Genomic DNA, 114813 nt, shown 5'->3' on the forward strand with positions numbered 1-114813 from the left:
CCCCACAGGAGCCGCGCCGGTACCGTTCGGTTTGGGGGGAGGGTCGCCCCGGAGGATGGGAGGCGGTGGGAGTAACGGCCCGCAACCTCTCTAGGGACGTTGATCCAGGCAAGCCGGAGTAAAAAGCCGGTAGAGAATCCCGACTGGCCCGCCTTGGTGTTTATCCAAGGTCACGAGAGTGAGGGTAAGTGGTCAAGGCCTGGCAGCGCCGAAGTCATCCCGAAAACTGCCCGAAACTCCGGCGGCAGTGCGCGGCGGGCGAGGTGCCCACACCGCAAACACAATTTCTTCTTCGGGCGCCGCGGCGCCCGCCGCGCAGGCTCCACCCCGTGAGCCACCTGAACTGATCCGAACCCGGATGGCGCCGCCAGTCCGGATACAGATGTATGGAGACGCGCCCTTACGTCACCGAGCCATATTCCGCCCCGGTATCCTGGAACCAGCGTTGCCAGAAGGCTTTCACTTCGCCCAGCGGCAGAGCATATTCCTGACGGGGCACCACGCGGGCGACCACGGCCACGCCCTCAAGGCCGGGCCGCAGGTCCATCAGGGGAGAACTTTCAAACGCCTCCCAGGCGGCGCCCGCCCGGTACATCGAGAAATCCTTCGAATGCTGTATCAGGTCCGACACCAGGATCAGCCGCCGCGCCGGCACGCCGGCCTGGAAATCCGGCCGGTCGCCCAGGGTGAACATCGCCTCCATCAGCGGCGAACTCGGCGCGACCGTATCCACCAGCACTTCCTCCGTGCGCGCCATCAGCGGCTTGTGGAACTTCGCCTGCCAGGCCTGCTCGATCATGCGCGGGTTCTGGAAAACCGGATTGGCGCCCGCCGCGCTGCCCGGCGAGCAGCCAGACCAGACCGTGACCGGATCAAAGGGCGAAGCCGCATTGGGCACGCTCAGCGTCAGGCGGCCATATTTCGGCAGCGCCCGCGCCTCATCCTCCAGCAGCGCGCGCACCCAGGCTATATCGGTGGCGTTGAAGGGGTCAGACTGGTCGACCAGAATGAGGGTGTGGGAGGGGTCCTGCCGGTCCATCCGGCAATTGGTCTCACTGTCGGTGGCCGGGGGCTGGTTCATCGCGGCGGCCGCAAACAGTCCGAATACGGATGTCAGCATCAGCGCAATCGCGCCGCGCCAGAACCAGGGGCCTCTTTCCTTGCGTCTTGGCATGGCGGCCTCCTCAGCCGGCTTTCTTGGCGTCGCCGCCCTTGGCGTCGCGCACCCTGGCAATCTCCTCGACCACCTTCTTCTCCACCGAAGACAGCCCCTGTTGCACATGCTGGATATGCGTCTCCAGCCATTCGCGCGTCAGGTTCAGGGCGGTGATGTTCTGCTCGATCGTCTTGATGGCGGCGTTGGCCTGCGCGCGTTCCTTGCTGAAATCGAAGGGCGGCAGTTGCGGCGTCAGGATCTCGTCGAAATAGGCCGGGCAGGCTGCCTGCTCGCCCAGCCTGTCGCGCAGCTGGTTGCGCTGGCGCCGGTGGGCCTGCCGGTAGGCGACCTTGAGGCCGCGCTCCTGATCGGCCGCCTTCGCCGCCACGGCCACGGCAATATCGCGCCGCGCCTCGATCACATTCATCGCCTTCTCGATCTCGCGCTTGGCCTGGCCATGGCGGGAAAGCTGGGTTTCAAACCACAATCGGCTGGCAGAGAAATAATCGGAAAGGTCACTTCGCAAATCCTCCCGCAGCTGCTGGCGGCGCTCATACGCCTTGCGCTCCTTGCGCCAGACGCGGCCATAGCCGGGATATTTGTCAGAGATCCGGTCATACCCCTCATAGACGGCAATGGAGAAGACCGTCAGCCCAAGGATCAGCAGGGCCAGCGCCACAAAGCTGTCGAGGCTGAAGATGTTCGGGAACATCTCGCGCATGACGGCGCCGGGCGGGATTTCGAACATAGAGAATTCCGCCAGCCGGCCAGCCGCCTCTGCCGCCGCCAGCGCGCTCTCCACCGCGTCGCGGTAGTGCGCCACGAAGAAGTTGAGGAAGATGCCGATAAGGATGCAGACCCCGGCAATGATGCCGCCGGCGATCTTCGCCGGCAGGGCCGGATGGTTGAGATAGCGCAGCCCGAAAAAGCCCGCCACAACGCCGAAAAGCACGTTCACGGCCGAAACGCCAAAGGCGATCATCAGCCCGCCGAGCAGCCCCGAGGACTGGGCATCCTTGAACAGCAGCGCATTGAAGGCGCCCTCAACCAGCATCACGAACATCAGGATGGCGATGGCCTGCTCGACATTCTTCTTGATATCCGGCGTGCGCTCGCCAATCTGCGCGCCGTGGCGCTGGCGGAAGCTCTGCAGCTCTATGATGGCAGCCGAATGGCTGCTGCGCGCGTCTTCGGTATCGTCCACCTCATAATGGCGATACTCATGTTCTTCGGCCTTGATTGCCTCACGCAGCTGGTCGGGGTGAATGTCCGAGGGCGTCTGATCCTGGATATAGTTGCGCACGCTGGCGGCCGTGGACGACATCCACGTGCTCAGCCCCCGGCGCACCTCTTCGGCGCGCTCGGCAATCAGCTGCTCGCGCTCGCTCCATTGATCCTGCGTGATCGCTTCGGAGACAGGGATCGCATCGGCCGCGTCGCGGCGGGCTTCCTTGCGGGTGATGCCACGGCTCAAGCCCAGATCCCCCTTCGCCCGCTTCCCCCTCAATCCGTGAGCGGACGGTTCATTGCGGTCCTCGAAGGATTTCACCTTCTTCTCAAATCCCGTATCCGTGCCCCAGCGCACAGTTTTCCTGTTCATCGCGAACCTCTCGCCTGCGAAAGCGTCTGTTATTCAGCCCACGATGAGGGTCTGGCCGGAGGCTTAACAAGGTTCTAACCATGACGCCGCCTCGCCAAAACGTAATGTTTGTTAACGGACAAATTTTGGAGGGGGCGAGTTGCCATCTTCTCAAGGCCTTAGCGCCGCAAGCTCAAATGCCTGTGTCCGGCAGGCCACAGCGCCGCAATAATATCCCGCTAACACTTGTGGCCAGATTGCCCTCAGGCGGCAACCTTTGCCTTGAGCAGGGTGAGAAGCTCCGTGCCCGACTGGTAGGGCACGAGAATGTCTCCGCTGGTAAGATAGGAAACCGGCACGCCGAGGCGGGCGGCCTCGCTTTCAAAGCCCCGCTTCCAGCTGTCGGTCGTCTCGAAGCCGGAAATCGCCATTGCCGGCACCGACGAAAAGAGGCCATCGCGCAGGAAGGGGTCGCCCTTCAGAGAGGGCTGCAATTCCTGCTGCCAGGTTTCTGCGGTGATGGCGCTGGCGATGTCCCACGCCTCGGCCATCTCGCGCGGATAGGTTTTCACATAGGCGACATCGCCCGGGCTTTTCTGGAAGCAGGTCTGATAGAACCACTGGCTGCCGAACTGCCGGCCCGCCTGGCGGATGGCGCCCAGCGAGATGCGCGCGCCCGCCCGGCTTTCGGTGGTCTGCGACAGGAGGCGGCCAAACCAGGCGGGGCGGAACTCGCCCATCACATCCCGGTTGAACACGCAGTTGGCGAACACGTTGAACGTCACCCGGCGGGATTTCAGCGCCAGGCGCGCGCCCACCGGATTGGCCGACCCGACCGACACCAGAACGATGTTCTCAAGCCCCGCCTCATCGAAGAAGGCCTCGATGATGGCCGCCTGCTGATCGATGCCGGCGACGGGGGCAGAGGCCCCGAAGCCCGGCCGGCGGATGCTGTAGACCCCGAAACCGGAATTGGCCGCATCAATACAGAAGCCCCAGGGGGGGCTCATCGGGTATTCGATCGAGGTCAGGAAGACCAGCGGGCGCAGGTGATCCCCGCCAAACTGCATGTATTCCAGACGGTGATTTGCCGCGCCGATTCCAGCCGTCTGCCAGAACCGCAACACGCGTTTCTTGTCCCCGACCTGGTCGAGTTGGTTTGCCCTCACAGGCAACGGCTGATTATCAGGCAATCCCATTGGCGTTTTACATACCGGAAGCACGTTTCAGGTGAAATGCTTGAGTCGCCCTTCAGGCGCAATAATTTCGAATGAAACCTGTTTATCCCGGCACTGATTGTTCCCGGCCGCCACCATTCCGGGTACAAATACTCAGCAGCACCCGTTTGGCGGAAGTGAGCTAACCTGTAGTGGCTATTACACAGTGACCGGAGTTTCCCAGCCATCATATTGCCCGCCGCCTTCCCGTGCCCGCCGAGAAATGGTCAGGGAATGGCCGGATATGTCGTTGAGCTGCAAAGTGCCATGATGGGCCATCCGGACGAGCCAGAGAGGGGCCGCCTCCTGCGCCGGGGCGACAGAATCAACACGGTAACCCGTCTCGCGGGCCCATCCGGCGAAGGCCTGAGCGGCAGCCTCTTCACGGAAATAGATCCAGTGGCCGATCTCGCGCGGCTTGGCGGGGTCATCGCCCTGCTGCTGCAGCGCGCTTTGCACTTCCATATCGACCATCACCTGCCGGTCATCCTCGGTGGGGTAGAGGTCCTGCCAGTAGACGGCTTTCTCCGGGTCCGGCTCGACATGGATATCCGCCGCGTAACCGGCTTCGGCGGCGGCTGCATTCAGCGCCGCTTCCAGCTCGCGCGGGCCCGCCGGGATCAGGGCCAGAACCCAGCGGACGCCATTATTGGTCACGCGTCCAAGATATTCCCCGCCATGGGCCGTGATGATCTTGTCAAAGGTTTCGTCCAGCTGGTTGACGGGGCCGGCTTCCTCCCGCGTCGTCATGCCATCCCCGCGCGGGGATTTCAGCGGGATGCGGATTTTCATCGCATGGGTCAGCGGCAGATCGCCGAGGCGTTTGGCAATGCCGTCATTGAACACGATGGAAGCGGGCAGGCCGCCCATCTCCGCGAAATACATCCGCCATGCGTCTTCGGCCATCGCCGCGTCTCCTCCTTGGTACGGCCGGTGTGCCGGCTCGCGCATTCTATCGCCAGATACAAAATCGCCGCCAGCACTGGTTTCAGCGTGGCGGCGATCCCGTCAGATGTCACTCCCCCTAGAGTGGAATATTGTCGTGCTTTTTCCAGGGGTTGGTGAGGGATTTGTTCTTCAGCGTGCGGAGCGAGGTGGCGATCCGCTTGCGGGTGTTGTGGGGCATGATGATGTCGTCGATATAGCCCCGCTTGGCGGCCACATAGGGGTTGGCGAAGTTGGTTTCGTATTCCTTGGTGCGCGCGGCGAGCTTTTCAGGATCGCCCGCTTCCTTGCGGAAGATGATCTCGACCGCGCCCTTGGCGCCCATCACGGCGATCTCGGCCGTCGGCCAGGCATAGTTCACGTCGCCGCGCAGGTGTTTGGAGCTCATCACGTCATAGGCGCCGCCATAGGCCTTCCGGGTAATGACGGTCACTTTCGGCACGGTGGCTTCGGCATAGGCAAACAGCAGTTTCGCGCCATGCTTGATGAGGCCGCCATATTCCTGCTTGGTGCCCGGCATGAAGCCCGGCACGTCCACGAACGTCACCAGCGGAATATTGAAACAGTCGCAGAAGCGCACGAAGCGGGCGGCCTTGCGGGAGGCGTCAATGTCCAGAACGCCGGCCAGCGTCATCGGCTGGTTGGCCACCACGCCGACGGTCGAGCCTTCGATCCGGCCGAAGCCGCAGATGATGTTGCCACCAAATTGCGGGCTGATCTCGAAGAAATCGCCCTCGTCGACCACCTTGGTGATCAGCTCTTTCATGTCATAGGGCGTGTTCGGATTGGGCGGCACGAGCGTGTCGAGGCTCATTTCCTGCCGGTCGAAGCTGTCATGCACCGGGCGCGCCGGCGGCTTGTCGCGGTTGGAGGCCGGCAGGTAATCGATCAGCCGGCGGATCTGGATCAGCGCCTCGATGTCGTTCTCGAACGCGCCATCGACCACACCGGACTTCTTGGCATGGACCGAAGCCCCGCCCAGCGTCTCGTGGGTGACTTCCTCATTCGTCACGGTCTTCACAACGTCCGGACCCGTCACATACATGTAGGAGGTGTCCTTCACCATGAAGATGAAGTCGGTCAGCGCGGGCGAATAGACGTCGCCCCCGGCGCAGGGGCCCATGATGACGGAAATCTGCGGGATGACGCCGGAGGAGAGCACGTTCTCCATGAAGATGTCGGCATAACCTGCCAGCGAATCGACGCCTTCCTGAATGCGCGCGCCGCCGGCATCAAAGATGCCGATCACCGGCGCGCCATTCTTGACGGCCATCTGCTGCACCTTGACGATCTTCTCGGCATGGGCGCGGGAGAGCGACCCGCCGAACACGGTGAAGTCCTTGGAGAAGACATAGACAAGGCGGCCATTGATGGTGCCGTGGCCGGTGACGACGCCGTCGCCGGGAATCTTCTGCTCTTCCATGCCGAAATCGGAGCAGCGATGCTCGACGAACATGTCGTATTCTTCAAAGCTGCCCTCATCGAGGAGAACCTGGATGCGCTCGCGCGCGGTCAGCTTGCCCTTGGCATGCTGGCTGTCGATGCGGGCCTGGCCGCCACCGATGCGGGCATCTGCCCGTTTCTGCTCCAGAGCCTCGATGAGATCCTGCATGCCGCGCTGCTCCTTCAATCCGTCAGATTTTTGATGCTTCCGCGTGACTGAATAGCCACTCCGCGAGGCTTGGCAAGCTCGCGCAGGGTCAACAAAGCAATGCGCCCCAGGGCTCCAGGCCTGGGGCGCTTTCCGGTGATTAGGGGTTACGTAGCGTTACCAGCGGCGGCCCGGAGGCGGTCCCTTGCGGTAATCGCGGTTGTGAGGGATGCCGGAAACCTGGGTGACGCGGCCATTGCGCACCTCGCAATCAACCCGCGCCTCGATATCGCGCCGGCCGGTTTCAAACTCGACCTCCTGGAAGGTGACGAAGAAATTCCGCGGTCCGAGCTGGCGGGCCCAATGGTCCTTGTCGAAGTCGACCTCGCGGAAACCAGCGCGGAAGCCTTCCGTGCGGATTGCCGAGCGGCAGGCCTGAACAGCGTCGCGGCGAAGCTCGGCCACCTGCCGGTCGGTCTGGCCCCATTCATTGCGGCCATTATAGCGCGGGCTGCGGAAATCATCCCGGTAGCCAGCCCCTGCGCTGAGGGTAACCTGCGCGCCGAGCAGCGGCGTCTCGACCTTGGCGATGGTCCCGCGCGGGCCGTCTGCGGCTGCCGGGAGGGCGAAGAGCGCCGGCGCAGCAAGCGCAACGACGGCGGCTCCAAGAGTTCTGATGGGCTTCATCATGGGAACAGAAAAACACGCCCTCACCAAACCAGCCCTGAAGCGCGCGTTCATTCCCGGTTTCAGCCCGGTTCATCTGGCTGTCAGGAAAGCGGCGGCGCAGGATCCCGTCAACATTTAATAATCAATCACTCACATTGCCTTATTTTTGCCTCATTTCAAAGCAAGTGAATGATTGATCACAAACTGCACATTGCGGCGCGTGATCCGGTCCGGCGGGCAAGGATTGCCGCGCCCGTCTCACAGAAGGATGCCCCTCATGGCCAATCGCCCGCTTACCCCCTACTGTATTGCCACGCTTCTGGTCGCTGCCCTTGTTGCTGACGGCGCCTTTGCTGACAGCTTCCAGAACGCCTCCACCGCCTCAGGCGACAGCGCCGAAGCCTCCGCGCGGCTCGCCGCCTCAGGCGCGCAGATTACCCTGGGCGCCATCGCCATTCCCCTGCAGGCCGTCGACGGGCTGACCACCGCCGTTGGCGAGTCGGCCAGCTGGATGGGTGAAGAATTCTGGGAAGCTGCCAACGAACCGCTCACGGTATCGGATGAAGTGCTGACAGCGGTTCCGCCGCCAGCCCTGACGGCCCCTGCAACACGCCGCGAGGACTAGGACGATGATACGCTCGTTTCTGGCCGCAGCCGGCCTTGCCATCCTCTTCCTCTCTGCAGCGCCCCCGGCGGCAGCCTTCGACTCCTCAGAAAGCACCGTCTCCGGACGGTTTACCCCGGAGGAGGCTGCCAGCTTCTCGAAGGATATTGAAACGGCCCTTGCCGCGAAAGGCGCGCGCGTCGCCATCGTGTTCCGCACCGGCCGCCCGCGCGCCAAGCTGCCGGAGGGCTTCAATTACACCCATGGCGCATTCTGGGTGTATCAACCGTCCCTCTCGCCCGATGGACGCGAAGTGATGGGGTATTCCGTCTACAATCTCTATAGCGGCGACGGAGAGACCTTGCCCAAATCCCGCTCACGCCTGGTGCAGGATTTCCCCTTCGACTTCGTGGCGGGAAGCCAGGAAGATGATGTCGCCGTTATCATTCCGGCGGTGGAGGTGCAGAAACGCCTCTATAGTGTCATTGCTTCACCCACTTATGAAGCGCTGCATGTTCCGGAATATACCCTGATCGCCAATCCGGCGGACGCCCGCTACCAGAACTGCACGGAATTCCTGCTGGACGTGCTTGCCGCCGCTGTGTGGGAAACGGACAATTACGCCCAGATCAAGGTCAACCTCGGCGCCTATTTCGAACCGGCAGTTGTCCGGGACGCAAGCGGGCTGAAGCGTTTCCTTGCGCCGATGGCAGATCCGCGCCTGCGGTCCGACGATCACAAGGGCAAAGTACGGACGGCCACCTTTGAAAGCATTGCTGCCTTCATGCAGGCCCATGGCTATCTGCGAGAGGTGTTCGTGCTCGACAGGGAAACGGGTATCGCCAGCTAGCTGGCGAGGCCCTCCAGCCAGCGGCCAAGGGCGTCGGATTCGATTTCCTTGGCCTCGCCGGCGGCGCGGGCTTCTTCGTCTTCGCCCCAGCGCTGCATCTGCCACTCTTCGTCGATGCGGGAGAGATGGAAGGCAGACTCTGCCGTCAGCGCCCCCTCGGTCAGCGCCATCGCCAGCAGCGCCGATCCATAGATGCCGCAGCCATAGACCAGCGCGGTCAGCCGGAAATCATCGAGGCTGAGCGCATAGTCCCGCGCCGCCTGCAGCGAGGCGCCGGGCTGGGGCGCGGCGATAATGCCTTCGGTGGTCATCAGGATGACGCCGAGATTTTCAGCCGCCCAGTCGCGCACCGGCGACCAGCGCGCCTCCTGCAGGGCGGCCAGCTCGAACGGTTCCTCGGCCATGTGGCAGAGCAGATCGGTCTCGCAATAGCGCACGACCTCTTCGGCCATTTCCTCGCGCAGCTCCGGCACGCGGTCGAGGGCGACATTGGCCAGCCGCGTCAGATGCATGTTCAGAAGGTCGATATGGGATTTCTGCCCGGCCCATTCCTCGGCCAACTCCTCAGCCAGCGCTTCGGTGGGCAGGCGCAGCAGGGCGCGGGCCGGCGTCTTGATGCTTCGGCCATCCAGCAGGATCTGCCAGCCGCCGCCTTCGGCGGGCTCGACAGTCACATCTTTGTAGAAACGTTTGGGGCGATCATTGGCGGAGGGAGAAGCGGTCATACCCTGCCCATACGACGAACAGCCCCCGCTTCCAAGCCCGCCGGGGCTAGGGCGCGGTTGGGTAAACCGCTGTGGGGCGAGCCTTTTCGAAGGCTGGCGCGGAGAGGGACATCACATCCGCAACCTGCCGGGTATCGGGATCAACCAGAGCTAGCGACCAGCCAAACCGGATGGTACGGAGATTTTCCGCCTTGAGCTCGGTGACCACGATGACGCGGAATTCGGCGCCAACCATCGGCACCTCCGGTGGCAGGGTCATGCCCGGCGCCAGAATGTCTTCGACGGGCGAGCGCCCGAAGCAGAGCCGGTCGCGCCTCAGGCCCACCTTGCAGGTGTCGCCATCCAGCTCGAAATTACGGTCAAAGGCGGCAAAATCCGCCTGGGTGAACTGGGTCAGCGCGGATGCCTGCACGGCCTCGGCAGCCTGCGGCCGGGTCACCACGAACGCGCCGAGGGCGAACAGGGCAGCCCCGGCAATTGCCAACTCTATCATGAGGGTTTTCATGGTTCTATCGATTGCGCTTGGCCCAGCACGGCACACTCTTGGGAGAACATTTCTCCCTTAACGCGCCGATTGCGGCAAATGTTCCTAACAATCGGTAAAAATCTCAACTGCCCCCGCCGGGAAGCAACTAAACCGAGCGGCGGATCTGCTGGCGCCGCTACAGAATGCCTGGCTAAGCCCAGGGGTTAGAAAGTGGGGTGGCGCGCGCCGCGTCTTATCTGGGCTCAGGCCAGGCTCGCATGATTCTGCGCCGCCTCAGGCGAAGGCAAATGCCCGGAGGCTTTCGGTCAGCGTGGTGAACTCGTGATGCACTTCATCAGCCCCGGCAGCAGCCAGTTCCTCGGCCTTGCCGAAGCCCCAGCTGACACCCAGCGCGCGCACCCCGGCAGCCTTGCCCATCGCCATGTCATGGATCGCGTCGCCGATCATCAGGCTTTCCTGCGGGCCGCAGCCAAGCGCGCCCATCGCCTGCTCCACCATGAAGGGATGCGGCTTGCCGGGGCCATCATCGGCGCACCAGACAGTATCGAAGAAATGGCGCAGCTTGTGTTTCTCGAACAGTGCCTCAACCCCGCGATGGGACTTGCCCGTCGCCACGGCCATCAGCCAGCCATCGGATTTGAGCTGGTCCAGCAGCTCCAGCGCGCCGGCATAGAGGGGCTCATGATGGCCGGGCGTGGTGCGGTGGATGACGAAGGATTGCTTGTAAGCCTCCACCAGCGCCGCCAGCCGGTCTGCGCCAATGTCGGGCGGGGCCAGCGTTGAGAGGGCTTCGGTCAGGCTGAGGCCGACGATGCGGCGGGTGGCGTCATAGTCCGGCGGCGGAAGACCCGCGCCCCGGAAGGCGGTTTCCATACAGGCCTGGATTACATCGCGGCTGTCCACGAGAGTTCCGTCCACATCCCAGATCGCAAGGCGCAATTCGGTGAGCTTCACTCGGCGGTCTCCCGGCCTTTTCGCGCTTCGAGGCGCATGCCCACGACCGCGCCGATGCAGAGAGCGATGGGAAGGAAAAACAGCGCCGAGTCCCAGTTGAGCAGAAAGGCCTGCCAGCGGCTTTCCAGCGTGCAGGCCGGCGCAAATTCCAGCGCCGCCCGGCACATGCCGCGCGAGAAGAACATGTAGATCACGAACACCGCGCCGCTGAGCCCGGCGCCGAGGGCCACATTGATCCAGAAGGACAGTCTGCCGAGCATGTCAGATAAACGGGGCCAGCGGGTCCTTGCCCGCCTCCTGTTCCAGGAAGCCCAGCGTTTCGAAGGTCTCTTTCATGTGCGGGGGCAGCGGCGCGATGATCTTGATCGGCTTGCCATGCTCGCGCGGGATGATCAGCGCGCGGGCGTGCAGGTGCAGCCCTTCGGCGAGCCCCTGGGGCACTTCGCGGCGCGACTTGTATTTATGGTCGCCCAGGATCGAGGTGTTCATTTCCAGCATATGGAAACGCAGCTGGTGCATCCTTCCCGTTTCCGGGCGCAACGCCACCCAGGCGGCTTTCGGCCCGGCGGTGGAGACGACGGCATAGTCGGTAATCGCATGGCGGGCGCCTTCCACGCCCTGGGCCGAACGGATCATCCGTTCACGGTCTCCATCGCGGCGTTTCGTGGCGTAGGGGTCCACCGGGCGATAGCCGGACGGCTCATTGATGTCAGGCACGCCTTTCACCATCCAGCAGCGGATCTGGCCCGCCTGCGGGCTCGGCACGCCGACGGTCACAGCCCAGTAGACCTTGTCCATCTCCCGTCCCCGGAAGAGTTCGGTCAGCCGCGCGGCGGCGGCCGGATGCTTGGCCAGCAGCAGAACGCCGGAGGTGTCCTTGTCGAGCCGGTGGACCAGAACGGGCCGGTGGCCGTCTTCTTCCATGCCCGCGATCAGACCGTCGACATGGCGCCCCTGGCCAGAACCGCCCTGAACCGCGAGGCCAGACGGCTTGTTGATCGCCAGCATGTCATCATCCTCATAGATGATGATCGAGCGGAGGAATTCGCGGTCTTCCTCGGAAATCTTGCGTGCCGTCGCCGCCTTGCGCGCGCCGGCATCTTCGGAGGCAAAGATCGGGAAGCGGACTTCATCCGCCGTTTCAAGGCGCGTATTGGCTTTCGCCCGGCCGCCATTGACGCGGATCTGCCCGGTACGGAGCAGTTTCTCCACCTGGCCCTGCGTCACATTCATGCGCCGCTTCAGCCAGCGGTCAAGGCGCGCGCCGGTTTCCTTTTCCGACACGGTTTCAGTAATGATTTGTCCGCTCATGCGAATATCCTGCGGGCCATCCAGAGGCCGATAAAGAGGGCCGACACGCCGAGCAAAACGGAAAGCAGGGCGTAAAGCCCGGCCTTCAGCGTCTCGCCTGAGCGCAGCATGTTGGCGATCTCGAGTGAAAATGCCGAAAACGTCGTGAACCCGCCGAGGACGCCGGTCGCAAGGAAGAGGCGCAATTCCTGACTGGCGCCTTCTGCTTTCAGCGCCAGCCATCCAACGAGGATGCCCATGGCAAAGCTGCCAGCCAGATTTACGAAACCGGTCGCCCAGGGCCAGCCGAGCGGAAGAAAGCGCACAGCCACCACGCCTGCGCCATGGCGCAGGCTCGCGCCGATGGCGCCGCCGAGGGCAACAAGAAGAATTCCGTTCATGGCGCGCCTTTTACGCCGAGGCCGCCGATTACGCCAGCCTGCACCCCAGAGAAGGCACACATGACCAGATACCGCCCGGCACGTAGGGCCCAAGAGAGATTAAAATCTCTTCCTGGACAACGTGTTCCGGCATTAACCAGACGCGCTGGCACCCTGCGGGTGGCGTCCCTCAACCTGTCTGTCCGGCGCTGGGAGTAATCTGGAGCGGGTGAAGGGAATCGAACCCTCGTCGTCAGCTTGGGAAGCTGCTGCTCTACCATTGAGCTACACCCGCCAGAGGCGCGTATTTGATCGGGAACAGGTTTCAGATCAAGCCCTCCCGGCAGTGGATGGCCGGCAGTGAGGGGAGGCGCTTCAGCGGTCCGGCGTGCCTTCCAGGCAGATCAGCGTCTGCTGGCCGACGGCGACGAGCTTGCGGGCCTCTCCCTTGCAGGCGAACACTTCCAGCGTGCACACGGTCAACGTCCGCCCGGATTTGACGACCGTGCCCACCGCCTCCAGCCAGTCGCCCTCAGCGGGCGCGATGAGATTGATCTTGAACTCCACCGTCAGCACGGAGCTGCCCTCCGGAAAGAGGGTGAAGCCCGCATAGCCACCGGCAGAGTCGGCAATCGCCGAAGTGCCCCCGGCATGGAAAAAGCCATGCTGCTGGGTGAGTTCCTCCCGGAAGGGCAGCACGATCACCACCCGGCCGCGTGACACCTGCGTCATCTCTGCGCCCAGATGCGCCATCAGCCCTTGCCGGGCAAAACTCTCGCGCACCCGCCGCTCCGTGGCGGCAGGAAGAGGATAGGGGTCGTCGCTCATGGGTCTGCGCCTTCAGGGTGGAGGTAGGGGAGCCCTGCCTCGCCCGGTTTGGCTGCCTGTGAAAACTGAAAAATCCTGCATTGCGCGTGAGCTGAGCTTTTCCTTGCGCCTTTCGCCCTCAATGCAGCCTGAGATTTCTTCACTCGCCAGCCTCCCCGGCGCCGGGCGAAGGTCGCCGCGCCAACAGACAGGACATGCATTTCCATGACGACCCTCTCCCGCACGGATCTGATCGCCCATGCCGAAGCCTGGATCAGGGACTGGAATGGGCATGATGTGGACGGCGTGATTGCGCCGTGGGCGGAGGATGGCGTGTTCATCAGCCCGGTCGCGGCCGCCGTCACGGGCAGCCCGCTCATTCGCGGCAAACCGGCGCTGAAGGCCTATTGGCAGGGCGCCCTGGCACGGGCCGGTTCCCTGCATTTCACGCCCCTCTCCCTGCAGGTTGACCCCGAAACCCAGAGCCTGCTTGTTCACTACCAGTCCCGCACAAGCGCGCGGCAGGTGCGCGCGGCCGAACTCATGGTATTCGAGAATGGAAAACAGGTACGCGGCGAAGCCTTCTATGGCGCCGAAATGCCGTAATGCCGAAAGAAGGAAGCGCCCCATGCCTGTCTATGTCATCGCCCAGCTGAAGATCGGGGACCGGGCCCGTTATCAGCGCTATGTGGACGCGTTCATGCCGGTGCTGGCCGCCCATGGCGGCCGCCTGCTCGCCGCCGACGACGCCCCCGCGCGCGAAGAAGGCGACTGGCCTTATGACAAGGTGATCCTTCTTTCCTTCCCGGATGAAGCAGCTTTCCGCGCCTGGGCAGGCTCTTCTGATTACCGCCGCATTGCGCAGGACAGGCTCGCGGCCACAACCGGCCCGGTGATCATGGCCCACGGTTTTGGATAAATCTCAGATGACAGACAAATCCCCCATCGAATTCTGGTTCGATTTTTCCTCCGGTTACGCCTATTTCGCGGCGCTGGAGATTGACGCCCTCGGCGCCCGTGCGGGCCGGGCCATTCTCTGGCGGCCCTATATGCTGGGCGCGGCCTTTAAGGTTACCGGTATGCGCGGGCTTTCCTCCACACCCGTGAAGGGAGATTATGCCCGGCATGACTGGGCCCGCGCTGCCCGCCGCAGGGGCGTGCCTTTCGATCCGCCAACGGATCATCCGAAAGTCGCCCTACCCGCGACCCGCGCCTTCTACTGGATCGAGGCAAACCATCCCGGCCGGGAAGCCCCCTTCGCCCGCGAGGTGTTCCGCCGCTACTATTCCGGCGCGCTCGACACCAGCGATGCGGAAGCGGTCGCGGGCATTGCCCCGGCTCTTGGCCTTGACACTGCCGCCGTGCGCGCAGGCCTGGAAGACGCCGCGATCAAGGCGCGCGCCCGCGCCCTGGGCGAGGATGCCGTGGCGCGCGGCATCTTCGGTTCGCCCTTCTTCATGATCGATGAGGAGCCCTTCTGGGGCTGGGACCGCCTGCCCATGCTGGAAGACTGGGCACGCAGCGGCGGCTGGTAATTCTGTCCGCACCCGTTTCAGGCCAGTCATCCTCTCCTTCCCGGTCGCCGCGCTGCGACTGACGCATTAGCGGCCCGGCGCCTCCAGCTGACCGAGCAGCCAGCTGCGCAGGTTGCGCACGCGCCGGTCGGTCGCCAGCCCCTCGGGATAGACCAGCCAGTAAGCCCCGCCTGCCTCGATCCGGTGATCGAATACCGGCGCCAGCCGCCCGGCTTTCACGTCTGCCTCGGCAATCTCCCAGCCTGCCAACGTCAGGCCCGCCCCATCGGCGGCAGCACGCAGGGCAAGGCTGGTGGAATCCACCATCGTCACCGCGCCGGGAGAGACGGGCCCGCCCGGCAGGCTGGCATTCCAGTCTGCCCAGTTGCGCGGCCGGTATTGCGACAGGAAGAGGTTTGACGCAGCCACCACCTCACGCGGTTCCCGTCCGCGCAGCTGTGACGGCGCGGCCAGCAGCGTCACCGTTTCCGGGAAGAGACGATCCGCCCTCAGACCATGCCATTTGCCCGCGCCATGGCGTACGGCAACATCGGCGGCGCCCGCAGACAGGTCCACCACCTCCTGGCTGGTGGAGATCAAGAGCTCAAACCCCGCCTTCTCGAATGGATACTGCGCCAGCCGGGGCGAGAGCCAATGCACGGCAAAGGTTGGCAGCATGGTCAGCCGCAGCGGCCCCTTGCGCCGCTCTTCGGTCACGTCCGCCACCGCCGCGCCGATCCGGGCGAAGCCCTCGGTCAGCGGCGGGGCCAGCCGCGCGCCTGCGGGCGTCAGCTCCAGCCGCGATCCCACCCGGCGCATCAGGTCCACGCCAAGGGCCTCTTCCAGCGCCTTCAGCTGGTGGGAAACCGCCGACGGCGTCACATTCAGCTCGCTCGCCGCTTCCTTAATCGATAACAGACGCGCCGCCGCCTCAAACGCCCGGAGGGCATTGAGCGGCACATTCAGGCGCGGCAGGGAGGCAAAGATCTGGTCAGGCATGGCGAAATCCTAGCGCCGGGCGGTGCGGAGCGGAAGCCGCCTTCAAGCGCTGCCTGTCAGAGCAGCTCTGCCTTAAAGGGACGCCCCTGCCAGCGCAGCGCCGCTACTTCGGCGGCCAGCGGCATTTCGCCAGGCTGGCCCGCTGGCATGGCAGAGAGCACCACGAACACGGTTCCCACTGCCTGCTCTGCCGCTTCGACCAGCGTCATGCGCCCATCGAGCGCCGCTGTCAGCGCGCCGGTGAAGAGGTCGCCCGTACCGTTCGGGCGCACATCCACCTTCGGCGTACGAATCCGCCAGACCGCCCCGCCCTCGCCAATCAGCGTGTCGATGAAGCCGGGCGCTGCTTCGGGGATGGCCCCCGTCACGGCAATCCGGCCTGGCAAGACCGAAGCGCCCTGCTTCAGCGCGGCGGCCACCGCTTCCGTGCTGTGCCCGGCGAGCCCCGCCAGCAGGCCAAATTCGAACGCGTTGGGCGTCAGGATGTCCGCCAGCGGGGCCAGCTCCGCCCGGAAGAATTCCGGCAAGCCCGAGGCGACGAACACACCCAGATCACTGTCCCCGATCACCGGGTCGCAGATGTAGGTAAGCTGAGGATTGGCTGCCTTTGCGCGCTTTACGAAATCCCGCACCGCCTCGCCATTGCCGACAGAGCCGAGATACCCCGTCACCATCAGGCGCGAGGCAGCGACCAACCCCCGCTCCTCCACCCCCGTCAGCAGATCGGCGACAAAATCCGGCGGCAGTATCTTCCCGCGCAGTGTCGGATAGTGCGGCGTGTTGGACAGCAGTGTGGTCGGCACGGCATAGACCTCTACGCCGTTCGCCATCATCGGATGGATCGCCGCGCTGTTGCCCACATGGCCGAATACCACCTGGCTCTGGATCGAAATGACGCTCACGGCGTCTCCTTTTCACGTTTGCTGCCAAGGCCAGGCCAGTAATGATCATCCGGCAGCGGGCGCGGCCCGAAGATCGCCTGCCCCACGCGCACCAGCGTCGCGCCTTCCTCGATCGCCCATGCGAAATCGCCCGACATGCCCATCGACAGCTCGTCCACGCGGGCGCCGGGCGCCGCCTCGCGGATAGCTGTCTGCACCGCGCGCAGCCGCCGGAAACAGGCGCGCACCGCCGCTTCCTCCGCCGAGAAGATCGCCAGTGTCATCAGCCCACGGACCTTGAGCCGCTCGAATGGCGCCAACGCCCGCGCAAAGCCTGCCGCCGCCGATGGCTCCAGCCCGAACTTGCTCTCTTCGCCGGAGGTGTTCACCTGAATGAACACGTCCAGCGTCCGCCCTTCGATTTCCAGCCGCCGTTCCAGCGCCTCGGCCAGTTTGAGGCTGTCCAGCGCCTGAAACGCATCGGCAAAGCGCGCCACATATTTCGCCTTGTTGGTCTGCAGATGGCCGATGATAGACCAGCTGAGATCAAGGTCGGCCAGCGCCTCGGATTTTTCCCTGGCTTCCTGCACCTTGTTCTCGCCGCACTGGCGCAGGCCTGCCGCATAGGCCGCCCGCAGCCGCTCTGCCGGCACGGTCTTCGTCACCGGCAGCAGCGTCACGCTCTCCGGCGCCCGGCCCACCCGCGCGCAGGCCGCCGCCATCCGCTGCTTCACGGCTTCAATATTGGCGGCAATCAGCGCGCCATCCGCAGAAAGGTCGCTCATGGTCAAACCCCTTGCGGGCCTGCGAGAGGCCGCCCGGCTGGCCTATGAACCAGGCTGCCCAGCGTCAAATGAAAATTCCTCGCCCGCCCTGAGACATCTTCGCGGCGCCTTTCAAATGCCTATTGCGAAGCGCAGAAGGAAATGGCACGAGTCATGCCAATACATACCAAAGCCGGCCTGGGAGGAAACAGAATGAAAGTCTTGCGCACACCGGATGCCCGGTTTGAAAACCTCGCCGGCTATGCCTTCGCGCCACATTATCTGGAGGTGAAAGCTGCCGATGGCACGCCCCTCCGGATGCACTATCTCGATGAAGGCCCGCAGGACGGTGAGATCATCCTCTGCCTCCACGGCCAGCCTTCCTGGAGCTTTCTTTACCGCAAGATGATCCCCCTGCTGACAGCCGCCGGATACCGCGTCCTGGCGCCAGACCTGATCGGCTTCGGCAAGTCCGACAAGCCCGGCGCCATCGAAGACTATTCCTATTCCGGCCATGTCGGCTGGCTCGAACAATGGATGCTGGCGCTTGATCTCACGGATATGACCCTCGTCTGCCAGGACTGGGGCGGCCTCCTCGGCCTGCGCCTGGTGGGCCTGCACCCGGATCGCTTCGCCCGCCTCGCCGTCGCCAATACCGGCCTGCCGGATTCCAGACAGCTCGCCCCGCAGATGTCGGAAATGCTCGGCATGCTCTATCCGCAGGTGCCCGTTCCCAGCGCCAAAGATGTCGGCGACGCTTTCCGTTCCGGCGCGCCCGGCGCCTTCCTCTTCTGGGTCAAATATGCCGCCGAAGCGCCAGACTTTTCCATCCGCGATGTCTTCGGTCTCCTCTCGGACATTGCCGACGACAGCGTCCTCGATGGCTATGAGGCTCCGTTCCCGGATGAAACCTATCTTGCCGGCGCCCGTCGCTTTCCCTCGCTCGTGCCGCTCCTCCCCGGCGCAGCCGAGGAACGCGCGAAGAATGACGCCGCCTGGGCCGTCCTCGAGAAATTCGAGAAACCCGTCCTCACCGCCTTTGCCGATGACGATCCCGTCACCAAAGGCGGCGAGGCCCCGTTCCAGACCCGCATCCCCGGCGCAAAGGGCCAGAAGCATGTCACCATCAGCGGCGGCGGCCATTTCCTGCAGGAACACCGCCCGGAAGCCTTCAGCCAGGCGATCATAGACTTCATGCGCGCCAATCCCTGACAGTGTCGTCGCAATTGCCGCCCTTCCCCTGCGTCGGGGCTCCCAAGACCGCTTACCGCACGTTAAACGGGGCACCAGACCTGTTTGAATTTGAGGAGCGCGGGCAATGGCAAAAGGTGATTTTCCGGTCCTGATCGGCGTTGGCCAGGCGATGAGCCAGTGGGATGGCAAGAAGGACCCGGCCGGCGCCCCCTCGCCGCTCTCCCTGATGGCAGACGCTTCCAAAGCTGCCCTCGCTGACACCGGCGCCCCCGGCATCGCCGCCGCCATTGATGCCCTCGCCGTCGTGCGCATCTTCGAGGACTCCGTCCCCGGCGACCACCACCCCCATGGCCACAACACAAACCTCCCCGGCACGCTCGCCCGCGAAACCGGCACAAACCCCGGCTACCTCGTCTACGAAACCGTCGGCGGCCAGAGCCCGCAGGCCCTCGTCAACGAATTCGCCCGCCGCATCCATGACGGCGAGTTCGAAGCCGTCCTCATCTCCGGCTCGGAGGCCAACCGCGCCTCCAAGGGCGCCCGCAAGCATGGCGTCGAGATCAACTGGGCCGACCAGGACGCGCGCGACTATGAAGACCGCGGCCTCGGCCCGATGATGCTCTCACGCCCCGAGATCAAGCACGGCCTCGTCACCCCGGCTTACTTTTACGGCCTGTTTGAAAACGCCATCGCCGCCCGCGAAGGCCGCAGCCGCTCCGGCCAGCGCAAGGCCATGGCCGAGCTTTTCCAGCCCTTCTCCGCCGTCGCCGCGAAAAACCCCTACTCGCAATTCCCGCAGGAACATTCGGTGGAGTTCCTCTCCACGCCCTCCCGCGAAAATTATGAGTATGCAGACCCCTTCCTGAAATGGTTCATCGCGCAGGACGCCGTCAACCAGGGCGCCGCCGCCATCCTCGTCTCCTCCTCCAAGGCAGACGAACTCGGCGTGCCCGAGTCCAAGCGCGTCTACCTTCATGGCGGCGGCGAAGCCGGCGATGACCACATCTCCGTCCGCCCGGTGCTGGACCGGTCCTGGGCCATGGACACGGCTGTCTCCCGCGCCCTCGCCCAGGCCGGCAAGACCAGCGCCGAGATCCACCATCTTGATCTTTATTCCTGCTTCCCCTGCGCCGTCTTCTCCGGTGCCGCCGCGCTCGGCCTCGACTGGAAAACCGACAAGCGCCCGCTCACCCTCACAGGCGGCCTGCCCTTCTTCGGCGGCCCGGGCAACAACTACTCCCTACACGGAATAGCTGAAATGGTCGCCCGCCTGCGCGAGAACCCCGGCCATTCCGGCCTCGTCCTCGCCAATGGCGGCTGGATGACCAAGGAAGCCGCCGGCGTCTATTCCACCACCAAACCGGCGAAATTCACCCCCGCCGAAAAAGGCGCCAAGCCCACCAGCCAGGTCGGGATTGCCACTGAAACCTGCGAAGCGACGCTCGAAACCTTCACCGTCACCCATGGCAAGGACGGCCCGGAACGCGGCATCATCTTCGCCCGCCTGGCCGATGGCCGCCGCGCCATCGCCAACAATGCCGACGCCGCCACCCTCGCCGTGCTGCGCGAAGACGCCAGTCCCGTAGGCCGCAAGGTCGCCATCACCGTAGACGGCGAACAGGGCACGTTCACCTTCGTCTGATAGCGCCCCCCTCAACCCTTCCTCCCGCTCACCCCCGCGAAAGCGGGGGTCTAGGGCGGGTAATGACCTTGCGAGATCCCCGCCTTCGCGGGGATGAGGGGCTAAAGAGTATCCCCGCTTGCCCCCCGCCCCGGCTTCGGCCAAAACCGGCCGCATGACGAAACATTTCAAGACATTCGGCGTCATCGGCGCAGGCGCTTGGGGCACAGCCATCGCGCAGATGCTCGCCCGCGAAGGCCAGACGGTCCACCTCTGGGCACTCGAGCCCGAAGTCGCCGCCGCCATCAACACCGCCCGCGAAAACACCGCCTTCCTCAAGGGCGTGCCGCTGAAGCCGGAAATCCGCGCCACCAACCGCCTCGAAGACCTCGGCCCCGCCGACGCCATCTTCGCCGTCGCCCCGGCCCAACACACCCGGGTCACCCTGCGCGCCCTGCGGGCCAGCCTGCGCCCCGGCACGCCCGTCGTCCTCTGCTCGAAGGGCATCGAACTCGCCACCGGTGAATTCATGACGCAGGTTCTCAAGGATGAGCTACCCGAAGCGATCCCCGCCGTCATGTCCGGGCCAAGTTTCGCCATCGACGTCGCCAAGGGCCTGCCCACCGCCGTCACCCTCGCGATGGAAGATACCATCCTCGGCACAGAGCTGATCCAGGCCATATCCACACCCACCTTCCGGCCCTATCTGGGCACGGATCTTCTGGGGGCGGAGATTGGGGGTTCGGTGAAAAATGTCCTCGCCATCGCCTGCGGCATCGCGCTTGGCAAGGGCCTTGGCCGCTCGGCCCATGCCGCCCTCATCGCGCGCGGCTACGCGGAGATGACGCGCCTCGCCCTCGCCCTCGGAGCCGAGGCGGAAACCCTCACCGGCCTCTCCGGCCTCGGTGATCTCGTCCTCACCTGCTCCTCGGAAACCAGCCGCAACATGTCCCTCGGCCTGGCGCTTGGCCAAGGCGAACCCCTCGCCGGCATCCTCGCCGCCCGCAACGCCGTCACCGAAGGCGTCGCCACTGCCCCGGTCCTGCGCCGCCTCGCCCGCGAACGCGGCATCGAAATGCCGATCTGCGAAGCCGTCGCCGCCGTCATCGAAGGCGAGATCACCGTGGACGAGGCCATCACCGCCCTGCTGATGCGCCCGGTCAGGGCCGAAGCGGTGAAATCCTAGTCCCAAGCCCCTCAGCGAGCCGCCTTGGCCAGTCCAAGCTCGTAGCGCGCCAGATCCCGCTTCAGTTCCGGAAGCAGGATGAAGACAGCCAGCAGGTTGGGGATTGCCATTGCAAAGAGCGTTGCGTCGATGAAGTCCACGATATGCACCAGCTGCACCAGCGCGCCGGTGGAAAGCACGGCGCACAAGGCAAGCTTGTAGATCACGTCCGCCCGCTGACTGTCCTTGAAAAGGTATCCCACCGCCTTTGAGCCGTAATAGGCCCAGCTCACTGCCGTGGAGAAGGCAAACAGAATCACGGACGCGCACAGGATATAGGCAAACCAGGGGAACACCGATTCAAAGGCATAGGAGGTCATCCCGATCCCCATGGGTATGCCCGACTGCCAGGCGCCGGTGACGAGGATGATGAGCCCGGTCGTCAGGCAGACCACAATCGTATCGATGAACGGTTCGACCAGCGCCACATATCCTTCCGTCAGCGGATTGTTCGTCCGGACAGCCGAGTGCGCGATGGCCGACGAGCCGGTGCCCGCCTCGCTGGAATAGGTGGCCCGCTTCAGCCCGTTTATCAGCGCGCCGACAGCCCCGCCCGCAGCAGCGTCCAGACCAAACGCGCCTTCGAAAATCTGCCGCAGCACCATGGGAATATGCCCGGCATTGACAGCAAGGATCACGAAGCCCGCCCCGAGATAGAGCGCGCACATGGCCGGCACCAGCCGCGAGGTAACCCTGGCGATCGACCGGATACCGCCCAGAACAATTACGGCAATCAGGACAGCCAGAACGACCCCGAACAGGAAAGGCGCCTTGATGTCGGTCACCCGTTCGAACTGCACATATGCCTGGTTGATCTGGAAAATACTGACCGATGCCCCAACCGCCATGAGGGCGAACATCACGCCCAGCACCTTGCCAAGCTTCGGCCGCTTCAGCCGGGCAAACGCCTCTTCGATGTAATACATCGGCCCGCCGGAAACCCGGCCGTCGGCGGAGATCTTCCGGTATTTTACCGCCAGGGCGCATTCGGCAAATTTGGTAGACATCGCAAAGAAGCCCGCCACCAGCATCCAGAAGATCGCGCCCGGCCCGCCAAGTACGATGGCAATGGGAACGCTGGCGATGTTGCCGAGGCCGATCGTGCCGGACAAGGCCGCAGAAAGGGCCTCGAAATGGGAAATCTCACCCTTGGTATTATGATCCTTCGGAGCGCCCTTGATGAGAATTTTCCAGGCATGGGCAAAGCCCCTTATGTTCAGGAAACGGAGCGCCAGCGTAATGGCAACCGACCCGCATCCCAGCCACAGCACGACCAGAGGCACTTCCACATCCCCGGCCTTCAGGGAATAGAAAATGATCCCGTTGAAGAAAGACGCAGCCGGCGCGAACACCTCATCAAGAGAGACCATGTTTCCTCCGGTCAGAATGCTGCGATGGCCGGACACCCTGTCCGATCCTTACAAAGCCAAAAATTGAAGGGCGGTGAGCCGGCTTCCGCAGAAGGCCCGCTCCCCGATGGTGCTTATTCTCCGCCTGTGCGGGCAGCCGAACGCTGGGCAGCGGGAATGTAGCGGGCTTCCAGAGAATCCTGGCGCGAGAGGAGCGATTGTTCCTGGCCGCCGATATAAAGCCCGCGGAGCTCGGTTGCCGGCTCGAAGGGGTCGCCCGACCAGATGGCAACATCCGCGCGCTTGCCAGCGGCAATTGATCCGAGGTCGGATGCTCCCCAGATCATGGCGGGCGTTGCCGTAATCGCTTTCAGGGCGTCTTCCGCCGGAACGCCGCGCGCAGTCGCCATTCCCGCAAAGAACCGGACCTTGCCGGCGTCATGTGCCGCCGCTCCGCCCCGGATGATGAGCCGCACGCCCGCCGCATGAAGCTTTGCAGCATTGTCTGAAGTGGCGCCGATCTCGTCGAAATCGCCCGGCAGATTGTCGCTGGGATCAATGGCCACCGGAATGCCCGCGCGCGCGATCTGATTGGCAACCACCCATCCTTCCGCAGCGCCGACGAGCACCAGCTTGATCTTTTCAGCCGATGCGATGTCGATAAGCGTAAGAATGTCAGACGCGCGGTCCACCCGCACGGTGATCGGCTTTTCGCCCCGGATGACCGGGACCAGCGCTGCAAGGTCGGGCTCAGACCATTGTCGCGACACAATCTCGCCCTTGGCAAAGAGCTTCGGGTCCTTCGCATAGCGGCGCACATCGGCAAGGTCGGAGCGGAACTGGACGAAGGTTGCCCCCCGGCCATAGGCGCCGGTGCGCATATCCCAGACCACGCCAACATGCGGGATGATTTCTGGCTGCAGGCTTTCCTGCAGGCTCAGAATGGCGGCCTGCCCGGAGAAGGTTGCATTGTCCGCCCCCGGATTGGGCATGACGATTGCCCGGGTAACGCCGCCCTTGCGGGCAACGGGAATGGTTGTCGACAGCGGATTGATCGCATACTGTACGTCATATCCGGCGCTGATACGTCCCGAACGGCTTGACGTTTCAGCGGCGTCCGATCCGCCCGAAATCTCAACCATTCCAATCACGGAATCTGTCGCGATGAAGCCCGGCGTGATCGTCATTCCGGTCATGTCAACCACCTGGGTCCCAGCCGGAAGGCGGACGTCCGCCCCCACCGAAACAATCCGCCCTTTGTCTATAAGGACCGTCCCGCTCTCGATCGTTCCGGCCTTGTCCGCCGTCATGATCCGCGCGCCGCGCAGCGCCACCGGCTCGGCCACGGCCGAAGCCGCAAGGCTTGCAATACCAACAACAAGCACTATCGCCCGATCAATCATTGTGCTGCCTCCAAAACCGGCTGCCCCAGGAGGAAATCAGAATCCGGCTGCGTGGCAGGATCATCCCTGTCCACAACCTTGACCCCGTCGATGAAAACCTTCTCCGCGACCGCATAGACACTGAACGGATCGGCAGACCACAGAACAAGGTCGGCCATTTTTCCAGGCGCGAGGCTCCCCGTCCGGTCAGCAATCCCGAGCGTGATCGCCGGATTCAGCGTGATCCATGAAATCGCCACTTCCGGGCTGATCTCTTCTCCCACACGGCGGGCCGACGCCATCGCCATCGCCGCCTCCAGATTGAGCCGCTGCACGAGAACGGCGCTGTCGGAATGCAGCATCGTATGCACCCCCGCCCATTCCAGCGCCGCTACGTTCAGGGGCACCGCATCATACGCTTCCAGCTTGAAGCCCCAGCGATCAGCCCAGGTCGCCACGCCAATACCTTCGTCGGCCAGCGTATCGGCAATCTTGTAGGCTTCCGTGGCATGGTGGAACGCCCCGATCTTGAAGCCGAACTCCTTCGAGAGATCGATCATTTGCATCATTTCATCGGCGCGATAGCAGTGGATATGCGTTGTAATGTCCCCGGCCAAAATACCGGCCAGGGTCTCAAGCCGCAGATCTGTTTTCTGGCTTTCACCTTTTCTCTTCTTTTCGAGGTAAGCCTGGGCATCGATGAAGGCCGAGCGGAACCCGGCCATGTTTCCCATGCGGGTGAACGGATCATTTCCGCGGGCGGCGTAGACGATGGGATTTTCGCCGCAAGCCATCTTGGCCCCATAGGGCGCGCCGGGAAATTTCATGCCCTGAACGCTGACTGAGGAAACATTCTTGATGGTTACGGAGCGCCCGCCAAAAAGGTTTGCCGATCCAGGAAGGATTGCCAGCGTGGTCACCCCGCCCCGGCGCGCCATCTCAAAGCCGGGATCCTGGGGCCAGATCGAATGCTCCGCCCAGACTTCCGCTGTGTTCTTGCCGGTTTTTTCATTGCCATTGCGCATCGACGGCACGCCCGGCGAAGAAAACACGCCGAGATGGGAATGAATGTCGATGATGCCGGGGGTAACCCATTTTCCCTTGCCGTCGATCACCTGAACATCCGATGGCAGATCAAGATCCTTGCCGATAGCGGTAATCTTTCCGTCCCGGAACAGGATGGTTGCGCCGGGAACGGCAGGCCCTTCCGCCGTCAGAACAGTTGCTCCGACGATTGCCGTGGGCGGAGACGGACCGGGCGAATAGGTGGATGGGTAGGGACCTTCCGGCTGCGCCGCGGCAGGTAGCCACAAGCCAATCAGCAGTGAAGCCCCCAACAGACAGGCGCGAACGTTCATCGTCTCATGATCCTGTTTCAATGGGAGTTTGCGTTGATAATGCAAGTGCCCGGCGCTGGCCTCCAGCGCCGGGCATCTCAAGCCGGGATCAGAATTCCTTCTGAACGCTCACATAGAGATATCTGGGGATCGGCGAATAGAGCGAGCCCATATATCCGTAGGTTTCATCCGCCAGCGGTGGATCGTTGTCGAACAGATTGCGGGCGCCGATCCGAAGGCGGGTATTGCTCAGCGGGCCTTCCCCTTCGAAGCTGTACTGGCCATAGAGGTTGACAACCGTGTGATCGTCGACCCGCATGAACTTGCCGTTGCCATCCCGGATGGAGGTGTCATCCACACCGCCGACATAGGTGGCGTTCATGCCGACCCGGAACTGGTTGTAGGTCCAGGTCAGAGACGAGGACACACGCCATTTCGGGTTGCCATTCTGCTCGATCAGGCTGGCCGATTCCGGCAGTTCGGTTAGTTCGTTGATCAAGCCGGCTTCGCGCGCCTCGAACAGCGCGGCAATGCCCGGCGAAACGCCCCGCTCATAGGTAAGCAGGCGCGAAGCGTTCAGGCTGTAATCGAAATCCCCGATCCGTGTCCCCGACAGATTCCAGAGGAAGCTGAGATCGACCCCTTCCACAGTCTGCGGCTGCAGGTTCTGATAGATGTCGTCAACATACAGAACCTGACCAGCGGGAGCGAGCCCCGTACCCGCAAAGCGGGCAATATCGTCTGCCGTTGGATCAAGCCGGATTACGTTCGAGTTGGTGGTGCCCTGAACGCGGTCGAGATAGTCTACGATCAACGCATTCCCCTCGCCGAACACGCCGACGATCCCCGTCTGCTCAATCGACCAGTAGTCCGCCGTGAAAGTCATCCTTCCCAGGAAGTCCGGAAGGGACTGGGGCTGGATGACAAAGCCTGTCGTCCAGTTGGTCGACTCTTCAGGCTGAAGATCCGGGTTGCCGGCACGGCGCGCCGTGGCAACCACGCTGGCATTGCAGTCGTTGAAGGACGCAATCCGGCCGGCCCGCAGATCAGCCTCACACCGCACATAGTCAACGCGGGTGTTGCCGCGCGTGACCAGGGTTGCATTGACCTGCTCAAGGTTCGGCGCGCGGAAGCCTTCCGAATAGGCGCCGCGGATACGGAACCCATCAATCACATCCCAGGCAACCGCCACCTTGGGTTTGGCCACGCTGCCGAAATCACTGTAATCTTCGTAGCGCCCGGCCAGCTGCAGCCGCAGCGACTGCATCAGCGGGATATTCATTTCCGGCGAAACCAGCGGCACTGCAAATTCGACATAGGCAGACGCCACATTGCGCGATCCGCTATTGTCCGGCGTCGGACTTACGCCGAAAAGGTTGCTTTCCTGCGTCGTGCCCAGAACCGTGTCAAACCAGGTCACGGTGCCGTCAACGTTCTCGTCGCGGTCGTCGAGCTGGGTTTCACGGCGGTACTCTACACCCGCCGCCACACCGACATCGCCTGCCCAGAGGGAGAAGAGGTCAGACCGGGTGATATTGGCATCCCACTGGAAGAGGGTCGTCTTGTTGACGCGGTTTGCCTCGATCATGATGGCGTCAATCGCCACCTGGGAACTGAAGGTATTGTCCCGCCCCGGATTGAGGGGATCGCCGCCATTGAACGGATTGAAGGCGTCGGGCGTGGAGAGCGCAAGGTTGGCCTGCAGGGCAGTCGCACTCACGCCCTCCTGCCGGTCATCCACCTTTGCTTCGCTGTAGAGAAGGGCCGTCTCCCAGTCCCATTGGCCAAAATCACCGCGCAGACCTGCCAGGGCGCGATACTGCTCCGCCTTCACCCGCACCGTCGTCGGCCCGAGATCGGAGAACCGCAGCCCGGTGAGGACAATCGGGAGGCCTCCCGCAGGCGCATCAATCCCCGGAAGCCGGTTTGGGTTGACGCTGCCATCGGCAAAGGTCACCGGACCAAAGGGGTTCCAGTAGTTGGAAGCCGGGATCGTCATCCGGATGGAGCCGATCGTGAACACCGAATCCTGAACGCTTTCGGTCTCGGCCAGATAATATCCTGCCTCGCCAAAAAGCTCCATTCCGTTCTCGAGCTCATACTTGCCCATCGAGAACAGGTTGAGGCGCTGGAGCGACGGGTTGAGAGAGATGGGGAAGCTGTTCCGCCCGTCCCAGCGCAGATTGGCGTCCGCGCCAGTGGCCCCGGTGGCAGGTGCCGCGTCGTCAATACAGATGCCCCCCGGCAAGGCTGCAAGACAGCCGGCATTGGTAGAGGGTTGCACATGGAACGCGCCCGCCGCGCTGGTCAGCGAGGTGCCATTCTGGCGTACGCGGACGTTGCCAACCGTCTGGAACGATCCCCAGGGAATGGTCGTGCTGTCATTGAGAAGCGATGCGTTGCCTTCAAATGCAGTCCCGGCAAACAATGGCCGCAGATCGCCGGTGGCGCTGAACTCTTGGTCCGAAGCAAGCAGGGCCGTACGGTCGGTATAGTTGGCGAAGAGGGTGACGTTTCCGCGGCCTTCGGCAAAGTTCTTGCCGAACAGTCCGTTTACGCTCCACTCTTCAAGATTGGTGTCAGGCGCGCCGCCATACTGGGCATCAATCCGTGCACCATCATAATCATCCTGCAGCACCATGTTGACGACGCCTGCCACCGCATCGGAGCCGTAGATGGCGCCCGCGCCATCCCGGAGGACTTCGACGCGCCGGATGCCGTTCACCGGGACGGTGTTGGAGTTGAATGTCAGCACAGGCGCAAGCGTGCCGCTCGCCTGGCTGCTGGGATAGTTCACGCCGCGCCGGCCATTGATCAGCACCAGCGTGCTGCCCACGCCCAGGTTGCGCAGATCGACCGACCCGACATCGCCCCGCGCGAAGTTGCTGCTGACCTGACCGGAAGTCTGGTTGAAGCTCACATCGCCGAACTGCGGGATTGAACGGAAGAGATCTTCACCGGAAACGGCCGCAATCGCCTCAATTTCCTGCGTGCCAACCACAGTCACCGGAAGCGCGCCGCCGACATCAGCGCCGGCAATCCGGCTACCGACGACCACGATGACTTGCTCTCGTTTTGTCTCTTCAGCGGCATCAACCGCCTGCGCCTGAGCACCTGCGGCGCCGAACACAATGGCGGACACCGTCGCCATAAGGGTACGCTTAGAAATTGAATTGGTCACATCGCTCTCCAGACCATATCGGTTTCGACCTACGGCCGGCGAGATCGTAATGATCCCGCTGTCCGTGAGACCGCCTGAGAGAGTCGTCCCCTCGAAAAGCCTATCCATGGCTTCCCGGAGGGTCATCTGCCCCTTGATCGCGTTGGTGGTAACCGTGCCAACATCTTCTGTCTGAAAGAGAACCGAATGCCCCGTCTGAAAGGAAAGAGAGCGGATCGCATCTGCAGCCGAAGCTGCCGGAATATTGATCTCGTACTTTTCCTGCGCAGCTGCTGTGCTAGCGGCCACGACCGCCAGCGTCGCGAGACCGAACGCCAAGCGAACAGCCTCATTGGGCATTGAATGGTTCCCTTTCCTCCTGATTACCCCAAACGTCGAACGCCCCTGCTGGCCGTCTCAAGGGTAAGACGGCGGAGCTTCGAAAAACCCCCATGAAGTTTTGTTCTTTTGTGATGTTTTTTGTCATGGCGTAACAGGATGTTGAATCTGAATCACCCTTTGCAAGTTTCCGATACCGCCAGCACTGCGCGAAGTTCCCCAACTTGTCAGTTTACGGACTTCAGGATCAGCTTGTTGTCCGCTGTCTGCTCGACATCCACCCCGAAGGATAGCTCAAGCGCCTCGAAGAAGGCCTGTGTCTGCCCGATACGGAACACACCCCCGAAACGCAGATCGGCAAGCTCCTCGTCAAGGATCACGATCTCCTGCGGCGTGTAGCGCTGCATCTCGCTCACCACCTCTCGCAGCGGCGCATCCTGAAAGTCGAGGAAGCCGGACCGCCAGGCGAGTTCACGCGACAGCACGTTTTCGGGAAGGCGCTCCACCAGTTCGGCACGGTTGAGCGGGGAAACTTCCAGCCGCTGCCCCGCGCCCAGCATCTTCCGGGCCGCCGGCTGGGAAGGGGCCGCCGCCGGCATGATCTCTGCACTCCCCGGCGCTGAGGACTTCGCCGTCCGTAGGGGGGCCTCGCCATAGGCGACCCTGCCTTCGGAGACGGTGACGACAAGCTCCTCATCCGTCCAGCGGACGGAAAATGCGGTCCCGACAGCGGTGACAGAGCGGTCGCCAGCATACACCGTAAAGGGCCGGGCAGTGTCATGGGCAACCTCGAAGAACGCCTCCCCCTTTTCCAGATAGACATTGCGGCGCCCCTTTGCGAACGCCACTTCAACCCGGCTGTCTGTATTGAGCTTGACCTTCGAGCCGTCTTCCAGTGCGACCTCGCGGGTTTCTCCTACGGGCGTTACCAGATAAATCGGCTCAGGCGCCTGAGGCGCGATGCCCGGCGGGCCGGCAAACAGGGCGAAAGCGAGGGCGCAGGTCGCGGCCAGCCCCAGCGCGCCCCAGCCGAGCACAGGCGCGGCGCGGCGCGGAGACGTCGCGCCCCGGCGCACAATCCGTTGGCGCTTGGCTGCTTCCCTCAAGGGGTCTGCCATCCCGGCCAGAACGTTCACCTCGCGGGAGAGTTCGGCGAGCCGGCGGATTTCCGCATAATGGCGCGGGCTGCGCTGGACCCATTCCCGGAAGGCGGCGAGATCTTCCCTGGAGAGTTTGCCGGTCTCAAGCTGCGCCAGCCAGGCCGTCGCTTCCGACACCAGGTCCGGCGCATCGGGCGAGAGCGCATCTTTTCTTGTCATCTCACACCGCTTCTATCGCTGCCATTTTCAGGCCAGCTTATTCTCCCGTACCGGCCCACCAGCGGCGTGCTTCACCCGAACCGCTTTCTGCAAGCCGGCGGTCCAGGAAATCGCAGCAACGCCTCAGGCCCGCCGCCACATGCTTCTCGGTGGTGCTGACCGAGATTCCCAGCTTCCTGGAAATTTCCGCGTGAGAATAGCCGTAGACCTTCTTTAACACAAACACCTGCTGGCATTGTTCCGGCAACGTCGCCACTGCCTCCCAGAACAACAGCATGCGTTGGCGTCCCTCAACCTGATCCTCAATCAGAGGCTCATGGGATGAGACGGACTCCGGGGCAAAATCCTCAATGAAATCGATCACAGAACGTGATTTTTTATCGAGGGCATCGCGCACGACATTGCGGGCGATGGTGTAGAGATAGGCTTTGGGCTGCTGGATATCACGCTCCCGCTCGGCCTGGAGCGCCCGCAGGATGGTCTCCTGGGCAATATCATCGATGTCTGAGCTGGAAGGAGAGATACGGCGCACGAAGCGGCGGAGGGCCGCTTCCTGTTCGCGAAATACCGAAAAAATGCCGCCCTGGGCATCCCTTCTCGGGTGGGTCGCATCAGACGCCATTCAAACCATTCCAATCCTCTTATCTGACCGCCGCAATCCTCCGGGGATTACCCCATTGCGGCCGCCAGATTCCTCACTCCCTGCCCCGCCACCTGCCAGCGGCGCGCCCCTTACGGTCTGAACCAGTCGGCTTTGTGCGGGGTCTGCGCGTTTCTTGAGCAGTTCCCGCACCTAACGCCCAGCGCCGCAGCTAACAATCAGCCCTGCTAAACCCTTTCTGCAGCCGCCCGGCAGGCCTCATCCTTTCCGCCGGAAAGCGCAAAGCGCACAGCCGCGGCGGCATGAATCGCCGTCGAATCGTAGCCCGGCAGCGCCAGCTCTCCGGCGTCAATCAGGAGCTGAATCTCGGTACACCCGAGAATGACCGAATCTGCGCCCCGCTCGGCCGAGGCCGCGATGATCTCATGCAGCAGGCTGCGGGACTGGTCCTGGATGATGCCCTGACACAGCTCGTTGAAGATGATCCCGTGAACCCTGGCCCGGTCGTCTGCCTCAGGGATGAGGACGTCGATGCCATGGGCCGCCATGCGCCGGGTGTAGAAGCCCTGCTCCATCGTGTAGCGTGTCGCCAGCAGCAGCGGCCGGCTCCGGCCGTCAGCCTTCAGGGCGGCGGCTGTTTCATCAATGATATCAATAAGAGGCACCCCGGACATGCGCGCCACCTTATCGGCGACAAGATGCATCGTGTTGGTGCAGATCAGGACGCAATCGGCCCCCGCCCGCGCCAGCCCGGCGCCGGCCGTGCCAAGCAGAACGCCGGCTTCATCCCAGCGGTCCGCAGTCTGAAGGGCCACCACATTGGAAAAGTCGAGCGAGTTGAGGATCACATCCGCAGAGGCCAGCCCGCCCAGATGGTCCCGCACCGCTTCATTGATGTAGCGATAGTAAGTCGCTGTGGACTCCCAGCTCATGCCGCCAATCAGTCCGATGGTTTTCATCCTGCCTGCTCCGGTTATGCGAACGCTCCCCTATGCATACCCCACCCTGCCGAGATCCGGCGCGCGATCCTGGAGGAATTTTGATATATTTGCGCAAGTGTGACGCGCTTTGTCAAACTAACACGCATCTGGATTGCGCCTGGTATGCATATGGCGCTATACATTCCTCATGCTGGATGACCGCGACCGCAAGCTTCTCGCCCTGCTTCAGGAAAATGCCGAGACCCATGTGGCTGACATGGCCGAGGCCCTGTCGCTTTCCCCTTCGGCCTGTTCGCGAAGGATCGCCCGGCTGCGGGCCGAGGGTTACATCACCGGCGCGATGGCCATGCTCGACCGGAAGAAGATCAACCTGCCGACGACGATCTTTCTGCTGGTGCGCACCGGCCGGCACTCCAAGGACTGGCTCGACCAGTTCCACAATGCCGTGAATGCGATTCCGGAAATCGTCGAGGTCCATCGCCTGACCGGGAATTTCGACTACATCCTGAAGCTGGTGCTGCCCAATGTCGAATATTACGACACGGTCTACAAACAGCTCCTGAAGCGGATGGAGATGTACGACATGTCCGCCTACATCTCGATGGAGACAGTAAAACTCTCCCCCGGCCTGCCCACCCGGCATATCTGAACCGGCCCCCAGGCCAGCGCCTCTTCCGTACCCGTATGGTCAAGCCGCCGCGCCGGGAGACGGCAACAAGCCCCGCCCATTCCCCCCGCGTCACCCCTCGCCGCGGCGCCGCTGCCTGCTACACTTCTCCTTAAACGGAGGAGACACCCCATGCTCAAAGACAAGTACGAAGCCTTCAAGGTCACCATCGAGGACAAGGTCGCCCATATCCAGATGTCGCGCCCCGAGGCGATGAACACGATGAACAAGGCGTTCTGGAATGAACTGCCCGAGATCGTCCGCACCATCGACAACAATGCCCTCGCCCGCGTCATCGTCATTTCCTCCACCGGCAAGCACTTCTCCGCCGGCATGGACACGTCCGTCTTCACCAGCCCCCGCCCCGCCGCCGAGCATGACCGCTACGTCTCCGCCGAGGCATTCCGCAGCAATGTCAAAGCCATCCAGCAATCCTTCAACTGCATGGAAGAAGCCCGCATCCCGGTCCTCTTCGCCTGCCATGGCGCGGTCATTGGCGGGGCCATCGACATGATCACTGCCGGCGACATCCGCTGGTGCACGAAAGATGCTTATTTCTGCATCATGGAAATCAACATCGCGATGACTGCGGACGTTGGCACCTTCCCGCGCCTCCAGCGCTACATCCCCGAAGGCTGGGTCAAGGAACTCGCCTACACAGGCCGCCGCATCGACGCCGCCAAGGCCAAGGAAATCGGCCTGGTGAACGACATCTACGACACCCATCAAGAGCTCGTCGCCGGCGTCCTCGCCACGGCCCGCGAAATTGCCTCGAAAAACCCCCTCGCCGTCACCGGCTCCAAGGTCCTCATCAATTACGGGCGCGACCACACCACCGCCGATACGCTGGACTATATCGGCGTCTGGAACGCGGCGATGTTCCCCCCGCCCCACATGGCCGAAGCCTTCGCCGCCCGCGCCGAAAAACGCGAGCCGGTTTATCCAGACCTCGCGCCTGTCCGTACAGAGCCGATGTAACCGGAAGACCCTCACCTCCCATTGCTACGCAATGGGCCCCTCCTCTCCCACTTCGCGGGAGAGGGGTTGGGACTTCGCCGAAAGCGCAGCGCCAAACGGCCACGGAGCGCGTGGGAGGTGAGGGTCTACCCCTTCACCACCTCGAAATCCGTCCAGTCCGGAATGCGCGTTTCCTTCTTGTAGTCGGTGGTCTTGCCATACCAGTTATTGGTCACCTTACCGGCTTCGTTCTTATACCAGCTGTGGCAGTCAGACGCCCAGACCGTCTTGGCAATCTCGCTCTGTACACGCACATTATACGCCGTCATCGCAGATGGCGTCACGTCAATCGCCGCCACGCCCTTCTCGGCAATCTTGTCGATGCACTGGATCATGTAGTGGATCTGGTGCTCCACCATCAGGATGATGGAGTTATGCCCGAGATTGGTGTTGGGCCCGTACAGCATGAAGAAGTTCGGGAAGCCGGAAACCGCCAGCCCCTTGAAGGCTTCGGCGCCATCCTTCCAGGCCTGGTTGAGGCTGAGGCCATTCCGGCCGTAAACTTCCATCGGCGTCAGGAACTCGGTCGACTGGAACCCCGTCGCCCAGATGATCACGTCACACTTGTATTCCTGACCATCCTCGCCGATCACGCCGTCCGGCGTCACCGCCTTGAAGCCCTGGCGCAGCACCTCGACATTCGGCTGGCAGAGCGCAGGGTAATAATCATCCGAGATCAGAATACGCTTGCACCCCGGCTCGAAGTCGGGCCTCAGCTTCTCGCGCAGAACCGGGTCTTTCACCTGGTCCTCAAGATGCTTCTCGCACATCTTCTTCATCGATTTGGAAAGCCCCATGGGCGACTTCTGCAGGAAGGCGCCAAAGCCGAAATCGGCAAAGGCCCGGATGCGCCAGCGATACCAGTTGATCCGCCAGTCCGCGCCCGCAAAATACTTCTTCGCCTTGGCGTCATAAGCCCGCTGCCCACGCGGACGGCACCAGGCCGGCGAGCGCTGGAAGCTCAGCATCTTGCCGACGACCTTCTGGATCTCCGGCACAAACTGCACCGCGCTCGGACCATTTCCGATCACCGCTACAGTCTTGCCTTTCAAATCCACCGAATGGTCCCAGCGCGCCGAATGGAACGCGGCGCCCTTGAATGTGTCGAGGCCGGGGAAATTGGGCGTATACGGAATATTCAGCTGGCCAAGCCCGGAAATCAGGACATCGGCGGTATAGGCCTTCCCTGCCCGGTCAGTGATCGTCCAGGTACTGGAAGCGTCGTTCCAACGGCAGCTGGTAATCTCGGTATTGAAATGGCAATGCCGGCGCACATCATACTTGTCGGCAAAGTCCTCGAAATATTTGAGGATCTGCGGCTGGAGGGACCATTTATAGTCCCAGTCCGGGTTCAGCTCGAAGGAATAGGAATAGAGGTGGCTCGGCACATCGCAGCCGCAGCCCGGATAGGTGTTGTCCCGCCAGGTGCCGCCTACCCCGCCAGATTTCTCAAAGATGTCGATGACCGAATAGCCCGCTTCCTTGAGCTTGGCGGCCGCGCCCAGCCCGCTCATGCCCGCGCCGAGAATGGCGATCCGAGTCGTACTCTTGCTGACGGTTGTGTCCATCGCCTGCAAATCCTCCCATTGGCGGCGTGCTTTCACGCCATCTTGCGGCAAAGATTGCTGAGCGCTGACAAGCGCGTCAACCGGTGCCCGCGGGTCAGCCGTCATTGCCGCCGCAGAGTGAGCTGCCGGAACTCGGCGTCCCGCAGTTCCATCTCACCGTTCGCATCGAAAATGATCATCGAGACCCTGCTGATGGCATCCAGAAACGCCGCTTCCTGCGTCATCAGATCCGGCTCGCAGGTCATCTCTGTGTGGAAAACATCGCCAATCACCAGCCCCTCGCCGGAGATGGTGTAGTCGCCGCCATAGCCGTTGCACCCCGCCTTGCCGCTGACGCGGCCGGCTGAGGGCACGAACTGGCCGGGATTGGCCGGGGCCGGCGCCGCTTCGGCTTCAAATGTCACCGTCAGCTCAGAACCCGCCACCACCGGGGCCCCGTTCACTTCGGTCACGGTCCAGGCGCCTTTCAGCAGGTCATTGGTATCCCCGCCGCATCCCTGCACGCGCGCGTCTTCCATCTGCACGGTGACCGTCTGTGGATAGGGCATCCCGCTCATGTCATCGGCGCACACCTTGTCCAGCACCGTCACGCTCAGTACGCCATCGGCAGTCGCATAGCGCCTGCCGCCGTCGATGGTCTCCGCCTGCGGCTGGGGCGCCTCATACCGGCCTTCGCCATAGGCATAGATGTAGGTCAACGTGGCGCCGTCCAGTGTCACCGTCCAGCCCGGCTCATTGCCCCGCGCGGTCCACAGAGCCGGTTCAGCCGCAGGCTCTGCGGGCGCCTCGGCCTCCGCCGGTGTCTGCGGGGCCGGGGGCTCGCCGGAACACGCCATCAGCCCCAGGGGCGCCACCGCCATCATCAGCATATGGGAAAGTTTCATCACAGTGCCTCCTCGTGCGGGCCAATGGGCCGTGCCCTGCCTTATAACGCCAACGCCCCGATAATCCGGCCAAATCGGATCAAAAGAAAGGCAACGCCCCTGCGCACAGTGGCGGCAGGCCAGAACCCGGCGGGGGAAGGAAAATGGTGGGCCCCGAAGGGGACCCTCTGAACCCGATTCTGGACGTTCTGGCTGAGTGGAACGAGTATCTTGAGACGACAATACCCGACTTTCGGGGGCCGTCACCATGAGTTTGGACGGCTCCGCAACACCTTCAGTTTCTCGCGATAAAAAGACAGCGGCGAGGCCCCATCCGTTCTCGATTCGGCTCTCGCCTAGCGAGCGGGCGCAGCTTGAGGCGGAAGCTCAAGGAATGCCGCTCGGCGCATACATCAAGCGAAAGGCCTTGTCCGGCCCTGCCCTCCGGCAGCGAGCATCCGTCGCCGATAGAGAAGCATTGGCCCAAATCCTCGCCCTGCTTGGTCAATCCCGAATTTCCAACAATCTCAACCAGCTTGCCCATGCAGCCAACCTAGGAATTCTTGAGCAGACAACTGAAGAGCAGGCTGAACTTGCGTTTTGCCTCGCGAGCATCGCGCAGATGCGCGGCCTTTTGATCCAATCGCTCGGCCTCAAAGACGGGGGCACGCGATGATCATCAAGGCTTCCCAACGCGGCAGCGGCGTGAACCTTGCCGCGCACCTCACCCGCACGGATGAGAACGAGCATGTCCACATCGCCGAGCTCAGAGGCTTTGTCGGCGAAAACCTGCACGACGCGTTCAAGGAAGTGGATGCGATCCGGCGCGGCACGAAGTGCCAACAGTATCTTTTTTCCGTCAGTCTATCGCCGCCGTCCTCGGCCAACCTCTCGGTCGAGGACTTCATGGCTGCGATTGATCGGGTCGAAGAAATCACGGGGCTGAATGGCCAGCCCCGAACTGTTGTCTTCCACGAAAAAGAAGGCAGACGGCATGCGCATGCCGTGTGGTCGCGCATTGACGCGTCAACGATGACGGCGAAGCCACTCCCCTTCTTTAAGAACAAAATGATGGAGGTTTCGCGAGAGCAGTATCTCCAGCATGGCTACCCGATGCCGCGAGGGATGACGAAAGCCTCCGAGCGCGATCCTACAAACTTTTCACTGGCCGAGTATCAGCGCGCAAAGCGCAGAGGTGAAGACCCGCGCGCGATCAAGATGGCTGTGCAGGATGCCTGGGCGATATCGGATGGGCGCAAGGCTTTCGAGAACGCGCTGGAAGCGCGAGGCATTGCACTGGCTAAAGGAGACAAGCGCGCGCTGGTGATCATCGATCACAACGGCGAAGTTCACGCGCTGTCTCGTACCCTGGACCTCAAAACCAAAGATTTGCGCGCCAAGCTTGGCGAGCCTACGGATTTAAAGTCTGTGGCAGAGGCGCAAAAGCAGATCGCCGAGCGTATGACGCCGGCCATCCGCCGCCATATCGAAGAATCGCGCACCGCGTTCCAAAAACGATCGGCTAAGCTCGCCCACTACAAGATGGAGATGACGCATCTTCATCGCAAAGAACGCACCGCACTCGACACGCGCCTCAATGATGAGTGGACGCGGGAAACGCTCGAACGCCAAGCGCGCCTTCCGCGCGGCCTCAAAGGCCTTTGGAGTTTCTTCACGGGCAAGACGGGCGAGATCAAACGGCAGAACCAAGCTGAGGCACTTGCCACACAGCAGCGACACGCACTGGAACGCCATCAACTGATCGAGCGCCAGTTAGGCGAGCGACGCATCCTACAAGCCAAGTTTCAAGATCATCGCAAGATGCAGACCTCGCAGCTCAAAGAGCTTCGCCGCGACATTGGCCGCTACTTCAAACTCGCCCGCCAACCTGATCCGCCGCAAACGCAGGCGAGGTCGAATAGCCTTTCCCTCAAGCTTGACCAGTAAGTAGCAACGGAGACTGACATGCAACAGCAACAACAAAACGGCGAGGGAGCATTCGTCCTCGCGATCGTAGCGTTTATCGGCGTCGTGATAGTTTCGATTTTCATGATTATTGCCGCTTTAGCGGCATTTATGGCGCTCATCCTCACCATCATGTGCATCATCGCATGGAATGAGCCGCTCACGATTGGCAGCATGACCATCACGCCTGAAGAAGCACGAGCCTTTATCGCACGCGGGATTCTAGGTGCTATTCTGGCCCCCACCTTTACCTACTTTTGCCTCCTGCTTTTCCAATCTGATACCCAAGTGGATTACTGGGGCTACGTCGTTCTCGGCGGATATGTGATGGGCTCGCTCGTGGTGGAGTGCGTCATCCAGGAAGCCAGAGAAAAAGCGCAAGCCGAAGCCCAACAAGTTCTACCGCCATTGATGCAGCCTCCTGCGACGCGCCAAGAGCCGCCTCGCCGCCCCTTCGAATATGCAAGCTGGGATGATGAGGACGAGAGATGATCGGCAAGCTTATTCAACTCCACCAGTTCTTTTGGATGTGGGAATCCCAACACCAGCAGCGGCTGTCTTGGCAGGACGCGGCGGAGGCCCGCATGGCGAGGATGCGGGCCGAAGCGCAAGCGGCGGCGCAGCTCCACGCGATGTTGATCGCCAACCCCAGCGGCCAGCTCGGACGATCGATGCTCAATGATCGCCGCTCGTTGGAAGACGGAGGCTTCGTGTGAACATCCCGAGCAACTCCATACGAGCCGTGCGGCGCGGACTGGAGTTCGGCTTTTTCGAGGGCGAGCCTGTCATTTACGACGGCGTCGAACCTGTCGCGATCGATGCGCAAATGGGCAAAGGCAAGTTCACACGCTTTTTAGGCGTGAACGCAGTCTCTCCCCGCACAGCGCACTTTTCTAAGATCATCACCGATCCAAAGAATGGCGAAGTTGCCTGGGCAACATGGAAGACGTTGGAGCGGCAGGGCTATACGGTTCTGTTTATCAACACGGGTGACCTCTACGGATACCCAAGCCAGCGATACAATCCTTGCACCCGCGTTCTTGAAATCGCGGCTAATCCAGCTCTGTGGAAACTGCTGGGCGAAGCCGCCTACGACGCGGCCAGCTTTCTGATCCCGATCGATCCTGAACCTCGGACGCGCTGGATCGGTCAGGGCGTTCGCACAATGGTGGCCACATACTATGCGATCTCGGCGCGGCTGAAGCATCCGCGTTGGTCCTGCACACCTGGCGGCGCATGGGACTTCTTCGGTCGAAGCCGCGAAGACATAGCGCAAAGCATGTTGCTATGGGCCTCCGACGAACGGCTCGAAGAGCAAGCCGGTATCTGCGAGCAGATTGCGAGTTGGACAAGCTCGCCCGATCAATGGAACGCCTATGCGTCCGTGATCGTGGAGCGTTTGCAGATTTTCCAAAAAGGAACGGCAGCGCGATACGCGACCGAGGCCAACAGCTTTGACCCCGCTGACATGAAGAAGGAGCGCACGGCGCTCTTCATCATGGGCTCGGCGCGAAGTGAAGCGAGCCGGAACTTCGTCGGCATGATGGCGGCGGCCACGATCGAGCGGTTCGTCGATGGATATGGCGATCTTCGCGCGTTGGTCGTCGGTGAAGAATGGGGCCAGCTCTATGTCTCGAACTTCTACGAGATTCTGACGCTGTTTCGAGATGGCGGGATCAATTTCCTGGGCGTGTTCCAAAATGCCGGTGCACAGATCAAGGCCAAGTATGGCGAGGAAGTTTTACGCCTTTGGAAGAAGGCCGTCGCCCTGACGCTCTATCGCGGCCTACCCGATGAGCAAACGGCGCGAGAGATCGAGTACTTGTCAGGAAAAACCAGCGTTATGGTGCGCGGTTTTTCCGTGAACAACAATCAGGTCAACGGATCAGGCGATAGTCTCATCGAGCAAGCACGACCTTTGATCCAGGTTGAAGACCTTCGCGAAATGACTGGCGGCGTGCGCGCGCTTTTGCACATTCGCGATCGCGGCTTCTTCAATGTCGATGCTCCCAACTATTGGGAGCGACCTGAAGTCAGCGGCTACTTGCGTGATCTTAGGCAAAAGCCCGATCGGTACGCGCACTTGATGCGACGACCGGCCCTGCCCCCACGCCTGAACCCATGTCAGGCTCCCACGGATTTCGGAGCGGGGCCTGATGATGAAATTGAAGCGATGTTGGCACGCTTACGTGGATCATCCACCCGGACCATGAACGTTGATCCACCGTAAGAAATCACCTTTGTTCGCGCGATCTCTTAGTCTCCGAAGCCGCTTTTTACGCTCCCATCCGAATGACCAGCATGAGAGGGCTTAGTTTCTTGTAACGCTCGTCCACATCGCAAAGTAAAGGCAGGACATCAAGCTTTGTGAAAACTACAAAATACGCGACATAGGTTCCCACTCCGACAAATATTAGCGCGTTGCTAATTGCGCTCCATGGATACGGGTCGCCAGGAGGAGCCAACTCATTGAGAGTGGTTTGGACGGGCACGATACCTAAGACCGCTCCGAGAGCCCATAAACCTACCGTCAGCGCAATGAGAACCTTTAACGTCGGTATTCCAAATTTCTCAAAGAAAGTCAGTTGGTAATTGGAAAACATATATGTGTCTGCAGATTCAGCCTTGAAAAGCATCTTCGGGATCATCGGCAATGCTTTGAACTGATCGTCATCCGGTTGCGGCGTAAACCGTAGCCTCCGAATATCCGCGACAATCCCCTTGGGCAACAGCCAGAACGAGACGAAGCTTAAGAATCCGTGCGCGACCATTGCCGCAGCCATGGTGGATATAACCGCCTGGACGATTGGGGACATGCAACTAACCCCGATGTCGGCGCGCAATGAGCGCTGCTGATACTGCGGCGACCAAGCAGATTGCAAACCCGATCGCCCCCGCCCACAGCGAGTTCGGCAAGTACGGTAGGGCCGTGTAGGTGCTCAAGAGAACCACGATCAAACTCACAACAAGCCCGCCAAGGGACACATACTGGTAAAGCTTCGACTTAGCGGTCGCCCTATCGACGAGCGCGATCCCGACCATCGGAGCGATCAAAATGAACAGGCTGAAGGCCGACGAAAAAACCGCAAAAAACTGCGTACCCAGAACTAGAAACACGGCCACATAGATTACGAATGAAAGTAAGCCTACTGCCGCGACGATCGCACGTTGAAGAAGAACGTTGTTGGATGCCGGCACCAAAACATCGGAGGCCGCCTGAGCGAGCGATATGATCGCGGAATCGGCCGAGCTGACAAGTGCGGCAAACGCGGCCAGCGATATGATGGCGAACATCACGGAGATGGCGATATGCTGAGGTCCGTTTTTCAGGTCACTCAAGAGGCCGTCGAGCGTCTCGAAGGAGTTGCCAGTATAGTGAAGTAGAGCGTAACCTGCCACAGCCAGCAATGACCAAAATAGCGCAGTTTGGACGGCGGCGCGTTTATATCCTCTTACAAAATCCGACCGGCTGACGGCGCTACCTGCTACCTGCCAAAAGCGCAGTTGCGTTGGAATGAAAAACAGGTTCACGATCACAAGCCAGGTGATCAAGTCTATGCCCATGGGCGTGTATTCGTGAGCAGGAGCGGGCCTAACCTCATGGTAAGGGGAAGTGGACCCGCCGATTATGACGATCACCACAACAATACCAACTGATGCAATGATGGCATTTTGAATCCAGTCGTTGCGTACGATGCCCAGCAATCCCCCCATCACAGCGTAGAGAGTCACGGCGGCCACGACAAAACCGAGCACTCCGATACCTGCGACGTCGATCTGAGGAAAAAAGACCTTCAGAACCTGCACCCCTACATAGATTTCAATCAGCAGGATGGTGAGAGAGCCCAAACTGGTAATGATCAACAGCACTGCAGTCGCCGCTCTGCCTTCGAACAAATCGCGCACCATCGTCGTGAAGGAGCTATAACCGGTAAACACGTTCTCCGGTGCATAGCGCTCAACAAAAATGGCGTTGAGATACATGCCTATCAACACAGCGATCGGCCCCCAGAGAATAATCTGAAGCCCTACATCGGAGCCTTGCACGAGAAACCATTGCATTCCGCCAGCGATAGAGACGTTTGCCGCTAGGACCGTTCGCGCAACTTGGAATCTATCGAGGCCGGACGACGCCGAATACATATCCTCGCGAGTTTTGATCGTATTCGCTTGCAACGAACCGATCACCAAAAATGCTACCAGCGAGACGAGCAGCAAAGCGATTGTAAAGACCAGCATTTAAATGCCTTTGATAGCGTCCTAGAGAAGAGAAGTTCCGGCTGCCGTTGCAAAGCGCATTGTTTGCGCAATCTTGGTAAGGAGGATGTGCAAGATCATCGCAGACAGGAATCCGATGATTGCCGCTGCTGCAAAGACGCCGCCCAGGTTTGCGAGTACCGAGGCGATGAGGCCTCCCGCTATGGCAGAAAAAATCGCGAGATAGTTTAGCGTCGGCACAGGACTGGAGGCATCGAATGCTTCTGATCGGCTTCTCGAAGTCACATAATAGTCCGCGATCATGACACCGGCCACAGGCGGCATAAATGTGCCGAGCACATTCAAAAAAGGCACAAACTGATCTTGGATGCCAAGAGAGGCAATTGTGACTCCCGCTATTCCCATGGCAATCACCAGGATACCCTTCGGTACGCGCGTTGCTGCGGACAACCCGAGAGCACCTGAGTACAAGTTACTGTCGTTTGTCGTCCACTGCGCGAATAGCAGGACAAAAAAGGCTGCAAAGCCCATACCAAGGGCGCCCATGACGGCGGGGATGTTCGCCGTCTGCCCAATTGCGGGAACAGCCACTGCAGTCGCCATGACCGCTCCTGCGACCATCACAATTAGTCCCGCGCCCACATAGCCGCTGGAAACGGCGATGCCGCCAAGACGTGAACGAGCGTAGCGGGAAATATCGGGCAGAACGATTGCCCCGAATATGACGCTTCCGACCACAGCCGTAATGCCGCCGAATAAGTTCATCGATCCGTCCGGCATTGTTTCGCTCTGAATTGGTGCTTGTTCTAGCGCGATGAACATGCCGTAGGCGGAGAGAGCAAGTACAAGCGGCACAGCGACCATGCTCAACCGAGACAGCCACTTAAAGCCGCCAAACGCTGTTGCGGTCATAAGGGTGCCGCTCCAAATCATCGACCAGCGGGGCTCAGACCAAACCTCATCGGGAAAAGCTTCGCGTAAGGTGACGGCAAAGAAGGAAACCTGCCAAGCGAACCAGCCGACACCCAAGGTGAGGGCGATGACGACACCTAACAAGGAGGCGCCGTATTTGCCAAAAGTATAGTGAGCAAGCATCGCTGTAGAGACGCCGTGCTTGGCGCCTAACTGGCCGAGCAGCCCGCCTATAATGGCAATGAGGCTTAAACCTATGACGATAGCGATGAGGGCCTGCGTCAAGCCCAAACTTACCCCGAGCGAACCGCCGGTGAACAAGGTTGTCACAGCGATGATCCATGCAGCGGACGTGACCGCGACCCAAAGACTTCCGCGGCGTGCTGTTTCGGGCACTGGCGCACGTGCAAAATCGGTATGTAACGCTGTCATGATAAGCCCCCTGTGATTTATGATTGCCTATTTTAACGCGCAACGCAACGACCAGCTTGCGCCCTTTGGATGACTGCGCCTTTCCAATATCCCAGGACTAAATCCGCTGACCGGCTCGGATCGTAATGCACTGGTGCGTATTCGCCTCTGTCTGACAGGTGAATAGGCCTCTTTGAACCAACTTGGCCTCATGCGGAGAATAAACGCCTTATTCTCCGCATTATCTGCGGATAAAAGACTTGCTATTCTCCGCATCTCAGGGCATAATCTCTGCAAGAGGTGCGGAGAATGACCTATATCCATGAACGAGACGCGTGGCCATCCTTCCATTGGGATGAGCCCGCCATTGCGGCGATCCTGACCGGATTGCGCCATCGCCAGGGCCGTTTGCTCGGGCGCATGGAGATGCTGGGCCTCAGCCTGAAGAATGAAGCCGTCCTGCGAACACTGACCTCAGATGTCCTGAAAACTAGCGAGATCGAGAACGAACATCTTGATGCCGATCAGGTTCGCTCATCTCTGGCCCGCCGCCTCGGAATAGATATCGGCGCCTTGACGCCTGCCGACCGCAATGTCGAGGGCGTTGTCGAGATGATGCTCGATGCGACCCAAAACTATTCGGCAGCCCTGACCGAAGAAAGATTGTTCGGATGGCATGCCGCCCTATTCCCAACGGGGCGATCGGGCATGTCTAAGATCATCGTCGGTGCTTGGCGGGACGATTCATCAGGCGCGATGCAAGTTGTATCGGGTCCGATCGGTCGCGAGCGCATTCACTTTGAAGCGCCGTCCGCCAGCAAGCTTCCTGGTGAGATGAAAGCCTTCCTGAAATGGTTCAATGCCAAGGACACGCTTGATCCTGTCCTCAAAGCCGCGATTGCGCATTTGTGGTTTGTCACAATCCATCCGTTTGCGGATGGGAATGGACGCATCGCGCGCGCCATTGCTGATCTGAGTCTCGCGCGCTCCGAAGGCAGTGCGCAGAGGTTTTACTCGATGTCCACGCAGATCAGAGTGGAGCGCGCCGCTTATTACTTTTTCCTGGAATCAACGCAGCGCGGCGACCTCAATATCACGAGTTGGCTGGAGTGGTTTCTGGGATGTCTTGATCGCGCCTTCACCGGCGCGGAAACGATCCTCAGCGCAGTCCTGATCAAAGCGAAATTCTGGGAACGGCATGCAAACGCCAATCTCAACGATCGCCAGCGTCTGATGCTCAACAAGCTACTCGATGGCTTCGAAGGAAAACTGACCTCTTCGAAATGGGCCAAGATCGCCAAATGCTCTCAAGACACCGCAGGGCGCGACATCGAAAGTCTGATCAAGCTGGGCATCCTCCAAAAAGACCAAGGCGGCGGACGCTCCACGTCCTACTCGTTGATCAAACCGGAAGACTGAGAGCGACAACTCCCACGATCGTATCAAAGACTCCCAACACGCCCAACGAGGCGTATTGGGAGCGCGCCGGTACTCAGCACTCGAACAGATCAAGTTGCACCGATAGCAATTCATCGATCCAATCGAGATGCGCCAGATCGTTGAACAGGTGGTTATGTTTGAGACTCACCGCTGTGTGGATGTCCGTGCAGCTCTGCCGGTCACTGGACTTTCGGTAACGTCGCAGATGCAAGACGGCACGGCGATACTGGGCGAGGTCATCACGAAGGCTCGAAGCAACCTTTTGCCGGATTGACCGAAGCTCTTGCGAGCGACGTGGCTCGCAGCGCCCATCGGCGGATGCGATCTCGTCTTGCAGATAGCCGCGATAACCTCTGCGACGCACCGCGTTGAGGATCTTCTTGGGACCGAGCGGCACGCCGCCCAGGACATAGTACCAAGGATGGCCGGCATCGTAGCCTAGGGAAGTAGAGGTGCTCATTGAGCACCTCCGCTCTCATCGGCTTTGGGTTTGCGGATCACGATCTCGCCTGTCATCGGCAGGGCGTTGAGGCGGATGGTGAAGCCCTCCCCGTCTGCGTTGGCCCAGGCGGCTCCGATGCGATCGAAGTAGGATTTTTCACCGATCTTGCGCACAACGTAAGCGATGTGGCTTGGTGATTTGGATTGCTTTGTCATCTGTTCGTCCTTTCGTTGGACGGCCGGATCATTCCAGCCGATGACCCGACGAGCCGTGAGAGCGAACAAGATCAGCGCACCCGCTTGCGGGGAAACGGGCAACACGGGAGCGAAGCGAATGGAGCGGGCAACCCGTTGCGCTGAGCGCGCTCGACGGTAGGGTTCATCATAAGGCTGGAAATGATCTATCGGACCCGTCAACTCGGGCGAGAATAATTGCAAGTGACTCATCCGTCCCCAGATCGTATACTGCGCAAAGTTATAGAGAAAATCACCAATGCTACGATGGTCCGGCTCGGTACATTCACTAGGCACGATCTCCGCCGTCGCACCGAGATTAACCCTCGCACAAGCCCTTGGGTGATTGGAGTCGCACAATCGAAGTGAAGCGAAGCGCGGAAGCGAGCGGGTGACGGCCTCGGTCAGGGTCAGATAGAAAAGCTGCACTTCACAGGCGGTCAGTCATGCAATGTAGCATATGAACCAACATGCGAACCCGCACGACAAACGAAATCAAACAGTAATCCAGTCGACAAAATCCTCTCGCCGCTTGTGCACCGCCGCTAGGGCCTCTTTTATGTGGGATGGGCTTTTTGAAACATTTATAATCAGCCTGTCCATTGCGCGAGTGAGAGGTATCATTGCCCAGCGTGATGCAAACTCTATGGGATCCACACCATCCAGTCCGTGTGCCTGAGCAATTTTATACTGAATGAACTCATCAAACGCGTAATTGATGACCGTCCAACCTTCCAAACCTCGACAAGAGTCGTACTGCACAATGCGCAAGGCATCTCTATCCGTTGGAAACTTTTCGCGCACATCGACAGAGGAGCCATCCCAAACGCCCAAGCCATGAGACAGCATTGCGTGACCTAGTACTGATGGCGCCTCGGTGTTTTGTACGCTGACCAACATTGGCGGAACACATGCAAGAAGATCGATAGGGTAATTCCCCAACGCATGTGCTTCGGCGCAAACCTGCTCGACGAATGCCGTATCCCTTGCAATATCACCCTCGACAATTAGGACCCGTCCGCCATTTGCCTCCAGGTTCGGTTCCAATTCCCAGCCGTTCAATTCCAACTCGGCGGCTAAATCGGAGACAAAAGCCGTCAGGTTGGCTTTCATCCTGAGGCACTTGTGCAGCCTGTGCGAGTGCCGTTCGTTACTCGCCACGCCTTGAAACCAATCGGCTACTGATGACCGAACGTACTGATCGACGCCATCGGCAACAATTATCCGATGGGATCCATAAATGAAACGTAGTATCTCGATCTCGTCAGAGGGCCAATCCTGGCCTTCATCGACGAAAATGGCATCCCAATGAAATTCAGCGGCGTTGCTCTGCAAGAGGTTAGTCAAGTCGTCATCGGATATGGCTTTGCTCGTCAGATATTGGAGTAGCTGCGCTTTCTGGGCGTCATAGTTTTCCAAGAATCCGTCGTAGCTCTTCATGACCCCCAGTTCGATCATCACGCGCCCAATAAAGCCGTGGATTGTCTCTATGGATATTCCACCGTGCTCGATGCTTTTCGGAACGCCCATCAGGGCCATTGTCCGCCTCATGTCTGCGACTAGCGCTTTGTTGAAAGTCAAGATCAGCGACCGACTGAGATCTTTATCAAAAGTCCGATACGCCATTTGCAAAAGCAGAACGGTCTTGCCGACGCCGCCTCGTCCGCGAACAAGCACCTGCTTCCTACCGATGTCGTCTAGCCAACCCACCGGCAGCGCTGCTTTCGCGATACGATCCATTCTTTTTCGATCAATTGCCGTGGGTTCGATGGATTGAAGCAACTGAACACTGCCATCGGTCAGCTTGGCAAATACATCGTCTGGCCCGAAAGCAATCAGCGCATCTCGATCGCGGCGATGGGGAGAAGCGATCTGCCCTAGGATATTCAGTACACGCTCAAAACTAGCATCTGTGCCGAAGCAGTTGTGTGGTCGTTTAGGCAAGTCGCTTTCGCGCAACCCTGTAAAATATATTAAGTCCTGCGCATAGATCTTTTCGATGCCGCAATCGGCCAAGTATTTCTTGAACTCGAACATCTGCTGTCGATTTTTTTCAGTCACCGACTCCCAGACTGGCCTGCCAGATCGAATATAGCGTACCGATGCAATCTTGTCGTCGAACCGCACGCCTGAAGGGTCATGGGATTTGACTTCAATGACGAGAAGGAAATTCTTAACGGCCGCACGGCGCGGTACATAAGTCTCGCCCGCTCGATCCGTGAACTTACACTCAGTATCGAACTGCGTTGGCGTAGCCAACTGTCCAACGACGAGAAGATCAATGTCTTCAATTCTGTAACCATACAGCTTCAATCCAACAAAGATTTTGATCAAGTCGTCACGACTTTGTGCGATGTGCGGCCAAGCTTCGATAATCCTCTTACGAAGTTGAACGGCAGCCTCGAACTCTTTGCCCTCATTCACACCGATAATCTCAATCATCGAAGCGCCTCGCCATGCCGATGCTTATTAGCGGCTATAGAATTAATCATGGCAGCACGAGCTTCTGACGAACGGAACGCGTTGCGTGCGGAAGGTTGAGCCGAATAACCAACTCGTTCTCAGTTACGACTGGGATATCGCTTCCGGAATCCCTCAACGCCCTAATCACCGGATCGTCAGGATGATCGCTCGTGAGCGGTCCCGACAACGCGACGATCGCTTGCTTTCCCTTGGGCATGCTCACCAGAATTGGCGCTGTTACCTCGCCAACGTCGGTCTTGATCTTGTGATTGAGCTTAAACGATACGTCTTGACCGTGTTGTCGCTGAAGGTCCTTGCATAAAATCTGGGTGGATTCTGCAATTCGTTGGGCGTCAAATTTCGGCAACTCGCCGAGCAGCAGGTACTCCAGCAGTTCTGTTCCAACGTGCCGATCAAGCAGGCTGTGCTCAAATTTGTTCTTGAAACTGCGTAGGCAGCGATAACAAGAGCTGTCGCATCCTTCTGGGCAGCCTTTCACCAACTGGAGAGCATGCTCCAACAGTTCGAGACCACGATTAGCTACCTGCGGGGCAAACCCAGCGCCGCCAGGAAGCGTATCATAGAGGAAAATTTCGGCCTCTAGCCCGCTTACTCCAGCGGGAGTTATGGCCGGTCTATATTCCGCCATAAGCTCACCTGGCTCAATTCCAAGTATCTGGCTTGCGGTAGATGCCAATGCTTCGCTCACCGTACGCAGCGCAACCATAGTTGCTGTGTGCGCTGGTCTTAATTGTATCGGCTTTGCCACCCGAAGCGAGAAGAGTGCGATATCGCTAATGAAGTCGGTGCCAAGAACGATATGTCTCGTAGGTGAAATCCCATCGCAGATACGTTTGTCTTCGTCCGTTGGAAACGGGACACGATGAGGGCCGATGAGCTTTGAGTCAGGGTCCTTGTCTGCCTCTATGCGTCCGCATTTCGTGCAGTAGGTGTAACCCTCGCGGCCGGGGCCGGTGTTCGAAACCAGCAAGTGGCGGCGTTCCGGCAAGATCCGCACTCTGTCGTTGACAGCGATCCACCCCTCGCTCTCCTTCGGTGTGTCCATCGTCAGCTTCGCGCGTGTCGCGTAACTTGTTTCGGGAACGTCGTCCGGCGAAGTTACCTCGGATACGTCAATGGGATGGGCGAAGCCGGGAGGGCGCAACCAGTATCGTCCAGCACCAAATGTATTTGATCCACCACACGCAATGCAGTCTTTGACGTCGCCGCGCTGCGCCTCATGCGAAGCAAAGGTGTTGGCATAACCGCAATCGCGGCACTCCATATAAATCCGCTTGTTTTCCCATGCATCGAAACGCTCGTCAGAAACCGAGTAGATGGCATTAGAGGTGTAGCACTTGCCGGAAACCCATACCTGTTTTCCGGGCGCATATTGGCTCAGGGCGATTGGCAGCCCTTGCGAAGGCGCAAAGCGCATGATGGGGCGTCTTTTTGTCGATCGGCCTTCGTCGAAAATGTGAAAAGTCGCTACGTCTGTGGGAAATGCGTATCGGGGAAGCTTCCCGCAGTATAGCAGTCGATCCAAAAGCTTTGCCTGATTGGAAGCGTAACGAGGGCGCTCGTCACCTTCTTCTGGCGCATCTTCCGATTCGTCTTCCTCAGACTCATCGCTTGAAGAATCAGATAACTCGATAGCGATGGCATCGTCTATGGCGGCCAGGCAATCAGACTTAAAGGATGCGAGAAGTGCTGCCCGGTCTTCGGTAGAAAGCTGCGAGGGTATCCATGCATCTAGTCTTTTTCTGAGCGCATCTTCGTTCGCTGCTATCCAAACTTCTAAATCCGCTCGGCCTATTGGGTATTTGCCGTTTCGAAAATCTGAGACGGTACCCAATACAGAGAACAAGTCGTGCGGCTGATTCGGATCGACGGACTTTATTCGATCCTGATGATAGCTCTGCAGCAGAAACGCGCGAATGTGGCGGCAAACAATGTCTTTGTTATCTAGTGTCAATCTTGGATCGATGACATCGCCGCTGATCATTCCTTCTGGGTTGGAAAAGTAATGCTCGTCGTGACTGTCGGCACTTCCGAATGCTACGACCGTCGCGACGGCATTAGCGCGGCGCCCAGCCCGACCAGCTCGTTGCTGGTAGTTTGCGCGGCCTGGCGGCATGTTTCGAAGTGCTACGCCAGAGAGGGCACCTAGATCGATACCGACTTCCATTGTCGTCGTGCTAGAGAGGACATCGATCGCGGTGACACGCAGTTTGCCACCGACGCTTGGTAGAGCAACATCTTGAAAAAGGAGTTCGTTTTCTTCCGCCTTTGAAAACACGTCATCGTTTTGTGGTGCGTTAAGCTGAGCAGTATGCTCCGCAGCAATTAAAGCGAATGGCTGTCGCGGAGGAACGCCTAGAGCCGCGACAACAGGCTTTCGGTAAAAGCCTTTTCGAGCAAGAAACACAGAATTCTCGTTTACGTCGAGTGGCTCGACAGCATCCTCACCGCAATCGATGCAGTGCGCTATGCCCGGTATAATCCGATGTACTGACTTGCATATTGCGCAGTGGTGCCATTCTCCACCGAACTGTAGAGAAAGCTCGATGCCTTTCAGTCCCTTATAGCCGTCGTTTTTCTCCGGCGCGAATGTATCGAAAAGTTTGGGGAGCCACTTTTCATTGAAGACTTTCTGGGCGGCCTTGTCCTTTAGAACCTTCTCGAATGCCTTCAGCTTTTTCCCCTTGAACCCACGAACGCTTACTCCTTCTTTGCGAGGGCGTCTCCACCAGACAGGCGGCATCGTGTTGAGCAAAAATCCGTAGCTCTGCCAGCAGCGAAACCACGCGCGCGCCAGCGCAACTTTGGCTTCAGGCGTATTAGGGAGACCGGGAATTTCGGGTAGCTTTTGCAGTTCGCTCGTGTGTTTGCTTTTTTCTACAATCGAAGCGATCGCCAAAGATTCAAAGCCTCTGAACTTGTCGTTTATCGTTGCGACAATGTTTTCCAAAAGAGCTTCAGGCGGGCGCTCGGATCTCAACTCAAAGCACAGACTTAGCAACCCGGCGTCGGTGTCGGCGTCTCCATTTTCGATCGCATTTTCGACTGCCAGTTCCGCCCCGAAACTCTCATAGCCCTTAAGTTCAGGTCTGAGGCGAACGCCCAATTTTTTTGAAGCCAGAAGAACCGAAAAATACAAATCCTCCAGGCACAAACTGGACCTCAAAGCGGGAACTTGGCTCAGACGTTCCATTCCCCACGCAATGAGAGGCCGAAGGGAATCCCGCGTGGAATACATTTGAAGATTAGGCGCTAGACGTGCCGCCACTTGGCGCGAGTCAGAAAACGCAAGCACCTTGCGGCCTCGAAGTGGTGCAAACGCAGATGCATTGTTTGGGCTCGGGGGTTGAATTTCAATCTGGCGGGCAACTAGCGCCTGGAACGGCTCATCACCCTTGGTTTGATGGTCTTGCACATATGAGCGGCCACGGGAGGCCTTTCCGCAAACGCCGCATGGGCAAAACTGCCCTCTAGATTCAAGGTTCGCGGCATCGTCACCGTCATCATCATCGTCCGCTGCGTCCGTAACTCTGGCACTTCGCAAGTAAACGGTTCGTACTCGCTCACTTGAGACCGCATTTAGCATCCCTGTTTCGAGATCGTATTCCGCTGGTTCCGCAACCTGCTCATCTTTTGCGGGCTCCAACAAAAGATCGATCGGGAGCAAAGATCCTGCGTCACCATCAGCGGCGCGTAAGCGGTCACCTGGGTCCTTCCAGAGCACCACAGGCTGATCGACATCATCAGTGTAAGCGCGCGCGTAAGCTGTGCCACAATTACGGCATGTATAGAACTCCAAGACGCGCGCGCCGCAACCACACTTCTCGTGCGGCTGGCTAAACATCGTGCCGCAGATGCCTGACTTTTCGCTTTCATCCAGTACCGTACAGTTTGGGTCCATGCAGACCCACAGGCCGGGCAATCCTCTAAAGAAGTTGTGGATTCGGCAAGGCAAAAGGCCCGCGCTTTTGGGCTCCGGCCGCGCGATACTGCCGAATGCCAGAAGCGTTGTGATGGCCTTGCTGCTCACATCTTCCTGCACATCGGGAAAGATCAACTTTCCAAGGCCCTCAATCGGAAGAGCCTTTTGCATCGTAGAGTTTATCAGCAGGCCGAGCGGTTCGTAGTCTTTCAGCGCTTCGAACAACGCAAGTTCTATGGAGGCCTTCTCCGCTATTTTGCGGCGCGCCAATAGCGGTGCTGCAATGGCGACCTTCTCGACATCAGTCGCTGAGTCATAAAAAGACTGAAGGTCGATGGACGCTAGGCATTCCGCGTCCGGGACGTCGGCAGTAGCGCTGTATGTCTTTAAATCGAGCGCGCCGCGTACGGGAACGAAAGTCCCCTCAGGCAAACCAGAAAGCTGACTTCCAAAACTAGGGGCGTAGGTATGATCCTTGAAACTTGCGGTGGCACAAATAACTTTGAACCGGTCGATCGGCGCTTCAATCCGATCCCGTAGTCTCCGAAGCAAAAGGCCCACTTCTGCGCCCGGCGCTCCCCGATAGAGGTGTGCTTCGTCCAACACGACCAAGAAAGACTCGCCCGGATTTGCCTTGAGCCAATCGCGAGTAGAATCGAAGATCGTCCGCTCGATCGGACGCATCAGCATGTATTCGAGCATCGAATAGTTCGTAACCAGCAAGTCTGGCGGAGCGTCCTGCACCTCTTGACGGGTAAGCAGTTCTGAGTCGTTGGGAAGGCAAACGGCACGCTGGTACTTGCCGGTCTTTGGATTGATCCACAGCTTGTTCTTTTCGCCGTACCACTCAACCAAATCCGGTTTTGCTGGCCACTTTCCGCGATCTTTCAGCGCCTGCTTAAGTTCAAGGGCCGGCTTGCGGATATCTAAGGAGTCGGATCTCGCCTGCCGCTCGATCTCAACGTAGAAGTCATCGAACGCTTTCAGCTTTCGAGAGTCACTTTGGCTCGTCCTTACGCCGGCATAAGGAGTGCGGCTGGTGTATCGCGCAAAGCGTGGTGGGCGGCCTGCCCATTGACCGAACTGTTTCACCACGCGCTCATCGCCAAACAGCGCACGAAGTCTTCCTAATTGGTCGTTGACCAGAGCGTTCATGGGATAGAGCACCATCGCTCTCATGGCATTGTGCGCCAAGAAGCTCTTGGGTGATGCACTCGCTTCGCGTGCCAATCTTCCCATGATCGGCATGAGGAATGACTCTGTTTTGCCAGACCCGGTGCCAGTCATGATCACGAGGTTCTTCCCGTCTATGAGGGAATACTGGAGAGCTTCAGATTGGTGCTTGTAGGGAGGGTCATAAAGCAGTCGCTGCCCGGACGATGATGGTTGCGCCAAAGTCTCGAATAATATCGTCACTTCCGGCGGAAGACCCTCGATTTCCCCGAACAACTTGTCAGTCTGATACTTAGGTGTGGATTCCAAATACGGAATTTGGTGGATGACGGAGGCCCGATCCAGTAATGCGGCGCGCTGCACTATGAGTGCGGGGTCGCTGATATGATATGTGGCCTCGATGTAGTCCTTGAGGGCGCCATGCAACTGTTCGATGGCCTCATGAATTGTTTGGCGCATATCGGGCTTCTCCGTTGGAATTATCTGTTCGTTTCAGCCAAAGCTCGTTTCTGAGAAAGGCTTCCTCGGAGGCGAGATCTTCCGCCGCCAAGTCGTATGTCGGCAGTCCGTTGCTCGCTTCGGTATTCATCGCCACGAGTAGCAATCTCCGTTGCGCCCAGAGCGGCAGCGGTGAAAAAAAGCGCATCCGATAAACGTCTTCGTGCTTGTTCACTTGATAGAGCTGCGGAGCACCACGCAGGTGATCGATGGCCATTTGCAGGTGCCAAGCCGCATCACATCCGCGCCAGCGAAAAACACGCGCTGGGAGGTCGATAACTCGTGTTGCCGTGCCGCTCTCTAGGCGAACGAAGCACCACAGCGGATTGCCGAACTCTTGCTTGCGTCTTGCAACGTAAGTCCCGCTGTGATGGGTGGGAATGATCCAGCGGCCTGGATAATAGGTAGGTGATCGAGACGGGTCCAATATCTCTAAGTCTCTAATCGCCCCCGAAGGCAATCCAGCATTTAGGCGCGTTTCATGCGATGCTAAGTGATCGGCTGGCATCTCTACGCGCGGTCGTTTGCACCACGCATCTTCCGGAATCCTGACTAGGCCTAGATCGCAAAGGTCGTGCTCCCAGTTTTCTTTTGGGTCCGGTCTAAGAACTCGCGTGTACCCCCACGCAGTAATGCGCTTTGCAACATTCTGAGGAAGGAAGTCTTGGCCGTCGGGTGCGACGCCAAGAACAGCTATCGTACCACTTTCCCGCACCACGAAACTTGGCGGTGTGGCGTAGAGCCAATTGGTCCGCGCCGCAGTTTTTGCATCTACCACGGAAACGATCTCGACAAAATCTCCTCCGACGGTGAGGCCTTCAATGGCATCGTCGATCAGATCCGTCAGATCCTTCGAAGTAATAACTAAGTGTTGCAGAGCTTCTATCACGCGGGCACGAAGCGTTGCTGCTGCACACGGACATGCCACACTCGCCACGCGACGAACGGTAGCTCCAAGAAATTCTCGGCTTTGAATGCCAATATCTGCCGAAAGCCCAAGCGATATTGCGCACTCAGCGATAACTTTATCCGGCGCAAGGGTGGTCACTGCCATTGCCACCTCGGAATCATTCTGGAGTTATGCCCTTCGCTGTCGCGTGCGCAGAGGAGCGCGAGAAATCGCGCTCCTCTCGCGACATCGGCATACTGAGTTACGTTCTCTAGCAGGCGTTCAAGGTCGTTCTTGTACCATGTGCGAATGCGGTTGGGCGCGCTCGCAAGGCGAAGGGCAAACTCGGACGCCGACCTGTCCTTACAAATTTCAAATCTGTCTGCCAAAGCGCCAAACCACTCGGCTATTTCCATGCCATCTGTGGGAAGTGTCGCGTAATCCCGCTTTAAAACGACGGCGAACCCGCCGCGCTTCACAACGTGGCTTTGTAGTTCGTCCCGCGAACGCGCGTCAGATTGAGTTAGAAACTGCGCCTCAGCGCGATTCCACGCCGGACCACAAATTTGTTGAAAGAGCGCGGAATGGACCGTCTCCAGTATCTTTTGCCGTCTGATGTCCGCTAGTGGTCCAGCCAATCTCGCGCCATGCCATGCCTCGATCGTGGCAAGGGCTTCCACTGTTGTGGTCCGTCCCGCAGAAATATCGCTGACGTTTGGTACAAAACCTAACGCCTGAAGGTCATTTCCAGTTAGGCCAGTGCTGACAATAAGTCGGTCTGCGTCATCTCCACTTGTGCAGTAAAAAAGGCGGCCGGCGCCGGCAATGCCGATTCCGATTCGCGCATCCTGCCGTGTATGCGGTGTAAGAAGTGTAGGTGTCTCTAGCGCGTAAGAGATGCAAGTCGCCACGTTGTCATCTGCGCCTGTGTCATCAAGCAGACGGACCGAGGTAATGCCGTCTTTTCTCACTACGACCCAACGAAGCGGCAGCGTTTTCCGTTGCAATGGGAATGTTCGTTCACCCAATTCATCGACTGTGAACACGAGCTTTCCGGAGGCAGCGTCAAGGTACCTCCAGGCCCAATCGCCCTGTGAAGCGAATTGCGTGAACTTCTTACGCCAAACTTGTGGCGAGATCGGAAAATCCAACGGCTCGCATACCTGCGCCCGTAGTAGTTCGTCACCGTTCACCAAAGAGAGAACAATCGTCGCGGTACACTTCCGGCTTTGGGGGCCATACGCGACAATGGTTGCAACATTCTCAAACAAATCTTCGAGGTTGCATGAAGATGGCTCCAGCGATACGCTGAAGGCATCGCCGCCTAACGAGCCTGGAATCCAAGCGGCAGGCTCGCGCACCAAAACATTGATTTCGCCTGTTAGAGTGGCGTCGGCAGTGTTCTTGCGCACTGCAGTTATGCGCACGCGGTGCTTGCCCTTCGGCAACTCGCCTAACTTTACGAAGACGGGAATGCCCTGAGCAGCAGCTTTCACGAAGCTGGGCGCACCAGAGTTTAAAGCAATCTGATAGCCCTCTAGCGGATGATCATGTTGCAAACCGAGTATGGGATTTTCACCCTGCAACCAGGTTGCGTCTCCTTCGCCATCCCAAGAAATAGCTGGCAGCCCAGCTGGCCAAACTCGAATTGTCTGTGCAACCGTAAGACCAGTCCGCCTTAGCCATGCAATGGTTTCGGCGTCGAGAGCTTTAGGCAGGTCGAATCGAGAAGCGGCGCAACCATCACACAGTAGCTCCAACGTCGCCCCAATGTTCGGCGGCGTTTGGACGGCCGACTCCGATATCAAAACATACTTACTGCCGGGGTGGACAACACGCCCTTTGATATGAAAGGCGATGCCGTCGGCCCCTATGCGGAAAAGCCACAGCGGCCCGTCAGGCATCGCGCAATCGCCACCAACAAGCGCTTGAAGAGCGTCATTGTTTGGAGCGAACGCGAACAGTGGTTCTCGTGCAACTGGCCATCGTTTCAGAACAATTCTTCGTTTCGCTCCGACAAAGTAACCGGGTGGCTTTTCATCAGTGGTTCCAGCGATGCGGCAGCGGCTTTGTCTTAGCACTCGCCCCAAATCGATATTGAGTGCGGCAATTGCCGCCATATCAGGTGCCTCCAACAAAGGCTGCCACTTGTCATTTCCGAGGTATCGCAATGAGATCGTCGGACGCACGTTAGAATGTTGCGATGAAGTTGAAGCAGGCTGGGAAGTACCGGACCTGGACGGTGGGGCAGTACCTTGAATGCGATCCGCCATGACACGCGCGGCCTCGCGCAGCCAAGTACGTGCGTCACGGACTTGTTCAAGATCGCCTGCAATCCGTTGGAGCGTTTGTGGGCTGATTGTCTCGGCCGTGTCGGCCGCATGTCCCAGCAGAGCCAACACAATACGACCGACGAGTTCTTCTTGTTGCAAGAATTCTGCAAAGCGGGTTGCTGGATGATAAGCTTCTTCGGCTATCAATCGGCCTACATCAGCGGGCTCCAGCGACGAGATGTTGGCTAGTCGGAAACGCAAATCATACAATGCACGAGCGAGATGCCGCTGCAGATACCGTGGCAGCATCGCGTGAGTAATTGGCAACGCTATAATCGGAAATTGGCGTGCCCATGGGCCCGACGGAGTTAGCCCCCGGTGGGTTTGAGCGAATCTTCGATAGAATTCGCGGATTCTATCCCTGTCACGGTTGCGATCTAGCCAATCGGGGACGGCTTCCCGGAAAGAGTCCCAGTACTCCGCGCCGTCGTACCGATAGCCAACCTCTGCGGCAGCAGCGATCCAAATAAGCCAATGCTTCGAATCCGCGCTGGAGTTTGCGCGAAAGCTACGGCTCAGCAGACCTAGTGCGCTCCGGCACTCCTCCGCATTTAGACCATGCTCGATAGCATAGACCGAATAGTTCTCGGTCGCCCTAAGGTCGCGCAGCTGGGCGTAATGTTTGGAAAGCCGGTCTTGTAATCCTGCTAGATCATTCAAAACGACCCCCCGTCCGCGACTTAGGCGGTTTTCCGTCGGTCTTCACCGACCGGTTCACCGCGGATGAGCCGCGCAATATCTTCGCGGCGCCACGCTTTGTAATCATCTTGCCGCGCGGCGCGTGGTTCTAACCAACGCGCGCGCGCCAACTCAGATATTTCTTCGACTGTCTTAAGTGTCGAAAGGTCTGGGCGACCTTTGCCCGTCGCCAAAATCTTTTTCGCGTTCTTTGCCAACGGACAGAAAAACACCTCGCGCTGAATCCCGTGACGCATCACAGACTCGGTAATGCCCAACTGACCGAGTGCGGCTCGAATTGTCCGGAGACGCCAGTTTGGCCCTTGTCCGAAGCGATGCCGGTCGGCGTAAGGATGCTTCAGTATCCTGAGATACTCCCGCATTTGCGTGAACAGGTCATCGGTAATGTGAAAGTGTCCCCAACCGAGAGTGTATCCAATCGGATCGAAGTAACTCACACCATCGAGCTTCAGGCGGTTGTATAGGGAAGACCGCCCCATTGAGGAACTGGTAGTGACGGCTAGAAGCCGAGCTCGCTTTTCCTCGCCGGAAATAATACCCGTGGTCGATCCGTAGACCTTCGCAAAGTCGTCGTACACTTCACGGGAACGGACCAAACAGGCGACCGCTTTGCCACCCAGAAGCATATTGTAAGGCGGTACTGCGCCAAGAACGTAGGCGTCCAAAATGTTGACCAATCGGCGCGAGCGCTCGGCGGCGGTCCAGCCGATGAGGTTGTCCCGAACCGACAAATTGAAGACCGGATCGCCGAGAGCAAAAATTCCAGCTAAGCGGTCGTGTCCGCGATCCCACACAAGATAACGGAGGCGACGCCCGTAACCATTGGAGACGGGAACAGACCAAGTGAGAGACGCCGTCCGAAATAGATTTGATTCAAATGTGCCCGCCTCGACGCGCACTAGCATCAAATCGATCTTGGCAGGATCAATTTCACTTCCGTTGGCAAAGTAAGGGAGCGCCTCAGGGAGAAATTCTTTGAGAAGAGGCTGCGCGTCCCGCACGCGCTCGTCTCTTTGTACCCGGTGAAGTAGGCGAACGGAGTCCTTTCCGTTGTCCGGGCGAATGAGTGTTCCGTCCGGTCGCTTCGCAAAACCAAGACGCGTGAAATGCGTTCGGATTTTCTTTTTTAGCTTCGCTTCAGGCGTGAAAACGCGTGCGACCGCGCCTTCACCCTTTTTCTTGTTCTTCAACTTCGGCACTGCTCCCCCTGATCAGGCGCTGATTCTTGAATCCCCGTTGCACTTATAGCACGCGGGAGTTGAGCGCCTAAGTGTTGATTGTATTTTCCAGATTCCATTTTCGAAGCAGCCGTGAGGCGTACCGTTAGCGTCTTGGTGGGTCTGTTGAGGTCCGACCGCCTCGCGCAGGATCTAGGGATGCCGGCATCTTTCTTCGATCTATGGGCAAAATCGGTCAGGCCAATCGGACATCGATGGGTGAAGGGAGAGCGACGTCTCCCTTCGAGAGCTTGAGCGCCGATACGCTCACCAGGGTGGGGTCTTGGGAAGGGGCACGGAGGCCCTTCCCCAAGCGCAGGTCCATCGGCGAGTGATGGCTGGGATGGGTTTCGGGAAGGGGCAGGAATGCCCTTTCCTGAACGGATAAAACGGCGGACGTTTTGGTGCAGATGACGCTCGATGCGTCAGGCTGCGCCATGCCTGGGGGATGCAACGGGGGCGCGCAGCGGCCCCCTTGCCGAGATTGCGGTACTACCACCGCACATCTTGCAGCCCTCACTTCCCTCCACTCATCGCAATTGGACCTTACCGATTGAAGCGAAGTGCGTCATTCGCCATCTCCTGGATGGATCGCAAATCAAAGGCGCAAAAGGTCGGCACTGATCCCGCAGAATAGGCCAATGCTAGCCTTGCCGCGTTCCTTGCCTGCTCCTTTCGGGGCGTGTCGTTTCCGTTGAGTGAAGGAAGCTCTGCGCTTGATTGAAGCATGAGCGAGTAAAGGCCGACTATAAGAGGCTTATCCCGTGGATCGATGGCTTCGATTTGGTCGATGCAAGTGTGAATGCGCAACTTCAAGGTAGCGGCATCCGATTTTCGCTGGTGCCAGTCTGCTGCGATGATCATCATATCGAGGTAGTGCCTGATCTGCTCTCGGTCTTTGCTATTGGCGGCGTTCCCCAGATGCCCCCGCGCGGCGTGCACATGCAGTCGCACCTCATCAAACTGGTGCGCTTTACAAGCGCGGCAAGCCTGACAGCGGTGAAAGCTTGCAAGCGCGAGGGCACCTTTTGGCCCCTTCGCATTCGCAAACCAGCCGCACACGTGATCCGCACTTTTGGCAGCAAGGAGGTGGTCTGTTTTGTCCTGCGCCATTTCCAGCGTAATAGCGTCACCCAACTCGCGCAGATACTTGTCCAGTAGCGCGTAGCTATTCACCATCGTGTCTACATCGCCCGCATGCTCGCAGATGCGCGCAAGAGCCATTACAAAGCGAAGGCCGCCTTTTGATTTTCGGTCCTCCAGGCGGCCAACGGCAATTCTTCCCAAAGGCAGATAGCTTGCTTTGCGCGCGACGGCGTTCTTCGCATTGTAATGAGGAAGCTCGAACAAATCGGCAAGCAGGGGTGCGTAGCCGTCGAAGTTAATCGCACTGTTCGCCGCCAGGATCACTTTATCCCGATACTTCAGGAACTCCTCCAACGTGGACACGCGAGAGGGGTCAATAGCAAGGCTATCGAACGGCGCATCGCCTATCCTTCCGTCCAGATCACGCAGCCTTGCAAGCGCGTCTGCAAATTCCACCTCCTCGACAGGTATGGCGGTTGGAAACCGCGTCTTCATATCGTTCAGCAGCGTCAGAAGTTCGCCCGAAAGCACGCCTGCGCCTCTAAGCACGCGAATGATCGCTCTGTATTGTTCTGGCGAGGGGCGGGATTTGTTGCTAAACTACCGTCTGACGGTTTCAATATTTCCGTCATCAAGAGCCGCTGCGAACTTGGCAGCGGGGAGAAGCTGCGCCTCCTCCAGCAAGAAAACTAGCAACTCGCCGAATGTTTTGTAATTGCGAGCTATTTCGAGCCGCAATGTCGTTTTCGTATTATCTTCGCCACCTTTTCTCGTCATTGAGTCCGCCTCTTGCCGTGCCATGGAATGGCTCGTGAGGAATATGCTCGACTTCGAGCTTCTGGAAAATCCTTGCGCGAAACTTGGGGTTCTAGGAACAAAAACCTACCATTTGCTCCTATTTTGTTCTAATCTGCCCTAAACCGCAGACAGAAAGGAGAAGGCCGCGTGGACGACGAACGAAACACAATTGCAGACGGGACGAACACACGTTTGTCAGCTGCGCCCTCCTTGGACTTGGAGCGCTACCTTCCTGCGGTCGAAGATCAATTCGTCACGGAAGAAGCAGCCTTGGCGTTCCTCCGTACACTGTTCGAAATCATGAGCGCCTTCGTTGATCTGGGCTGGGGCGTGGATTCCATCCACCTCGCAATTCCTGAACTTGCGAAAATTTCTTCTGCCGACTCCGAAGTTGCGCTAGGCTCTCTCGATCAACACATTGAAAATGAATTCAAGGCCGCCTCTCAAAGGCCGCCTGAAAGAGAGATTCCATGAGCGACGTTGAGATTGATGCGGCTATTCTTTACATCCGCGTCTCTAGCCAGAAACAGGAGGATGAAGGCTCTGGAAAACTGAGCCAGGAACACCGCTGCCGCCAATATGCGGCAACGCTCGGCATTCCAGTTGAAGCCGTCTTCGGCGACACAAAGTCCGCCCACGGTGATTTTATCAAGCGTCCAGGTATGGTGGACTTGATTTCATACCTCCACTCAAATCGCCGCAAACGCTACATCGTAATCTTTGACGATCTGAAACGCTTCGCGCGCGATACGGAGTTCCATTGGAGGCTTCGCCGCACGCTTGAAAAGTATAACGCCATTCCCTACTGCCTGAACTTCCGCTTTGATGAGACACCCGAAGGGCGCTTCTTCGAAACGATTGTTGCCGCAGGCGGCGAACTGGAACGTCATCAGCTTGGCCGTCAGGCGGTTCAGAAAATGACTGCCCGCGTTGAACAAGGCTACTTCGTCACCAAAGCGCCCGTGGGCTACCGCTATGAACGCACAAAGAACGAAGGCGCGCTTCTGGTGCGCGATGAGCCGCTTGCCTCCATCGCGCAAGAAGCGCTCGAAGGTTTTGCGGGCCTGCGCTTCGACTCTCTGGCCGAAGTGCAGCGCTTTCTTGAAAGCTTCCCTGAATGGCCTCGGCAGAAGTCGGGCAAGCGCAAGGGCTTCACCAATGAAGGCCAGGTGAAGTTGATGCTGAAACACCCCGCCTATGCGGGTCTCGTCTCCGCGCCTTACTGGGGCGTGAGCGTTCGCAAGGGCCGCCACGAGCCTTTGATCAGCATGGAAACACATGAGCGCATCCTCGCCAAACTGGATGGCGGCGCGCGAGTTCCCGTTCGCAAAGACCTGAGCGAGGATTTCCCTCTGCGCGGCCATGTGAAGTGCACATGCGGTTGGCCGCTCACGGTTAGCTGGTCAAAAGGGCGCAGCGCGCACTACCCTTATTATCTCTGCAACAACAATCCGTGCGAACATTACGGCAAGAGCATCCGCCGCGATCAGATCGAAGGCGAGTTCGGCGCACTGTTGCAAAAGATGACGCCCAACGCGCAGCTTATGAGCATCGCCACTGACATGTTCGATCATGCCTGGGAAGTGCGCCGCCAAAACTCTGTTGGCCGCCTGGACGCGCTGCGAAAGCAGTTGAAGGATACCGAACAACAGATCGAGCAACTGATCGACCGCATGGTGGAGGCGAAGTCTCAGATCGTGGCGAATGCGCTAGAGGAGCGCATCGAAAAGCTCTCGAAAGATAAGCTGGCGATTGCCGAAAAACTGGCCCAAGGCGCGCAGCCGATCAGGGGCAAGGACCAATCACTTAGAACCGCTCTGACGTTTCTCGCAAGCCCTTGGAAACTTTGGGAGTCTGACCGCATCGAGCACAAGCGCGCCGTGCTGAAATTGGCATTCACTGGGAGACTCGAATATGTGCGAAATGAGGGGTTTAGAACCGCCGAATTATCCTTGCCTTTCATGGCGTTAGGGGATTTTTCGGCGTTCGGAAAAGAAATGGTGGGCGATGACGGGCTCGAACCGCCGACATCCTGCGTGTAAAGCAGGCGCTCTACCAACTGAGCTAATCGCCCCACCGCCGCCCTCTTAGCCGGGAGCGCGCCTGGAAGGCAAGTGCGGTTTGCGGCGCTGGCCTTCCCACCTCCCGAAAGACCGCTGAGTGAAATTTTGGCGGAAAAATCCGTTTCTGAGGACGGAGAGTCTACACGCGGGCTAAGGCTGGTGGATAAGGCGGGCTGCGCGCGGGCGGGAGGGGCGGCGGGGCCGAGGTTTCAGGCCGCTGAGGGGCGTGGACAGGGCCGCGTCTTTCCCCCGGACCGGGCCGGTCAGGCGCGGACACTTCCTGGACAAATCCGGACAGTTTTGGACAATTCCGGACAAATCCGGACAGGCTGGGGACAGTTTGTGCCAATGACGGCGCCCCTCTCCCGCACGCGGAAGGGGGGCGCACGTTTGGCTTCAGACCGGCCTTACTCCGCCGTCAGGCCCTTGGGCTCACCCACGACGAAGAAGCTGTAGCGGCCGGGCGCCAGATAGGTGGCGGCGGCGCGGTTGACGTCTTCGAGGGTGACCGCTTCGATCAGGGCGTTGCGGCGGTCGAAATAGTCGACGCCCAGATCGTCCTGGCGGACCGACATGATGTTGCTGGCGATCTTGGCGTTGGAGTCAAAGCCGAGCGGATAGGAGCCGATCAGATAGGCCTTGGCATCGGAGAGCTCTGCCTCGGTCACGCCGCCTTCGATGAACTTCTGCATCTCTTCCCGGATACCCGTGATGAAATCGCCGGCGCTCTCATTCTTGGTCTGCCCGCCGCCCGACCAGACGGTGAAGGAGGGGTTGGGATCGATGCTGGAGCTGACGCCATAGGTGAGGCCCTTCTCGACGCGCAGGGTCTTCATCAGCCGGCTTTCAAAGCCGCCGCCGCCGAAAGTGTAGTTCAGCACATAGGCGGGGAAGTAGTCCGGGTTTGCCCGGTCCATGGCCGGGCCGATGAAGCGCACCAGGCTCTGCGGCTGGGGCAGCGGTACGATGACCGGATCGGCCGCCGCCGTCTGCGGCAACGCAACCGGGGTGACCGGCGGCAGATCGCTGGTTTCCGGCAGGGCGGCGACGGCGTTGTCGATCAGCGGGGCAAGGTCTTCCGGGCTGATATTGCCGACGGCGGTGACGAGCAGGCCGTCTTTACGCATCAGGGCACGCATATGGCTGCGGGCAAGTTCCGGCGTCAGGGCGGCGAGGCTTTCAGGCGTCACTTCCCGCGCGAAGGGGTGATCGGGATAGAGCGCCTGCGACTGGGCGCGCCAGGCGAGATAGCCGGCCGAGGTTTCGCGCGTCTTCAGGCTGACTTCCTGCTCGCGCAGGAAGCGCTGGAACGGGCCTTCATCATAGCGCGGGGCGGTCAGCGCGCTGGCAACCAGAGCCATGGAGGAGGCCGCATTCTCCGACAGCATGGTGGCTGAGCAGCTGGTCCATTCGGTGCCGTTGGAGCAGCCAAAGCTCATGTTCAGGTCTTCCATGGCCGTCTGGAAGGCGAGCGAGTCGAGATCGCCGGCGCCTTCATTCATGCCGTAGACAACCGCCTGGCCAAGCCCTTCCAGGCCGTCAGGATCCGCCACCGATCCGCCGCGCCAGGCCATCTGTACCGAGACGATCGGGATGGACGGTTCCGTCACCAGCCAGACCGATACGCCGCCGGGGGTGGTGAACTGCTGGATGTCGACAAAATCGCCATCATAGAAATCAACGGCGAGCGCGGGCGTGGCCTGGGCCGCGTCGAGGGAAGCCTGCGGCGCGGGCGTGCCGGCGCAGGCGGCGATCAGGAGCGCGGCAGCCGCGCCGGAGAAAAGCCGGAGTTTCAACATCAGAGGTCTCCTTCGGCCGGCAGAAGATGGGAAGTGATATAGTTCTTGTCGGCGCCGAAGACGGCGCGCACGGCGGCCAGCGCCTGTTCCGGCGTCACCTGGCGGACCTCATCGGGATAGGCGGCGATCTCTTCCAGCGTGAAGCCGAGGGCGAGATTGGCGCCATAATGGTTGGCCATCGAGGACTGGCTGTCCTGCTGGTAGATGGCGGTCGCGGCCAGCTTGTTGCGGGCACGGACGACTTCGGCTTCGGTGAAGCCACCGGCGAGGATCTTCTCGATCTCTGCCATCACGGCAGCGTCCAGCGCTTCCAGGCTGACGCCGCTGACCGGCGTGCCATAGATCACGGCCGGGCCTTCATCATGCAGCGTGGTCCAGGCGAAGGTGGCGATATTGATGGCCAGCTTCTGCTCCTCCACCAGCGACTGGTAGAGCCGGCTGGTCATGCCGCCGCCGAGCACTTCAAGGCCGACTTCCAGCGCGAGGGCGGTTTCCGGATCGCGCTTGAAGGAGGTGCCCAGATAGTAGCGGCTCCAGACCGGCTGGCGCACCTTGGGATCGGAATGGGTGATCAGCTTTGTTTCGGCGAGCGGCGCCACAGGCTGCCATTTGCGGCCGCTATGGGCCTGGCCGGTGGGCTGGAGGGGGCCGTAATGTTCTTCGGCGAGGACGCGGACATCCTCTTCGGTGACATCGCCGGCAACGACGAGAATGGCGTTCTCCGGGCTGTAATACTCCCTGTAGAAATCGAGGCCGTCCTGCGGGGTGAGCGCGGCAACCTCATCCATCAGGCCGATGACGGTGATCTCGTAGGGGTGGCCCTTCCAGAATTCGTTGAGCACCATTTCCTGCAGCAGCGCGCCGGGATTGTTCTCGATCCGCTGGCGGCGTTCCTCCTTCACCACATCGCGCTCGGAGATGAACGGGCCCTTGGGATCATCATTGATGATCAGGTTCACCATCCGCTCGGCTTCCAGCTCCATCATCTTGCCGAGCTGGTCCTTGTGAACCCGCTCGAAATAGGCGGTGTAGTCCCAGCTGGTGAAGGCGTTGAGCTGGCCGCCCGACCGCTGGACGATGGAGGTGAACTCCTCCGGGCCGATATTCTTGGTCTGCTTGAACATCACATGCTCGAACAGGTGGGCGATGCCGGATTTGCCGGGCGCCTCATCGGCGGCGCCGACCCTGTACCACACCATATGCGTGACCACCGGGGCGCGGTGATCGGGCACGACCACCACCTGCATGCCATTGTCCAGCGTGAAGCTGGACGGCGTGTTGGCCGCAGGGGCCGCCTCGGCTGAAGCGCCAGCAACTGCAAAGGCGAGGAGCCCTGCAGCGACGAGTATCCGTTTCATGGGGTAGCTCCGATCTGGAGGGGGCAGGAAAATGGGGGCGCGGGGCCCCCATCGGATGTTTCTTGTGTCTCAGGTTCCCGGCAGTTTGATGCGGCGGCCGCCGCCCGTCTGCTCGATGATCACCGCCTGATCGCCCGTGGCGTTATCGACAGCCGCGGAGGCGGCGTCCTCAGGGTTGGACTTGCGCCAGAAGAGGATGCGATCAGCAATCGTGGGCGATTTGCGGATGGCTTTGGTCTCTTCCCAGTCGACCTGGGCGCGGATGGAGGGGCTGACCGCATTGGCGCCGGCCGCCGCCACAAGGGCGCGCTCCGAAGCGCTGGCCTGCTGGCCAAGGCCAGACCCGAAGGCCGCCGTGCTGCCGCTGGTGGCCGCTTCGACTTCAGCCGGGATCGTGGTGCCGGGCGCAGGCGGGCGCAGGCTGTAATTCGGCGGGATGGAGAGCGGTGGCTTGGTGACCACGCGAAACTCGTCAGGAGTGGCCGTGCCGGAATTGCCGGTGGACGAGCAGGCCGCTGTGACACCCAGAGCGAGGCCGGCGGCGAGGAGCGGGAGGGTCTTTTTCATGTGACTTTACGAGATCCGCTGAACTGGAGTGGGTTAACCTTGGTTCAGGCTGTTAGCCTGTTTCGGGCGCGAAAGTAAGAACTGGTCTACAAACAGGAGAATCGCGCCGATGGTGATGGCGGCGTCGGCCACATTGAAGACCCAGGGGAAATAGCCGAGCGTCAGCTCGTTTACGTCAACGAAATCAACCACAGCGCCAAAGCGCACCCGGTCGATCAGATTGCCGATGGCGCCGCCGACAACGAGAGCCAGGGAGGCTTTCAGCCAGCGCCCCTCGGCCCGCAGCAGCCAGGCGAAGAAACCGATGGCGATGGCGGCCATCACGCCTGCCAGCACCCAGCGCATGATGCCTTCGGATTGGAAGAGGCCATAGCTCATGCCCCGGTTCCAGACCATCGAGAGATCCACCGGGCCGGGAACCTCTATTCTGCCGCAGAGGCGCCCATCGGAGAGGCAGGCAAGGCCATTGAGGGCCGGCTGGTCCAGAATCCACACTTTCGTCACCTGATCGAACAGGACAACGAGCGGAATCACCGCGAAGGGCCAGACTGTCTGCGGCGAAAGTTTCATGGGGGTGAGATTGCAGAGGCTGGCGGGCGGATCAAGCGCTTCTGTGCAGGGAGGGCGGGCAGAAGGCCCTCACCTCCCACGCGCTTTGCGCGCGGGCCCCTCCTCTCCCAGAGGGAGAGGGGTTGGGACTTCGCCGCAAGCGCAACGCTAAACCCCTCTCCCGCGAAGTGGGAGAGGAGGGGCCCATTGCGCAGCAATGGGAGGTGAGGGTCTTGCCCCCTACCCCACCTTGTCCCAGGCTTTAACCGCCAGCGCGTCGCGGGGGGTGATGTCCGGGAAGGCCGGGTCGGCCGTGGCGGGGTCGAAATATTTCCAGCTGCGGCGGCATTTGATGCCGGTGGCTTTCTCAGGGACGACCCAGATGCCGGGGGCATCGGGCAGCGTGAAGGCGCCGGCGGGGCCTTCGGCGGCCTGCACCAGCTCAGCGCCGGAGGTGATGAAGATGTCGGCGGCGTTTTCGCCCTCGAAGGCGTCGATCAGGGCCTTGTCGGCGATGATGACTTTCGGGGCGGCCTCCAGCGAGGCGCCGATGCGTTTCTCGCGGCGCTCCACCTCCAGCGCGCCGGTGACGACGCGGCGGACGGCGAAGATTTTCTCCCAGCGCTGGGCGAGCTGCGCATTGAGCCAACCTTCGGGCGTGGCGGGGAATTGCAGGAGGTGGACCGACGGGGCCGCGCCCTTGAGGTGGCTTTCGCCGAAGGCCTCGTCGGTGGTGAAGGGCATGACCGGGGCGAGCCAGGTGAGCATCCGCTCCAGCACGGCGGCCATCACCGTGCGCGCGGCGCGGCGGCGGTTGCCCCACTCTGCCGTGGCCGCATCCCAGCCGCTGGCGGTGGCGAAGGACGGGTCGCAATAGAGCGCGTCCTTGCGGACATCGAAATACACGGCCGAGAGCTCAACGTTCACGAAGTTCACGATGGCGGTCATCACGCGCTTGAAATCGAACACCTTGAAGGCCGCGCGCACTTCGCCGTCGAGTTCGGCGAGGCGGTGGAGGATGAAGCGTTCGAGGCCGGGCATGTCCTCAACTCCGCTCACCCCCGCGAAGGCGGGGGTCTCGGGCCGAACGAGGTCCCCGCCTTCGCGGGGAAGAGCGGAAAGAAGGGATTCCTCAGCAGAGAAACCATCGAGGGCGCCGAGCAGGTATCTCAACGTGTTGCGCAGCTTGCGGTAGGTTTCCACCGTGCCCTTGATGATCTCGTCGGAGATGCGGGTGTCGTCCCAATAGTCGGCAGAGGCCGTCCAGATACGGAGGATTTCGATGCCATACTGTTTCTGGAATTCGTCAGGCTCGATCGTGTTACCGATCGATTTCGACATCTTCTTGCCCTCGGCATCGACCACCATGCCGTGGGTGACGACCTTCTTGTAGGGCGCCATGCCGCGCGTGGCGCAGCTTTCCAGCAGGGAGGACTGGAACCAGCCGCGATGCTGGTCGGAGCCTTCCATGTAAACGTCCGCCTGCCCCGTGGCGTTATCGATGATGCCGCGCTTGCGCAGGGCGAAGGCGTGGGTGGTGCCGGAGTCAAACCACACGTCGAGCACGTCGGTGACCTTTTCCCAGCCTTCTGGCGAGACGCCGGTGCCAGCGAAGAAGTCCGCGTCCGGCGTGGCGAACCATCCGTCCACGCCGGTTTTCTCGATGGCGGCCTTGATGTTGGTGTTGAGTTTTTCCGCCTCGTCTTTGGAGAGGGCCGCCGTGTGCGGCTGGCCGTCCTTGTTGACGAAGAGGGTGATGGGCACGCCCCAGTTGCGCTGGCGGGAGATCAGCCAGTCCGGGCGGCTCTCGACCATGGCGGAGAGGCGGTTGCGGCCGGTGGCGGGATAGAACTCGGTCTCGGCGATGGCCTTGACGGCCAGTTCGCGCAGGGTCTTGCCGTTGTGGACAGGCTTGTCCATGGCGATGAACCATTGCGGCGTGGCGCGGCGGATGACGGGGGCCTTGGAGCGCCAGGAATGGGCGTCGCGGATCGTCGTGACGCCGCGCGCGAGGAGGTTTCCGGATTCGGCGAGCAGGCGGATGACCTCGTTATTGGCCTTGCCCGCCTCGCCGCGCTTCTTGCCGGAGGTGACGATGATTTCGAGACCGGCGAGCGGCGCAGGCACTTCGTCCGTGTACTTGCCATCGGGATCGACGATCTGGCGGATGCCATCCCCACCACCCCGGATCAGAACCTGGTGGTCAGGGCGGGAAACCCCGCCCTTCGCCGCAACTTCCTTCATCCAGACGGCGTAGTCGTCTTCACCATGGGCGGGCGCCGTATGAACAAAGCCGGTACCAGCCTCGTCGGTGACGTGTTCACCCGGCAGCATAGGGATGGCATGCTGGAAGAAGGGGGAGAGACCATGCAACGGGTGTTGAAGCGTCAATACCGAGAGGAATTCTGCTGGCGCTTCAACCAGTCGCTTAAACGAACTTACTTTGGCACCATCCATCACGGCAGCAGCGAGCGCATCAGCCAGAATCATCCGGTCGCCAACTTTTGCATACGGGGCGAATCCTAGCTCCTGTTCCGACAGAACGCTTTCAACCTCATACATTCCGTAAGAGATGTCCGGATTGAACGAGACAGCTTGGTTCGCGGGGATCGTCCAGGGTGTCGTGGTCCAGATCACAACGTGCGTCTGTTTCAGCTGGGCCGGCTTAGTCTCGAAGTCATAATCCATATATTCTTGGAGGAACGCCTTGATCCGAGCCTTTGCGTCGGCACTCCAGTTTGCGTCGTGGCCAAACCCGGCGACCGGAAACTTCACCCAGATCACCGGCACTTTCCGGTCGTGGTATTCCACTTCCGCTTCGGCCAGCGCGGTCCGCTCAACGGGCGACCACATGATCGGCTTGGCGCCGCGGACGAGGCCGCCTTTCATGGCCATGTCGAGGAATTCCGAAACGATCATCGCTTCGCTCTCGAAGGCCATTGTCAGGTAGGGGTCGTTCCATTCGCCTTCGATGCCGAGGCTGCGGAATTCGGCCTTCTGCACGCCCACCCAATGCTCCGCATAGGCGCGGCAGGCGGCGCGGAACTCGGCGGGCGGCACGCTGTCCTTCGGGCGGTTCTTGGAGCGGAATTCCTCCTCCACCTTCCATTCGATGGGCAGGCCGTGACAGTCCCAGCCCGGCAGGTAGGACGCGTCAAAGCCCTGCATCTGGTGGGAGCGGACGATGATGTCCTTGATGATCTTGTTGAGCGCGGTGCCCAGGTGAATGTGGCCGTTGGCGTAGGGCGGGCCGTCATGCAGGATGAAGGGCTGGCGGCCCTTGGCGTCGGCGCGCAGCTTTTCATAGAGGCCGAGGGCATCCCAGCGCTTGATCCATTCAGGCTCTGCCTTGGGCAGGCCGGCGCGCATCGGAAACTCGGTTTTCGGCAGGAACAGGGTGTCGCGGTAATCGCGTTCGGGGGCGGTCGATTCGGTCATGATGTCTGGTCGATCAGATGGGGGCAGCGGAGGCACCGGTTGAAATCATTGGGGCAAACGAACTTTACCCGGCCACCGCTGAAACAAGGGTTCAGACGGCGGCCGGGCCGCTAATTCGTATGATTTTGCGGGCCCGGGCCTTTTCCATGGACCGGGCGGTTAGCATGAACCGGCGGGGGCTGTCACCCCTGCAGGCGCGGGCCTACCAATCGTCATCCCAGTCCTCGTCATCGCCCATATAGCCCGGCGCATATATGCCCGCTTCCCAGATGTAATCGGCCGCTTGAGGGGCAATGGAGAGCAGGTTGACGAGATTTTCGTGGATGTTGTCTGCCGTGACACCCTGATCGAGGATGACATAGCGCGTGATGCCGACCGTGGGCGTGTTGCCGTCGATGCCGGTGGGAGAATACCAGGCGGCTGTGGCGGCCCACATCAGGTTGACGTCATTGATCCGCTCGAGCGTCTCATAGCCATCGGCGTCATAGCGCACCTGCATGTTGATCCCGAGGCAGCCATCGGCAAATTGCGTGTCACAGGCCGTGCCGAGGAGGTTGAAGATCAGGCCTTCGGCGGTCTGGGCGCGGACCGAAACGGCGCCCTCCTCGCCGGTGCTGAGGATAGTGTGCCCCGCCTCTGTCACCACCTTCTGAAGATCGAGGAGTTTGACCGACGTAACAAGGCCGTCATCGGCATGGGCGCAGAGCGCGCCAGCCGACATAATCGCCAGAGTTGTGAGTGTTCTGCGCATCCTGCGTCCTCCCAGTAAAGCGTCCCAGGGAAGTGTCGCGCCATTTCAGGGCGCTGTGAAGGGCCGCCGGGAGGCGAAATTACGGAATATTCAGGGCCGCGCCAGAAAGAGGGGGAACAGGTTCAACCGCGGGTGGCCAGGATTGCCTTTGCCTCGGCGGCATCCTTGTGCATCTGCTCGATCATGGCGTCCACGGACTCAAATTTCAGCTCCGGGCGCTGATAGGCGATGAGCTGGACCTCGACGCGTTGGCCATAGATCTCACGGTTGAAGTCGAAGATGAAGGTTTCCAGCAGCGGATCGCGCAGACCGGTCGTTGGTGTGCGGCCGAAATTGGCAACGCCGTCGCGCCACTCGCTTTCCCCTTCGATCCGCAGGCGGACGGCATAGACGCCCATCTTCGGATGGATCAGATCGCCCAGCGCCATATTGGCGGTTGGAAAGCCGAATGTGCGCCCGTTCTTCTCGCCCGGCTCGATGATGCCATCTGCCACCCAGGGGCTGCCCAGCAGATCGGCTGCCACTTCCGGCTCGCCTGCCATCAGGGCCTGGCGGATCGCCGTGGAGGAAGCCTTGGCGCCGCGGCCGGAAACTTCCTCAACGATGGTCACCCCAAAGCCAAGCGCGCGGCCAAGGCTCGCCAGGCGCTGGGCATGGCCCATCCGCCCGCGCCCGAAGCGGTAATCAAAGCCGACGGACACGTGCGACACACCCAGCCCCTCAACCAGCACATGGCGGACGAAGCCTTCATCGGTCATCGCCGCCATCTCGCCATTGAAGGGCAGCTCGAACACATGGTCTGCGCCCGCCTCGAGGATCAGGGCGTTGCGCCGTTCGGGCCGCAGGATACGAAACGGCGGGTCGCCCGGGCGGAAATAGGCGCGCGGAGGCGGCTCGAAGGTCGCCACCGAAAAGCGGCCATGCCCGGCAATGCGGGCCGCGTCCATCACGGCGCGGTGGCCGGCATGCAGGCCGTCAAAATTGCCGAGCGCGATCGACGCGCCCCGCGCCGTTTCCGGCAGCCCGCGATATTCGGCGTAAACGGCCATTACTTTTCCCGGCTGGGGGCCACCACGTCGGCTTCCCCGGTGATGACGCGTTTGCCTTCGACGATGCATTCTACCTTCAGGGTCACGCGGTTGCCGCGGTCCTGCTTCTCGGCAACCTCGGCCCGCACGGTGACCGTGTCGCCGATGTGAACCGGGCGCTTGAAGCGCATGGAGAGGCCAACAAAGATCGCGCCGGGGCCGGGCAGGTTGTTGCCCAGGATGCCGGAGATGTAGCTCGCCGTCAGCGCGCCATGGGCGATGCGCTTGCCGAAGATCGTCTTGGCGGCGAATTCGTCGGACATGTGCAGCGGGTTATAGTCGCCCGAAACTTCAGCGAAGCGCTGGATGTCGTTCTCCGTGATCGTGTGGACCGTCTCGTGCGCCTGCCCGATCTGGAGGTCTTCATATTTGTAACCGGTGAACTGTGTCATGCGGCCGGATTACTCCCTGATTCTGTGTCTTGAAGTGCGTTACACGGGGCAGAAGCCGCCGTCACCCCTGCTCGCCTGGAAGGCGCAGCGAGGGGCAAGTTTTGCTCACCATCTGAGCCCTGTCATCGCGTAAGTGGCCATTTCCCCGTAATCGGCGAGCAGATCGGTGACTTCTGCTTCAAAATCAGGGCCGTGCTGCTTGAGGCCCGTGCCCACATAAAGGCTGTCAAAGCCCTGCCCCCGCGCGCCGCGCACGTCGGTCGCCGGGCTGTCGCCGATGCAGAGGATGTTGCGGGCCGGGGCGCCCATGGCGGCCACGCGTTCCAGCGCCAGCTTGTAGATCGGGGCGTAGGGCTTGCCGGGATAGATCACCTGCCCGCCCAGATCCTCGTACACATCGGCCAGCGCGCCGGCGCACCAGTAGAGCTTGCCGCCGACGCGCACCTGCTTGTCGGGGTTGGCGCACAGCATCGGCAGGCCATTCTCCACGCCTTCGCGCAGTTCGTCGCGATAGTCGCCGGGCTGGTCGTTCGCCATGTCCCGCAGGCCGATGCAGAGGAGGAGGTCAGCCTTGGCGCTGTCGTCGAATTTGAGGTCGAGGCCTTCATAGAGATGGCGGTCATGCTCCCAGCCTTCGTCTCCGCCGAGGCGCCAGACGGTTTGGCCGGGGCGCTGGGCGAGTTCGTAGCGGGTCGCGTCGCCGGAGGAGACGCAGGCGTCAAAGGCTTCGGCAGGCACGCCCAGCGGCTCGAAATAGCGCACCACCTGCGCTTCGGGCACGGGCGCGTTGGTGATGAGGCACACACGCCCGCCGCCCTGACGGAACTTCACCAGCGCCTCGCACGCCTCGGGGAAGGCGGCGCGGCCATTATGGATCACGCCCCACACATCGCAGAGGATGGTGTCATAGCGGTCAGCAAGGCCGGCAAGGCCGGGCGGGAAAAGCGGAGCTGTCATGGGGAAGCGAGCTAGGCCGGGCACGCGGCCGGGTCAATTCCCGATGCCACAGGCCGAGGCCGGCAGCGGGCTGAGCGCCCAGAGCGTGGCCGTCGGGATGGATACCGCCTGCGGCAGGAAACAGCCCCGCAGGCGCCAGCGCGCGCCGGAGCTGTCTTCGGTCATCAGGCTGGCGTCATATTCGCAGCTGAAAAGGCTCGCCGGATGGGTCGCCGGCGTGCCGAGTTCGGCATTGATCAGCATGTGATAGGAGCCTGTCGGCAGGGAGACTGCGGCCGCCTCCACCACGCCGAAATCGCAGGTCTCGGCGAGGGCATAGGTGCCGTCCGGCTGGCGGATCGACGGGGTGAGCGGGGGCAGAAGCGTCAGGTCCAGCAGCAGTGGGGCGCCTTCCTCGATGGGGTCAAGCACGGCAGGCGGCAGGCCCTCGCTGGGGCCATGGGGCAGCGTCGCCGTCAGCGCCACGAAGCGGGCCGGAGGGGTCGGCGCGGGCATCGCAAGTGTGGCGGGCGGCGGGGGCGGCGCCCCCTCGGGCGCATAGACGCACGCCACCGCAAGGGCGGGCAGGATTGCGGAAATAACAGCAAAGACCCGGCGCATGATGTCCCTCCACAAAGCACGGATAGGCAGGGAGCGCGCAAATCCCGGCGAAATCAAGACAGGCAGGCTGGGAAGCGTCCCCGGAAACGGGCTATTGCCCTGCGGGCGCAATTATGTTAGTGAACGCTCACTACTTTTGGAGCAAGCCCATGTCCATCATCCGCCTGGATCTCGCCGCCCTGCAGGCCGCCAACCAGATCACCCCGGAGGAAGCCGCCCGGCTCTCCGCGCTTGCCCTGCCAGACCGGCGGGGCAGCCTGGCGGTGAACCTGCTGCTGATCTTCGGGGCCATTGCTGTCTCCGTGGCCGCCATCGCCCTGGTGCCCAATGCGGCCACCGGCCTGCTGCTGGCACTCGGCGCGCTGGCCGCCGCTGAGGGCCTGCGCCGCCTCACCGGCGAAAGCTTCGCGCTGCTGGCAACCGGGCTCGCGCTCATGGGCACGCTCGGCCTTGCCGGCTGGGTCGGCTGGGAGTTCCGTGAGGCCCACCCCACCCAACCTGCCCTGCTCATCACCTTCCTGCTTGCGGCAGGCGCAATCTGGTATCGCTCGGCCTTCCTCGCCGCGCTGGGCGTCATTGCGCTCGGCGCCGTCTTCGGCTCGGGCACGGGCTATTGGCACGCCAGCTACGCCCTCTTCGTCGAGGAGCCCACGCTGACGATTGCCGTCTTCGGCCTGCTGGCTGCGGGGCTCTACCGGTTGCGCGGCCTTGTGGCGGAAAGCTGGTCAAGCCTGGCCACGGTCGCCGCCCGCACCAGCCTGATCCTTGTCCACTTTGCCTTCTGGGTAGGCTCGCTCTGGGGCGATGTTCTGGGCGGCGCAAGATGGTCCTATGAAGACGCGGCCCAGCCCGGCTTTGGTCTTCCCGCCTGGTTCTTCGCCATCGGCTGGGCCGCCCTGTCGCTCACCCTCGCCCTGGCCACCCGGCGCGGCAGCTTCCTCTCGATCAGCGCCATCGTCTTCCTGGCAATCCACGGCTACACCCAATACTTCGAGACCTTCGGGGCCGAGCCGCTCAGCCTGCTCATCGCCGGTCTCGTCCTGGTCGCCCTGGCCATCGGTGCAGCCCGGCTCCTCCGGGGCCGGGGGCGGCCTAGCTCTGCCGGATGAATTTGGAGAAGGTGTAGATCAGGTCGCGGGGCGCCTCGGCGGTCATCAGACTGTCCACGGGGTCGCCCCGCCTGACCAGCATTGTCCCGTTGTGTCCATTTTTGTCCACGCGGAAGTAGTTCATTGACCAGCGCGGGAAGGCCCGCGCCTCCGCCTTCTCGGCAAGGATGCGCACGATGCCGCTATGGCGCGGGTCCTTCACGATACGGTCGTAAACATCTTCAACCTCTGCGCGCGGACCCTCGATCAGCTGCATGAAGCTATCCCGGTTGTGAGCCAGGTATCCGGTAATATACCGCTCCTCATTATTCGACTGGGACGCGTTGAGAACATTCGACATATCCTCCTCCGACAGTCCGGGCCGGGCAGTACTTACATAGATAAGGCGAAACAGATCATTGCTCATGGAGATAGAACGAATGGCCCACAGTCTGGTTCCCAGAAAGAAGCTGCATCGGCCGGTTGCAAACAATCCCCCGCGCTGCTCTCGCCACGCGGGCGTCGCCTGCCCTTGACTTCCCCAGAGGTCGCGCGCTCAAAAAGCCTCTGCAAAAACAAGGGTTAATGGAGACGACAGATGACCCCACGCGATCTTGAAGGCCGCACGGCCCTGGTAACCGGCTCGGCCACCGGCCTTGGCCGCTCCATCGCCCTGAAACTCGCCGAACGCGGCGCCAGCGTCATCATCAACTGCACCAAATCCCTCGCCGACGGCGAAGCCACCGTCGCTGACTGCCAGGCCGCCGGCGCGCAGGCCCGCCTCGTTCAGGCGGATGTCTCCACCGATGAGGGCTGCCAGAAACTGGCCGATGCCGCCGCCCAGGCCGGGCGCCTCGACATCCTCGTCAACAATGCCGGCATCACCAAGCACGCCCGCGATCACAGCGATCTGGACGCCCTCAGCCGCGAGGATTTCCTGCATCTCTATTCGGTCAATGTCGCCGGCCCCTTCATTTTACTTCAGAAAACCAAGGACTTGCTGGTCGAAGCCCACCGCCAGACCGGCCGCGCCTCGGCTGTGCTGAACGTTTCTTCCATCGCCGGGGTGGCCGGGGTTGGATCGTCCGTGGCCTATGCCGCCTCCAAGGGCGCCTTCAATACAATGACCCTCAGCCTCGCCCGGGCGCTCGCCCCGGCGATCCGCGTCAATGCCGTCTGCCCCGGCTTCATCGGCACCCGCTGGTTCAAGGACACGATGAGCGAGGCGCAATACATGAAGATGGAGGCTGGGGTCGCTGCCTCCGTACCCCTGAATGTGGCCTCCGGCCCTGACGACATCGCCGATTCTGCGCTGTTCCTGGTTACCGATGCGTCCCGTCACATAACTGGCGAAACCCTGCTGGTGGATGCGGGGATGCACCTTGGCTATGCCCCGCTGAAGGCACGCTGACTCGGGCGCTGCCTGATTTCTGGACGCTGCGCCGCACAATTGTAAGGCATGAGCGGCGCGACCTGCCCAAATTCGGTGCGATCAAACGCCTCTCACGCGTGTTCGCGTGGCGGCAGCATCGGCAAGCCGGGGAAAGACCGGCAACTTCGTCCGTGGCGCTCAAGCGGGAGCGTGATCACAGACGGGGTTAACACGCATGCGTATGAAGTTTTATCAGGCAGGTGTCGCACTTGCCGCCATGTTGGCAGCGGCCGGCACGGCAACCGCCCAAGGCGAATTCTCGGGCAACGTCGCTCTGTCGTCGGACTATGTCTGGCGCGGCGTTTCGCAGTCGAACGGCGACCTCGCCATCTCCGGCGGCTTCGACTACACCAACGGCATGTTCTATGCTGGCACCTGGGCTTCCAGCATCGATTTCGACAGCGATTCCGATGCCAACGTCGAACTCGACTTCTATGGCGGCCTGGCGGGCGAGCTTTCCAACGGCATCAGCTGGGATCTGGGCGTCATCTACTACACCTATCCGGACACGGAAGATGACGATCTCGACTTCCTCGAAATCAAGGGTGCCCTCGGCTATTCCTTCGAAAGCGGTCTCTCGGTTGGCGGCGAAGCCTATTACGACATCGACAACAAGAACCTCTATCTGAACGCCACCACGGGCTATTCCTTCACGGACGCCTTCTCGGTGGACGCCAGCCTCGGCAACTACCAGTTCGATGCCGGTGACGACTATACCAACTGGTCGCTCGGCGGCACCTACTCCGCCCTCGGCTTCGACTTTGACCTGCGCTACTGGGATACCGACATCGACGGCTCCAACCTGGCCGATGAGCGGGTCGTGTTCACCATCTCGCGCGCCATGTAATCTGCCTGAAGGCTCAGAATACCGGGCCTGAAATCTCAAACCGCGTGTGGCCCTCTCGGGATTCCACACGCGGTTTTCTTTTTGCCCAGTTTTTGCGCGGGGGTGGAACCGCCTCAAAAGGCGGTTTATAGGCATGATCTTTCCCTAAGGAGAGGCGCATGCGAATTGGTGTTCCAACAGAAATCAAAAAGCAGGAATCCCGTGTCGGTCTGACACCTGAAAGCGTTGGCGAGCTTGTTCGCGCCGGCCATCAGGTGAGCATCCAGGCCGGCGCGGGCGTCGCATCGGGCTTTGCAGATGAAGCCTACACCGCCATCGGCGCGTCCATCCTTCCGGATGCCGATGCCGTTTTTGGCGAGAGCGAACTGATCGTGAAGGTGAAAGAGCCCCAGCCGGAAGAAACCGCGCGCCTCACCAAGGATCACACCCTCTTCACCTATCTCCACCTTGCCCCCGATCCGGTCCAGGCCAAGGGCCTGATGCAATCGGGCTGCCTGGCGATTGCCTATGAAACCGTAACGGATGCGCGCGGCGGCCTGCCGCTACTGCGCCCGATGAGCCAGGTGGCCGGCCGCATGTCGATGCAGGTGGCCGCCGGCGCGCTGATGCGCACCAAGGGCCGGGGCCGGGGCATCCTCATGGGCGGCGTGCCCGGCGTGGCCCCCGCCAAGGTCGTCATCATCGGCGGCGGCGTCTCCGGCACCCATGCGGCCGAAATCGCCGTCGGCATGCGCGCCGACGTGTGGATCTTTGACCGCAACAATGACCGCCTTGGCGAACTCGACGAACAGTTCCGCGGCACGGTGAACACGATGTATTCCACCGCCCATTCCCTGGCCGAAGCGATCAAGGATGCCGACCTCGTGATCGGCGCGGTGCTGATCCCCGGCGCCTCGGCGCCCAAGCTGATCAGCCGCGAGCAGCTCTCCACCATGCAGCCCGGCTCGGTGCTGGTTGACATTGCGATTGATCAGGGCGGCTGTTTCGAGACAAGCCGTCCGACCACGCATGATGATCCGATCTATGAAGTTGACGGCATCCTGCACTATTGCGTGGCCAACATGCCCGGCGCCGTGCCGCGCACTTCCACCTATGCGCTGAACAATGCCACGCTGCCCTTCGTGATGCAGATTGCCAATCGCGGGGCGCGGGCGGCGATCAATGCCAACAAGCACCTCGCCAATGGCCTGACGGTGGATCAGGGCAGCATCGCGCACAAGCTGGTGGCGCGTGATCTGGGCGAGAAATATGTGCGGCCGGACTGGCTCACAGTCGTCTGAGCTGCCTTCTGGAGAAACAAAAAAAAGACCCCGGACGCTTCTGTCCGGGGTCTTTCTTTTGCGCTGGCAGGAGCCTTTGCCAGCGGCAGAAGCTTATTGCTTGACCACGGTGCCGCGGGCCATGACGAAGGTTACCGACTTCAGCACCTTGATGTCTGCCAGCGGATCACCTTTGACGGCAATGATATCGGCGCTCTTGCCCGGCTCCAGAGTGCCGGCAATATCCGACACGCCGAGCAGGTCTGCCGCGTTGACGGTGGCCGCCTCAATGGCTTCCATCGGCGTGAGGCCGAAGCGGACCAGCAGCTCGAACTCATCGGCGTTGCGGCCATGCTTGGAGACGCCGGCATCGGTGCCAAAGGCAATCGGAACGCCTTTCGGGTGAAGCACTTCAAGGCTCTTGCCGGTGATGCCGATGCGCCAGTCGATCTTGGCGCGCACGTCGGGCTCATAGGCGTCGGGGTTTGCCTGGATCCGTTCGATATATCCGTTCACGGTAGAAAGTGTCGGCACATAATAGGCACCGGACGCGACAAAGGCCTCGATGGTTTCCGGATCAAGGATCGTTCCGTGCTCGATGGAGTTTACGCCGGCTTCCAGCGCGACGCGGATGCCGTCTGCGCCGTGCGCATGGGCGGCAACCTTCTTGCCGAACAGATTGGCCGTGGCGACGATCGCGTCGGCCTCATCCTGGAACATCTGCTTGCCGAGGCCTGCGCCAATCCGGCTGTTGACCCCGCCGGTCGTCGCCAGCTTGATCACGTCAGCCCCGCGCGCCACCTGCAGGCGCACGGCCCGGCGGCAGTCTTCGGGGCCGTCACAGGTGTTGCCTTCGGCCTTGAAGTAGGGGCGCAGATCATCGCGGAAGCCGAGCGAGCCATCCATATGGCCCGAGGACACCGAGATCGAAGCGGCCGAATCGAGGATGCGCGGCCCCATGATCTGGCCGTCCTTCACAGCGTCGCGCAGCGCCATCACCGCGCCGTCGCCATCGCCCAGATTGCGCACGGTGGTGAAGCCGGCATTCAGCGTCTTCATGCCGTTGGTCCAGGCATCGAAGGCCTGCGCTGCGGGGGAAAGGGTCACCCCTTCCAGCTGGCCGGCGATGCCGCCGGTGTCGGAGGTGAGGTGAACATGGCTGTCGATCAGGCCGGGCAGCACGAAGCTGTCCTTCAGGTCGATCACGCGGACAGAGCGGTTGGGCGCGGCCTTGTGGCCGTTCTCCAGTGACACGATCTTGCCATCGGTGACGGTGATCGTGGTAGCGCCGCGCACAGCATTGCCCGGCACATCCAGCACCTTGCCGGCATGGATGAGGACGGTTTCGGCCGCAGCAGGGAATGCAGCAGCCACGGCAAATGCCGCGATGGCGGCGGTGCGCAGGAAGCGCCTCGATAGGGTCATTGGATCAGTCCTCCCAGGATCAACAAATCTGACATAACTCTTATAAGACGCACGCGGGGAGAAAAACCGCATCCTTCGACCCATCTGGGGTATGATTTGTGACCAGACAGGGAGGCCCACATGATTGAACTCATCATCGACAAGCGCACGCGAGACCTTGGCGGCGGCTTTGAAGTCGGCCGCGTGCTGCCCTTCGCCAAGCGGCGGATGGTCGGCCCATTCATCTTCTTCGACCAGATGGGGCCTGTGGATTTCGCCCCCGGCATCCCGCGAGAGCTGGATGTGCGGCCCCATCCGCATATCGGCCTCTCCACGGTCACCTATCTCTATTCCGGCGCGATGACCCACCGCGACAGCCTCGGTTTCAAGCAGGAGATCCAGCCCGGCGCCGTCAACTGGATGACCTCCGGCAAGGGCATCACCCATTCTGAGCGCCTGGAATATGCCCGGATGAACGGCGCTCACATGCACGGTATCCAGGCCTGGGTCGCCCTGCCGAAGGAGGACGAGGAAATCGATCCCGGCTTCTGGCACCATCCGGCCGACACGCTGCCCGTCTGGAACGAGACCGGCCTCAAAGGCCGCCTGATCGCGGGCAAGGCCGAAGGCCTTGATGCGCGGGTGAATACCCGCTCGCCGATGTTCTACATGCATTGGGAAATGGAGAAAGGCGCCCGCCGCAAGGTGCCGGATGAATATCCCGAGCGGGCCGTCTATGTCGCCCGCGGCAGCGCGGATGTGGCCGGCCAGAAGATCCGCGCCGGCCAGATGGCCGTGCTGGGCAAGGGCGATGTGGGGGTGACCGCCGAGGAGGCCTCAACCGTGATGGTGCTCGGCGGCGAGCCGGTCGGGGAACGCTTCATCCTCTGGAACTTCGTGTCCTCGTCGAAGGAACGCCTCGAACAGGCCAAGGAAGACTGGAAACAGGGCCGTATGAAACTGCCCGATGGCGATGATCAGGAGTTCACGCCGCTGCCCGAGGGCTGACCTCAGGCGGCGCGGCCGGAGTGCGAGCGGGCCAGCGCTTCGGCGTCGCCCAGCTTGGTCGAGGTGGCGTTGGTGTTGAACTTCAGGATGTACACGATCGACCCGTTGCGCGATTCGCGCATTTCGATCTGTCCACCAATGGTCTGCATCAGCGCGCGCCAGACAAGCCGGTTCTCGGAGCTTTCAGACAGATAATCTTCGGTCAGTTCCGATTGCAGCGTGCCATTGGCAAGCTTTGCCGCCTCGACGGACACCCAGCCCTGGTCACCGCGCACGCCGCAGCGCACGCGCAGCGATCCACCGCCGCGGCACACCTGGCCAAGCTCAAGCAGCACGGCGGAGAACACGCGCGAAAGAACGCGGGCCGCCTTGGCGCTGTCGATCATCGTGTCCTGACCGCTCGGCTCGTCAATCTCGACGCCCAGCGTGGTGATCGCCGAATGTTTCTGCGTGATGACCTGAGCCAGCGTCGTCTTCAGCGACACGTCAGCCCCGTCGACCACACTGTCGCCGCCCTGCGTGATGGACAGAACTTCGTCCACGAGGCTCAGCGCCTGATCGGCAAAGCTCACCATCTTGTCGCCCGCAAGGCGGATCTCTTTGTCATCAAAGGGAATGTTGCTGCGGGTTTCAAAGCGCGAGGCAATCGTGCGCAGGGTGCGCAGCGGCAGGCGCAGTTCGCGCGTCACCGATCCGACAAAGCGTTCCACAGCCAGGCGGGCCTCTTCGGCATCGCGGCGGGCTTCATCCGCCTCCTGACGAAGATCGTCCATCTTGGAAACATCGGTGTGAATGATCACACGGCCACCAGAGCTGGTCGGCACGCAGGAGCGCATGACGCCGCCCACATCGGCCAGCTTGCGCATGTCCGTTCCCGGACGGAAATCTGTCTTGTCCAGGCCCTTGGGGAACCAGCGCTGGTGAACAGCGTTCTGGATGATCACATTGCCGGCCGCATCATAGATGGCAAACGCTTCAGGGATCGCGGTCACAGCGTCCAGCAGCTGTTCATGGTTCTGCGCGGCGAGGCGCTTGGCCTCCATCTCCATCAGCAGGTTGCGATAGGCGTTGAGGCTGGCGAAGGCCGAAGCCAGCGTCAGCACAAGACCGAGCACCACGATCGTGGCCGGCAGACCCACGGGCGCCAGGAAAAATCCGACAGTTGCCGTGGTCGCAGCGCCCAGCAGGAAGCGGGCCGCCACATTCGCCACGGGCGAAACAACCGCCACCACGCCGGCGCACATGCCGAACACGATGGCAAACATCGACACTTTGAGGCCCACATCGCCGGCCGGCGCCAGCATGACACAGAGGCCCCACCAGGCGCCGACAACGCCGGTGGCCACTTCGGCCCGGCGCAGGAAGCGTCCGCGAACGGGGCGGGCGGGCGAGCGGTCCCAGCGGCTGCGGCTCCAGGCGATCTGCGAAATCGCAAACACCCAGACCGGAATCATCCAGCCAAACAGCAGCGCGGTATTGGTTTCGCCATACAGCGTGAATACAACTGCAGCAGAGTTCACAAGGTTGATGAACCCCATCACCGTAAGTAGTGACACCAGGCGATGGTGCATATAGGCAGGGACGTCAGGCGTCTCACGGCGCTTGAATCTCCCGACCCCAATGAGCGGGAAAAGTATAACGTCTGAAAGGCCTATCGACATCTTCATGCGAGCATTACTAACAGGACATGATGAAGATCGGTTTTTCCCGAAGCGTGCGACCTTCACGGTCGTGTTAACCGAAGAATAACTATCCATGAGCCTGCCGGATCGAACTTCCCTGGCGATTGTCGGCGCAGGCCCCGGCGGGCTGACGCTCGCACAATATCTGCGGCTCACAGGTTATTCACAGGTCACCCTGATCGAACAGGCAGACCGTATCGGCGGGAAGTCCGACAGCATGGACCTTGGCGACCTGATCGCCGAGATGGGCACCTGCTACGCCACCGGCGCCTACAAGGATGTGCTGAAATGGATGCGCCGTCAGCGGAAGCCCTTCCGCATGCTCCGGCGCACGACAGTCGATGGCGCGGGGATGCGCGACTATGTCAACGAGGCCCCCGGCGCCTCCCTGCCTCAGCAGGTGATGATCTATCTGGCGCGCCGGCAGAGCCTGCTCGGCCGGCTGCAGAAAAACCCCGATGATCCCCGCGCGCTTGCCGAAGCGGCGATGTCTGCCGAAGACTGGCTGACCGAGAACAAGCTGCCCAAGATCATGCGCATGATGTACCGCGCGGTCACGGCGCTGGGCTATGGCTATCTCAGTGAAGTGTCGATCTATCAGGCCATGATGTGGGTGGACCATCACGCGATCATCAGCGGCGCCACCGGCAAGCTGATCATGCCATCACAGGGCTGGTCGAATTTCTGGGAAGTGCTGGCAGAAGATTTCGATGTGCGCCTCTCCCATCAGATCACGAAGATCGAACGAAGCTCGAAGGAAACGCTGCTGCATTTCGCCGATGGGCAACAGCTTGCCGCCCGCGCCCTTGCCTGCACCATCCCGGTGGATGACTGGACACGCCTTGTCACTGATCCGACGGCGGATGAACGCGCCGTGGCCGATGCAATCACATGGAAGGGCTATGCCACCTCCCTGATCGTCGTGGAAAACTGGTTTACCGAAGAAGACATCCGCTCTTTCTCCAAGGCCTTCCTGCCGGGTTCCTATCCCGGCCAGCTGATCTCGGCGCGCTATGAAGGCCACAGCCCGGACTTCGGCGGCCATCTCTATGTCACCGGCCAGATCCCGGGCGACTATACGGTGCCGGAACTGCGCGTCTTCCTGGAGCGGGATCTGGCCGATCTCGGCGCGCGGCTGGTCAACGTGGTGAACGTCAAGAACTGGCGCTACTTCCCCCACCTCAATCTCAAGGCCATTGAGGGCGGGCTTCTGGGCCGGATGCAGGCCATGCAGGGCCAGAGCCAGTCCTGGTATTCGGGGGCGAGCTTCTCGCACGAATCGGTGGCCAATATCTCCCGCTTCAACAAGGCGCTGACGCCGAAACTGCTGTCGAGCCTGCAGCGTGGCGCCTGATCCTTCAGCGCATGAGTGGCCGCATAGACCGGTTTTTCATCACGTCCCTGCATAAATGTTATCAGAAGGGCGCGGGATCAAACCCGCCCGGCAGGCCCCATTTGCCTTGGTGTTGAACGACACGCCAATGGAGGCACCCGATGTCCAATCTTCTCGTCATCAATTCCAGCGCCAATACCGGCGCCTCGGTATCCCGCATCCTGATCGAGGAAACCGTAGACCAAGCGCTCAAGGCGGCCCCGAATACGAAAGTCGTGCGCCGCGATCTCGGCAGCGATCCGGTGCCCCACCTGACGACGGCAAACCTTGCCGGCGTGCGCGGCACGCCGGCCACTGAAGAGGAACTGGCAGCCCGCGCGCTTTCCGACGAGCTGATCGGCGAGCTGCGCGCCGCCGACACCATCGTCATCGCCGCCCCGATGTACAACTTTTCGGTGCCCACCTCGCTGCGCGCCTGGTTCGACTTTGTGCTGCGCGCCGGGGAAACCTTCCGCTACTCCGAAGCGGGCCCGGAAGGCCTGCTGAAAGGCAAGAAGGTGATCGTGCTCACCTCGCGCGGGGGGCTCTATTCGGAAGGCCCCGGCGCCGCAGCAGACTTCCAGGAACCCTATCTGCGCCACCTGCTCGGCTTCATCGGCATCACGGATGTCACCTTCGTTCACGCTGAAAAGATCGGCTATGGCCCGGAAGCCCGCGAGGCGGCCATCGCCGGCGCGAAGGGAGAGATCGCCAAACTCGCCCCGTCATTCTCCACCGTCGCTGCCTGACCCTCCCCCACCGCCGCCCCCCCCTGCCGGCTGGCAGCGGCGCACGCCCGCGCTCCCTCCCGGAGCGCGGGCGTTTTGCCTGTGAGGGGCAAGGCATCCCTTGCTTGCCAAGGCAGAAGGCGCGCCTTAACGCTGCCTCCCAAGGTGCCGGCGTGGTGAAACGGTAGACACAGGGGACTTAAAATCCCTAGGCCCAACGGCCGTGCCGGTTCGAGTCCGGCCGCCGGCACCATTTGCCCTCGGGAGAAAAAACGTTAGCGTCGGGAAGCGAAACAAGCGGGGACTGTATTGATGACAACAGGAGACCGGCAGGCCGCCGCGCTGAGGCCCGGCTTTGCCGCCCGCCTGGGACTGTTTGCCGGGCCCGCCCTTGCCATCCTGATTGCCATTCTGCCGCCGCCTGAAGGGCTGGAACGCGGCGGTATGCTGGTTGCCGGTGTCCTTGTGCTGATGGCCATCTGGTGGGCCACCGAAGCCATCCCGATTGCCGCCACTTCGCTGATCCCCTTGGCCCTGCTGCCGCTGACTGGCGTGGCAAGCCTCCGCGAGATTGCCGCGCCCTATGCCGATACCGTCGTGCTGCTGCTGCTGGGCGGGTTCATCATGGCCATCGCCATCGAGAAATGGGATCTTCACCGGCGCATTGCGCTGAATGTGCTGATGCTGTCGGGCGGGCGGCTGAAACTGCTGGCCGGGGCCTTCATGCTGGCCACCGCCCTGCTCTCGATGTGGATTTCCAACACCGCCACCTCCCTGATGATGGCACCGATTGCCCTTTCAGTCGCCGTGGCGGCAGGCGGCGGCGCCCGGCTTGGCAGCGCCCTGTTGCTGGGGATTGCCTACTCCGCCTCCATTGGCGGCCTCGCCACCCCCGTCGGCACGCCGACCAACCTCATTGCCATGGGCTGGCTGAACGACAATGCCGGCATTGATATCAGCTTCCGCGAATGGATGAGCTTTGGTCTTCCAGTTGTCCTCATCATGCTGCCGATGGCCTGGCTGATCCTCACCTGGGGCATCAAGTCAGACGCTGCCTCCGCCAGGGCCGCCGGCGCCACCGTGCGCGCCCAGCGGGACGCACTCGGCAAGATGACCACGCCGGAAACGCGCGTCGCCATCGTGTTCGGCTTCATTGCGCTTGCCTGGATCACGCGGGAACAGCTGGTGCTGATCCCGCTATTCGCCGGGCTGACGGATATGGGCATCGCCGTCATGGGGGCGATCCTGATGTTCCTCGTGCCCCATGGCAGCCGCGCCGCAGACCAGCCTTCGGGCGGCTGGGCCCTGCTCACCTGGGAGGATGCCAAGGCAGTGCCGTGGGATGTCGTGCTGCTGTTTGGGGGCGGGCTGTCGCTGGCAGCCGCCGTGCAGGCCTCCGGCCTTGCCGGCTGGCTGGGCAACTCGCTGGCCGGCCTGGCCGTCCTGCCGCCCATCATTGTGATCCTGATCGTTGTCACCATCCTCATCTTCCTCACCGAGGTGATGTCGAATGTGGCCGCCATGACCACCTTCCTGCCGGTCCTGGGCGCGCTGGCGACCGCGACGGGCATGGACGTGCGCACCCTGATCCTGCCCTGCGCGATGGTGGCTTCCTGCGCCTTCATGCTGCCCATCGCCACCGGGCCGAATGCGGTGGTCTTCGGGATGCGGCAGTTCTCCATCGGCCAGATGATGAGATCTGGCTTCTGGCTCAACATCGCCTGCGTCGTGATCGTAACGCTGTATTTCGGACTCTGATCGCGGCCCCACATCAATAAAAATGTCACAAAACTGCAATTGACGCGTAGGTTCGGAGCACCTAGGTGCGCGTCTGCCTGTCAGTATTGAAGCAGATTTATTGGGGTAGACGCCACCGCATGCGACGTAGTTGTTTTGCCCTTATGGCGCTGGCCATGGCTGCGGCCTGCCCCGCTTTGGCGGAAAACCAGATATGGACCGCTGCCGGCACCAAGGCCAAGCCCTTTGAAAACAAGGCCATCAGCCTCTCCTTCGACGCGGACCTGCGTTACGAGCCAGACGGCGAGCTCAATACGATCGAGCTGCGCCCCGGCATCGGCTATCGCCTGAATGACAGGCTCAAGATCAGCGGCGGCTATCTGTGGGCCAGCCTGCGCCGGGACGGCCCGGACCGGCAGGAACACCGCCTCTGGCAACAGCTGAGCTATGATTTCGCCGAAGTATATGGCTTCGAAGTCGACGGCCGCACGCGCCTGGAAGAACGCCGCCGCGAAGGCTCGGACGATACCGGCTGGCGCCTGCGCCAGAAGTTCGGGGTCGAACGCCCCCTCGACGGAACCCCTTTCGAAATCTCCCTGAGCACTGACCTGTTCTTCGAGCTGAATGATACTGATTGGGGCCAGGCAGACGGTTTCAGCGAAGCCCGCAGCCAGCTGCTGCTCGGCTGGGACATGACCGGCAAGGTGAGCTGGGAAATCGGCTACATGCACCAGTTCGAGAATGAAAGCGGCGCCCCGGACGAGACCAACCATCACCTCGTCATCAGCGTTTCACACGATTTCTGAGCCCCAATTGAAAAGCGCGCCCCCGGCAGGAGGCGCGCTTCGTAATCAGGTCAGGCAAGCGGCGAAGCGCCTGCCTTGAAGATGGGTCAGACCAGCTCGATGGAGCTGACAGCAGGCTTGCCCGAACGTTTGTCGACAGCGGTTTCGTAGGAAACCTTCTGGCCTTCGTTGAGTTGGGCGATACCCGAGCGCTCAAGCGTCGAGATGTGCACGAACACGTCATTGCCGCCGGTGGTGGGCGAAATGAAGCCGAAGCCCTTCTGGGTGTTGAAGAACTTCACGATACCTTGGGTCATTTAGATAAGTCTCATAGTCATATGTGGACTGACAGTGTGTCAGCCCTTGCGTATCGAATTTTGGAGAGTTTCTGAAACTGCAACTCACCTTGATGAGTGCACGCGCCTGATCGTCCGGCCAATGTCGATGCAAGCCATATGCGCCATTCCCAGGCAGAATGCAAGTTTAAATTACTGTCAGGCTCCGGACGCTCCGGAGCCTGACCGATTTTTCAGTTAACGCGCTCAAACACCGCTGCGAGCCCCTGCCCGCCGCCAATGCACATGGTTTCAAGGCCGTAGCGCGCGCCGCGCCGGTCCATCTCGCGCAGCATCGTGGCGAGGATACGCCCGCCGGTCGCCCCGACAGGGTGGCCAAGCGAGATGCCCGAGCCATGCACGTTGAGGCGCTTGTAGTCATCCGCCCCGAAGCCCATCGCCTTGGTGCAGGCCAGCACCTGCGCGGCAAAGGCTTCGTTGAGTTCGATCAGGTCGATATCCTTCAGCGAAAGCCCGGCGCGCTTGAGCGCTCTTTCCGTGGACGGAACAGGCCCGATCCCCATCACGGCCGGGCCAACCCCGGCCACAGCCCAGGAAACGAGCCGCGCCAGCGGTTTCAGCCCATTGGCCTCCGCCATTTCGCGCGTCATCACGAGGCAGGCCGAGCCGCCATCATTCTGGCCGCTGGCATTGCCGGCGGTGACGGTGGCTTCAGCGTCCTGTTTCAGGCGGATGGCTTTCAGCCTGGAGAGCACTTCAACGGTAGAGTCCGCCCGCGGATGCTCGTCGCGGTCCACCACGGTGTCGCCCTTGCGGCCTTTGACCGTGAACGGAATGATTTCTTCGGCAAACACGCCGGACTTCTGCGCGGCTACAGCCTTGGCATGGGAGGCGGCGGCAAACTCGTCCTGCGCCTCGCGGCTGATCTGATAGTCGCGGCGGAGGTTTTCCGCGGTCTCCAGCATGCCGCCCGGCACGGGGTAATGCTTGCCGCCGGCGGTGAGGCGGCCGGTGATCAGGCCGTCATTGATGGTCATGTTGCCCTGGCCAAGGCCCCAGCGCAGCTGGGTGGAGTAGAACGGCGCATTGCTCATGGATTCGGCGCCGCCTGCGATCACGCAGTCCATCGCGCCGGTCGCCACCTGCATCGTCGCATTGATGATCGCCTGCAGGCCCGAGCCGCAGCGCCGGTCGATCTGCATACCGGTCACTTCCACAGGCAGCCCGGCGTCCAGCGCCACAACGCGGCCCAGCGCGGGCGCGTCCATCGAGGGATAGCATTGCGCGAAGATCACATCGTCGACCTTGTCCTTGGCGAGGCCCGTGCGCGCCATCAGGCCCTCGACCACCGCCGCGCCCAGCTCATGCGCGGGCACGCTCTTGAAAGAGCCGCCAAAGCCGCCCACCGCCGTCCGCACCGGCTCGACAATCACCACATCGCGCATTCATTCCTCCCGGGAGTTCTCAAAAATCTGGCCCCTGTTAAGCCCGCCATGGGCCCCAGCGCAACCCGGCGCCTTTCATGCAATCGCGGCATAACTGTCAGGCCGGAGTGGGCCTGTCGCTGGCAGGAAACCTCTCTTACCTAAGGGGAAGCAAGACGGAAGGAGACGCTCCTCTCATGATCGCCCCGATATTCGTGTCCCACGGCTCGCCCACGCTGATCTTTGACGATGTGCCTGCGCGCGATTTCCTGATGCAGCTCAGCAAGACGCATTCGCGCCCGAAGGCGATCCTTGTCGCCTCCGCCCATTGGGAAACACCTGCTCCGCGCATCACCGCCTCGCCTGCCCCGCCGACGATCCATGATTACGGCGGCTTTCCGGGCGTGATGTACCAGCAGCAATACCCCGCGCCGGGCGATCCGGCGCTCGCCGCGCGCGTCAAGGCATTGCTGGACGACGCCGGCCTTTCGGCTACGCTCGATCCCGCCCGCGGCCTGGATCATGGCGCCTGGGTGCCGCTGAAGCTCGCCTTTCCGGCGGCCGATATTCCCGTGCTGCAGCTATCCCTGCAGACCCATCTTGGCCCGGCGCATCATCTCAGGCTTGGCGAGGCCCTGCGCCCGCTCGCTGAAGAGGGCGTGCTGATCCTCGGCAGCGGCAGCCTCACCCATGACCTGCGCAGCGTCCGCTGGCGCGGACCCAATGAGGAGCCGGAATGGGTGAAATCCTTTGGAGACTGGGTGAACACGGCGCTGGTGGAAGGCCGGGTGGACGATCTCGTCAACTATCGCCAGCGCGCCCCGAACGCCGCCCGCAACCATCCGACTGAGGAGCATTTTCTCCCCCTCTTCGTGGCGCTTGGCGCCGCGGGCAAGGGCGCGCGGATGGAACGCCTGCACACGTCGGTTACGTTCAGTGTACTGAGGATGGATGCGTTTGAATTTGCAGCCTGACGCAAAAGCCCCTTCTCCCCTGGGAGAAGGGGTTGGGGATGAGGGGGCGCAACCTCTCCTCAAATGCAGTGCCAGAGGAGAGATCAGAGCCCTCACCCCTGCCCCTCTCCCGCTAGCGGGAGAGGGGTTGAGAGGAATTACCCCTGCTGGTCCCGCCCGCGCGCGGTCACCTGCTTGCGCGCCTCTTCCACGGCCGACGCCGAGACCGATTTGGAATGCTCGATCGAGCGCGTCACTTCTTCCTTCATGGCGGCAGCGAAATTCATACCGAAGCCGTCATCGATCAGCGCCTTGTATTTGCGCAGGAGGTCGGGATTGGTCGAGGTCATCTCGGTGGCCATCTGGAGGGCGGCGGGCACAAGGTCTGCGGCCGGATATACGCGGTTGACGAGGCCCCATTTCTCGGACGTGTGCGCATCGATGAAATTGCCGGTGAAGGAGAGTTCCTTGGCGCGGCTGATGCCGATGAGGCGGGAGAGTTTCTGCGAGAGCCCCCAGCCCGGCACAATGCCGACGCGGGCATGGGTATCAGCGAAACGGGCGTGTTCAGACGCCAGCAGTACGTCGCACATCAGGGCGAGCTCAAAACCGCCGGTGATGGCAAAGCCATTGATCGCGCCAATGATCGGCCAGGGATAGGCTTCGAGGGCGGCGAGCATGTTGATGGACTTGGAATCCTCGTCGGCGCCGAGGGCAAAGCCGGTCTGGCCGGCTTCTTTCAGGTCGATCCCCGCCGTGAAGGCGCGGCCAGCGCCGGTCAGGACGACCGCGCGGATTTCAGGATCGTCTTTCAGCTCATTGAACACGCGCACGATCTCGGCGCGCAGGGCGCGGTTGAGCGCGTTGAGGGCGTCCGGCCGGTTCAGCGTGACAAGGCAGACAGCGCCGTGGCGTTCGGTCAGGACGATGGGTTCGGACATGGGGCATTCCTCCGGATGGGTTTGGCAGATGTGTTAGGCCGGGCGGCAAAGCCCGCCAAGCCTGACGCGGCGTCGCGTGGCTCAGGCCTTGCGGCGGGTAGCGAGCCGGTAGAGGCCGATCAGCGCCGCGAGGATGGCGATGGCGGCCGCCAGCCAGAACAGGCCAAACTTGAGCGGCGTGATCCAGGCCTTGGCGTCCAGCGCGTCGGCCACCCCGGCCAGGGCGAGGGCCTGCACGGTGTTCTCGGTCAGGTCAAAGATCAGGACGGCAAAGCCGGGCAGCGCTGCCAGCTTGCCCCATTTGCCAAAGAAACGCAGCGCCATCCCGGCAAAGAGGAGGCCGAAACTTAAGGGGAAGATGGTGTCATTGAGAACCGTCACCCAGAAATGCGCGGTCTTCTGCTCCGGCGTCAGCGCCTCGAACAGGGCCCGCACCTCGGCGGGCTCGGAAACCATGTCGAGATACGCCCCGCCGACCGCCGGGCCGAAAACCTGGAACCCGGCGCCGGACAGGATCATCATCACGAAGAGCGCCAACAGGACGGGCGCGCGCGTCAGGAACTGCATTTTCTCTCCTCCCCCTTGGAGTTTTATGGATGCTTCGTTGGAGTTTTCCGGGGCGTGGTTGGAGGAACCGTTGGAGTCTTTTGGCCCCCTTATCCACGCTTTATCTCTCGTCAGAGCGGGTCCGGGATGGGCTCCACACCCAGGCCCCGCATCAGCGTTTCCAACTCGCCCCGCACCGTTTCCAGCCTGACCGTATCGGTCGACCGGGCCACCAGCGCCACGCCATTGTCCCCCATCCCCAGATACCAGGGGTATGAGCCAATGGAGACGTCCGGATAGGCCTTGGCAATGGCGCCGAGGGGCTCGGCAAGGTCGCCCTCGCGCAGGCCGGGGCCGCGCAGCTGCACCTTGTAGACCCGCGCGCCGCCCTCCAGGCGATGGCCGATATCCTCCAGCATGGCGCGCGCAATCTGGGGTACACCGGCCATAGTGAAGACGTTCTCCATCTGGAAACCCGGCGCGCCAGACACCGGATTCTTCACGATTTCTGCCCCGTGCGGAATGCGCGCCATGCGGCGGCGGGCGGGCGTGAACTCGGTGTTCATGGCCTTGTAGCGCTCGGCCATTTCCGCCAGCACCTCGGGGTGTTCGGAGATGCCGGTCTTGAAGGCGGCGGCAATCGCGTCAGCCGTGATGTCATCATGCGTCGGGCCGATGCCGCCGGTGGTGAACACGTAGGTGTACTTCGCGCGCAGGGCGTTTACCGCCGCCACGATCTCCTCTTCCACATCCGGCACCGTCCGGCACTCCCGCACAGGAATGCCAATCGGCTCCAGATATTGCGCAATCTGCTGCAGGTTAATGTCACGGGTACGCCCGGAGAGCAGCTCATCCCCGATCAGCAGAACGGCGGCGGTGGGCTGGGTCATTTGGTCTCCTGAAGCGCATCATAAACGAGTTCGGCCGATTCCGTCCGCATACTGCGGTCCAATGATCCGCCGAACACCTGGATCATCCCCACGAAGCTTACCTTGTTGACAGGGTCCACCCAGAACCATGTGCCCGCTGCGCCGCCCCACATGAAGGCGCCTTTCGGATAGGCTTCGCCATCCTTGAGGATCACGGCGAAATCGAGCCCGAAACCGCCGCCGGCAGAAGGATCTGTCGTGGTGCCGTTGTGGCCTATGAACACGCCCTCCGGCAGGAAGTTCGTCGCCATCATCTGCACCGTTTCCGGCTTGAGCACCTGAACGCCGTCCAGCGTGCCGCCCTTGGCCAGCATGTCGGTGAAGCGGGCATAGTCGCCCAGCGTGCCAACCAAGCCATGCCCGCCGCCTTCGAAGGCGATCGTATCCTTGCGGTAGAGAAAGCCCGGCATCGGCAACGGGACGAGTTCCCCCGTTTCCGGGTTCGGCCCCCACACATCAGAGAACCGGTCATACTTTTCATCGGGCACAAAGAAGGCCGTGTCCGTCATGCCCAGCGGCTGGAACACGCGCGCCTCAAGGAACTCGCCCAGCGTCTGGCCGGACAGGCGCTCAATGAGGGCGCCCTGAATATCCACCGAGATGGAGTAATCCCAGGTCACGCCCGGCTCGTGCTTGAGCGGGATCGTCGCCACGCGCCGGATCATTTCGTCCATGTCCGGGGACTGGAAAATCTCCAATTCGCGGAAGCGGTCATCGACATAGTTGCCGGGCGCAAGGCCATACCCAAACCCAGCCGTATGGCTCATCAATTCCTGAACTGTGGGGGGCCGGCTGACCGGCGCAAGGAGGGGGTTGCCCGCCTCGTCCAGCCCCTTGAATACCTGAAGCCCCTCAAATTCGGGGAAGTATTTCGTGACCGGATCGTCCAGCTGGAACTTGCCCTCTTCCCAGAGGATCATCAGGCCCACACCGGTAACGGGCTTGGACATGGAATAAATCCGCCAGATCGTATCCTCTTCCACGGGGGCGCCATCTGCCTGGCGCCGGATACCATGGCGGAAATCAGAGATGATTTCTCCGTCCCGGACGAGCCGCGTGGCGATGCCCTTGACGGTTCCCCGATCGACGTAAGAGGCTATTTTGGCTTCGAGCGCGGCAATTCCGTCCGCGCTGAAGGCCGGCTGAGCCGCCGCGGCCCTCGCTTCGGGCGCTACCAGCTGCGGCGCCGCCGGCGCGCTGGCACAGGCCGCAAGAACCACCCCGCCCAGGGCCAGAATTCCGCCCGCAAACCGTACCCTGAAACGCTTCATGCCCGCTCTCTCCCATGCCTTTTCGCCGAGATAACTGGCAGCGGTCTGCCCGTTCGGCAAGAAGGGAGTGGAATCTGGGGGCTCAGGCTGCCATATTGGGCGTATGAACGACACAAATCTTCTCCTGCCCATGCGCACGGGCGAAATCCGTATCCACGATGCCGAAGGCTTCGAGGGGATGCGCCGCGCCGGCCGTCTTGTCGCCGAATGTCTCGACATGCTGGTTCCCGAAGTGAAACCCGGTGTAACGACTGAGCGTCTGGACACGCTGGTGCGCGAATTCGTGCAGGATCACGGCGCCGTTTCGGCGACCATCGGGTATCGCGGCTACCGCCACGCCTCCTGCATTTCGGTGAACCATGTGATCTGCCATGGCATTCCCGGCCCCAAGGCGCTGAAGGATGGCGACATCGCCAATATCGACGTGACGCTGATCCTCGATGGCTGGCATGGCGACCATAGCCGGATGTTCGGCGTGGGCGAGGTGAAGCGCAAGGCCGAGCGCCTGATGGAAGTGACCTATGAAGCGATGATGGCGGGCATTGCTGCCGTCAAACCCGGCGCCCGATTTGGCGACATTGGCGGGGCGATCAGCGAGATTGCCCGGCTGAACCGCTACTCCGTCGTCGATGATTTCTGCGGGCATGGCTTGGGGCGTCTCTTTCACGATGAGCCCAATGTGGTTCACTCCGCCAAGGCGGGCACGGGCCCGGAACTCAAGCCCGGCATGTTTTTCACCATTGAACCGATGCTGAATCTCGGCCGGCGCGACGCCGCCATCCTTCCGGACGGCTGGACCGCTGTGACACGCGACCGTCAGCTTTCGGCGCAGTTTGAGCATTCCGTCGGCGTGACCGAAACCGGCGTGGAGATTTTCTCCGCCTCGCCCAAAGGCTGGCATGAGCCGCACAAGGTGAAGCTGGGATAGGCGCTCTCTTTTGGCATTGTCATCCCGGCGAAAGCCGGGACCCAGACTTTCTTTTCCACCCCTTGACGCATGCCTATGTTCGTGGAATGTTCCGGCATGCTTCACGTGCCATATCCCCCGCTCATGTCGCGCCTCAGTCGCAGGCTCCCCTCAAGCGTCAAGCAGGAGGCATACTGATTCCATGAGCTCAGAAAGTTCATCCGCTTACGGAATCCAGGAAGCCAGCGGCCTCTTTGCCGCGCCCGGCCTCGCGGACAAACCCCACTGGCAAGGGCATCGCGACCGGTTGCGGACAAAGTTGCTGAACCGCGGCGCCGGAGCGCTGGACGATTACGAGATCCTGGAAGTGCTGCTGATGGCGTTCATCCCGCGCCGGGATGTGAAGCCGATTGCCAAGGCGCTCGAAGCGAAGTTCGGCTGCCTATCAGCCATCCTCGCTGCCCCTGCAGACGCGCTTGTGAAAGTCCCCGGCGTGGGTGAAACGGTGGCTGCCTATATCAAGGCCATCGCCGAACTTCACGCCCGCGCGGCCCGTGAGGAGATCAAGGCAAGGGAAGTCATATCCTCCTGGTCGGCGCTGGTGGCCTATGTCCGCAGGGAGCTTCAGCATGAAAAGCGCGAACAGTTCCGCGTTATCTTCCTCGACCGGAAAAACCAGCTGATCGTGGACGAGATCATGGGCCATGGCACGGTGGACCATGCGCCGGTCTATCCGCGGGAGATCGCCCGCCGCGCGCTGGAGCTTCAGGCCTCCAGCCTGATCCTCGTGCATAACCACCCCTCGGGCGATCCCAAACCGTCACGCGCCGACATCTCCATTACGCGCGAAATCATCGACGCGCTTGGCCCATTCGATATTTCCGTGCACGATCATCTGGTGGTCGGCACATCAGGCGTTGTGAGCTTCCGCACGTCCGGCCTTATCTGAGACTGATCTTCCGGGTCACGCCCACGCGCTCCAGGAATGTTTCGTCATGGCTGACCACAAGCAGCGCGCCATCATAGGCGTTCAGCCCGGCTTCGACGGTTTCCAGGGAAGCAATGTCGAGATGGTTGGTCGGCTCATCCAGGATGAGCAGTTGTGGCGGGGCAGTCCCGCCCAGAACGCAGGCCAGGCCTGCGCGCAGGCGCTCCCCACCGCTGAGCGTCGCCACTGTCTGGAGTGCCGCATCGGCCCTGAAGCGGAAGCGCGCCAGGGCGGAGCGGCAGGCATTTTCATCCGCCTCCGGATTTATGCGCCGGAAGTTTTCGAGGATAGTCCCAGCGCCATCCAGCAGGCTTACTTCCTGATCCAGGAGCGCCCAGGGCACATGGGCCTGCACCTCACCTGAGAACGCCGGCAAGGCCCCCGTGATGGCCTTGAGCAGGGTGGACTTGCCGGCGCCATTCGGCCCGCAGATCGCCGCCCGCTCCGGCCCGCGCAGCTCAAATGACAAATCACGGATCACCGGAAAGGCCGCTTCATATCCCACCGCAAGATTTGCCGCGCTGACCACCACTTTATTTGGCGGCAGCCCCGTGGGCGGCAGCTTCACGACAAAGGGCTGAAGCACTTCAATCCGTCCGCGCGCCTCGGCTGCGGCCTCTTCGGCGTCGGCCTTTTGCCGCTCGGCCAGGCGCCCCAGAGCACCGGAAGAGTCTTCGGCGCGGCTCTTCAGTGTACCCAGAAAAATACGCGGAGCGCCGCCCTTCGCGGCTTTCCGGCTGCCGGCGCCATCGCGTCTTGCCTTGCGCTCGGCGGCCGCTTGCGCCTTGGCGCCGGCCTCCTCGACACGCCGTTCCGCAAGCGCCAGGTCCTGCTCGGCAGCGGCGTGTTCGCGCGCCTTCTGCGCTTCGTAGCTGCTCCAGCCCCCGCCATAGCGGGCCGCCCCCAGAGATGTCAGCTCAATGATGGTATCCATGTTTTCAAGCAATTCCCGGTCATGGCTGACCACCACTGCGCCGCCGCGCCAGCCTGCCAGGAGCGCTGCCACAGCGGCGCGCCCCTCTCGGTCGAGATTGTTGGTCGGCTCGTCCAGCAGCAGGAAGTCAGGCTCGGCAAAGATGAGGGCTGCAAGGCTTGCCCGCGTCCGCTGGCCGCCGGACAGGCTGGCAAGCGGTGTCTCCAATGCCATTCCCGGAAAGCCGGCGCGGGCGAGCGCTTCGGCAAGGCGCCCCTCCAGCGTCCAGTCGGCTTCGGAGAAATCGGTCTCGGTGCCAGCGCCCGCCTCAATGCGCCGGAGACGCGCGAGCGCCGGCTCCACCGCAAAGAGGCCAGCGAGGGTCTCTTCCGGGGAGGGCTCAAAAGACTGGCGTAACACACCGGCCGTCCCGGTAACCATTACCGAGCCGGAAGCAGGGCCGATCGCGCCGGAAATCAGCTTGAGCAGGGTGGATTTTCCAACGCCGTTGCGGCCGACGATACCGGCGCGTTCCCGATTGATGGTGAAATTAAGGTCTGAAAAGAGAACCCGGCCGTCAGGCAGGGCAAAGCTCAGCGAAGCGAAGGTGATGGAGGCAGACATGGTGTGAACTCATCCGGTAAACTGATCCGAGGGCGGTCGTTTTCCGGTGGTTGTTCATGACGCAGAGCCTCACGCTTGGCTGTGGAATTCTTGTTTGGGACTGCGACATAGGCACCGCTCACGAAAAGTTCAACTCGCGTCCGGCACGAAAGCCGGGGACCAACTGCGCCTTCCCTAACGATAAGACTTGCAGGGCGCGCCGGGGCCGTTACCGTCCGGTCATCAAACGGCGCGCCGGCAGAAGCGCGTTTCCCTGGGAGGCGAGCGACACATGACGGCACCCGCAGACGCGGCTGAAACTGGCAACGGGCACATTACCGGTTTCGGCACCAAGCCGTACCGCTCCTATGTCCTCATCGCCCTCACCCTGATCTACACGCTGAACTTCATCGATCGCACGGTGATCACCGTCGTCGCTCAGCCGATCATCAACACCTTCTCGCTGAGCGATACGCAATGGGGCCTGCTGACCGGCCCGCCCTTTGCCCTGTTCTATGCCCTGATGGGCATACCGATCGCCATGTGGGCTGATCGGGGCAACCGCGTCTTCATTATCTCGCTCTGCGTCGTCATCTGGTCCGTGATGACCGTCTTTTGCGGACTGGCGGCGAGCTTTCTCTGGCTGCTCCTCTTCCGCGTAGGCGTGGCGATCGGAGAGGCCGGATGTACGCCGCCCGCCAACTCCATCATCACCGATTATTATCCCCCAAAAAGTCGCGCCAATGCGATCGGCATCTATTCGATGGGCGTTACCATCGGCGGGGTGATGGCTCAGCTTTTCGGTGGCGCGCTCGCGGGTTTGCAGGGGCCTGATTTCGGCAACTTCCTGGCCTCGATTGGCCTCGGCGGCCTCTTCTCCGGCATCAATTGGGAAGAGGTTGAGGGCTGGCGTCTGGTCTTCGTGATCGTCGGCGCGCCGGGCATTCTGGTTGCCCTGATCCTTTGGCTGACCACGCGCGAACCGCCGCGCGGCTATTCAGACCCCAAGGGCAAGACGCCTGTGGAAAAGGCCGGGTTTTTTGAGGCCTTCCGGGAGTTCGGGGCAAAGCCGACTTTCTGGACGCTGTCACTGGGCGCCGCTTTCGTTGCGTTCGTCGGCTATGGCCTTATCAGCTTTCAGGCCCCGTTCCTGATGCGCGTGCATGGGGTCAGCGTTTCGGAAGCGGCCATCCGATATGGCGCCCCGCTGGCGGCCGTCGCCGCGTTCGGCACCTTCCTGGGCGGTTTCCTGTCTGAGAAACTGTCTACGCGCTTTCCTGCCGTGGTCGCCTGGCTTCCTGGCGTGGGGCTGCTGGTTGCGATTCCAGCCTACATTGCCGCCTTCACGACGCCGTCGCTGACGATGGCCTTCTGGATGTGGGTCATCGCCGCGATTGCACATTATGCTTATCTCGGCGCGCAATACACCGTGTCGACAGCTATCGTCAGCCCGCGCTCGCGCGCCACAACGGTGTCGGTGCTGCTGCTGATCGTCAGCCTCATCGGCAATGGCCTCGGCCCGATGTTTACGGGCATGATGAGCAGCGCCTTCATGGGCGGGATCATCCGCAAGAATGGCCTGGAAGAAGCCTTCACCACCTTCAATCCCGGCTTCTGCGCCAGCCGGATGGCTGAACTTGGAGACCTCGGACCGGCGCTCTGTTCGGCTTATGCCGAGGGGCTGCGCCAGTCGATGGTCGCCACAGTCCTGTTCTTCGTGATTGCCGCTGCCTTCTATTTCCTCGCCTCCCGCACCTTCCTCAAGGATCGCTGGAGCCCCGCCACCTGATTTTCCGCCAATACATTGCCTGACTGTCGTGGAGACCCGAATGACCGACGCCGCCACCCCTAGCCAGACAGACGCGTCTACAGAGCCCGCTACCGGGCACCTGACCGGATTTCGGAGCAAGGAATACCGGGCCTACGTGCTCGGCTCACTTTTGCTTGTCTATATTTTCAACTTCATCGATCGCACGATCATCAACATTCTCACGGAACCCATCAAGGCGAGCTTCGGGGTCGAAGACTGGCAGATGGGCCTTCTTGGTGGGCCAGCTTTTGCAATCCTGTACACGTTCCTGGGTATTCCGATCGCGCGTTTGTCAGAACGGGTGAACCGGGTAGCCATTATCGCATTGGCGGTGGGCTTCTGGAGCTTGATGACGGTCCTGTGCGGCTTCGCCACCACATTCCTGATCCTCTTCCTGTTCCGGATCGGGGTGTCTGTCGGCGAAGCGGGCTGTACCCCGCCTGCCCAGTCGCTGATCGCGGACTATTTCAAGCCTTCAAGCCGGGCAACCGCGGTATCCATATATGCCCTTGGCGTGCCGCTTGGCGGCATGTTTGCGGCCATTTTCGGTGGCTTCGTCGCAGGCAATCTCGATGGCCCGCAAGTGGCGGCCGCTTTCGAGGCCTGGGGCTGGACATGGGCTGCCAACGTGCTGGACTGGTCACAGATCGAAGGCTGGCGCATCGCATTTATTGTCGTCGGTATTCCCGGCCTGCTCCTAAGCCTCACGGTCTGGCTAACCGTACGCGAGCCGCCGCGAGGATATTCCGACCCGCCGGAGATGCAGCGCAAACCTGATGAAGCGCGCACCAGCTTCTTGCAGGTGATGGGCATTCTGCTTCGGAAGCCGACTTATGTGCATGTGGTTATCGGCGCCACGGTCGCCTCCTTCATCGGCTATGGCGTTGGCCAGTTCACCACTTCCTTCCTGATCCGTACCCATGGCCTGACGATCCAGCAGGCCGCGCTGCTCTTTGGCATCATTCTCGGTGTCATGGCGGCAATTGGAGTATTTATGTCTGGCTGGCTGTCCGACCGTTGGGCGAAGAGGTATCCAACCTCGCTGTCCTGGTTGCCTGCGCTGGGCATGGGCCTCTCTGTGCCCTTCTACGCTATCGGGTACTCGGTGGACAATCTTTGGCTCGCGATGCCACCCCTGATGATCGCAGCCATGATCCACTATTTCTATCTCGGCCCGATGTATGCGATCTCGGGCGGAGTGGTGGATAGCCGGATGCGGGCGACTGCCGTGGCGCTGACACTCTTCGTGGTGAACCTGCTCGGCTACGGCCTGGGTCCGCCGACAATCGGCGCGCTCTCCACGGCGCTAAAATCAGTAGCCCTTTCAGGCGCAGATCTCGGCCTCACACTGGATGCCTGCCGGAACCTTGGCACGCTTGCAGAAGAGGCTTTCGCCGCCTGCCGCAACGCGGATGCGAAAGGACTGCAGTGGTCGATCATCATCTTCAACTGCCTGTACGCCTGGGCAGCGCTGCACTACCTGCTCGCTGGCAAGACGCTACAGCGTGACATGCTTCACAAAACTGCGTAAGGGCGCCGCCTATGGCGGTATACACGCAAGTTTCTGATGAGGCGCTCGCAGGCTTCCTCGCCGAGTATGATCTCGGCGAGGCACTTGCGTTCAAGGGCATTGCCGAGGGTGTCGAGAATTCGAACTACTATCTCGAAACCCGACAGGGCCGGTACATCCTCACCCTTTTTGAGAAACGGGTGAACGCAGCCGACCTGCCTTACTTCATCGGCCTCAAGCAGCATCTTTCCTCAAACGGGTTTCCGTGCCCGCAGCCCGTTATGGGCCGCGATGGCGAGGCTCTGCGCACGCTGGAAGGCCGGCCAGCGGTGATCGTCACCTTCCTGGAAGGTCTTTCGCCCAAGCGCCCGAATGCAAAGCAATGCCGCTCGCTGGGGGAGGGCCTTGCGCGGATGCACCTGGCGCTCGCGGGCTTCCAAGGACACCGGGAAAACGCCCTCGGCCCGGCCGCCTGGCGGCGGATGTGGGAAGGCCGCGCAGGCGACGCCGACGCGCTTCAGCCGGGTCTCTCGCAGGAGGTCGATGCCTGTTTTGACAGGATCAATGCGGCCCGCGCCTTCTCAGGCCATCTGCCGCGCGGAACGATCCATGCCGACCTTTTCCCGGACAACGCCTTCTTTCTGGGCGACACCTTCACCGGCGCCATCGACTTCTATTTCGCCTGTACCGATGCGCTGGCCTATGATCTCGCCGTCTGCCTCAATTCCTGGGCCTTCGAGGAGGGCAACGCGACGGATGCTTCGCGGCTGGAGTACAACTTCTCAAAGGGCGCTGCATTGATAGCGGGCTACCAGTCGGTGCGCCCGCTGGAGACGGCAGAGCTGGACGCGCTGCCGGCGCTCTGCCTCGGCTCGGCAATGCGGTTTTTCCTGACGCGCCTTGCCGATTGGTCCTCCACACCAGCCGGCGCCCTCGTCCGGCCCAAAAACCCCCTTGAATACGCCGCTCGGCTGGCTTTCCATCGCAAGATGGAAACCGCCGAAGGCTATGGGGCATGACAGGCAGCAACGCTTCGGACCCGCGAACCGAGATGACAACGCCCGCAGAGGCGGCACCGGCCTATGCCATGGAGGCTCAGCCAAGGCGCTTTAAACGGCTGAATCTGGCGATCTTTCTGTCCGCGCTCGCCGCCTGTGTCGTCGTTTCAATTGTCGGCCTTCTCGCCATGACCGTGATCATGCTTTTCATTGGCCTTGGCAGCAGCAGCGGGCTGGCGGCGGGCGGGGATGATTTCGGCGGCGGCGCGCTGCTTGCCGCTCAGCTTTCGGCAATGAATTTCATTCTGTTTTTCATCACCATTCCTGCCGCAGCGATTGTCATTGGCTTTTCCGTGGGCCGGTTTCCTCACCGGCGCATTTCTGGCGTAAAGTCTTATCTCCGCTGGGGGGCGATCTGGGGCGCAATCCTTGTGGGCGGAACAACCTGCCTGTTCGGCCTGTTCGGCGGGCCCGCTTCTGCCGCCGGCGCTCTGATATGCGGGGCATGCATCGGGGGGCTTGCCGGCACCTTCTGCGGCTTTCTTTTCCACGCCATCGTGCAGCCCGCCCGGCAGCTGACGGAATTGGATGTGAATGTCTTCTAAAGCCTGCCTTGACGCGGCCGCCGAAGCCCCGCACCTCGCGGGGATGACTGAAGACGTGATTGAAATCTGGACCGATGGCGCCTGCAGCGGCAACCCAGGCCCCGGCGGCTGGGGCGCGCTGATCCGGTGGAACGGCCATGAGAAGGAACTCTATGGCGGCGACCCGGCCACAACCAACAACCGGATGGAAATGACAGCCGTGATCGAGGCGCTAAGCGCCCTCAAGCGGCCGTCAAAGGTCACGCTCAATGTTGACTCCACCTATGTGAAGGACGGCCTGACCAAATGGATCAAGGGCTGGAAACGCAATGGCTGGAAAACCGCCGACAAGAAACCTGTGAAAAACCAGGAGCTCTGGATGGCGATGGAAGAAGCCTGCAAACGCCATGACATCACCTGGAAATGGGTGAAGGGCCATAATGGCGACGAAGGCAATGAACGTGCAGACGAACTTGCGCGCCGGGGCACCGAAGAAGCCCGCGGGCGGAAATAGAGGCCCCGTATCAGGCCTCTTCGTTCCGGGCCTCCCACGCCTCTGAAATGCGCGGCAGGTTCAACTCGATCCAGTCGGCCAAATCCCGCACGCGCGCCCCGACCTCTTCGCCCAGAGGCGTGAGGCTGTACTCCACATGCGGGGGCACAACGGGATAGGAAACGCGACTCACAAAGCCGTCCTGCTCCAGCCATTGCAGCGTCTGGGCAAGCATCCGCTCGCTAACACCGCCGATCTTGCGGCGCAATTCGCTGAACCGGTGCGTGCCCGTCATCAAGGCTATCAGCACCAGAACGCCCCAGCGGCTGGTGACATGCTTGAGCACCTCCCGCGATGGGCAGGCCTCAGCAAACAGCTGGCCGCACGCCATCGCCTCCGAGAGGGATAAAGGCGGGCCGGTATCCTTCTTGTCAGCCATGCTCATACTTACCTAAATGTGCGTACTTACTTTAAGTAACCTTGAGCCATAAATGGATGTCTCTGGCAAGTCGCAAAGGAGACAGACCATGATTGCCATTACAGGAGCCACCGGTCAGCTAGGCCGTCTTGCGGTTGCCGCGTTGAAACGGCGCGTGCCGCCTGATCAGCTGGTTGGGCTCGTCCGCAGCCCTGAAAAGGCCGCCGATCTGGGCATTGCGGCGCGCGCCGCCGACTATGCCCTCGCCGACACACTGGAGGCGGCCCTCCAAGGCATCGACAAGCTGTTGCTCATCTCCTCCAGCGAAATCGGGATGCGCACCGTGCAGCATCGCAATGTCATAGAAGCTGCCAAGCGCGCCGGCGTGAATTTGATCGTCTATACGAGCGTGCTGCATGCAGACAGATCGCCCCTCAGCCTAGCTGAGGAACATCGGCAGACTGAAGCCATGATCAAGGCGTCGGGTATCCCCTACGTGATCCTGCGCAATGGCTGGTATACGGAGAATTACACAGGGTCGATCCCAGGCGCGCTTGCAGGCGGCGCCTTCATCGGAAGCGCGGGCGACGGAAAGTTATCCACAGCCACCCGGGCTGACTATGCAGAGGCGGCTGCCGCCGCGCTGACCACGGAGGGTCATGCGGGCAAGACTTATGAGCTTGCAGGAGACATAGCCTATACGCTGAGCGACCTTGCCGCCGAAATCTCACGCCAGTCCGGCCAGGAAATCCCCTACAAAAACCTGCCGGAAGCAGAATATGCCCGCTTGCTTGCCGGTTTCGGCCTGCCGGAAGCGCTCGCGAACGGGCTGGCCGCGTGGGATGTAGACGCCTCCAAAGGCGCACTCTTTGATGACAGTCGTCAACTCAGTAGGCTGATTGGCCGGCCGACCACACCGCTCGCCCAAGCTGTGACCGCTGCGCTGAAAAGCTGAGATTTCAAATGAAAACGCCCGGAGAGCCGAACTCTCCGGGCGCTGATTTTCAATATTCCGTGGAAGCTCAGGCGGCTTCCTCGATCTCGCCGGCCTTCTGGCCAGGACGCGGATCGCGCAGGACGTAACCACGCCCCCAGACGGTTTCGATATAGTGGTTGCCGCCGGTAGCCTGCTGCAGCTTTTTGCGCAGCTTACAGATGAAGACGTCGATGATCTTCAGCTCTGGCTCGTCGAGACCGCCATAAAGGTGGTTGAGGAACATTTCCTTGGTGAGCGTCGTCCCCTTGCGCAGGGAAAGAAGCTCGAACATGGCGTATTCCTTGCCGGTGAGGTGGACGCGTTCGCCTTCCACTTCGACCGTCTTGGCGTCGAGGTTCACCAGAATCTCGCCCGTGCGGATCACGCTTTCGGCATGGCCTTTGGAGCGGCGCACGATGGCGGTGATGCGAGCGATCAGCTCGTCCTTGTTGAACGGCTTGGTGAGGTAATCATCGGCGCCATAGCCGAGGGTTTTCACCTTCGCTTCGATGTCCGGATTGCCCGAGAGGATCATGACGGGCGTGTTCACGCGGCTCATGCGGAGCTGCTTGAGAACTTCAAAGCCCGTAATGTCAGGCAGCGACAGATCCAGGAGGATCATGTCAAACTCGTAGACCTTGCCGATATCAACGCCGTCTTCCCCCAGATCAGTGAGGTATACGTTGAAGCCAGCGGCTTTGAGCATCAGCTCGATCGAACGGGCCAGCGCCCGATCATCTTCAATTAGCAGGACGCGCATCGCTCGTCTCCCGAATCATCTTTAAGTTCAGTCGTAGCTGTTTTGGTTAACATTGTGAATCCTAACGTACCTTTATTAACAGGTATTAAAAAAGCGTTGGGACACAGACGAAATGATTCACTTTCTCTGAACGGATCAGTTGCCAAGCTCTGCGGAGGCCTGACCCATCATGACCTGGGCCACTGCAATCACATCCTGAACAGGCTGAGCCTGTGGATCGATTGACATCAGCGTCTTCTGACACCGGATGGCATCGCGAACCTTCGGATCGCGCATGACCGTTCCCGCCAGGCGGGGCCGGAAACCGAGGAAAGTCTGGCAGGCCCGCGCAATGGCCTCATAGGTACGTTGACCCGCAGCGCGCGTATCGGCCTGGTTGATGCAGATCAGCGGCTCAACCGAGGGCGCATAGCCGCGCAGAACCTTGATGAAGGCATAGGCGTCCGTCATCGAGGCCGGATCATCGGTAATGACGATCAGCGCCTTGTCGCCCGAGCGGGCCAGGCGCATGCAGTTGGCTTCAATGCCGGCGCCGAGATCGATCACCACATGATCATATTGCAGCGCCAGCGCCGAGAGACCGGCAGCCAGGCGGGCGACTTCTTCCGTCGGCAGCTCAGCAAGGGCACCGGAGCCCGAACGGCCCGGCAGCACGTCGAATCCGCCATGACCGGCGCCGCCATCGATCGGGGTAACCGCGTCTTCAAGCTCGACCCAGCCGGCCACCACAGCCGCCAGATCCGTCTCCGGCGCAATGCCCAGCTGAACGTCAACATTGGCGAGGCCAAGATCGCCATCCACCAGCAGAACACGGCGGCCAGCCTGCGCGAGGGACGAAGCCAGAGAGATGGAAACAAAGGTTTTCCCGACCCCGCCCTTTCCACTGGCAACGGTGATGACAGAAGCCGGCGTCACACGCGGAGGTGGACGGACGGGCGGGCGGTCTTGCGATCTGCGAAGGGCAAAGCTCATGGGATCATGCAGCTCCTCTGAGGGCAATCACGTCGCCGCGAGCATCTTCCATGAGAAGCGCAGCAAGACGTGAGGGGGCAGCCGGGACGAGCCCGCCACCAATGAACGGCGTGATTGCCAGATGCGAGAATGCGATGCCGGATGAGGTAAGGGCCGCGATGGCCCCGCCCCGGCGGCGTACAACATCAAGCTTGGTCAGGATAGCGCGGCGAACACCGGCGCGGTGGAAAGCGCGGGCCGCTTCGGCCAGATCGTCCGGGTGCCCCTCAGCGGAGAGCACCAGCACCGGCTCTGCGCGGATGGCAGCGACAAGATCGCCGAGGCTTGCAAGGTCATCCCCCTCAAACGGGTTGATGGCCGGCAGGTCGATCACGCAGCGGCGGCTCTCATTGCGCAGCGATCTCAGCTCGCTGAACAATGCATCGGGCGTTTCAGCCACGCGTATCTGCTCGCGCTCGCGCTCTAGATAGGCGGCGAGCTGTTCACCGCCGGCCGAGCCATCAAGATCAGCCGCAAGGGGGGTGATCTCGGTACGCGCCACCGAGGCACGGCGGGTCAGCTTCGCCGCCGTCGAGGTGCGGCCATGGCCGGGCGGGCCGACCAGCAGAATGTCGCGGTCAAGACGCGCGGGGATCGGATCGCAGGTTACCAAGCGTGACAGGCCTTCGGCCATTGCCTCTTCCGGGGTTGAGAACTCACCAGGGCGGCGGCCAGCGCCTTCATTGGCAACCCGCTCGGCAAAACGCTGCGGGGCGCCGTGCCACAGCAGCGCGTCACGCACGCGGGCAAAGATCGGATTGTCCACCCCGCGGCCATGCCCAAGGTTGCGGGCGTCACGCAGGAAAAGCGGCTCGTTCCCAGCCGCCGCTGCGCCCTTGCGGTCGGTCGCGGCGCGCACTTCGACGCCGCCATCCACTTCCCGTTCGGACAGGATCACCGCATCGGCGCCCATTTCCGCAAAGATCATCGCCTTGGCAGCTTCCATCGATTCTGCGGCGAACATCTTCATGCGCATGGGCGTCGTGTCCTCAGTTTTCGCTGCGGCGGGAGTGGGGGGAGTGATTCTCTGGGGCGCCGCTCAACTGAGTTTGATCAAGCCGCCCAAAGGTTAATTTTTTCCGAAATTGCGTTAGGGTTTACAGGAAATTCAGGAAAGCACGGCGTTTGTAACGTTTCACGGATCCGATTGGCCTTGTTGGCTGCGCGGCCTATCCTGACACTCTCAAGACGCAGGACCCACCATGCCGCTGACAGAAATCCTCGCGATTACAGGCCTTGCCTTCGGCGCCGCTCTCGGCCTGGGCGCCCTGCTGGCGCCCGAATGGGCCTCTGGCGTTGTCCGCCTCAAGGCGGACCCGGCAAAGGGGGGCGGCTATTCGGAATTCCGGGCCACTTATGGTGGCCTGCTGCTGATGGTCCATGCCGTTGCGCTGGGCATAGTGCTGATCACACCGCCTGCCGGCTCGGCATTGGCCGTGATGCCGCTGGCAGCCGGATGGTTTGGCGCCGCGTTTGGCCGGGTGGTTTCGCTGCTGTTTGACCGGTCGAAACTCGGAAACGCCCGCATCATCCCGATCTGGATGGCGACCGAGGTGGCGCTCGGCCTTGCTATTGGCGCGCCAGTCCTGCAATTCCTCAGCTGAAGCCAGATACAGAAAGACATTGCCATGACGGAGCGTCGCGAGACGGCCCGCCCGAACCGGAAACCCTCCGGCGCGAAACGGCCTGCCCCTCCCCGCAAACCTGCTGCCACCCCGGCCGATTGGTCGGAAGGCGAGCGCATCGCCAAATATCTGGCGCGGGCCGGCATCGCCTCCCGCCGCGAGGTTGAACGCCTGATCGAGGCGGGCGAAGTGACGGTGAATGGCCAGAAGCTGACATCCCCCGCCTTCAAGGTGACCGGCAAGGAGTTGATCAAGGTCGGCCGCAAGACCGTCCGGGCGCCTGATGCCAGCCGCCTCTGGCGCTATCACAAGCCCGCCGGCCTCATCACCACCACCAACGACCCGGCAGGCCGGCGTACCATTTTCGACGAATTGCCCAAATCCCTGCCCCGGACGGTCACCGTCGGACGGCTTGACCTGACAACCGAGGGCCTGCTGCTCCTCACCAATGACGGCGAACTCGCCCGCTTCCTGGAGCTGCCGAAATCGGCGCTGGAGCGAACCTACCGCGTCCGCGCCAAGGGCACGGTCACGCAGCTGAAGATCGACGAACTCGCCAGCGGCATCACGGTCGAGGGCGTGAAATACCAGCCGATCAAGGCGGTGTTCGACCGCGAAATGGGCGCCAACTCCTGGCTGACCGTGACGCTGACCGAGGGCAAGAACCGCGAAGTGCGCAAGGCGCTGGAATCGGTCGGCCTTACGGTGAACCGCCTGATCCGGGTGAGCTATGGCCCCTTCGTGCTGGCAGACCTGAAGCCCGGCCAGGTGGATGAGGTGCCCTCCGATCTTCTGGAAGCAGCCCTGGCAGAACTCGGCCACAAGGTCGATTCTGCGCCCTCAAAGCCCGCTCCTGCCCCGAAGTCACGCCTTGGCAGGCGGGGGCCTTCGACTAGAGTAAAGGGGAAGCGGACCTAGATCCGCATTCCACGCTCTGGAGGCTTTTCACATGTCCGATACAGCTGTGCTGGCGGTTCCGCCGGACACAAAGAAAGACCCTGCGCGCCGCATGAGCGAAGCAGCAGCGGCGACCTGCGACCAGATTGTAACCCCGGCCGTTTATGCCGATCAGGCGACCCTGGACGCGGCCTTCAAGCGGCTGCGCGCGGAAGACCCGCTCGCCTGGTGCGAGCCTGAGGGTTTCCGTCCCTTCTGGGCGGCCACCAAACATGCCGACATCATGGACATCTCACGCCAGAACCAGCTGTTCACCAACGGCCAGCGCGAGATGCTCTCCTATCACGAGGCCGAGAAGGGCGTTTACGCCAAGTTCGGCCAGCCCCACCTTCTGAAAACCCTCGTCCAGCTTGACGATCCGCTACACTACAAGCTGCGCCACCTGACCCAGGAATGGTTCATGCCGCAGAATGTGAAGAAGCGCGAAGACGCCATCAAATCCATTGCCAAACAGTATGTCGACCGGATGGAAGACCTTGGCGGGGAGTGCGACTTCCAGCGCGATGTGGCGCTCTACTATCCCCTGCGCGTGATCATGCAGATCCTCGGTGTTCCGGAATCGGACGAACCGATGATGCTGAAACTGACGCAGGAAATCTTCGGCGCGCAGGATGAAGACCTGATGCGCGACAAGTCGCTCGCCGAGGAACGCGACGTGGAAAAAGGCCTCGCCTCCATCCAGGCAACGCTGGCCGAATTCTTCATGTACTTCACAAACATCACCGCCGACCGGCGCGCAAACCCGAAGGATGACGTCTCCACCGTGATCGCCAACGGCCTGGTGGATGGCGAACCGATCGGTCAGCTGGAGGCGATGAGCTATTACATCATCGTGGCCGCCGCGGGCCATGACACGACCAGCGCCTCGACCGGGGGCGGCGTGCTCGGCATGCTTCAGAACCCGTCCGAGCTGAAAAAGATGATGGCCGATCCCAAAGCCATTTCGCGCACCGCCGTCGATGAGGCCATCCGCTGGACAACCCCGGTGAAGCATTTCATGCGCACCGCTCAGGATGATTACGATATCCGCGGCAAGAAGATCCTGAAGGGTGAGAGCGTGCTGCTCTGCTATCCCTCCGGCAACCGGGATGAGGAGGTCTTCGATGAGCCTTTCACCTTCCGCGCAGACCGCTCGCCCAACAAGCTGATCTCCTTCGGCTATGGCGGCCATATGTGCCTTGGGATGCACCTCGCTCGCCTCGAAATGCAGGCGATCTATGAGGAACTGTTCAGCCGCGTGAAGTCCATCGAGCTGGCCGGAGAACCAAGTTTCATCAAGGCAAACTTCGTCGGCGGCCCGAAATCCATCCCGGTACGGTACAAATTCTAATTATTCGCCTCCCCAGGGAGGCGACATCATAGTGAGCAGACCATATGACGCTTCTGAATGTCACCGACACCTATCAGGTCGAAAGCCCGCCGAAGGATCCGAAATTCGGCAAGGCCTATTCCCTGACCCCGCCCGTGGACCTGACGCAGCCGACGGTCTTCTCGGACAATGGCGGATACACCCATGAAGCTTTCGCCACGATGCGGGAAAAAGCCCCGGTCATGTGGCACCCGGAGGATTATGGCGCGGGTTTCTGGGCGGTAACCTCCTATGATCTCGTCAAAAAAGTGGAGCTGACCCCGGAGACATTCTCGTCCCAGAAAGGCGGCATCCTGATGAATTACGGCATGGAGGGCGTTCCGCGCCATCCGCTGCTGCATTCATCTTCGCTGAACTCTCTGATCAATCTTGACCGCCCCTACCATACGCCCCTGCGCATGGAGCATATGGCGTATTTCCGCGCCGACTTTGTTGCTGAACTGCGCAAGCGCGTAGACGTGGAGGTCAATCGCCTGCTCGACGCCATGGAAAAGCAGGGGGCCGTCGTCGATATGGTGGAGATGTTCTCTGCCGAACTACCGCTTTTCACGCTTTGCGAAATCCTGGGTGTGCCGCCAGCCGACCGGCCGAAGCTCGTCCACTGGATGCACTTCCTCGAAACCTCGCAATATCAGGCCCAGCAGGAGGGCCTCGGCAATGTGACGCCTGAGCAGATCATGACCTTCATGACCGAAATCCAGGCCATGTTCGAATATGGGCGCTACCTGCTGGAAGAGCGCCGCAAAAATCCGCAGCCGGACCTTCTTTCCGCCATCGCCAACGTGCAGATCGACGGCAAGCCGCTTTCGCCGGAATTCCTGGATGGCTCCTGGCTGCTGATCGTCTTTGCGGGCAATGACACAACGCGCAATTCCCTCTCCGGAACCATGCGCCTGCTGACGGAAAATCCACATCTGCGCGACCAGCTCAAAGAGAAGCCCGAGCGCTTCCCGAACTTCGTGCATGAAGCCATCCGCATGGTCACGCCGGTCACCTACATGCGCCGCACGGCAACGCAGGACACCGAGCTTGGCGACCAGAAAATCGCTGCCGGCGAAAAGATCGTGATGTACTACCCCGCCGCCAACCGCGACCCGGCGAAGTTTGCCAATCCCAATACGTTCGACATCGACCGCGCCAATGCCAAGGAACATCTTTCCTTCGGCCATGGGCCGCATGTCTGCCTCGGCCAGCGCGTGGCGAACATGCAGCTGGAATCGGCCTACCGGAACATTCTTGGCCGTTTCCCAAATGTGCGGTGGACCGGTGAGCAGACCATCGCGCCAAACAACTTCGTGCATGCGATTTCGTCGCTGATGGTGGATCTCGGCAAATGAGCGCCGTGCTCCGCGAAGACCGGGACGGCCTTGCCATCCTGACGCTCAACCGTCCGGACAAGCTCAACTCGCTCACGGTCGGGATGTTCGAGGAGCTGCGCAAACATGTGCTGGCGCTCTACAAGGACGAGTCCATAGGCTGCGTTGTTCTGCGCGGAGCCGGACGGTGCTTTTCTGCCGGGCATGACCTGGCCGATATTGCCGAAGGCGAGGCCGTGCCCTCGCGCGGCTGGCATTCGGAAACCCTGCGCCTGATGGAACGCCTGCCCAAGCCCGTGATCGCAGCGGTGCACGGCCATTGCTATACCGGGGCGCTGGAAGTGGCGCTGGCGGCCGATTTCATCATCGCCGCCGAAAGCGCAAAGTTCGGCGACACCCATGCCAAATGGGCGCTCACCCCGATCTGGGGCATGAGCCAGCGCCTGCCCCGGCGCGTTGGCATTGCCACGGCGAAGCGCCTGATGTTCACCGCCGAAATGTTCGGCGCCGCCGAAGCGCAGCGGATCGGCCTCGCAGAACTCGTTGTTCCGGATGCGGAATTTGACGCCGCCATCGACAGAATCGCCCGTCAGATCCTTGCCAATTCCCCGTTCAGCCACGCTGCCAACAAGCGCCTTCTGGAAGCAACTGACGCGCGGGATATGGACAGCGGTCTGCAATGGGAAATACTTAACAATGAGGGTGTAGGCCCGGACATGCAGGCTCGCATCGGCGCATTCATGGAGAAAGGCCGTAGCTGAGCCCCAAAAAGGGGACAAGACATGGCTGACTTTCTGATCCGTCGCAGCAATCTGCGTGACACAAGCTGGGCCGAAACGCCTGCGCCGCCGCTGGCGGACGGTCAGACGCGCCTCAAGGTCGATGCCTTCGCGCTCACCGCAAACAATGTCACCTATGCCACTTTCGGAGAGGCGATGGGTTATTGGAATTTCTTCCCCGCCGCCGATCCGGCCTTTGGCCGCGTGCCGGTCTGGGGCTTTGCGACAGTGACCGAGTCAAAAGCAGACGGCGTTTCGCCCGGTGACCGCGTCTATGGCTATCTGCCCGTGTCGGAGCAGTTTGATGTCTCGCCGGTGCGCGTCAGCAAGGCAAGCTTCATGGACGGCGCCGCCCACCGCCAGGGCCTCGCGCCGATCTACAACACCTACATCTTCAACGCCGCAGACCCCTCCTATGATCCGGCCTTCGAAGCCCAGCAGATGCTGTTCCGCCCGCTGTTTACCACCGGCTGGATGATTGATGACTGCCTGATGGAGACGGGTACGGATATTCCCGAAACCGTCGTCATCTCATCGGCTTCCTCGAAAACTGCCCTGGCTCTCGCCCACTGCCTGAAACAGCGGGGCGCTGTGGAAGCCATCGGCCTTACCTCGCCGGGCAACAAGGCGTTCGTCGAAGCTTCCGGCCTCTATGCCCGCACCACCACCTATGACGAGGTCGACACCCTCCATGCCCGCGGCCTGACTGCCTATGTGGATTTCCTCGGCCGCCCGGCACTGACGGCAGATGTCCATCACGCCCTGAAAGACCGGCTGGTGCGCAGCCTGGTGATTGGGGTGACGGACTGGGAAGGCAACCGCGCGCCGGTCGAGGCGCCCGGACCTCAGCCGGAATTCTTCTTTGTGCCAACATATGCAGCCGAGCGCGCCAAGGCGCTGGGCGCAGATGAACTCAATGCGCGGACGGGCAAGTCACTCGCCGGTTTCTATGCTGCCTCGTCGAAATACCTGACGCCGGAGCATCAGAAGGGCAGGCCCGCCATTGAGACTGCCTGGCGCCAGACGCTCGATGCCAAGGTCTCGCCGTCGACAGGTCTCATCCTCAGCTTCTGAGGTTTCAGCGCGGCTTCACCGTAAACTCGGTCCGGCGGTTGCGGGCATGCGCCTCAGCCGTCGAGCCGGAGTCGATGGGGCGGCTTTCGCCATAGCCCACCGCTTTCAGCGTCTCTTCGGGCAACCCCTTGCCGATGAGGTAGGCCCGCAGGGCATCGGCCCGCTCTTGAGAGACACGCAAATTATAGTCGTCGGCGCCGCGCGTATCGGTATGCGTGCCGATCTCAATTTCAAACGCGCGGCAGAGCATGGCAACACCGCCCAGCGCATCAACCAGCGGCAGGCTGACAGGGGAGATGTTGGCATTGCCCGTGCCGAACTGGATAATGCGGTCCCTGGACGTTGCATTGAACGCCGCCTGGCAGCTCTCCGCCGTGGTCAGCTGGCCAGCCAGCGCCGCCAGCGGCACGCCGAGCCCTTCCTCTCCGCCTTCGACAGAAATGCCGTCCACGATCAGCATGCCCGCTGCGCCGGCGCGCGGATGTCCCTCGATCGCGGCAACACTGGCGGCAAAGCCCTGCGCCTTGGCGTCTGCGTCCGGCGCCATGCCGGTCACCACCGCCACCTGATCGCGCATCACGACGCCCAACCAGCCGATACTGGCGGCCTGCAATCCGGTCTGGATTTCCTGCGCCCAGAGCGCCGGATTGTTGGCGGCAAGTTCCGGCGGCGTGGTGCTTACCAGAAGGCGGCCGTCCCGCATCTCGTACATTCCGTCCGCAATCGGCACACACTCGTCCCCGCCGGCAGAGGCCGTGGCGGCGGCTGTCCGATTGGCGGCAGGCGCCGTCTCACTGCAGGCGCCGAGCGCCAGAAATGCGGCTGAAACGAGCAGGCAGGAGCGGATCGCCATGACTTTCCTCACGAAGGGCAAAGCCGGCACCGGCCGGATTTACCATTACAATTGAATAAGCAGTGCAGCTCCCGCCGTCAAAGCGGGAGGCCGCGCCCGCGCTGCCCTGCAAGTTACTTGCCGGACTTGTAGACCTCGCCGCCCTTCATCACGAACTCGACGGCCTCAAGCACGCGGATATCCTTCAGCGGGTCTTTGCTCACGGCAATCAGGTCCGCATATTTGCCCGGCTCCAGCGTGCCGATATCCTTTTCCATTTCCAGATGCTGTGAGGCAACCACCGTCGCGGAGCGAATGGCTTCCTCTGGCGTAAAACCGGCCTCGACCATCAGGGCGAACTCCTTGGCATTGTCCCCATGGCGGGAGACGCCAGTATCGGTTCCAAACGCGATCGTCACGCCGCCCTCCCGCGCCCGGCGCAGCATGTCCAGCATCAGCGGACCGACCTGCGCAGCTTTCGCGCGTGAAGCAGCCGGCAGCCAGGGCTCATTCGTCCAGCCGGTCACCGTCGCGCCAGCAAGCACAGTTGGCACCAGTACCGCGCCGCTTTCCTTGAACAGCGCAATCGACTCGGCATCCAGATAAGTGCCGTGCTCGATGGAATCGATGCCCGCGCGCAGAGCAGCGTCCACGCCGCTCTTGCCATGCGCATGCGCGGTCACCTTACGGCCCATGGAGTGGGCGGCATCCACGATGGCTTCAAGTTCGGCAACCGAAAACTGCCGCTCGAGGCCCGCCGCCGTATTCGAAAGCACCCCGCCCGTCGCCGCAATCTTGATAAGGTCGGCCCCCTCCTTGATCAGCTGGCGCGTGGCGCGGCGGCAGTCATCGGCGCCGTTGCAGATGTTAGGACCGGTCAAGGCTGCCATGACTTCGGAAGAGTAACCATT

At 61.3% G+C, this 114813-nt stretch carries 105 protein-coding genes and 3 tRNA genes (1 of these 108 only partly in view); 43 read left to right on the forward strand and 65 right to left on the reverse strand.

Annotated elements, in window-relative coordinates:
* Nucleotides 1–400: 400 nt before the first annotated feature.
* The 6 genes from C0456_RS06130 to C0456_RS06155 form a co-directional block, all read right to left on the reverse strand.
* Nucleotides 401–1174 (reverse strand): hypothetical protein, encoded by a 774-nt coding sequence (locus C0456_RS06130; protein ID WP_291049628.1) that lies wholly within the window; start codon nt 1172–1174, stop codon nt 401–403.
* Between the two features lie 10 nt (nt 1175–1184).
* Nucleotides 1185–2756: a hypothetical protein gene (locus tag C0456_RS06135; protein WP_291049630.1), complete on the reverse strand. Its 1572-nt coding sequence runs from the start codon at nt 2754–2756 to the stop codon at nt 1185–1187.
* Nucleotides 2757–2998: 242 nt separating this feature from the next.
* On the reverse strand, nt 2999–3910 hold the full coding sequence (locus C0456_RS06140) for a hypothetical protein (protein WP_291049632.1): 912 nt from the start codon (nt 3908–3910) through the stop codon (nt 2999–3001).
* A gap of 201 nt (nt 3911–4111) precedes the next feature.
* Nucleotides 4112–4858 (reverse strand): DUF695 domain-containing protein, encoded by a 747-nt coding sequence (locus tag C0456_RS06145; protein ID WP_291049634.1) that lies wholly within the window; start codon nt 4856–4858, stop codon nt 4112–4114.
* Nucleotides 4859–4976: 118 nt separating this feature from the next.
* Nucleotides 4977–6509, reverse strand: coding sequence for an acyl-CoA carboxylase subunit beta (locus C0456_RS06150; protein WP_291049636.1), 1533 nt, complete (start codon nt 6507–6509; stop codon nt 4977–4979).
* Nucleotides 6510–6665: 156 nt separating this feature from the next.
* On the reverse strand, nt 6666–7178 hold the full coding sequence (locus C0456_RS06155) for a hypothetical protein (protein WP_291049639.1): 513 nt from the start codon (nt 7176–7178) through the stop codon (nt 6666–6668).
* A 256-nt stretch (nt 7179–7434) separates the two neighbouring features.
* Between C0456_RS06155 and C0456_RS06160 the strand changes: the two genes are divergently transcribed.
* The gene (locus C0456_RS06160) at nt 7435–7782 is read left to right on the forward strand and encodes a hypothetical protein (RefSeq protein WP_291049641.1); all 348 of its coding nucleotides are present in this window, start codon (nt 7435–7437) and stop codon (nt 7780–7782) included.
* A gap of 4 nt (nt 7783–7786) precedes the next feature.
* The gene (locus C0456_RS06165; RefSeq protein ID WP_291049644.1) at nt 7787–8611 is read left to right on the forward strand and encodes a DUF2145 domain-containing protein; all 825 of its coding nucleotides are present in this window, start codon (nt 7787–7789) and stop codon (nt 8609–8611) included.
* On the opposite strand, the gene C0456_RS06170 is transcribed toward C0456_RS06165, so the two are convergent.
* The 8 genes from C0456_RS06170 to C0456_RS06205 form a co-directional block, all read right to left on the reverse strand.
* Nucleotides 8608–9336 (reverse strand): ATP12 family chaperone protein, encoded by a 729-nt coding sequence (locus C0456_RS06170; protein ID WP_291049647.1) that lies wholly within the window; start codon nt 9334–9336, stop codon nt 8608–8610. The genes C0456_RS06165 and C0456_RS06170 overlap by 4 nt on opposite strands.
* 46 nt (nt 9337–9382) lie before the next feature.
* Nucleotides 9383–9841 (reverse strand): hypothetical protein, encoded by a 459-nt coding sequence (locus tag C0456_RS06175; protein WP_291049650.1) that lies wholly within the window; start codon nt 9839–9841, stop codon nt 9383–9385.
* A gap of 255 nt (nt 9842–10096) precedes the next feature.
* Nucleotides 10097–10777, reverse strand: a complete 681-nt coding sequence (locus C0456_RS06180) for an HAD-IA family hydrolase (protein ID WP_291049652.1) — start codon at nt 10775–10777, stop codon at nt 10097–10099.
* The gene (locus C0456_RS06185) at nt 10774–11037 is read right to left on the reverse strand and encodes a hypothetical protein (protein ID WP_291049655.1); all 264 of its coding nucleotides are present in this window, start codon (nt 11035–11037) and stop codon (nt 10774–10776) included. The genes C0456_RS06180 and C0456_RS06185 overlap by 4 nt, the downstream gene beginning before the upstream one ends.
* Before the next feature lies 1 nt (nt 11038).
* Nucleotides 11039–12088 (reverse strand): RluA family pseudouridine synthase, encoded by a 1050-nt coding sequence (locus C0456_RS06190; RefSeq protein ID WP_291049657.1) that lies wholly within the window; start codon nt 12086–12088, stop codon nt 11039–11041.
* Nucleotides 12085–12468 (reverse strand): fluoride efflux transporter CrcB, encoded by a 384-nt coding sequence (gene crcB / locus C0456_RS06195; protein WP_291049659.1) that lies wholly within the window; start codon nt 12466–12468, stop codon nt 12085–12087. The genes C0456_RS06190 and crcB overlap by 4 nt, the downstream gene beginning before the upstream one ends.
* Nucleotides 12469–12668: 200 nt before the next feature.
* Nucleotides 12669–12742, reverse strand: a tRNA-Gly gene (locus C0456_RS06200).
* Between the two features lie 80 nt (nt 12743–12822).
* Nucleotides 12823–13275 carry a PaaI family thioesterase gene (locus C0456_RS06205; protein ID WP_291049662.1) on the reverse strand — a complete coding sequence of 151 codons (453 nt, stop codon included), beginning with the start codon at nt 13273–13275 and terminating at the stop codon, nt 12823–12825.
* 204 nt (nt 13276–13479) lie between these two features.
* On the opposite strand from C0456_RS06205, the gene C0456_RS06210 reads away from it, so the two are divergent.
* The 3 genes from C0456_RS06210 to C0456_RS06220 are packed head-to-tail and all read left to right on the forward strand — an operon-like array spanning nt 13480 to nt 14789.
* Nucleotides 13480–13860 carry a nuclear transport factor 2 family protein gene (locus tag C0456_RS06210; RefSeq protein WP_291049665.1) on the forward strand — a complete coding sequence of 127 codons (381 nt, stop codon included), beginning with the start codon at nt 13480–13482 and terminating at the stop codon, nt 13858–13860.
* Between the two features lie 22 nt (nt 13861–13882).
* Nucleotides 13883–14173, forward strand: coding sequence for a DUF1330 domain-containing protein (locus C0456_RS06215; RefSeq protein ID WP_291049668.1), 291 nt, complete (start codon nt 13883–13885; stop codon nt 14171–14173).
* A gap of 7 nt (nt 14174–14180) precedes the next feature.
* Nucleotides 14181–14789, forward strand: a complete 609-nt coding sequence (locus C0456_RS06220) for a 2-hydroxychromene-2-carboxylate isomerase (RefSeq protein ID WP_291049670.1) — start codon at nt 14181–14183, stop codon at nt 14787–14789.
* 66 nt (nt 14790–14855) lie between these two features.
* Here the strand turns inward: C0456_RS06220 and C0456_RS06225 are convergent, their stop codons facing one another.
* The 3 genes from C0456_RS06225 to C0456_RS06235 are packed head-to-tail and all read right to left on the reverse strand — an operon-like array spanning nt 14856 to nt 17433.
* On the reverse strand, nt 14856–15767 hold the full coding sequence (locus C0456_RS06225; protein ID WP_291049672.1) for a LysR substrate-binding domain-containing protein: 912 nt from the start codon (nt 15765–15767) through the stop codon (nt 14856–14858).
* A 56-nt stretch (nt 15768–15823) separates the two neighbouring features.
* Nucleotides 15824–16669 carry a pyridoxal kinase gene (gene pdxY, locus C0456_RS06230; RefSeq protein ID WP_291049674.1) on the reverse strand — a complete coding sequence of 282 codons (846 nt, stop codon included), beginning with the start codon at nt 16667–16669 and terminating at the stop codon, nt 15824–15826.
* Nucleotides 16666–17433, reverse strand: a complete 768-nt coding sequence (locus C0456_RS06235) for a YggS family pyridoxal phosphate-dependent enzyme (protein ID WP_291049677.1) — start codon at nt 17431–17433, stop codon at nt 16666–16668. Before C0456_RS06235 ends, pdxY begins: the two co-directional genes overlap by 4 nt.
* A gap of 192 nt (nt 17434–17625) precedes the next feature.
* Between C0456_RS06235 and C0456_RS06240 the strand changes: the two genes are divergently transcribed.
* The 3 genes from C0456_RS06240 (at nt 17626) to C0456_RS06250 (ending at nt 21413) form a co-directional block, all read left to right on the forward strand.
* Entirely contained in the window at nt 17626–18624 is a 999-nt protein-coding gene (locus C0456_RS06240) for a haloalkane dehalogenase (RefSeq protein ID WP_291049679.1), read from the forward strand.
* A gap of 106 nt (nt 18625–18730) precedes the next feature.
* Nucleotides 18731–20248: an acetyl-CoA acetyltransferase gene (locus tag C0456_RS06245; protein WP_291049681.1), complete on the forward strand. Its 1518-nt coding sequence runs from the start codon at nt 18731–18733 to the stop codon at nt 20246–20248.
* A 154-nt stretch (nt 20249–20402) separates the two neighbouring features.
* Nucleotides 20403–21413 (forward strand): NAD(P)H-dependent glycerol-3-phosphate dehydrogenase, encoded by a 1011-nt coding sequence (locus tag C0456_RS06250; RefSeq protein WP_291049683.1) that lies wholly within the window; start codon nt 20403–20405, stop codon nt 21411–21413.
* A gap of 11 nt (nt 21414–21424) precedes the next feature.
* Here the strand turns inward: C0456_RS06250 and C0456_RS06255 are convergent, their stop codons facing one another.
* The 7 genes from C0456_RS06255 to C0456_RS06285 all read right to left on the reverse strand — a co-directional run bounded on the left by C0456_RS06255 (nt 21425) and on the right by C0456_RS06285 (nt 31898).
* Nucleotides 21425–22822, reverse strand: coding sequence for a sodium:alanine symporter family protein (locus C0456_RS06255; protein ID WP_291049686.1), 1398 nt, complete (start codon nt 22820–22822; stop codon nt 21425–21427).
* A 113-nt stretch (nt 22823–22935) separates the two neighbouring features.
* A complete protein-coding gene (locus tag C0456_RS06260) occupies nt 22936–24204 on the reverse strand; it encodes an amidohydrolase family protein (RefSeq protein ID WP_291049688.1) in 1269 nt (422 codons plus the stop codon).
* The gene (locus C0456_RS06265; protein ID WP_367179220.1) at nt 24201–25541 is read right to left on the reverse strand and encodes an amidohydrolase; all 1341 of its coding nucleotides are present in this window, start codon (nt 25539–25541) and stop codon (nt 24201–24203) included. The genes C0456_RS06260 and C0456_RS06265 overlap by 4 nt, the downstream gene beginning before the upstream one ends.
* An 88-nt stretch (nt 25542–25629) precedes the next feature.
* Nucleotides 25630–29019, reverse strand: a complete 3390-nt coding sequence (locus C0456_RS06270; RefSeq protein WP_291049693.1) for a TonB-dependent receptor — start codon at nt 29017–29019, stop codon at nt 25630–25632.
* A gap of 227 nt (nt 29020–29246) precedes the next feature.
* Entirely contained in the window at nt 29247–30338 is a 1092-nt protein-coding gene (locus C0456_RS06275) for a FecR domain-containing protein (RefSeq protein WP_291049696.1), read from the reverse strand.
* 37 nt (nt 30339–30375) lie between these two features.
* Nucleotides 30376–30960, reverse strand: coding sequence for a sigma-70 family RNA polymerase sigma factor (locus C0456_RS06280; protein WP_291049698.1), 585 nt, complete (start codon nt 30958–30960; stop codon nt 30376–30378).
* Nucleotides 30961–31166: 206 nt separating this feature from the next.
* A complete protein-coding gene (locus tag C0456_RS06285) occupies nt 31167–31898 on the reverse strand; it encodes an aspartate/glutamate racemase family protein (protein ID WP_291049700.1) in 732 nt (243 codons plus the stop codon).
* A 169-nt stretch (nt 31899–32067) separates the two neighbouring features.
* Between C0456_RS06285 and C0456_RS06290 the strand changes: the two genes are divergently transcribed.
* The gene (locus C0456_RS06290; protein WP_291049703.1) at nt 32068–32529 is read left to right on the forward strand and encodes an Lrp/AsnC family transcriptional regulator; all 462 of its coding nucleotides are present in this window, start codon (nt 32068–32070) and stop codon (nt 32527–32529) included.
* A gap of 150 nt (nt 32530–32679) precedes the next feature.
* Nucleotides 32680–33525, forward strand: a complete 846-nt coding sequence (locus C0456_RS06295; RefSeq protein WP_291049706.1) for a crotonase/enoyl-CoA hydratase family protein — start codon at nt 32680–32682, stop codon at nt 33523–33525.
* A gap of 125 nt (nt 33526–33650) precedes the next feature.
* Here the strand turns inward: C0456_RS06295 and C0456_RS06300 are convergent, their stop codons facing one another.
* Both C0456_RS06300 and C0456_RS06305 read right to left on the reverse strand, forming a co-directional pair.
* Nucleotides 33651–35132, reverse strand: coding sequence for an NAD(P)/FAD-dependent oxidoreductase (locus C0456_RS06300; RefSeq protein WP_291049708.1), 1482 nt, complete (start codon nt 35130–35132; stop codon nt 33651–33653).
* A 101-nt stretch (nt 35133–35233) separates the two neighbouring features.
* Nucleotides 35234–36016: an META domain-containing protein gene (locus C0456_RS06305; protein WP_291049710.1), complete on the reverse strand. Its 783-nt coding sequence runs from the start codon at nt 36014–36016 to the stop codon at nt 35234–35236.
* A gap of 247 nt (nt 36017–36263) precedes the next feature.
* On the opposite strand from C0456_RS06305, the gene mobC reads away from it, so the two are divergent.
* From mobC to C0456_RS06330, 5 genes are read left to right on the forward strand one after another with little or no spacing between them, the layout of a single operon-like run.
* Nucleotides 36264–36671: a plasmid mobilization relaxosome protein MobC gene (gene mobC / locus C0456_RS06310; protein ID WP_291049712.1), complete on the forward strand. Its 408-nt coding sequence runs from the start codon at nt 36264–36266 to the stop codon at nt 36669–36671.
* Complete coding sequence (locus tag C0456_RS06315) at nt 36668–37942, forward strand: hypothetical protein (RefSeq protein WP_291049715.1); 1275 nt, start codon at nt 36668–36670, stop codon at nt 37940–37942. The genes mobC and C0456_RS06315 overlap by 4 nt, the downstream gene beginning before the upstream one ends.
* A gap of 18 nt (nt 37943–37960) precedes the next feature.
* Nucleotides 37961–38452: a hypothetical protein gene (locus C0456_RS06320; RefSeq protein WP_291049717.1), complete on the forward strand. Its 492-nt coding sequence runs from the start codon at nt 37961–37963 to the stop codon at nt 38450–38452.
* Nucleotides 38449–38676, forward strand: a complete 228-nt coding sequence (locus tag C0456_RS06325) for a hypothetical protein (RefSeq protein ID WP_291049719.1) — start codon at nt 38449–38451, stop codon at nt 38674–38676. The genes C0456_RS06320 and C0456_RS06325 overlap by 4 nt, the downstream gene beginning before the upstream one ends.
* Entirely contained in the window at nt 38673–40190 is a 1518-nt protein-coding gene (locus C0456_RS06330; RefSeq protein WP_291049721.1) for a type IV secretory system conjugative DNA transfer family protein, read from the forward strand. Before C0456_RS06325 ends, C0456_RS06330 begins: the two co-directional genes overlap by 4 nt.
* A gap of 46 nt (nt 40191–40236) precedes the next feature.
* Here C0456_RS06330 and C0456_RS06335 read toward each other — a convergent pair whose 3' ends face one another.
* From C0456_RS06335 to C0456_RS06345, 3 genes are read right to left on the reverse strand one after another with little or no spacing between them, the layout of a single operon-like run.
* The gene (locus C0456_RS06335) at nt 40237–40776 is read right to left on the reverse strand and encodes a hypothetical protein (RefSeq protein ID WP_291049723.1); all 540 of its coding nucleotides are present in this window, start codon (nt 40774–40776) and stop codon (nt 40237–40239) included.
* 4 nt (nt 40777–40780) lie between these two features.
* On the reverse strand, nt 40781–42199 hold the full coding sequence (locus C0456_RS06340) for a hypothetical protein (RefSeq protein ID WP_291049725.1): 1419 nt from the start codon (nt 42197–42199) through the stop codon (nt 40781–40783).
* Nucleotides 42200–42220: 21 nt separating this feature from the next.
* Nucleotides 42221–43522 (reverse strand): cytosine permease, encoded by a 1302-nt coding sequence (locus C0456_RS06345; RefSeq protein ID WP_291049727.1) that lies wholly within the window; start codon nt 43520–43522, stop codon nt 42221–42223.
* A gap of 288 nt (nt 43523–43810) precedes the next feature.
* On the opposite strand from C0456_RS06345, the gene C0456_RS06350 reads away from it, so the two are divergent.
* Nucleotides 43811–44920 (forward strand): Fic family protein, encoded by a 1110-nt coding sequence (locus tag C0456_RS06350; RefSeq protein ID WP_291049729.1) that lies wholly within the window; start codon nt 43811–43813, stop codon nt 44918–44920.
* A gap of 73 nt (nt 44921–44993) precedes the next feature.
* Here the strand turns inward: C0456_RS06350 and C0456_RS06355 are convergent, their stop codons facing one another.
* From C0456_RS06355 to C0456_RS06395, 9 genes are all read right to left on the reverse strand, one after another.
* Entirely contained in the window at nt 44994–45401 is a 408-nt protein-coding gene (locus tag C0456_RS06355) for a hypothetical protein (protein ID WP_291049731.1), read from the reverse strand.
* Nucleotides 45398–46045, reverse strand: coding sequence for a hypothetical protein (locus C0456_RS06360; protein ID WP_291049733.1), 648 nt, complete (start codon nt 46043–46045; stop codon nt 45398–45400). The genes C0456_RS06355 and C0456_RS06360 overlap by 4 nt, the downstream gene beginning before the upstream one ends.
* A gap of 66 nt (nt 46046–46111) precedes the next feature.
* Nucleotides 46112–48058, reverse strand: coding sequence for an AAA family ATPase (locus C0456_RS06365; RefSeq protein ID WP_291049735.1), 1947 nt, complete (start codon nt 48056–48058; stop codon nt 46112–46114).
* Between the two features lie 46 nt (nt 48059–48104).
* Entirely contained in the window at nt 48105–53654 is a 5550-nt protein-coding gene (locus tag C0456_RS06370; protein ID WP_291049737.1) for a DEAD/DEAH box helicase, read from the reverse strand.
* Entirely contained in the window at nt 53635–54747 is a 1113-nt protein-coding gene (locus tag C0456_RS06375; RefSeq protein ID WP_291049740.1) for a hypothetical protein, read from the reverse strand. The genes C0456_RS06370 and C0456_RS06375 overlap by 20 nt, the downstream gene beginning before the upstream one ends.
* On the reverse strand, nt 54738–57575 hold the full coding sequence (locus C0456_RS06380) for a hypothetical protein (protein WP_291049742.1): 2838 nt from the start codon (nt 57573–57575) through the stop codon (nt 54738–54740). The genes C0456_RS06375 and C0456_RS06380 overlap by 10 nt, the downstream gene beginning before the upstream one ends.
* Nucleotides 57576–57595: 20 nt before the next feature.
* Nucleotides 57596–58804, reverse strand: a complete 1209-nt coding sequence (locus C0456_RS06385; RefSeq protein ID WP_291049745.1) for a Druantia anti-phage system protein DruA — start codon at nt 58802–58804, stop codon at nt 57596–57598.
* A 573-nt stretch (nt 58805–59377) separates the two neighbouring features.
* Entirely contained in the window at nt 59378–60448 is a 1071-nt protein-coding gene (locus C0456_RS06390) for a hypothetical protein (RefSeq protein ID WP_291049747.1), read from the reverse strand.
* 69 nt (nt 60449–60517) lie between these two features.
* Entirely contained in the window at nt 60518–60694 is a 177-nt protein-coding gene (locus C0456_RS06395) for a hypothetical protein (protein WP_291049751.1), read from the reverse strand.
* A gap of 168 nt (nt 60695–60862) precedes the next feature.
* Here C0456_RS06395 and C0456_RS06400 point away from each other — a divergent pair, with 168 nt between their 5' ends.
* Entirely contained in the window at nt 60863–61189 is a 327-nt protein-coding gene (locus tag C0456_RS06400; RefSeq protein ID WP_291049754.1) for a hypothetical protein, read from the forward strand.
* A complete protein-coding gene (locus tag C0456_RS20895; RefSeq protein WP_367179221.1) occupies nt 61186–62757 on the forward strand; it encodes a recombinase family protein in 1572 nt (523 codons plus the stop codon). The genes C0456_RS06400 and C0456_RS20895 overlap by 4 nt, the downstream gene beginning before the upstream one ends.
* Here C0456_RS20895 and C0456_RS06415 read toward each other — a convergent pair.
* The 11 genes from C0456_RS06415 to C0456_RS06465 form a co-directional block, all read right to left on the reverse strand.
* Nucleotides 62714–62789, reverse strand: a tRNA-Val gene (locus C0456_RS06415). The genes C0456_RS20895 and C0456_RS06415 overlap by 44 nt on opposite strands.
* 396 nt (nt 62790–63185) lie before the next feature.
* Nucleotides 63186–64577 carry a pitrilysin family protein gene (locus C0456_RS06420; RefSeq protein ID WP_291049761.1) on the reverse strand — a complete coding sequence of 464 codons (1392 nt, stop codon included), beginning with the start codon at nt 64575–64577 and terminating at the stop codon, nt 63186–63188.
* Nucleotides 64577–65935 (reverse strand): pitrilysin family protein, encoded by a 1359-nt coding sequence (locus tag C0456_RS06425; protein WP_291049763.1) that lies wholly within the window; start codon nt 65933–65935, stop codon nt 64577–64579. Before C0456_RS06425 ends, C0456_RS06420 begins: the two co-directional genes overlap by 1 nt.
* 69 nt (nt 65936–66004) lie before the next feature.
* Complete coding sequence (locus tag C0456_RS06430) at nt 66005–66502, reverse strand: DUF3035 domain-containing protein (protein ID WP_291049765.1); 498 nt, start codon at nt 66500–66502, stop codon at nt 66005–66007.
* A gap of 33 nt (nt 66503–66535) precedes the next feature.
* Nucleotides 66536–67072, reverse strand: coding sequence for a signal peptidase II (gene lspA, locus C0456_RS06435; RefSeq protein ID WP_291049766.1), 537 nt, complete (start codon nt 67070–67072; stop codon nt 66536–66538).
* Between the two features lie 219 nt (nt 67073–67291).
* On the reverse strand, nt 67292–70489 hold the full coding sequence (gene ileS, locus C0456_RS06440; RefSeq protein WP_291049769.1) for an isoleucine--tRNA ligase: 3198 nt from the start codon (nt 70487–70489) through the stop codon (nt 67292–67294).
* A gap of 202 nt (nt 70490–70691) precedes the next feature.
* Nucleotides 70692–71240 carry a YbjN domain-containing protein gene (locus C0456_RS06445; RefSeq protein ID WP_291049772.1) on the reverse strand — a complete coding sequence of 183 codons (549 nt, stop codon included), beginning with the start codon at nt 71238–71240 and terminating at the stop codon, nt 70692–70694.
* Nucleotides 71241–71362: 122 nt separating this feature from the next.
* Nucleotides 71363–72289: a riboflavin biosynthesis protein RibF gene (gene ribF / locus C0456_RS06450; RefSeq protein ID WP_291049775.1), complete on the reverse strand. Its 927-nt coding sequence runs from the start codon at nt 72287–72289 to the stop codon at nt 71363–71365.
* Entirely contained in the window at nt 72289–72720 is a 432-nt protein-coding gene (locus tag C0456_RS06455) for a MaoC family dehydratase (protein WP_291049777.1), read from the reverse strand. The genes ribF and C0456_RS06455 overlap by 1 nt, the downstream gene beginning before the upstream one ends.
* A gap of 105 nt (nt 72721–72825) precedes the next feature.
* The gene (locus C0456_RS06460) at nt 72826–73677 is read right to left on the reverse strand and encodes a TIGR01459 family HAD-type hydrolase (protein WP_291049780.1); all 852 of its coding nucleotides are present in this window, start codon (nt 73675–73677) and stop codon (nt 72826–72828) included.
* 33 nt (nt 73678–73710) lie between these two features.
* Nucleotides 73711–74277 carry a hypothetical protein gene (locus C0456_RS06465; protein ID WP_291049782.1) on the reverse strand — a complete coding sequence of 189 codons (567 nt, stop codon included), beginning with the start codon at nt 74275–74277 and terminating at the stop codon, nt 73711–73713.
* 149 nt (nt 74278–74426) lie between these two features.
* Between C0456_RS06465 and C0456_RS06470 the strand changes: the two genes are divergently transcribed.
* A complete protein-coding gene (locus tag C0456_RS06470) occupies nt 74427–75386 on the forward strand; it encodes a hypothetical protein (protein ID WP_291049783.1) in 960 nt (319 codons plus the stop codon).
* On the opposite strand, the gene C0456_RS06475 is transcribed toward C0456_RS06470, so the two are convergent.
* Nucleotides 75370–75792 carry a BLUF domain-containing protein gene (locus C0456_RS06475; RefSeq protein WP_291049785.1) on the reverse strand — a complete coding sequence of 141 codons (423 nt, stop codon included), beginning with the start codon at nt 75790–75792 and terminating at the stop codon, nt 75370–75372. The two genes, C0456_RS06470 and C0456_RS06475, sit on opposite strands and share 17 nt — an antisense overlap.
* A 171-nt stretch (nt 75793–75963) precedes the next feature.
* Between C0456_RS06475 and C0456_RS06480 the strand changes: the two genes are divergently transcribed.
* From C0456_RS06480 to ald, 3 genes are all read left to right on the forward strand, one after another.
* A complete protein-coding gene (locus C0456_RS06480) occupies nt 75964–76776 on the forward strand; it encodes an SDR family oxidoreductase (RefSeq protein WP_291049787.1) in 813 nt (270 codons plus the stop codon).
* Between the two features lie 196 nt (nt 76777–76972).
* A complete protein-coding gene (locus tag C0456_RS06485) occupies nt 76973–77644 on the forward strand; it encodes a TorF family putative porin (protein WP_291049789.1) in 672 nt (223 codons plus the stop codon).
* 158 nt (nt 77645–77802) lie between these two features.
* Nucleotides 77803–78924: an alanine dehydrogenase gene (ald, locus tag C0456_RS06490; protein WP_291049793.1), complete on the forward strand. Its 1122-nt coding sequence runs from the start codon at nt 77803–77805 to the stop codon at nt 78922–78924.
* Nucleotides 78925–79017: 93 nt separating this feature from the next.
* On the opposite strand, the gene C0456_RS06495 is transcribed toward ald, so the two are convergent.
* Nucleotides 79018–80328 (reverse strand): amidohydrolase family protein, encoded by a 1311-nt coding sequence (locus tag C0456_RS06495; protein ID WP_291049795.1) that lies wholly within the window; start codon nt 80326–80328, stop codon nt 79018–79020.
* Nucleotides 80329–80448: 120 nt separating this feature from the next.
* Here C0456_RS06495 and C0456_RS06500 point away from each other — a divergent pair, with 120 nt between their 5' ends.
* Entirely contained in the window at nt 80449–81315 is an 867-nt protein-coding gene (locus C0456_RS06500; RefSeq protein WP_291049797.1) for a pirin family protein, read from the forward strand.
* Between the two features lie 2 nt (nt 81316–81317).
* Here the strand turns inward: C0456_RS06500 and C0456_RS06505 are convergent, their stop codons facing one another.
* Nucleotides 81318–82886: a hypothetical protein gene (locus tag C0456_RS06505; protein WP_291049799.1), complete on the reverse strand. Its 1569-nt coding sequence runs from the start codon at nt 82884–82886 to the stop codon at nt 81318–81320.
* A 184-nt stretch (nt 82887–83070) separates the two neighbouring features.
* Here C0456_RS06505 and C0456_RS06510 point away from each other — a divergent pair, with 184 nt between their 5' ends.
* The 5 genes from C0456_RS06510 to C0456_RS06530 all read left to right on the forward strand — a co-directional run bounded on the left by C0456_RS06510 (nt 83071) and on the right by C0456_RS06530 (nt 87640).
* Complete coding sequence (locus C0456_RS06510) at nt 83071–84351, forward strand: FAD-dependent oxidoreductase (RefSeq protein WP_291049801.1); 1281 nt, start codon at nt 83071–83073, stop codon at nt 84349–84351.
* Nucleotides 84352–84491: 140 nt separating this feature from the next.
* Nucleotides 84492–85118, forward strand: coding sequence for an FMN-dependent NADH-azoreductase (locus C0456_RS06515; protein WP_291049803.1), 627 nt, complete (start codon nt 84492–84494; stop codon nt 85116–85118).
* Nucleotides 85119–85264: 146 nt separating this feature from the next.
* Nucleotides 85265–85350, forward strand: a tRNA-Leu gene (locus tag C0456_RS06520).
* Between the two features lie 59 nt (nt 85351–85409).
* Nucleotides 85410–86855 (forward strand): SLC13 family permease, encoded by a 1446-nt coding sequence (locus C0456_RS06525; RefSeq protein ID WP_291049805.1) that lies wholly within the window; start codon nt 85410–85412, stop codon nt 86853–86855.
* Nucleotides 86856–86974: 119 nt separating this feature from the next.
* Nucleotides 86975–87640, forward strand: coding sequence for a DUF2490 domain-containing protein (locus tag C0456_RS06530; RefSeq protein WP_291049807.1), 666 nt, complete (start codon nt 86975–86977; stop codon nt 87638–87640).
* A gap of 86 nt (nt 87641–87726) precedes the next feature.
* On the opposite strand, the gene C0456_RS06535 is transcribed toward C0456_RS06530, so the two are convergent.
* Together C0456_RS06535 and C0456_RS06540 are read right to left on the reverse strand one after the other, a co-directional pair.
* Nucleotides 87727–87936, reverse strand: a complete 210-nt coding sequence (locus C0456_RS06535) for a cold-shock protein (protein ID WP_162547519.1) — start codon at nt 87934–87936, stop codon at nt 87727–87729.
* A gap of 212 nt (nt 87937–88148) precedes the next feature.
* Nucleotides 88149–89360, reverse strand: coding sequence for an acetyl-CoA C-acetyltransferase (locus C0456_RS06540; protein ID WP_291049810.1), 1212 nt, complete (start codon nt 89358–89360; stop codon nt 88149–88151).
* A gap of 176 nt (nt 89361–89536) precedes the next feature.
* Between C0456_RS06540 and C0456_RS06545 the strand changes: the two genes are divergently transcribed.
* Nucleotides 89537–90313: a class III extradiol ring-cleavage dioxygenase gene (locus tag C0456_RS06545; RefSeq protein ID WP_291049812.1), complete on the forward strand. Its 777-nt coding sequence runs from the start codon at nt 89537–89539 to the stop codon at nt 90311–90313.
* 137 nt (nt 90314–90450) lie between these two features.
* On the opposite strand, the gene C0456_RS06550 is transcribed toward C0456_RS06545, so the two are convergent.
* The 4 genes from C0456_RS06550 to C0456_RS06565 form a co-directional block, all read right to left on the reverse strand.
* Entirely contained in the window at nt 90451–91233 is a 783-nt protein-coding gene (locus C0456_RS06550) for an enoyl-CoA hydratase (RefSeq protein WP_291049814.1), read from the reverse strand.
* Nucleotides 91234–91314: 81 nt separating this feature from the next.
* Nucleotides 91315–91800: a hypothetical protein gene (locus tag C0456_RS06555; protein ID WP_291049816.1), complete on the reverse strand. Its 486-nt coding sequence runs from the start codon at nt 91798–91800 to the stop codon at nt 91315–91317.
* A gap of 110 nt (nt 91801–91910) precedes the next feature.
* A complete protein-coding gene (locus tag C0456_RS06560; protein WP_291049818.1) occupies nt 91911–92669 on the reverse strand; it encodes a molybdopterin-binding protein in 759 nt (252 codons plus the stop codon).
* Nucleotides 92666–93979 carry a serine hydrolase gene (locus C0456_RS06565; protein WP_291049819.1) on the reverse strand — a complete coding sequence of 438 codons (1314 nt, stop codon included), beginning with the start codon at nt 93977–93979 and terminating at the stop codon, nt 92666–92668. The genes C0456_RS06560 and C0456_RS06565 overlap by 4 nt, the downstream gene beginning before the upstream one ends.
* A 103-nt stretch (nt 93980–94082) precedes the next feature.
* On the opposite strand from C0456_RS06565, the gene map reads away from it, so the two are divergent.
* A complete protein-coding gene (gene map / locus C0456_RS06570; protein ID WP_291049820.1) occupies nt 94083–94907 on the forward strand; it encodes a type I methionyl aminopeptidase in 825 nt (274 codons plus the stop codon).
* Between the two features lie 181 nt (nt 94908–95088).
* Nucleotides 95089–95835 (forward strand): DNA repair protein RadC, encoded by a 747-nt coding sequence (gene radC / locus C0456_RS06575; RefSeq protein WP_291049822.1) that lies wholly within the window; start codon nt 95089–95091, stop codon nt 95833–95835.
* Here radC and C0456_RS06580 read toward each other — a convergent pair.
* Nucleotides 95828–97411: an ABC-F family ATP-binding cassette domain-containing protein gene (locus C0456_RS06580; protein ID WP_291049824.1), complete on the reverse strand. Its 1584-nt coding sequence runs from the start codon at nt 97409–97411 to the stop codon at nt 95828–95830. The genes radC and C0456_RS06580 overlap by 8 nt on opposite strands.
* A gap of 271 nt (nt 97412–97682) precedes the next feature.
* Between C0456_RS06580 and C0456_RS06585 the strand changes: the two genes are divergently transcribed.
* From C0456_RS06585 to rnhA, 5 genes are read left to right on the forward strand one after another with little or no spacing between them, the layout of a single operon-like run.
* On the forward strand, nt 97683–99179 hold the full coding sequence (locus C0456_RS06585) for an MFS transporter (RefSeq protein WP_291049826.1): 1497 nt from the start codon (nt 97683–97685) through the stop codon (nt 99177–99179).
* Between the two features lie 40 nt (nt 99180–99219).
* On the forward strand, nt 99220–100731 hold the full coding sequence (locus C0456_RS06590; protein WP_291049828.1) for an MFS transporter: 1512 nt from the start codon (nt 99220–99222) through the stop codon (nt 100729–100731).
* Between the two features lie 11 nt (nt 100732–100742).
* A complete protein-coding gene (locus tag C0456_RS06595; protein ID WP_291049831.1) occupies nt 100743–101729 on the forward strand; it encodes a homoserine kinase in 987 nt (328 codons plus the stop codon).
* Nucleotides 101726–102313 (forward strand): hypothetical protein, encoded by a 588-nt coding sequence (locus C0456_RS06600; RefSeq protein ID WP_291049833.1) that lies wholly within the window; start codon nt 101726–101728, stop codon nt 102311–102313. Before C0456_RS06595 ends, C0456_RS06600 begins: the two co-directional genes overlap by 4 nt.
* Nucleotides 102314–102356: 43 nt before the next feature.
* Nucleotides 102357–102806, forward strand: a complete 450-nt coding sequence (gene rnhA / locus C0456_RS06605; RefSeq protein WP_367179222.1) for a ribonuclease HI — start codon at nt 102357–102359, stop codon at nt 102804–102806.
* 10 nt (nt 102807–102816) lie between these two features.
* Here the strand turns inward: rnhA and C0456_RS06610 are convergent, their stop codons facing one another.
* Entirely contained in the window at nt 102817–103224 is a 408-nt protein-coding gene (locus C0456_RS06610) for a helix-turn-helix domain-containing protein (protein WP_291049837.1), read from the reverse strand.
* An 88-nt stretch (nt 103225–103312) separates the two neighbouring features.
* Here C0456_RS06610 and C0456_RS06615 point away from each other — a divergent pair, with 88 nt between their 5' ends.
* Nucleotides 103313–104158, forward strand: coding sequence for an SDR family oxidoreductase (locus C0456_RS06615; RefSeq protein WP_291049840.1), 846 nt, complete (start codon nt 103313–103315; stop codon nt 104156–104158).
* A gap of 67 nt (nt 104159–104225) precedes the next feature.
* Here C0456_RS06615 and ctrA read toward each other — a convergent pair whose 3' ends face one another.
* The 3 genes from ctrA to C0456_RS06630 all read right to left on the reverse strand — a co-directional run bounded on the left by ctrA (nt 104226) and on the right by C0456_RS06630 (nt 106926).
* Nucleotides 104226–104939, reverse strand: coding sequence for a response regulator transcription factor CtrA (ctrA, locus tag C0456_RS06620; RefSeq protein WP_035599634.1), 714 nt, complete (start codon nt 104937–104939; stop codon nt 104226–104228).
* A gap of 135 nt (nt 104940–105074) precedes the next feature.
* Complete coding sequence (locus C0456_RS06625; RefSeq protein WP_035599637.1) at nt 105075–105911, reverse strand: AAA family ATPase; 837 nt, start codon at nt 105909–105911, stop codon at nt 105075–105077.
* Nucleotides 105912–105915: 4 nt separating this feature from the next.
* On the reverse strand, nt 105916–106926 hold the full coding sequence (locus C0456_RS06630; protein ID WP_291049844.1) for a flagellar biosynthesis protein FlhF-like protein: 1011 nt from the start codon (nt 106924–106926) through the stop codon (nt 105916–105918).
* Nucleotides 106927–107152: 226 nt separating this feature from the next.
* Between C0456_RS06630 and C0456_RS06635 the strand changes: the two genes are divergently transcribed.
* From C0456_RS06635 to C0456_RS06660, 6 genes are read left to right on the forward strand one after another with little or no spacing between them, the layout of a single operon-like run.
* Complete coding sequence (locus C0456_RS06635) at nt 107153–107554, forward strand: hypothetical protein (protein WP_291049846.1); 402 nt, start codon at nt 107153–107155, stop codon at nt 107552–107554.
* A 24-nt stretch (nt 107555–107578) separates the two neighbouring features.
* Nucleotides 107579–108493 (forward strand): pseudouridine synthase, encoded by a 915-nt coding sequence (locus C0456_RS06640; RefSeq protein ID WP_291049848.1) that lies wholly within the window; start codon nt 107579–107581, stop codon nt 108491–108493.
* Nucleotides 108494–108524: 31 nt separating this feature from the next.
* Complete coding sequence (locus C0456_RS06645; protein ID WP_291049850.1) at nt 108525–109862, forward strand: cytochrome P450; 1338 nt, start codon at nt 108525–108527, stop codon at nt 109860–109862.
* 44 nt (nt 109863–109906) lie between these two features.
* Nucleotides 109907–111238, forward strand: a complete 1332-nt coding sequence (locus C0456_RS06650) for a cytochrome P450 (protein ID WP_291049852.1) — start codon at nt 109907–109909, stop codon at nt 111236–111238.
* Entirely contained in the window at nt 111235–111978 is a 744-nt protein-coding gene (locus C0456_RS06655) for an enoyl-CoA hydratase/isomerase family protein (RefSeq protein ID WP_291049854.1), read from the forward strand. Before C0456_RS06650 ends, C0456_RS06655 begins: the two co-directional genes overlap by 4 nt.
* Before the next feature lie 21 nt (nt 111979–111999).
* Nucleotides 112000–113070, forward strand: a complete 1071-nt coding sequence (locus tag C0456_RS06660; protein ID WP_291049856.1) for a DUF2855 family protein — start codon at nt 112000–112002, stop codon at nt 113068–113070.
* A 4-nt stretch (nt 113071–113074) separates the two neighbouring features.
* Here the strand turns inward: C0456_RS06660 and C0456_RS06665 are convergent, their stop codons facing one another.
* Together C0456_RS06665 and C0456_RS06670 are read right to left on the reverse strand one after the other, a co-directional pair.
* Entirely contained in the window at nt 113075–113923 is an 849-nt protein-coding gene (locus tag C0456_RS06665; protein ID WP_291049858.1) for an OmpA family protein, read from the reverse strand.
* A gap of 113 nt (nt 113924–114036) precedes the next feature.
* On the reverse strand, nt 114037–114813 hold the 3' portion of the coding sequence (locus C0456_RS06670) for an amidohydrolase family protein (RefSeq protein ID WP_291049860.1). 501 nt of this gene lie beyond the right edge of the window; 777 of the gene's 1278 nt are visible here — the last part of the coding sequence; its start codon lies off the right edge, out of view; it ends in the stop codon at nt 114037–114039.

The organism is Hyphomonas sp., assembly GCF_013823385.1.
In the GTDB taxonomy this organism is placed as follows: Bacteria; Pseudomonadota; Alphaproteobacteria; order Caulobacterales; family Hyphomonadaceae; genus Hyphomonas.

Coding starts and splice junctions, on each gene's coding strand:
- C0456_RS06445 (WP_291049772.1), bottom strand. CDS start 71,240: ATGCGCAGAACACTCACAACTCTGGCGATTATGTCGGCTGGCGCGCTC.
- C0456_RS06245 (WP_291049681.1), top strand. CDS start 18,731: ATGGCAAAAGGTGATTTTCCGGTCCTGATCGGCGTTGGCCAGGCGATG.
- C0456_RS06225 (WP_291049672.1), bottom strand. CDS start 15,767: ATGCCTGACCAGATCTTTGCCTCCCTGCCGCGCCTGAATGTGCCGCTC.
- ald (WP_291049793.1), top strand. CDS start 77,803: ATGCGAATTGGTGTTCCAACAGAAATCAAAAAGCAGGAATCCCGTGTC.
- C0456_RS06595 (WP_291049831.1), top strand. CDS start 100,743: ATGGCGGTATACACGCAAGTTTCTGATGAGGCGCTCGCAGGCTTCCTC.
- C0456_RS06215 (WP_291049668.1), top strand. CDS start 13,883: ATGCCTGTCTATGTCATCGCCCAGCTGAAGATCGGGGACCGGGCCCGT.
- C0456_RS06455 (WP_291049777.1), bottom strand. CDS start 72,720: ATGACACAGTTCACCGGTTACAAATATGAAGACCTCCAGATCGGGCAG.
- ribF (WP_291049775.1), bottom strand. CDS start 72,289: ATGGCCGTTTACGCCGAATATCGCGGGCTGCCGGAAACGGCGCGGGGC.
- C0456_RS06495 (WP_291049795.1), bottom strand. CDS start 80,328: ATGACCCTATCGAGGCGCTTCCTGCGCACCGCCGCCATCGCGGCATTT.
- C0456_RS06220 (WP_291049670.1), top strand. CDS start 14,181: ATGACAGACAAATCCCCCATCGAATTCTGGTTCGATTTTTCCTCCGGT.
- C0456_RS06265 (WP_367179220.1), bottom strand. CDS start 25,541: ATGAACGTTCGCGCCTGTCTGTTGGGGGCTTCACTGCTGATTGGCTTG.
- C0456_RS20895 (WP_367179221.1), top strand. CDS start 61,186: ATGAGCGACGTTGAGATTGATGCGGCTATTCTTTACATCCGCGTCTCT.
- C0456_RS06170 (WP_291049647.1), bottom strand. CDS start 9,336: ATGACCGCTTCTCCCTCCGCCAATGATCGCCCCAAACGTTTCTACAAA.
- C0456_RS06560 (WP_291049818.1), bottom strand. CDS start 92,669: ATGACCCAGCCCACCGCCGCCGTTCTGCTGATCGGGGATGAGCTGCTC.
- C0456_RS06485 (WP_291049789.1), top strand. CDS start 76,973: ATGCGTATGAAGTTTTATCAGGCAGGTGTCGCACTTGCCGCCATGTTG.
- C0456_RS06635 (WP_291049846.1), top strand. CDS start 107,153: ATGCCGCTGACAGAAATCCTCGCGATTACAGGCCTTGCCTTCGGCGCC.
- C0456_RS06235 (WP_291049677.1), bottom strand. CDS start 17,433: ATGAGCGACCTTTCTGCGGATGGCGCGCTGATTGCCGCCAATATTGAA.
- C0456_RS06505 (WP_291049799.1), bottom strand. CDS start 82,886: ATGCACCATCGCCTGGTGTCACTACTTACGGTGATGGGGTTCATCAAC.
- C0456_RS06165 (WP_291049644.1), top strand. CDS start 7,787: ATGATACGCTCGTTTCTGGCCGCAGCCGGCCTTGCCATCCTCTTCCTC.
- C0456_RS06135 (WP_291049630.1), bottom strand. CDS start 2,756: ATGAACAGGAAAACTGTGCGCTGGGGCACGGATACGGGATTTGAGAAG.
- C0456_RS06550 (WP_291049814.1), bottom strand. CDS start 91,233: ATGTCCGAACCCATCGTCCTGACCGAACGCCACGGCGCTGTCTGCCTT.
- C0456_RS06430 (WP_291049765.1), bottom strand. CDS start 66,502: ATGAAAAAGACCCTCCCGCTCCTCGCCGCCGGCCTCGCTCTGGGTGTC.
- C0456_RS06525 (WP_291049805.1), top strand. CDS start 85,410: ATGACAACAGGAGACCGGCAGGCCGCCGCGCTGAGGCCCGGCTTTGCC.
- C0456_RS06300 (WP_291049708.1), bottom strand. CDS start 35,132: ATGGACACAACCGTCAGCAAGAGTACGACTCGGATCGCCATTCTCGGC.
- C0456_RS06545 (WP_291049812.1), top strand. CDS start 89,537: ATGATCGCCCCGATATTCGTGTCCCACGGCTCGCCCACGCTGATCTTT.
- C0456_RS06260 (WP_291049688.1), bottom strand. CDS start 24,204: ATGATTGATCGGGCGATAGTGCTTGTTGTTGGTATTGCAAGCCTTGCG.
- C0456_RS06535 (WP_162547519.1), bottom strand. CDS start 87,936: ATGACCCAAGGTATCGTGAAGTTCTTCAACACCCAGAAGGGCTTCGGC.
- C0456_RS06335 (WP_291049723.1), bottom strand. CDS start 40,776: ATGTCCCCAATCGTCCAGGCGGTTATATCCACCATGGCTGCGGCAATG.
- C0456_RS06305 (WP_291049710.1), bottom strand. CDS start 36,016: ATGAAACTTTCCCATATGCTGATGATGGCGGTGGCGCCCCTGGGGCTG.
- C0456_RS06280 (WP_291049698.1), bottom strand. CDS start 30,960: ATGGCGTCTGATGCGACCCACCCGAGAAGGGATGCCCAGGGCGGCATT.
- C0456_RS06340 (WP_291049725.1), bottom strand. CDS start 42,199: ATGCTGGTCTTTACAATCGCTTTGCTGCTCGTCTCGCTGGTAGCATTT.
- C0456_RS06650 (WP_291049852.1), top strand. CDS start 109,907: ATGACGCTTCTGAATGTCACCGACACCTATCAGGTCGAAAGCCCGCCG.
- C0456_RS06295 (WP_291049706.1), top strand. CDS start 32,680: ATGCTCAAAGACAAGTACGAAGCCTTCAAGGTCACCATCGAGGACAAG.
- C0456_RS06460 (WP_291049780.1), bottom strand. CDS start 73,677: ATGACAGCTCCGCTTTTCCCGCCCGGCCTTGCCGGCCTTGCTGACCGC.
- C0456_RS06645 (WP_291049850.1), top strand. CDS start 108,525: ATGTCCGATACAGCTGTGCTGGCGGTTCCGCCGGACACAAAGAAAGAC.
- C0456_RS06205 (WP_291049662.1), bottom strand. CDS start 13,275: ATGAGCGACGACCCCTATCCTCTTCCTGCCGCCACGGAGCGGCGGGTG.
- C0456_RS06210 (WP_291049665.1), top strand. CDS start 13,480: ATGACGACCCTCTCCCGCACGGATCTGATCGCCCATGCCGAAGCCTGG.
- C0456_RS06540 (WP_291049810.1), bottom strand. CDS start 89,360: ATGCGCGATGTGGTGATTGTCGAGCCGGTGCGGACGGCGGTGGGCGGC.
- mobC (WP_291049712.1), top strand. CDS start 36,264: ATGAGTTTGGACGGCTCCGCAACACCTTCAGTTTCTCGCGATAAAAAG.
- C0456_RS06345 (WP_291049727.1), bottom strand. CDS start 43,522: ATGACAGCGTTACATACCGATTTTGCACGTGCGCCAGTGCCCGAAACA.
- C0456_RS06665 (WP_291049858.1), bottom strand. CDS start 113,923: ATGGCGATCCGCTCCTGCCTGCTCGTTTCAGCCGCATTTCTGGCGCTC.
- C0456_RS06515 (WP_291049803.1), top strand. CDS start 84,492: ATGTCCAATCTTCTCGTCATCAATTCCAGCGCCAATACCGGCGCCTCG.
- C0456_RS06510 (WP_291049801.1), top strand. CDS start 83,071: ATGAGCCTGCCGGATCGAACTTCCCTGGCGATTGTCGGCGCAGGCCCC.
- C0456_RS06240 (WP_291049679.1), top strand. CDS start 17,626: ATGAAAGTCTTGCGCACACCGGATGCCCGGTTTGAAAACCTCGCCGGC.
- C0456_RS06365 (WP_291049735.1), bottom strand. CDS start 48,058: ATGATTGAGATTATCGGTGTGAATGAGGGCAAAGAGTTCGAGGCTGCC.
- C0456_RS06250 (WP_291049683.1), top strand. CDS start 20,403: ATGACGAAACATTTCAAGACATTCGGCGTCATCGGCGCAGGCGCTTGG.
- C0456_RS06475 (WP_291049785.1), bottom strand. CDS start 75,792: ATGAGCAATGATCTGTTTCGCCTTATCTATGTAAGTACTGCCCGGCCC.
- C0456_RS06420 (WP_291049761.1), bottom strand. CDS start 64,577: ATGTTGAAACTCCGGCTTTTCTCCGGCGCGGCTGCCGCGCTCCTGATC.
- C0456_RS06275 (WP_291049696.1), bottom strand. CDS start 30,338: ATGACAAGAAAAGATGCGCTCTCGCCCGATGCGCCGGACCTGGTGTCG.
- rnhA (WP_367179222.1), top strand. CDS start 102,357: ATGACTGAAGACGTGATTGAAATCTGGACCGATGGCGCCTGCAGCGGC.
- C0456_RS06660 (WP_291049856.1), top strand. CDS start 112,000: ATGGCTGACTTTCTGATCCGTCGCAGCAATCTGCGTGACACAAGCTGG.
- C0456_RS06290 (WP_291049703.1), top strand. CDS start 32,068: ATGCTGGATGACCGCGACCGCAAGCTTCTCGCCCTGCTTCAGGAAAAT.
- C0456_RS06555 (WP_291049816.1), bottom strand. CDS start 91,800: ATGCAGTTCCTGACGCGCGCGCCCGTCCTGTTGGCGCTCTTCGTGATG.
- ileS (WP_291049769.1), bottom strand. CDS start 70,489: ATGACCGAATCGACCGCCCCCGAACGCGATTACCGCGACACCCTGTTC.
- C0456_RS06580 (WP_291049824.1), bottom strand. CDS start 97,411: ATGTCTGCCTCCATCACCTTCGCTTCGCTGAGCTTTGCCCTGCCTGAC.
- C0456_RS06145 (WP_291049634.1), bottom strand. CDS start 4,858: ATGGCCGAAGACGCATGGCGGATGTATTTCGCGGAGATGGGCGGCCTG.
- radC (WP_291049822.1), top strand. CDS start 95,089: ATGAGCTCAGAAAGTTCATCCGCTTACGGAATCCAGGAAGCCAGCGGC.
- C0456_RS06610 (WP_291049837.1), bottom strand. CDS start 103,224: ATGGCTGACAAGAAGGATACCGGCCCGCCTTTATCCCTCTCGGAGGCG.
- C0456_RS06370 (WP_291049737.1), bottom strand. CDS start 53,654: ATGCGCCAAACAATTCATGAGGCCATCGAACAGTTGCATGGCGCCCTC.
- C0456_RS06285 (WP_291049700.1), bottom strand. CDS start 31,898: ATGAAAACCATCGGACTGATTGGCGGCATGAGCTGGGAGTCCACAGCG.
- C0456_RS06395 (WP_291049751.1), bottom strand. CDS start 60,694: ATGACGAGAAAAGGTGGCGAAGATAATACGAAAACGACATTGCGGCTC.
- C0456_RS06190 (WP_291049657.1), bottom strand. CDS start 12,088: ATGAGCGGACAAATCATTACTGAAACCGTGTCGGAAAAGGAAACCGGC.
- crcB (WP_291049659.1), bottom strand. CDS start 12,468: ATGAACGGAATTCTTCTTGTTGCCCTCGGCGGCGCCATCGGCGCGAGC.
- C0456_RS06315 (WP_291049715.1), top strand. CDS start 36,668: ATGATCATCAAGGCTTCCCAACGCGGCAGCGGCGTGAACCTTGCCGCG.
- C0456_RS06350 (WP_291049729.1), top strand. CDS start 43,811: ATGACCTATATCCATGAACGAGACGCGTGGCCATCCTTCCATTGGGAT.
- C0456_RS06130 (WP_291049628.1), bottom strand. CDS start 1,174: ATGCCAAGACGCAAGGAAAGAGGCCCCTGGTTCTGGCGCGGCGCGATT.
- C0456_RS06500 (WP_291049797.1), top strand. CDS start 80,449: ATGATTGAACTCATCATCGACAAGCGCACGCGAGACCTTGGCGGCGGC.
- C0456_RS06530 (WP_291049807.1), top strand. CDS start 86,975: ATGCGACGTAGTTGTTTTGCCCTTATGGCGCTGGCCATGGCTGCGGCC.
- C0456_RS06600 (WP_291049833.1), top strand. CDS start 101,726: ATGACAGGCAGCAACGCTTCGGACCCGCGAACCGAGATGACAACGCCC.
- C0456_RS06375 (WP_291049740.1), bottom strand. CDS start 54,747: ATGGCAGTGACCACCCTTGCGCCGGATAAAGTTATCGCTGAGTGCGCA.
- C0456_RS06425 (WP_291049763.1), bottom strand. CDS start 65,935: ATGAAACGGATACTCGTCGCTGCAGGGCTCCTCGCCTTTGCAGTTGCT.
- C0456_RS06155 (WP_291049639.1), bottom strand. CDS start 7,178: ATGATGAAGCCCATCAGAACTCTTGGAGCCGCCGTCGTTGCGCTTGCT.
- C0456_RS06590 (WP_291049828.1), top strand. CDS start 99,220: ATGACCGACGCCGCCACCCCTAGCCAGACAGACGCGTCTACAGAGCCC.
- ctrA (WP_035599634.1), bottom strand. CDS start 104,939: ATGCGCGTCCTGCTAATTGAAGATGATCGGGCGCTGGCCCGTTCGATC.
- C0456_RS06585 (WP_291049826.1), top strand. CDS start 97,683: ATGACGGCACCCGCAGACGCGGCTGAAACTGGCAACGGGCACATTACC.
- C0456_RS06625 (WP_035599637.1), bottom strand. CDS start 105,911: ATGAGCTTTGCCCTTCGCAGATCGCAAGACCGCCCGCCCGTCCGTCCA.
- C0456_RS06160 (WP_291049641.1), top strand. CDS start 7,435: ATGGCCAATCGCCCGCTTACCCCCTACTGTATTGCCACGCTTCTGGTC.
- C0456_RS06480 (WP_291049787.1), top strand. CDS start 75,964: ATGACCCCACGCGATCTTGAAGGCCGCACGGCCCTGGTAACCGGCTCG.
- C0456_RS06325 (WP_291049719.1), top strand. CDS start 38,449: ATGATCGGCAAGCTTATTCAACTCCACCAGTTCTTTTGGATGTGGGAA.
- map (WP_291049820.1), top strand. CDS start 94,083: ATGAACGACACAAATCTTCTCCTGCCCATGCGCACGGGCGAAATCCGT.
- C0456_RS06150 (WP_291049636.1), bottom strand. CDS start 6,509: ATGCAGGATCTCATCGAGGCTCTGGAGCAGAAACGGGCAGATGCCCGC.
- C0456_RS06565 (WP_291049819.1), bottom strand. CDS start 93,979: ATGAAGCGTTTCAGGGTACGGTTTGCGGGCGGAATTCTGGCCCTGGGC.
- C0456_RS06640 (WP_291049848.1), top strand. CDS start 107,579: ATGACGGAGCGTCGCGAGACGGCCCGCCCGAACCGGAAACCCTCCGGC.
- C0456_RS06255 (WP_291049686.1), bottom strand. CDS start 22,822: ATGGTCTCTCTTGATGAGGTGTTCGCGCCGGCTGCGTCTTTCTTCAAC.
- C0456_RS06630 (WP_291049844.1), bottom strand. CDS start 106,926: ATGCGCATGAAGATGTTCGCCGCAGAATCGATGGAAGCTGCCAAGGCG.
- C0456_RS06615 (WP_291049840.1), top strand. CDS start 103,313: ATGATTGCCATTACAGGAGCCACCGGTCAGCTAGGCCGTCTTGCGGTT.
- C0456_RS06465 (WP_291049782.1), bottom strand. CDS start 74,277: ATGCGCCGGGTCTTTGCTGTTATTTCCGCAATCCTGCCCGCCCTTGCG.
- C0456_RS06185 (WP_291049655.1), bottom strand. CDS start 11,037: ATGCTCGGCAGACTGTCCTTCTGGATCAATGTGGCCCTCGGCGCCGGG.
- C0456_RS06320 (WP_291049717.1), top strand. CDS start 37,961: ATGCAACAGCAACAACAAAACGGCGAGGGAGCATTCGTCCTCGCGATC.
- lspA (WP_291049766.1), bottom strand. CDS start 67,072: ATGAAACTTTCGCCGCAGACAGTCTGGCCCTTCGCGGTGATTCCGCTC.
- C0456_RS06655 (WP_291049854.1), top strand. CDS start 111,235: ATGAGCGCCGTGCTCCGCGAAGACCGGGACGGCCTTGCCATCCTGACG.
- C0456_RS06470 (WP_291049783.1), top strand. CDS start 74,427: ATGTCCATCATCCGCCTGGATCTCGCCGCCCTGCAGGCCGCCAACCAG.
- C0456_RS06175 (WP_291049650.1), bottom strand. CDS start 9,841: ATGAAAACCCTCATGATAGAGTTGGCAATTGCCGGGGCTGCCCTGTTC.
- C0456_RS06355 (WP_291049731.1), bottom strand. CDS start 45,401: ATGAGCACCTCTACTTCCCTAGGCTACGATGCCGGCCATCCTTGGTAC.